Annotated in this window: 102 protein-coding genes, 2 tRNA genes and 1 pseudogene (1 of these 105 only partly in view); 52 read left to right on the forward strand and 53 right to left on the reverse strand. The window is 72.3% G+C overall.

The features are described 5' to 3' along the window. Window positions 1-108: 108 nt before the first annotated feature. Window positions 109-777, reverse strand: coding sequence for a hypothetical protein (locus ITX44_RS31510; protein ID WP_205361571.1), 669 nt, complete (start codon window positions 775-777; stop codon window positions 109-111). Window positions 778-991: 214 nt separating this feature from the next. Between ITX44_RS31510 and ITX44_RS31515 the strand changes: the two genes are divergently transcribed. Then, window positions 992-1085: transfer RNA gene (locus tag ITX44_RS31515), tRNA-Ser, on the forward strand. Between the two features lie 101 nt (window positions 1086-1186). On the opposite strand, the gene ITX44_RS31520 is transcribed toward ITX44_RS31515, so the two are convergent. Continuing rightward, window positions 1187-1597: a SymE family type I addiction module toxin gene (locus ITX44_RS31520; protein ID WP_205361576.1), complete on the reverse strand. Its 411-nt coding sequence runs from the start codon at window positions 1595-1597 to the stop codon at window positions 1187-1189. A 232-nt stretch (window positions 1598-1829) separates the two neighbouring features. Here ITX44_RS31520 and ITX44_RS31525 point away from each other — a divergent pair. After that, a tRNA-Arg gene (locus tag ITX44_RS31525) sits at window positions 1830-1902 on the forward strand. Window positions 1903-2150: 248 nt separating this feature from the next. Here ITX44_RS31525 and ITX44_RS31530 read toward each other — a convergent pair. Then, window positions 2151-2828: an LmeA family phospholipid-binding protein gene (locus ITX44_RS31530; protein ID WP_307795584.1), complete on the reverse strand. Its 678-nt coding sequence runs from the start codon at window positions 2826-2828 to the stop codon at window positions 2151-2153. Between the two features lie 203 nt (window positions 2829-3031). Then, window positions 3032-4168 (reverse strand): FUSC family protein, encoded by a 1137-nt coding sequence (locus tag ITX44_RS31535; RefSeq protein WP_205361584.1) that lies wholly within the window; start codon window positions 4166-4168, stop codon window positions 3032-3034. A gap of 225 nt (window positions 4169-4393) precedes the next feature. Here ITX44_RS31535 and ITX44_RS31540 point away from each other — a divergent pair, with 225 nt between their 5' ends. Next, the gene (locus tag ITX44_RS31540) at window positions 4394-4768 is read left to right on the forward strand and encodes a hypothetical protein (RefSeq protein ID WP_205361586.1); all 375 of its coding nucleotides are present in this window, start codon (window positions 4394-4396) and stop codon (window positions 4766-4768) included. 84 nt (window positions 4769-4852) lie between these two features. Here ITX44_RS31540 and ITX44_RS31545 read toward each other — a convergent pair whose 3' ends face one another. The 4 genes from ITX44_RS31545 to ITX44_RS31560 form a co-directional block, all read right to left on the reverse strand. Continuing rightward, on the reverse strand, window positions 4853-5401 hold the full coding sequence (locus ITX44_RS31545; protein WP_205361588.1) for a hypothetical protein: 549 nt from the start codon (window positions 5399-5401) through the stop codon (window positions 4853-4855). A gap of 455 nt (window positions 5402-5856) precedes the next feature. Next, window positions 5857-7953 carry a SpoIIE family protein phosphatase gene (locus ITX44_RS31550; RefSeq protein WP_307795585.1) on the reverse strand — a complete coding sequence of 699 codons (2097 nt, stop codon included), beginning with the start codon at window positions 7951-7953 and terminating at the stop codon, window positions 5857-5859. A gap of 346 nt (window positions 7954-8299) precedes the next feature. Continuing rightward, window positions 8300-8722, reverse strand: coding sequence for a hypothetical protein (locus tag ITX44_RS31555; protein WP_205361590.1), 423 nt, complete (start codon window positions 8720-8722; stop codon window positions 8300-8302). 177 nt (window positions 8723-8899) lie between these two features. Beyond that, a complete protein-coding gene (locus tag ITX44_RS31560) occupies window positions 8900-9640 on the reverse strand; it encodes a hypothetical protein (RefSeq protein WP_205361592.1) in 741 nt (246 codons plus the stop codon). A gap of 130 nt (window positions 9641-9770) precedes the next feature. Between ITX44_RS31560 and ITX44_RS31565 the strand changes: the two genes are divergently transcribed. Next, window positions 9771-10421 (forward strand): TetR/AcrR family transcriptional regulator, encoded by a 651-nt coding sequence (locus tag ITX44_RS31565; protein WP_205361594.1) that lies wholly within the window; start codon window positions 9771-9773, stop codon window positions 10419-10421. Here ITX44_RS31565 and ITX44_RS31570 read toward each other — a convergent pair. Then, window positions 10375-10863 (reverse strand): SRPBCC family protein, encoded by a 489-nt coding sequence (locus ITX44_RS31570; protein WP_205361596.1) that lies wholly within the window; start codon window positions 10861-10863, stop codon window positions 10375-10377. The two genes, ITX44_RS31565 and ITX44_RS31570, sit on opposite strands and share 47 nt — an antisense overlap. Window positions 10864-11140: 277 nt before the next feature. On the opposite strand from ITX44_RS31570, the gene ITX44_RS31575 reads away from it, so the two are divergent. Continuing rightward, entirely contained in the window at window positions 11141-13045 is a 1905-nt protein-coding gene (locus ITX44_RS31575) for a LamG-like jellyroll fold domain-containing protein (protein ID WP_236062072.1), read from the forward strand. A gap of 39 nt (window positions 13046-13084) precedes the next feature. On the opposite strand, the gene ITX44_RS31580 is transcribed toward ITX44_RS31575, so the two are convergent. Continuing rightward, on the reverse strand, window positions 13085-14119 hold the full coding sequence (locus ITX44_RS31580; RefSeq protein ID WP_205361598.1) for a M56 family metallopeptidase: 1035 nt from the start codon (window positions 14117-14119) through the stop codon (window positions 13085-13087). A gap of 14 nt (window positions 14120-14133) precedes the next feature. Next, window positions 14134-14544 (reverse strand): BlaI/MecI/CopY family transcriptional regulator, encoded by a 411-nt coding sequence (locus ITX44_RS31585; protein WP_307795586.1) that lies wholly within the window; start codon window positions 14542-14544, stop codon window positions 14134-14136. A 123-nt stretch (window positions 14545-14667) separates the two neighbouring features. Here ITX44_RS31585 and ITX44_RS31590 point away from each other — a divergent pair, with 123 nt between their 5' ends. Next, a complete protein-coding gene (locus tag ITX44_RS31590) occupies window positions 14668-15504 on the forward strand; it encodes an undecaprenyl-diphosphate phosphatase (protein ID WP_205361600.1) in 837 nt (278 codons plus the stop codon). A 107-nt stretch (window positions 15505-15611) separates the two neighbouring features. Next, window positions 15612-16040: a BlaI/MecI/CopY family transcriptional regulator gene (locus tag ITX44_RS31595; RefSeq protein ID WP_205361602.1), complete on the forward strand. Its 429-nt coding sequence runs from the start codon at window positions 15612-15614 to the stop codon at window positions 16038-16040. A 31-nt stretch (window positions 16041-16071) separates the two neighbouring features. Here the strand turns inward: ITX44_RS31595 and ITX44_RS31600 are convergent, their stop codons facing one another. From ITX44_RS31600 to ITX44_RS31625, 6 genes are all read right to left on the reverse strand, one after another. Continuing rightward, entirely contained in the window at window positions 16072-16527 is a 456-nt protein-coding gene (locus tag ITX44_RS31600) for a type II toxin-antitoxin system PemK/MazF family toxin (RefSeq protein WP_205361604.1), read from the reverse strand. Window positions 16528-16600: 73 nt separating this feature from the next. Further along, a complete protein-coding gene (locus tag ITX44_RS31605; protein ID WP_205361606.1) occupies window positions 16601-17584 on the reverse strand; it encodes an aldo/keto reductase in 984 nt (327 codons plus the stop codon). A 276-nt stretch (window positions 17585-17860) separates the two neighbouring features. After that, window positions 17861-18874, reverse strand: a complete 1014-nt coding sequence (locus tag ITX44_RS31610; protein WP_205361608.1) for an acetamidase/formamidase family protein — start codon at window positions 18872-18874, stop codon at window positions 17861-17863. Between the two features lie 107 nt (window positions 18875-18981). Continuing rightward, a complete protein-coding gene (locus tag ITX44_RS31615; RefSeq protein WP_205361611.1) occupies window positions 18982-19623 on the reverse strand; it encodes a DUF3618 domain-containing protein in 642 nt (213 codons plus the stop codon). Then, window positions 19620-20099: a phage holin family protein gene (locus ITX44_RS31620; RefSeq protein WP_307795587.1), complete on the reverse strand. Its 480-nt coding sequence runs from the start codon at window positions 20097-20099 to the stop codon at window positions 19620-19622. The genes ITX44_RS31615 and ITX44_RS31620 overlap by 4 nt, the downstream gene beginning before the upstream one ends. 129 nt (window positions 20100-20228) lie before the next feature. Next, window positions 20229-20501 (reverse strand): hypothetical protein, encoded by a 273-nt coding sequence (locus ITX44_RS31625; RefSeq protein ID WP_205361612.1) that lies wholly within the window; start codon window positions 20499-20501, stop codon window positions 20229-20231. Between the two features lie 259 nt (window positions 20502-20760). On the opposite strand from ITX44_RS31625, the gene ITX44_RS31630 reads away from it, so the two are divergent. Together ITX44_RS31630 and ITX44_RS31635 are read left to right on the forward strand one after the other, a co-directional pair. Next, window positions 20761-21090 carry a hypothetical protein gene (locus ITX44_RS31630; RefSeq protein WP_205361614.1) on the forward strand — a complete coding sequence of 110 codons (330 nt, stop codon included), beginning with the start codon at window positions 20761-20763 and terminating at the stop codon, window positions 21088-21090. Window positions 21091-21187: 97 nt separating this feature from the next. Further along, window positions 21188-22198: an aldo/keto reductase gene (locus ITX44_RS31635; protein WP_205361615.1), complete on the forward strand. Its 1011-nt coding sequence runs from the start codon at window positions 21188-21190 to the stop codon at window positions 22196-22198. A gap of 143 nt (window positions 22199-22341) precedes the next feature. Here the strand turns inward: ITX44_RS31635 and ITX44_RS31640 are convergent, their stop codons facing one another. Beyond that, entirely contained in the window at window positions 22342-23055 is a 714-nt protein-coding gene (locus tag ITX44_RS31640) for a hypothetical protein (RefSeq protein WP_205361617.1), read from the reverse strand. Window positions 23056-23365: 310 nt separating this feature from the next. On the opposite strand from ITX44_RS31640, the gene ITX44_RS31645 reads away from it, so the two are divergent. The 6 genes from ITX44_RS31645 (at window position 23366) to ITX44_RS31670 (ending at window position 31560) form a co-directional block, all read left to right on the forward strand. After that, window positions 23366-24724, forward strand: coding sequence for an efflux RND transporter periplasmic adaptor subunit (locus ITX44_RS31645; RefSeq protein WP_205361619.1), 1359 nt, complete (start codon window positions 23366-23368; stop codon window positions 24722-24724). After that, window positions 24721-25713: an ABC transporter ATP-binding protein gene (locus ITX44_RS31650; protein ID WP_236062073.1), complete on the forward strand. Its 993-nt coding sequence runs from the start codon at window positions 24721-24723 to the stop codon at window positions 25711-25713. Before ITX44_RS31645 ends, ITX44_RS31650 begins: the two co-directional genes overlap by 4 nt. Continuing rightward, window positions 25710-26924, forward strand: coding sequence for an ABC transporter permease (locus tag ITX44_RS31655; protein ID WP_205361621.1), 1215 nt, complete (start codon window positions 25710-25712; stop codon window positions 26922-26924). Before ITX44_RS31650 ends, ITX44_RS31655 begins: the two co-directional genes overlap by 4 nt. A gap of 88 nt (window positions 26925-27012) precedes the next feature. Next, window positions 27013-27831, forward strand: coding sequence for a DUF5666 domain-containing protein (locus ITX44_RS42385; RefSeq protein WP_205361623.1), 819 nt, complete (start codon window positions 27013-27015; stop codon window positions 27829-27831). An 838-nt stretch (window positions 27832-28669) separates the two neighbouring features. Then, complete coding sequence (locus ITX44_RS31665) at window positions 28670-29416, forward strand: response regulator transcription factor (RefSeq protein WP_205361624.1); 747 nt, start codon at window positions 28670-28672, stop codon at window positions 29414-29416. 5 nt (window positions 29417-29421) lie between these two features. Continuing rightward, window positions 29422-31560 carry an ATP-binding protein gene (locus tag ITX44_RS31670; RefSeq protein WP_307795588.1) on the forward strand — a complete coding sequence of 713 codons (2139 nt, stop codon included), beginning with the start codon at window positions 29422-29424 and terminating at the stop codon, window positions 31558-31560. A 4-nt stretch (window positions 31561-31564) separates the two neighbouring features. Here ITX44_RS31670 and ITX44_RS31675 read toward each other — a convergent pair whose 3' ends face one another. Next, window positions 31565-31927 carry a hypothetical protein gene (locus tag ITX44_RS31675; protein WP_205361625.1) on the reverse strand — a complete coding sequence of 121 codons (363 nt, stop codon included), beginning with the start codon at window positions 31925-31927 and terminating at the stop codon, window positions 31565-31567. Between the two features lie 710 nt (window positions 31928-32637). Beyond that, entirely contained in the window at window positions 32638-33393 is a 756-nt protein-coding gene (locus ITX44_RS31680) for a hypothetical protein (protein ID WP_205361626.1), read from the reverse strand. 149 nt (window positions 33394-33542) lie between these two features. Between ITX44_RS31680 and ITX44_RS31685 the strand changes: the two genes are divergently transcribed. The 4 genes from ITX44_RS31685 to ITX44_RS31700 all read left to right on the forward strand — a co-directional run bounded on the left by ITX44_RS31685 (window position 33543) and on the right by ITX44_RS31700 (window position 38537). Further along, window positions 33543-34211, forward strand: a complete 669-nt coding sequence (locus tag ITX44_RS31685; RefSeq protein ID WP_205361627.1) for a response regulator transcription factor — start codon at window positions 33543-33545, stop codon at window positions 34209-34211. Window position 34212: 1 nt separating this feature from the next. Continuing rightward, window positions 34213-35730 (forward strand): sensor histidine kinase, encoded by a 1518-nt coding sequence (locus ITX44_RS31690; RefSeq protein WP_205361628.1) that lies wholly within the window; start codon window positions 34213-34215, stop codon window positions 35728-35730. Between the two features lie 111 nt (window positions 35731-35841). Then, window positions 35842-37926 carry a TerD family protein gene (locus ITX44_RS31695; protein ID WP_205361629.1) on the forward strand — a complete coding sequence of 695 codons (2085 nt, stop codon included), beginning with the start codon at window positions 35842-35844 and terminating at the stop codon, window positions 37924-37926. Window positions 37927-37997: 71 nt separating this feature from the next. Continuing rightward, window positions 37998-38537 (forward strand): GNAT family N-acetyltransferase, encoded by a 540-nt coding sequence (locus ITX44_RS31700; RefSeq protein WP_205361630.1) that lies wholly within the window; start codon window positions 37998-38000, stop codon window positions 38535-38537. Here ITX44_RS31700 and ITX44_RS31705 read toward each other — a convergent pair. Next, window positions 38491-39201: a class I SAM-dependent methyltransferase gene (locus tag ITX44_RS31705; RefSeq protein WP_205361632.1), complete on the reverse strand. Its 711-nt coding sequence runs from the start codon at window positions 39199-39201 to the stop codon at window positions 38491-38493. The genes ITX44_RS31700 and ITX44_RS31705 overlap by 47 nt on opposite strands. Before the next feature lie 41 nt (window positions 39202-39242). After that, window positions 39243-39656, reverse strand: a complete 414-nt coding sequence (locus tag ITX44_RS31710; RefSeq protein ID WP_205361634.1) for an ATP-binding protein — start codon at window positions 39654-39656, stop codon at window positions 39243-39245. Between the two features lie 202 nt (window positions 39657-39858). On the opposite strand from ITX44_RS31710, the gene ITX44_RS31715 reads away from it, so the two are divergent. Together ITX44_RS31715 and ITX44_RS31720 are read left to right on the forward strand one after the other, a co-directional pair. Continuing rightward, entirely contained in the window at window positions 39859-40704 is an 846-nt protein-coding gene (locus ITX44_RS31715; RefSeq protein ID WP_205361636.1) for a helix-turn-helix domain-containing protein, read from the forward strand. Beyond that, complete coding sequence (locus ITX44_RS31720; protein WP_205361638.1) at window positions 40682-40906, forward strand: DUF397 domain-containing protein; 225 nt, start codon at window positions 40682-40684, stop codon at window positions 40904-40906. The genes ITX44_RS31715 and ITX44_RS31720 overlap by 23 nt, the downstream gene beginning before the upstream one ends. A 24-nt stretch (window positions 40907-40930) precedes the next feature. Here the strand turns inward: ITX44_RS31720 and ITX44_RS31725 are convergent, their stop codons facing one another. Both ITX44_RS31725 and ITX44_RS31730 read right to left on the reverse strand, forming a co-directional pair. Then, window positions 40931-43306, reverse strand: coding sequence for a tetratricopeptide repeat protein (locus tag ITX44_RS31725; RefSeq protein WP_205361640.1), 2376 nt, complete (start codon window positions 43304-43306; stop codon window positions 40931-40933). Between the two features lie 25 nt (window positions 43307-43331). Next, a complete protein-coding gene (locus ITX44_RS31730; RefSeq protein ID WP_205361642.1) occupies window positions 43332-43697 on the reverse strand; it encodes a hypothetical protein in 366 nt (121 codons plus the stop codon). A 552-nt stretch (window positions 43698-44249) separates the two neighbouring features. Here ITX44_RS31730 and ITX44_RS31735 point away from each other — a divergent pair. Then, window positions 44250-45104: a helix-turn-helix domain-containing protein gene (locus ITX44_RS31735; protein WP_205361643.1), complete on the forward strand. Its 855-nt coding sequence runs from the start codon at window positions 44250-44252 to the stop codon at window positions 45102-45104. Window positions 45105-45181: 77 nt separating this feature from the next. On the opposite strand, the gene ITX44_RS31740 is transcribed toward ITX44_RS31735, so the two are convergent. After that, window positions 45182-45382 (reverse strand): DUF397 domain-containing protein, encoded by a 201-nt coding sequence (locus tag ITX44_RS31740; protein WP_205361644.1) that lies wholly within the window; start codon window positions 45380-45382, stop codon window positions 45182-45184. Window positions 45383-46332: 950 nt separating this feature from the next. Between ITX44_RS31740 and ITX44_RS31745 the strand changes: the two are divergent. From ITX44_RS31745 to ITX44_RS31755, 3 genes and pseudogenes are all read left to right on the forward strand, one after another. Continuing rightward, window positions 46333-47256 (forward strand): annotated as a pseudogene (locus tag ITX44_RS31745) (metal ABC transporter ATP-binding protein); the annotation flags it as partial. After that, window positions 47253-48182 carry a metal ABC transporter permease gene (locus ITX44_RS31750; protein WP_307795589.1) on the forward strand — a complete coding sequence of 310 codons (930 nt, stop codon included), beginning with the start codon at window positions 47253-47255 and terminating at the stop codon, window positions 48180-48182. The pseudogene ITX44_RS31745 and the gene ITX44_RS31750, both read left to right, overlap by 4 nt. Next, a complete protein-coding gene (locus ITX44_RS31755; RefSeq protein WP_205361645.1) occupies window positions 48179-49060 on the forward strand; it encodes a metal ABC transporter permease in 882 nt (293 codons plus the stop codon). Before ITX44_RS31750 ends, ITX44_RS31755 begins: the two co-directional genes overlap by 4 nt. A gap of 7 nt (window positions 49061-49067) precedes the next feature. Here ITX44_RS31755 and ITX44_RS31760 read toward each other — a convergent pair whose 3' ends face one another. The 4 genes from ITX44_RS31760 to ITX44_RS31775 all read right to left on the reverse strand — a co-directional run bounded on the left by ITX44_RS31760 (window position 49068) and on the right by ITX44_RS31775 (window position 52840). Continuing rightward, window positions 49068-49682 carry an NUDIX hydrolase gene (locus ITX44_RS31760; protein ID WP_205361646.1) on the reverse strand — a complete coding sequence of 205 codons (615 nt, stop codon included), beginning with the start codon at window positions 49680-49682 and terminating at the stop codon, window positions 49068-49070. Next, a complete protein-coding gene (locus tag ITX44_RS31765; RefSeq protein WP_205361647.1) occupies window positions 49679-50989 on the reverse strand; it encodes an MFS transporter in 1311 nt (436 codons plus the stop codon). Before ITX44_RS31765 ends, ITX44_RS31760 begins: the two co-directional genes overlap by 4 nt. 176 nt (window positions 50990-51165) lie before the next feature. Beyond that, window positions 51166-51699, reverse strand: coding sequence for a GTP cyclohydrolase I (gene folE, locus ITX44_RS31770; RefSeq protein WP_205361648.1), 534 nt, complete (start codon window positions 51697-51699; stop codon window positions 51166-51168). A gap of 232 nt (window positions 51700-51931) precedes the next feature. Beyond that, entirely contained in the window at window positions 51932-52840 is a 909-nt protein-coding gene (locus tag ITX44_RS31775) for an AurF N-oxygenase family protein (protein WP_205361651.1), read from the reverse strand. Window positions 52841-53082: 242 nt separating this feature from the next. On the opposite strand from ITX44_RS31775, the gene ITX44_RS31780 reads away from it, so the two are divergent. From ITX44_RS31780 to ITX44_RS31790, 3 genes are all read left to right on the forward strand, one after another. After that, the gene (locus tag ITX44_RS31780; protein WP_205361653.1) at window positions 53083-54216 is read left to right on the forward strand and encodes a class I SAM-dependent methyltransferase; all 1134 of its coding nucleotides are present in this window, start codon (window positions 53083-53085) and stop codon (window positions 54214-54216) included. Window positions 54217-54296: 80 nt separating this feature from the next. Beyond that, the gene (locus ITX44_RS31785; protein WP_236062075.1) at window positions 54297-54752 is read left to right on the forward strand and encodes a carboxymuconolactone decarboxylase family protein; all 456 of its coding nucleotides are present in this window, start codon (window positions 54297-54299) and stop codon (window positions 54750-54752) included. Between the two features lie 125 nt (window positions 54753-54877). Then, the gene (locus ITX44_RS31790) at window positions 54878-55861 is read left to right on the forward strand and encodes a sigma-70 family RNA polymerase sigma factor (protein ID WP_205361655.1); all 984 of its coding nucleotides are present in this window, start codon (window positions 54878-54880) and stop codon (window positions 55859-55861) included. A 29-nt stretch (window positions 55862-55890) separates the two neighbouring features. On the opposite strand, the gene ITX44_RS31795 is transcribed toward ITX44_RS31790, so the two are convergent. After that, window positions 55891-57438, reverse strand: coding sequence for an LCP family protein (locus ITX44_RS31795; RefSeq protein WP_236062090.1), 1548 nt, complete (start codon window positions 57436-57438; stop codon window positions 55891-55893). An 861-nt stretch (window positions 57439-58299) separates the two neighbouring features. On the opposite strand from ITX44_RS31795, the gene ITX44_RS31800 reads away from it, so the two are divergent. Both ITX44_RS31800 and ITX44_RS31805 read left to right on the forward strand, forming a co-directional pair. Continuing rightward, window positions 58300-58524, forward strand: a complete 225-nt coding sequence (locus tag ITX44_RS31800; RefSeq protein ID WP_205361657.1) for a hypothetical protein — start codon at window positions 58300-58302, stop codon at window positions 58522-58524. Between the two features lie 150 nt (window positions 58525-58674). Continuing rightward, entirely contained in the window at window positions 58675-59079 is a 405-nt protein-coding gene (locus tag ITX44_RS31805; protein ID WP_205361659.1) for an ArsR/SmtB family transcription factor, read from the forward strand. A gap of 40 nt (window positions 59080-59119) precedes the next feature. On the opposite strand, the gene ITX44_RS31810 is transcribed toward ITX44_RS31805, so the two are convergent. From ITX44_RS31810 to ITX44_RS31820, 3 genes are all read right to left on the reverse strand, one after another. Next, window positions 59120-59386 (reverse strand): GlsB/YeaQ/YmgE family stress response membrane protein, encoded by a 267-nt coding sequence (locus ITX44_RS31810; protein ID WP_205361661.1) that lies wholly within the window; start codon window positions 59384-59386, stop codon window positions 59120-59122. A 163-nt stretch (window positions 59387-59549) separates the two neighbouring features. Continuing rightward, complete coding sequence (locus ITX44_RS31815) at window positions 59550-59729, reverse strand: hypothetical protein (RefSeq protein WP_205361663.1); 180 nt, start codon at window positions 59727-59729, stop codon at window positions 59550-59552. A 173-nt stretch (window positions 59730-59902) separates the two neighbouring features. Beyond that, window positions 59903-61339 (reverse strand): extracellular catalytic domain type 1 short-chain-length polyhydroxyalkanoate depolymerase, encoded by a 1437-nt coding sequence (locus tag ITX44_RS31820; protein WP_205361665.1) that lies wholly within the window; start codon window positions 61337-61339, stop codon window positions 59903-59905. Between the two features lie 604 nt (window positions 61340-61943). Between ITX44_RS31820 and ITX44_RS31825 the strand changes: the two genes are divergently transcribed. Continuing rightward, window positions 61944-63392 carry a glycoside hydrolase family 10 protein gene (locus tag ITX44_RS31825; protein ID WP_205361848.1) on the forward strand — a complete coding sequence of 483 codons (1449 nt, stop codon included), beginning with the start codon at window positions 61944-61946 and terminating at the stop codon, window positions 63390-63392. A 163-nt stretch (window positions 63393-63555) separates the two neighbouring features. Here ITX44_RS31825 and ITX44_RS31830 read toward each other — a convergent pair whose 3' ends face one another. Next, a complete protein-coding gene (locus ITX44_RS31830) occupies window positions 63556-64287 on the reverse strand; it encodes a cupin domain-containing protein (protein WP_205361668.1) in 732 nt (243 codons plus the stop codon). A 283-nt stretch (window positions 64288-64570) separates the two neighbouring features. On the opposite strand from ITX44_RS31830, the gene ITX44_RS31835 reads away from it, so the two are divergent. The 6 genes from ITX44_RS31835 to ITX44_RS31860 all read left to right on the forward strand — a co-directional run bounded on the left by ITX44_RS31835 (window position 64571) and on the right by ITX44_RS31860 (window position 71555). Beyond that, window positions 64571-65788, forward strand: a complete 1218-nt coding sequence (locus tag ITX44_RS31835; RefSeq protein WP_205361670.1) for a Gfo/Idh/MocA family protein — start codon at window positions 64571-64573, stop codon at window positions 65786-65788. Then, window positions 65785-66768 (forward strand): DUF6807 domain-containing protein, encoded by a 984-nt coding sequence (locus ITX44_RS31840; RefSeq protein ID WP_205361672.1) that lies wholly within the window; start codon window positions 65785-65787, stop codon window positions 66766-66768. The genes ITX44_RS31835 and ITX44_RS31840 overlap by 4 nt, the downstream gene beginning before the upstream one ends. Continuing rightward, a complete protein-coding gene (locus ITX44_RS31845) occupies window positions 66765-67706 on the forward strand; it encodes an ABC transporter permease (protein ID WP_205361674.1) in 942 nt (313 codons plus the stop codon). The genes ITX44_RS31840 and ITX44_RS31845 overlap by 4 nt, the downstream gene beginning before the upstream one ends. Beyond that, window positions 67703-68674 carry a carbohydrate ABC transporter permease gene (locus ITX44_RS31850; protein ID WP_205361676.1) on the forward strand — a complete coding sequence of 324 codons (972 nt, stop codon included), beginning with the start codon at window positions 67703-67705 and terminating at the stop codon, window positions 68672-68674. Before ITX44_RS31845 ends, ITX44_RS31850 begins: the two co-directional genes overlap by 4 nt. Window positions 68675-68751: 77 nt before the next feature. Then, on the forward strand, window positions 68752-70407 hold the full coding sequence (locus tag ITX44_RS31855; RefSeq protein ID WP_205361678.1) for a type 2 periplasmic-binding domain-containing protein: 1656 nt from the start codon (window positions 68752-68754) through the stop codon (window positions 70405-70407). 155 nt (window positions 70408-70562) lie between these two features. Then, a complete protein-coding gene (locus ITX44_RS31860) occupies window positions 70563-71555 on the forward strand; it encodes a LacI family DNA-binding transcriptional regulator (protein WP_236062093.1) in 993 nt (330 codons plus the stop codon). Between the two features lie 117 nt (window positions 71556-71672). On the opposite strand, the gene ITX44_RS31865 is transcribed toward ITX44_RS31860, so the two are convergent. Further along, window positions 71673-72695 carry an alcohol dehydrogenase catalytic domain-containing protein gene (locus ITX44_RS31865; protein ID WP_205361680.1) on the reverse strand — a complete coding sequence of 341 codons (1023 nt, stop codon included), beginning with the start codon at window positions 72693-72695 and terminating at the stop codon, window positions 71673-71675. A gap of 315 nt (window positions 72696-73010) precedes the next feature. Here ITX44_RS31865 and ITX44_RS31870 point away from each other — a divergent pair, with 315 nt between their 5' ends. After that, window positions 73011-75314: a discoidin domain-containing protein gene (locus tag ITX44_RS31870; RefSeq protein WP_205361682.1), complete on the forward strand. Its 2304-nt coding sequence runs from the start codon at window positions 73011-73013 to the stop codon at window positions 75312-75314. Window positions 75315-75366: 52 nt separating this feature from the next. Here the strand turns inward: ITX44_RS31870 and ITX44_RS31875 are convergent, their stop codons facing one another. The 5 genes from ITX44_RS31875 to ITX44_RS31895 all read right to left on the reverse strand — a co-directional run bounded on the left by ITX44_RS31875 (window position 75367) and on the right by ITX44_RS31895 (window position 82727). After that, window positions 75367-76470 (reverse strand): cation diffusion facilitator family transporter, encoded by a 1104-nt coding sequence (locus tag ITX44_RS31875; RefSeq protein ID WP_205361684.1) that lies wholly within the window; start codon window positions 76468-76470, stop codon window positions 75367-75369. 731 nt (window positions 76471-77201) lie between these two features. Next, window positions 77202-78125 carry a bile acid:sodium symporter family protein gene (locus ITX44_RS31880; protein ID WP_205361685.1) on the reverse strand — a complete coding sequence of 308 codons (924 nt, stop codon included), beginning with the start codon at window positions 78123-78125 and terminating at the stop codon, window positions 77202-77204. 496 nt (window positions 78126-78621) lie between these two features. After that, on the reverse strand, window positions 78622-79005 hold the full coding sequence (locus tag ITX44_RS31885) for a hypothetical protein (RefSeq protein WP_205361686.1): 384 nt from the start codon (window positions 79003-79005) through the stop codon (window positions 78622-78624). 16 nt (window positions 79006-79021) lie between these two features. Further along, on the reverse strand, window positions 79022-79915 hold the full coding sequence (locus tag ITX44_RS31890; RefSeq protein ID WP_205361687.1) for an isocitrate lyase/PEP mutase family protein: 894 nt from the start codon (window positions 79913-79915) through the stop codon (window positions 79022-79024). A 154-nt stretch (window positions 79916-80069) separates the two neighbouring features. After that, the gene (locus ITX44_RS31895; protein WP_205361688.1) at window positions 80070-82727 is read right to left on the reverse strand and encodes an ATP-dependent Clp protease ATP-binding subunit; all 2658 of its coding nucleotides are present in this window, start codon (window positions 82725-82727) and stop codon (window positions 80070-80072) included. 654 nt (window positions 82728-83381) lie between these two features. On the opposite strand from ITX44_RS31895, the gene ITX44_RS31900 reads away from it, so the two are divergent. Beyond that, entirely contained in the window at window positions 83382-84488 is a 1107-nt protein-coding gene (locus ITX44_RS31900) for an LAETG motif-containing sortase-dependent surface protein (RefSeq protein WP_307795590.1), read from the forward strand. Between the two features lie 172 nt (window positions 84489-84660). Here the strand turns inward: ITX44_RS31900 and ITX44_RS31905 are convergent, their stop codons facing one another. The 4 genes from ITX44_RS31905 to ITX44_RS31920 form a co-directional block, all read right to left on the reverse strand. Beyond that, window positions 84661-86013, reverse strand: a complete 1353-nt coding sequence (locus tag ITX44_RS31905) for a hypothetical protein (RefSeq protein WP_205361689.1) — start codon at window positions 86011-86013, stop codon at window positions 84661-84663. 15 nt (window positions 86014-86028) lie between these two features. Beyond that, window positions 86029-86442 (reverse strand): cupredoxin domain-containing protein, encoded by a 414-nt coding sequence (locus ITX44_RS31910; protein WP_205361690.1) that lies wholly within the window; start codon window positions 86440-86442, stop codon window positions 86029-86031. Window positions 86443-86621: 179 nt separating this feature from the next. After that, window positions 86622-87251 (reverse strand): thioredoxin-like domain-containing protein, encoded by a 630-nt coding sequence (locus ITX44_RS31915; RefSeq protein ID WP_205361692.1) that lies wholly within the window; start codon window positions 87249-87251, stop codon window positions 86622-86624. 341 nt (window positions 87252-87592) lie between these two features. After that, entirely contained in the window at window positions 87593-88150 is a 558-nt protein-coding gene (locus ITX44_RS31920; RefSeq protein ID WP_205361694.1) for a TetR/AcrR family transcriptional regulator, read from the reverse strand. 182 nt (window positions 88151-88332) lie between these two features. Here ITX44_RS31920 and ITX44_RS31925 point away from each other — a divergent pair, with 182 nt between their 5' ends. Then, window positions 88333-88944, forward strand: coding sequence for a class I SAM-dependent methyltransferase (locus ITX44_RS31925; protein WP_205361696.1), 612 nt, complete (start codon window positions 88333-88335; stop codon window positions 88942-88944). Window positions 88945-89036: 92 nt separating this feature from the next. Beyond that, window positions 89037-89384 carry a DUF2218 domain-containing protein gene (locus ITX44_RS31930; protein WP_205361698.1) on the forward strand — a complete coding sequence of 116 codons (348 nt, stop codon included), beginning with the start codon at window positions 89037-89039 and terminating at the stop codon, window positions 89382-89384. Window positions 89385-89436: 52 nt separating this feature from the next. Here ITX44_RS31930 and ITX44_RS31935 read toward each other — a convergent pair whose 3' ends face one another. After that, window positions 89437-89910: a MarR family winged helix-turn-helix transcriptional regulator gene (locus tag ITX44_RS31935; protein ID WP_205361700.1), complete on the reverse strand. Its 474-nt coding sequence runs from the start codon at window positions 89908-89910 to the stop codon at window positions 89437-89439. Window positions 89911-90056: 146 nt separating this feature from the next. Here ITX44_RS31935 and ITX44_RS31940 point away from each other — a divergent pair, with 146 nt between their 5' ends. Beyond that, window positions 90057-90467: an organic hydroperoxide resistance protein gene (locus ITX44_RS31940; protein WP_205361702.1), complete on the forward strand. Its 411-nt coding sequence runs from the start codon at window positions 90057-90059 to the stop codon at window positions 90465-90467. Window positions 90468-90615: 148 nt separating this feature from the next. Next, window positions 90616-91629, forward strand: coding sequence for an FAD-dependent oxidoreductase (locus ITX44_RS31945; RefSeq protein ID WP_205361703.1), 1014 nt, complete (start codon window positions 90616-90618; stop codon window positions 91627-91629). Window positions 91630-91644: 15 nt separating this feature from the next. Here the strand turns inward: ITX44_RS31945 and ITX44_RS31950 are convergent, their stop codons facing one another. Continuing rightward, complete coding sequence (locus ITX44_RS31950) at window positions 91645-92100, reverse strand: ATP-binding protein (protein WP_205361704.1); 456 nt, start codon at window positions 92098-92100, stop codon at window positions 91645-91647. Between the two features lie 303 nt (window positions 92101-92403). Here ITX44_RS31950 and ITX44_RS31955 point away from each other — a divergent pair, with 303 nt between their 5' ends. The 3 genes from ITX44_RS31955 to ITX44_RS31965 all read left to right on the forward strand — a co-directional run bounded on the left by ITX44_RS31955 (window position 92404) and on the right by ITX44_RS31965 (window position 94486). After that, window positions 92404-93279: a Sco1979 family transcriptional regulator gene (locus ITX44_RS31955; RefSeq protein WP_205361705.1), complete on the forward strand. Its 876-nt coding sequence runs from the start codon at window positions 92404-92406 to the stop codon at window positions 93277-93279. Next, window positions 93276-93545 carry a DUF397 domain-containing protein gene (locus ITX44_RS31960; protein ID WP_205361708.1) on the forward strand — a complete coding sequence of 90 codons (270 nt, stop codon included), beginning with the start codon at window positions 93276-93278 and terminating at the stop codon, window positions 93543-93545. Before ITX44_RS31955 ends, ITX44_RS31960 begins: the two co-directional genes overlap by 4 nt. Window positions 93546-93667: 122 nt before the next feature. After that, entirely contained in the window at window positions 93668-94486 is an 819-nt protein-coding gene (locus ITX44_RS31965) for an SAM-dependent methyltransferase (protein WP_205361710.1), read from the forward strand. A 156-nt stretch (window positions 94487-94642) separates the two neighbouring features. On the opposite strand, the gene ITX44_RS31970 is transcribed toward ITX44_RS31965, so the two are convergent. Together ITX44_RS31970 and ITX44_RS31975 are read right to left on the reverse strand one after the other, a co-directional pair. After that, window positions 94643-95815, reverse strand: a complete 1173-nt coding sequence (locus ITX44_RS31970; protein WP_205361712.1) for a lactonase family protein — start codon at window positions 95813-95815, stop codon at window positions 94643-94645. Between the two features lie 277 nt (window positions 95816-96092). Further along, window positions 96093-96779, reverse strand: coding sequence for a response regulator (locus tag ITX44_RS31975; protein ID WP_205361714.1), 687 nt, complete (start codon window positions 96777-96779; stop codon window positions 96093-96095). A 491-nt stretch (window positions 96780-97270) separates the two neighbouring features. On the opposite strand from ITX44_RS31975, the gene kdpF reads away from it, so the two are divergent. The 6 genes from kdpF (at window position 97271) to ITX44_RS32005 (ending at window position 105421) form a co-directional block, all read left to right on the forward strand. Further along, window positions 97271-97360 carry a K(+)-transporting ATPase subunit F gene (kdpF, locus tag ITX44_RS41730; protein ID WP_205361717.1) on the forward strand — a complete coding sequence of 30 codons (90 nt, stop codon included), beginning with the start codon at window positions 97271-97273 and terminating at the stop codon, window positions 97358-97360. Continuing rightward, the gene (gene kdpA / locus ITX44_RS31985) at window positions 97360-99024 is read left to right on the forward strand and encodes a potassium-transporting ATPase subunit KdpA (RefSeq protein ID WP_205361719.1); all 1665 of its coding nucleotides are present in this window, start codon (window positions 97360-97362) and stop codon (window positions 99022-99024) included. Before kdpF ends, kdpA begins: the two co-directional genes overlap by 1 nt. Before the next feature lie 98 nt (window positions 99025-99122). Continuing rightward, window positions 99123-101162: a potassium-transporting ATPase subunit KdpB gene (kdpB, locus tag ITX44_RS31990; protein WP_236062100.1), complete on the forward strand. Its 2040-nt coding sequence runs from the start codon at window positions 99123-99125 to the stop codon at window positions 101160-101162. A gap of 24 nt (window positions 101163-101186) precedes the next feature. Further along, on the forward strand, window positions 101187-101804 hold the full coding sequence (gene kdpC / locus ITX44_RS31995) for a potassium-transporting ATPase subunit KdpC (RefSeq protein WP_205361722.1): 618 nt from the start codon (window positions 101187-101189) through the stop codon (window positions 101802-101804). Window positions 101805-101808: 4 nt separating this feature from the next. Continuing rightward, complete coding sequence (locus ITX44_RS32000) at window positions 101809-104460, forward strand: sensor histidine kinase (protein WP_205361724.1); 2652 nt, start codon at window positions 101809-101811, stop codon at window positions 104458-104460. Window positions 104461-104704: 244 nt separating this feature from the next. Beyond that, window positions 104705-105421 (forward strand): DUF4232 domain-containing protein, encoded by a 717-nt coding sequence (locus ITX44_RS32005; RefSeq protein WP_205361726.1) that lies wholly within the window; start codon window positions 104705-104707, stop codon window positions 105419-105421. A 38-nt stretch (window positions 105422-105459) separates the two neighbouring features. On the opposite strand, the gene ITX44_RS32010 is transcribed toward ITX44_RS32005, so the two are convergent. From ITX44_RS32010 to ITX44_RS42390, 5 genes are all read right to left on the reverse strand, one after another. Next, window positions 105460-106236 (reverse strand): hypothetical protein, encoded by a 777-nt coding sequence (locus tag ITX44_RS32010; RefSeq protein ID WP_205361728.1) that lies wholly within the window; start codon window positions 106234-106236, stop codon window positions 105460-105462. 10 nt (window positions 106237-106246) lie between these two features. Beyond that, complete coding sequence (locus tag ITX44_RS32015; RefSeq protein WP_236062101.1) at window positions 106247-107545, reverse strand: PP2C family protein-serine/threonine phosphatase; 1299 nt, start codon at window positions 107543-107545, stop codon at window positions 106247-106249. Window positions 107546-107550: 5 nt separating this feature from the next. Beyond that, complete coding sequence (locus ITX44_RS32020) at window positions 107551-109737, reverse strand: protein kinase domain-containing protein (RefSeq protein WP_205361733.1); 2187 nt, start codon at window positions 109735-109737, stop codon at window positions 107551-107553. Beyond that, window positions 109734-110531 (reverse strand): hypothetical protein, encoded by a 798-nt coding sequence (locus ITX44_RS32025; protein WP_205361734.1) that lies wholly within the window; start codon window positions 110529-110531, stop codon window positions 109734-109736. Before ITX44_RS32025 ends, ITX44_RS32020 begins: the two co-directional genes overlap by 4 nt. A gap of 408 nt (window positions 110532-110939) precedes the next feature. Then, window positions 110940-112458: the 3' portion of an NACHT domain-containing protein gene (locus ITX44_RS42390; RefSeq protein ID WP_205361735.1), read on the reverse strand. It continues 2432 nt past the right edge of the window; the window shows 1519 of its 3951 coding nt (coding positions 2433-3951); its start codon lies beyond the right edge, outside the window — the gene reads right to left on this strand; it ends in the stop codon at window positions 110940-110942.

Here is a 112458-nt window from a genome sequence, read left to right on the forward strand (position 1 = left end):
CGGGTGGTGCCGGCGGGGGTACGGGTGGCTCCGCCGGGGGGTACGGCGGGCGTACGGCCGGGCCCGCGCAGAAACGGTCCGGCCGGTGAGGGGGCGCCGGCCGGCGGTTCAGCCGCGCAGGGGCTCCATCCGTGGCGGGCCCTGGAGCGGCGCCGGGAGGGCGGGCACCATGCGGCTCCAGCGGGCGACCTCGCAGCCGTTGGTGCGGCGGTAGTCCTCGTGAATGTGGTGGCCGCGCCACATCCCGGTCACGGTGGCGGTCTGCGGGCCCCCGTAGATCATCGAGCAGGCCTGTCCGTCGGGCACGGCCGGCAGCGGTCCGCCGATCCGGTCGAGGTGGGCGCAGGGGTTGCGGTCGGCGCGGTCCTCCCCGGCCAGGTGCCGCTCGGCGGGCCCGCCGAAGTCCTCCGGCTCCTCCGAGGCCCCGTTGGCCGTCTCCCCGGCGGCCCCCGCGAGTTCCGCGGGCCCGGCGAGCTCATCGTGCCCGCAGGTCAGGGCGTACGTCCGCGGGTGCCCGGAACCGTCGTCGTAGGCCACGAAGAGCCGGTCGATCCGGGTGGCCGGAATCCCCATGGCGCCGGCCTGCGGGCTGCCGCCGAGCAGAAACGTACCGGCGAGCAGGAGGGCCGGGGTGATCACGAGACGGCCGGGTCGGGGGGTGCGGCCGATTCGGCCGATTCGGGGGCGGCGGCCGGAGTGGGTGGCGCGGAGGCGGCTGGTGCCGGTGCGGCCGGTGCGGGTGATGCGTTCTGTGATGGTGATGCGTTCGGTGTGCATGCCCCCTCCCTATGCCGCCGCCCGCGGAAAACCGGCGTAATCACCCATCCGTGGGCGAGCCGCCCCCGCCGCACCCCGACCCGGACACGCCTCCCCGTCGATACCCCTTTGCCCTGCCCAGGGGCGGCCTTGTACCGTAGTCTCCGATTGGTGGCAGCCCTCCCGGCTGTGCCATCATCTGCACACGAGCTCGCTCACCCGAGCCCGTGAAGTTGGAGGCGTCGCCTAGTCCGGTCTATGGCGCCGCACTGCTAATGCGGTTTGGGCTTTATCGTCCATCGAGGGTTCAAATCCCTCCGCCTCCGCCACCTGACCAGGGAGTTCGTGCCCACGCGCACGGGCTCCCTGAGCTGTTTCCCGGGAGCGTACGGAGCCGGCGCCGGCCCCGGTCAGCAGGCGCGGGTCCACCTCAGGACCCGCCGGCCGCCCCTGCCTCGCCGTTGCAGTCGTCGTCGACCCAGTGCCCCTTCTCCCGTACCCACGGCTGCTGCTTCTGATCCAGCTCCGGCCTGCCGTAGCCGTACGACACGGTCGCGTGGTCGCCGGAGATCGTGTCGACGCTGAGGCTCGTGATCGCGGGGTCCCCGTACTTGCGCCCGTCCGCCGCCATCCCCCGAACGAGGACCTCCAGGCTCCCCACCTCGAGGCAGCGCTGCGACTCCCTCGCCCTGTACGCCTTGAGGTCGCCCTTGTAGTACGCATGCGACCGCGCCCGCACGGCATCCTCCAGGGCCCCCTTCCCGCCATGCCCACCGGAACAGCCGCTGAGCGCCAGGATCGCGGTGGCCAAGACGACGACGGTGCTCCGCTGGTGTCTCATGCGCCCAGAATGCCCACCCCCTACCACCGCCCGCAGGCGATATCAGGTCATTGCCGCCCCGTCCCCCCATGGCCGGATCCCTCCCCCGACCCCGTCCGCCCCCACACCCCCCTCCCGGCCCGTTTCCCCAGCTCACCCACCCCCTCCCATATCGATTTCGCCTCCCGCTCCCCCTCATGTAATGTTGTCCACGCAACGCCGACCGGCCCAAACGCCGTGAAGCCCGCACCTCGCACTCGTAGCTCAACGGATAGAGCATCTGACTACGGATCAGAAGGTTGCAGGTTCGAATCCTGCCGAGTGCACAGCACGTCAGAGGCCCTGTGGAGCGATCCACAGGGCCTCTGGTTTTTGCTTTGACAACAGCATTTGACGGCAACCGCCCCGAGCGGGCGGGGGAGGCAGTGAGACGGCGGCACTCCGGCAGGCCCACCCCGGGCACATCCGTCTCCGCGGGTACCGGCCCAGGTATCAGCCCCGCCCCCACGGCCGACAGTTGGGTGCGCCGTTGACTGACGCGCAGTGGGCCCCCGGGCCGAACTGTCCCGGCACCTCACCGGTCGAAGCGCGACGAACCCAGAGTCACCTGGTGACCGACGAGGCTGATCTCGACGCCGTCCGGGGTGGCGCGGGCCGCGGTGAAGCCGACGCCCGCCGGGAGGCCGACCCGCCAGACGGCGCCGGCCCGTTCGGTGCCGGGAAGGGTGAGGGAGAGCTCCGTGCCCTGCGCCAGGAGTGTTCCCGTGCTGTTCAAGGCGGTCCCGCCCATCGTGCCCGAGATCCTGACGCGTGCCGCCTGACCGTCCGATCCCGGGGCCTGGGAGACCCGCAGCGGGCCGCCGTTGCCCGCCAGCCGTGTCACCACGCCGGACAGGTCCTCGTACGACAGGGTCAGAGTGCCGGTGGCCTGGTTGGCCTCAGCGCTGCGCGCCGCCAGCGATGTGACGCTGACGCCGCGCAGATCGAGGCGGAGACGGGCGATGTTCAGGTAGCCGCCCTGAGTATTGTCCGTGGTGTCGACGTAGAACTTTTCCGCGGTCAGCGTGACGTGACCGAAGTTCCCGCCGATCGCCTGGGTCAGAAAAGGGAAGCCACCGATCGCCACGTGCATGTGGCCGTCGGTGGTGTTCGCGTAGCCGTACTTCCCCTTCGCGAGCCGCGTGGCCTCCTTGTCCGCATAGTGCACGGCTGTCCGGTCGGCAATCGTGAACAGCACGGCGAGCACCGCCACCGTGATGGCCAAGACCTTCACCCATCGACGCCTCACGGTGACCCCTCCCCGTGCCTGTACGAACGTATTTACAGGCAGTGCCGTGCAAGGATCATGCACTGTCGCAGCCGGGACACCAACCTCAGCTCGTTGCGGGGGTACGGCAAAGAGTTCGCCCCGGGGGCGTTCGGCGGCCTTATGCGTACGGCCCCTTGCGTACGTGGTCACGCCGACTGCGGCGGCCCCTTGGCGGTGTGCTTGGCCAGCAGACCCGCGAGCAGCAGGGTGAACACGCCGATGCCCACGCCGCACAAGGTCCACAGCACCCGGTAGCCCTCGGCGGAGTAGTGGGAGGGCTGCGGGATGTCCACCAGGATGAGCACGCCGGCGGCGATGGCGGCGCTGTAGAGCGCGTAATTCATGAAGCGCATGGCCACCGCGTGCATGAACAGGATGAGCGCGACGACTTCGAGCCCGCGGTCGACCGCGAACAGCTTGCGTCCGTGTTCGCCGGCGGGAATCAGCAGCAGCAGTGCGGCAGCGGCGGCGCCGATGAGTGCTCCGGCGAGGCGCTGCGAGGCTACGAGGGTGGCCTGCTCCAGGCTCGGCTTCATCGCGATGATGGCCGCGATCGGCATCCAGAAGCCGTGGGACAGGTCCAGCCCGAACGCGAGCGCGACCGTACCGGCTATGACCAGGGCGCGGACCACCGCGAACATGACCTGCGGCCGGCCCAGCTTCTGTCGCGAGGTGTCGCCGGGCAATTCCGGGACCGGCTGGGGCCGCTCCTCGCGCCCGTGGATCAGCCACCCGAGGAACGCCACCGCGATCCACAGCGCCGATCCCCCGGCCCAGGCCAGCACCTGGGCCCAGGTGTGGCTGGTGATGCGGGTGTGATGGTGGAAGTTGAAGGCGAGCCCGAGGGCCACGACGAACCACACGTTCAGCAGCAGGGCGGTGACGAATCTTCGTACCCCGAACGCGACCGCCAGGCCGGCCACCAGCGTGACCGCGAACGCGGCGAGCACCAGCCAGCCCCAGGCGTCCGACCCGATGCCGAACGCCAGCGCGGTCACTCCCGCGCCGACCAGCCCGAAGAGGGCGATGCGCGACGCCCGGTGACCGTACGCCCCTCCCGGGTCGTCCAGCCCCGCGAACAGCAGGCCGAACAGTGTGCTGAGAAGGTACTGCTGGTACCCGATCGCCCAGAACACGAGCAGCGGCACCAGAGCGACGTCCAGGACCGCAACCCCTCGCGGCCAGTTCAGGGCCGCCGGGTCGAGCGCGAACACCTTCGACAGCCAGCCCGTCACCGCGGCCCTGACAGCGGGCCGACGCGCCCGTCCGTTCGCAATGGCCATCCGCCCTCGCTCGCCTCGGTCACCGGGTACGCCTCCCTCCCCAGTCCCGCATTCTGCGATCCGACCGGGGGCACCGCGACGCAACCCGCTTGGGTCCGGCCGAAGACGGCCCGCCCACCAGTCGTACGGCGCAGCGGCTCTCACCGAGCGTTGTCGCCGAGGATCGGGGATCGGTACGTTCGTACCGTCGAAGTGCGAGCGGTCGACAGCCAGGGGGGATGCGCCATGGCCGCCGAGATTGCCGAGATTGCCGAGATTGCCGAGATTGCCGAGCACGAGCTGACCGCACCCTGGGAGGGCTTCCTCGCCGAACCGGCCGCAGGCGCCGCCGGTGCAGGCGTCCTCGTACTGTCCGGATCGAGCGGCCGGATCGAGCGCGAGCGATGCCGGCTGTTCGCCCGCGCCGGTGTGGCCGCGGCGTCGTACGACGCCGCGACCGTCCGCAGTCGCCTGAGTGTCGACTGGCGCGCCGACCTGCTCGCGGACCTCGGCAATCCAGCCGTGCCGCCGCTCCCCGACGACCGGTTCTGGGCGCAGTTGCGCAACCCCGGCATCAATTCGGCTTCGTACGCCGCCCGTTACCCCGCCGGCTCGGTCTGACCGGCGGCCCGTTCGTCCACGTCCCGGATCCGGACGCCGGGACACGGCGGCCACTACCCAAGGGGCCGCCGTGTCCAGGGGTGCTCAGCCGATGCCCGTCACGGACAGGGCGGTCGTCCAGTTGGTGCGGATCGCGCTGCGGGCCGACGACAGGGTGATCACGCCGTTGCACACCGCGTTCTTCAGCTTGGTCTCCACGCCGTCCTTCGTGGTCGCCGTCTTCGTGCCCGAGTACGGCTCCGGCCACAGGTTGTTCGGGTCGCGCGGGGCGCCGCCGAGTTCGAGGGGGACCAGGTGGTCCTCCTCGTAGTCCGCCATGTTCGTGTCGGAGTAGCCGTAGTCGATGATCCCCTGGGCCTTGAGGGGGTTGGTGTACGACGTCGGCGGGCGGACGGTGGAGGTCCAGCCGGACACGCAGATCGTGCTGTGGATCGTGGACTGCGTGACGTCCGGGTTGTACGCGCCCGGCGTGCAGGAGGAGTCGGGCAGCGGCAGGTACGCGTGCGAGCAGGTGCTCGCCTGGGCCGTGCCCGCGCTGATGCCGATGACCAGGCCGCTGACGGCCAGCGCGAGGGCGGAGGTGGTGGCCGCGGAGGTGCGGGACAGGCGGGATATCCGGCCGACGGAACGCATGAGGGTCTCCCGGTGACGAGTGGCCCGGCCAGGTGCGCCAGGATCGTGTCCATGACACTCGAAGCAGAGCTACGCGGGTAGACCACGGGCAGTGAATTTGTCGTGAGGGGACGGTTTCCAGCAGCTCACATCCCGTCCGCGGTCGCGGGGGACGGGCCTTCCCGATGCGGAAGAGCCTCCGGGGTCGGGCCTTCCGGCGGGAGAGAGCACGCCGGGGCCGCACCTGACGCCGTATACGGCTCAGGCTCAGGCCCGCATGGGGCGCGCCCGCCCCCCCCGTATACCGCTCAGGCTCAGGCCCGCACGGGGCGCACCCGCCCCCGTATACCGCTCAGGCCCGCAAGTGAGGCACCCGCCGCCGTGTACGGATCACATCCCACCGCATTACGGCTCACCGGCCGCCGTTACGGCTCACCTCCCGGCCGCCGGCCGCACCCCGCCGGCGCCCCCGCCCCTCACCCCTCCGCCGCGTCCTCCACGTCCTTCGGAAAGCCCGGGGGCAGCTCCTGCTCGACCCAGATGATCTTGCCGGTGGGGGTGTAGCGGGTGCCCCAGCGGGCGGAGAGCTGGGCGACCAGGAAGAGGCCGCGGCCGCCCTCGTCCGTCGTGGCCGCGTAGCGCAGGTGCGGGGAGGTGCTGCTGGTGTCGGCGACCTCGCAGATCAGGGTGCGGTCGAGGAGCAGGCGGACCTGGATGGCGCCGGCCGCGTAACGGATCGAGTTCGTGACCAGTTCGCTGAGGACCAGCTCGGTGGTGAAGCCCAGCTCGTCCAGGCCCCAGTCGGCGAGCCGGGTGGTCGCCGCGTCCCGTACGGAGGCCACCGCGGCCGGGTCCGGAGGCAGGTCCCAGTGCGCGACCCGGTCCTCGGGCAGCGCCCGGGTACGGGCCACCAGCAGGGCGATGTCGTCGCGCTGCTGGTCGGGCAGCAGCGCGGCCAGCACCGCGTCGCAGGTCTCCTCCGGGTCGCGGTCGGCGGGCTTCACCGTCGCCGTGTCGGGCCCGCCGCGGCCCGGCGACATCTGGCCGGGCAACCCCTCCGGCAACCCTTCCGGCAACCCCTCCGGCAACCCGTCGGGCGCCTGAGGCCCCCGGTCCGGCACCCGGCCCTGCGCCCGCCCCGGCCCCTGCTGCTCCGGGACCCGGCCGATCCGCGACCCCGTACCGCCGAAGCCGAGGCCGAGACCGGCACCCCCGCCCCCCGCCCGGTCCGGCCCCGTCAGCGCCTGGCTCAGCAGATCGAGGCCCACATCGATGTCGCGCGACCGGTCCTCGACCAGGCCGTCGGTGTACAGCACCAGCCTGCTGCCCTCGGGGAGCGTGCGCCGTACCGCCTCGAAGGGCAGGCCGCCCACGCCCAGCGGCGGGCCCGGCGGCACGTCGTCCAGGAACTCCACGGTCCCGTCGGGATAGACCAGCGCGGGCGGCAGATGGCCGGCCCGGGCCAGCTCGCACTCGCGCGAGACCGGGTCGTAGATCGCGTACAGACAGGTCGCCCCGGCGGTGGGCAGCTCGCCGCCCTCCTCCTTGTCGATCCGGGCCACCAGCTCGTCCAGGTGGGCCAGCAGATCGTCGGGGGGCAGGTCGAGCATGGAGAAGTTGTGCACCGCGGTACGCAGCCGGCCCATGGTCGCGGCCGCGTGCATGCCGTGCCCGACGATGTCGCCGACGACCAGCGCGACCCGCGCGCCGGCCAGCGGGATCACGTCGAACCAGTCGCCGCCGACGCCCGCCTGCGCGGGCAGGTAGCGGTACGCGACGTCGAGCGCGTTCTGCTCGGGCAGGCCGTGCGGCAGCAGGCTGCGCTGGAGGGTGACCGCCGCTGTGGTGTCGCCGGTGACCGCCGAGTCGATCTGCTCCCGGGTGGTGTACTTCGTGTCGAAGAAGCCGCTGTTGTGGCCGACCCGCAGCACCGCCACCCGGTCGGCGACCGACCGCACCTCCTCCATCTCGTGGCTGACCAGCAGCACCCCGAGACGCTGGTCGCGCAGCCGGCGGACCATGTCCAGGACGAGGGCGGCCTGGGCGGGGCCGAGGGCCGCGGTGGGCTCGTCCAGGACGACCAGCTCCGGCCGCCCGATCAGGGCGCGGGCGATCGCCACGCCCTGACGCTGCGCGGCGGACAGCGAGGCGACCGGCACCCGCAGGCTCGGGATCCGCACCGCCAGCGCGTCGAGCAGCTCCCGCGAGCGCTCCTCCATCTCCACTTCCCGCAGCCGGCCGAAACGTCGCAGCTCGCGGCCGAGGAAGAGATTGCCGACCGTGTCGAGGTTGTCGCACAGCGACAGATCCTGGTGCACGGTCGCGATACCGAGGCGCTGCGCGTCGGACGGGCGGCGCAGGTCCACCGGCCGGCCCCGCCACTCGATCACGCCGCTGTCCGGTACGACCACCCCGGAAATCGCCTTGACCAGCGTGGACTTGCCGGCGCCGTTCGCGCCGACCAGCCCGACCGCCTCCCCCTCGCGTATCTCCAGGTCCACCGCGCTCAGCGCCTGCACGGCACCGAATCGCTTGGAGATCCCGCGCACGGTCAGCAGTGGGGGCTCGCTCACCGCACACCACCTCTTCCCCCGGCCGGACCCCGCTTCCGCCTTCCGAGTCTGCCCGTCGCAGAGCCTCGGCGCACCGTGGCGGACGATGCCGAGTGGATCGTCGTGCGGTCCGTCCCGTGGACCGCCGGGTGGATCGGGGAACGATCGGCGGCGACCGCGGGTTCCGGGGGACGGGCGGCCCGGGCCGGCGGGGACTGCCGAGAGCCGGGCGAATGAAGGAGCGGCGGGGTTACGCGCACAAGAGTACGGGGTTGGCGGCGCGGTGTCGGGAGGGGGTGGCACGGGTGGCGTTGCCCGGAATCGGGCCGGCCGGACCGGGGGCCGGACTCAACGTCGAACCGGGCTGTCAGACCCGGGCCGGGTCCTCCGCGGCCTGCAGGTAGAAGGCACGCAGGCTGTGCTCGGGACCCCGGTCGTACCGCTCCAGCGCCCGGGCGAGCGGGTTCCACACCCGGCCGTCGGGGGTGCGGATGCCGAACGGCTGCCCGTAACGCGTGAAGTCCTCGTCCTCGAACGGCACCCACACCGCGTCCACGCCGCGCACCAGCACCTCGCCGGTGTACGCGCCGAAGCCCAGCAGCGCCCGGGTGACGGCGCCGGCCGGCGGGCCCTCCTGCCGGATCTCGCCGATCAGCCGGTCGGCCACGACGAGGCTGGCCGGCGAGTAGTCCAGCCGGACCCCGGCGCCCTCCCGCACCATGGCCACGATGTCGGCCGCGAGCCGGGGCGCGATCACCGTCACCGCCGGATTCCGTACGGACTGCCGCATCACATGTCTCCGTCCGCCGCACACGCATCAGTCATCCCACCAACTGGGGCGTACGGCGGCCCGAAAGCGTTACTGTCCCGGTTCGGAGGGTGACGCAGCGCCCTTGCCCGGTCCTGTTCGGGCGGGGGCCGACCCTGCCTGGTCCTGACCGATTCCGTCCGGCCCCGGCAGGTCGGCTCAACCCTGCTCGGCGGAGGACCCGGCGGTGGACTTGGCCGCGGTTTTGGCGCCGGCCTCCTCGGCGTCGGATGCGGCCTCGGACTCGGTGGCCTCCGCGGCCGCCTCCGCCTCTGCCTCTTCCAGGCCCTCGGGCTCGTCCGCGGCCGGCTCCTCGTCCTCCCGCTCGTCCTCGAACCGTGCGTCGAGTACGGCGTCCAGTTCGGCCGTCCAGCGCTTGAGCGCGGCGCGCGAGGGGGCCTCGACGTCGCCCTTGTACCAGCGCCGGCCGGACGTGTAGACGGTGATGCCGAACCGCTTGCCGAACCGGGGCGTGTCGATCTCGACCGCGCCGATCTCGTCCCACCCGAACTCGGCGGACTCGCCGTCGAGCCGCAGGGTGATGCCGCGGTGGTCGGCCACGATCGTGGCACGGCGGTCCGCGGCCTCGAAGACCGGACCGCCGTCCGGCTCGTCGGCGTCCGCGGCCTCCTCCGCCTCGCCCGCCTCGTCGGCGGCGCCGTCGGGCTCGACGGCGGTCGTCACGGCTGCGGTCGCCTGCTCGGTGTCGGCCTCGCGGGGTGTGCCGGTGTCAGTGTCGGCGTCGGCTTTGGCGTCCGTTTTCGCGGTCGCGGAAGCTGCCGAGGTGTCGCCCTTGGCGGCCGTCGCGGACGGCGCCGGCGCGGTGATGCCCGGTATGAACGACGGATCGATTCCGGCGACGGGCACCGCCGGGACGACCTGATCTGTGCGCTGCTCCACGGCGGGCAGTATGGCCGATCAAACTGTGCCGTCAAGCCAGTTACGACAGAAAACCGGCCACGGCCTTTGCTCGATCCAGTGAGCGCGTGCGGCCGGGGGTGCTGGGCGGCGGTGTTGTACCGTGCGGTACATGAGCGGAACCCGGCAGCCCGGCACGCCTTCCTCGCCGGCCCGGGACCGGTTGCTGGCGGCCGCGTACGACCTGCTGGCCGAGCGCGGGGTGGGGGAGGCGAGCCTGCGCGAACTGGCGGCGGGCCTCGGCACCAGCCACCGGATGCTGATCTACCACTTCGGCTCGCGCGAGGGCCTGCTGGCACAGGTGGTGGAACTGGCCGAGGAACGGCAGCGGGAAGCGTTCGCGGACCTGACCGGCGCGGCCGGCGGGCGGACGGACCAGGCGGCGCGGGCGTTCTGGCAGCGGCTGGCCGATCCTTCGCTCGCCCCCGCCGAGCGGCTGTTCTTCGAACTCTACGGCCAGGCGCTCCAGGGCCGGCCCTGGGCGGCCGGGATGCTGCCGGGCGTGGTGGAGCGCTGGCTGCCGCCGCTCACCGAACTCTTCGCCGAGGGCGGCGCCGTGCCGCCACCGGTCGCCGCGGCCCGGGCCCGCCTGGCGCTTGCCACCGCCCGCGGTCTGCTGCTCGACCTGCTGGCCACCGGCGACCGGGCGGCGGTCGAGGCCGCGGCCGAGCAGTTCATGGGACTGTTCCCGCACGGAGGCGGCGAACCGGGCGGTTCTACGAGTCCTGCTGGTCCTGCGGCGGGTTCTCGCAGCGGCGCTTGAGCGCTTCCGCCTCCGTACGCACGTACGTCGCGGTCAGGGCGGTGGTGAAGGGGGCGACCAGGCGGCGCAGGGGGCCGGACTGGTCGATGGTCAGGGTGACGCGGGAGCCGCCGGCCCCGTCGGGCTCGATGACGTGGCCCGCGGTCACGGTGACCCCGCCGCGTGCGTTCACCCAGGTGAAGGTGTACGGCGCCGCCGCTCGCGTGACCCGCCAGGTCGCGACGGGCAGCCGCGGCTGCTTGACCCGGAAGGCGCCGCTCGGCCCGGGCCCGCCGCCGTCGCCGGGCTCCGTCCGGCGTACCGAGGTCACCGTCGGCAGCCACTGCGGCCAGGACTCGACGTCACCGAGCACGGCGTAGACCTCCGCGGGCGGCCTGTCGACGCCGATCGTGCAGCGCACGCCGCCCGACCGCTTGTCGACCCGCAGTTCCGGGGTGTCCATGCGCCGAATGTACCACGTGGTACATCGCGCGGCTCCGGACAGGCGCGGGCCGACCCCGATACCGGACCGCCCGGCACTCCATTCGCGTTCATGCCGCCTTCCCCGACTGTTGGCGGCCGCTGCCCCTTGCCTCCGTAGCGTCGGCGCAGGCCGCCACCCGGACCTGCCCCCCAGGCCCCCGTACGCCTTGTGACGGGCACCTTTCAGGTCCTCAGCCGCCCTCCGGCATGCCCAAGCGCCCCAAAGACGCACCGATGAGCACCTGAAAGAGAAGCCCATGTGCACTTCGCCCCACCACGGCGCCACCGCGCCCGGTATGACGGCCCCCGGCACCTCCCGCCGCTCCCTGCTCGTGGGGGCGGGGCTGATGGGGGCCGCCGCGGCCGGCCTGGCGACCGCGTCGCCCGCCTCGGCCGCCGCGCCCGAGACCGCGGCGCCCGCGAGCGCGGCGCTGCCCGAACTCCACGGCCCCTGGCGGCCGGACACCGAGGACCAGCGGTTCACCCTGGTCGTGATGCCCGACACGCAGTACATGTTCGACGGCGACGCCATCCACCCGGCGCCGATCGAGGCGTCCTTCCGCTACCTGCTGGCCAACGCCGAGGACGACAACATCGTCTTCATGGCCCACCTGGGCGACCTCACCCAGAACGGCCAGGCCGGCGAATTCGCGGCGATCGGCGAGGCGTTCACCGTGCTGGACACCCACCAGGTGCCGTACAGCGTGCTGGCCGGCAACCACGACATCAACAGCGGCAAGGACGACCAGCGCGGCCCGTCCCCGTACCTGGACGTCTTCGGTCCGCAGCGGTTCCGCGGCGCGTCGTCGTTCGGCGGCGCGAGCCCCGACGGCTACAACACCTGGCACAGCTTCCGCGCGGCCGGCCGCGAGTGGCTGGTGCTCGCGCTGGACTGGCGGCCGTCCGCGGCGGGCATCGCCTGGGCCAGGAAGGTCGTCGCCGACCACCCGACCAGCCCGGTGATCCTGACGACGCACGAGATCGTCGGCGCGAACAACTACGGCGACGAGGCCCAGCTCTCCGACTTCGGCCAGCAGTTGTGGGACGAGCTGATCGACGGCAGCGACCAGATCTTCCTGACCCTCAACGGCCACTTCTGGCCGCCGGCCCGCACGGTGAAGACGAACGCGGCCGGCCACGACACGCACCTGCACATCACCAACTACCAGGACCGTTACTACGGCGGCGCGGCCATGATCCGGCTCTACCGCTTCGACCTGGCCCGCAACACCATCGACGTCGACACGATCTCGCCGTGGATCCTCGGCCAGGCCGCCGACTCCCTGAACGAGCTCCAGCGGCAGGAGATCGAGCTGACCGGCCCGCAGGACCGGTTCTCCCTCGACATCGACTTCACCGAGCGCTTCTCCGGCTTCGCGCCGGTCGCCCCGCGCCCGGGCCGCCCGGTCGGCCGCATGCTGATCCCCGGCACGGTCGCGTACTGGCGGTTCGACGGCAGCCACGACACCGACCGGGTGCAGGACCTGACCGGTCGCGGCAACGACCTGGTCAAGCAGGCGCTGCCCGGCGCCGCCGACTCCGCGCTGACCTGGTCCGACCAGTACCACCCGGACCAGCCGGGGCACGCCAGCCTGTACTTCGGCGGCGACAAGGACGGCAGCGGCCCGCACGGCGCGTACCTGCGTACGGTGGACTCCGCGCCGCTGAACGCCGCGACCTTCGCCGCCGGCTACACCTTCGAGACGTATCTCAAGCTGCCCGCGGACTGGGACGGCAACCGCAACGCCTGGTCGGCGATCCTCAGCCGCTGGGGCATGAGCGGCGAGGCGGGCAAGACCGGCGGCGACCCGCAGGAGCCGGTGGTCACCCTCAGCCTGTCCGGCGGCGCCGAACTCCAGTGGTGCGTCTACCCGGTCGACCTGACCACATCGGTCACCAACTGGGGGCACCTGCTGCCGCTGAACGCCTGGTGGCACGTCGCGGTCGTCAACGACGGCCGGCACACCACGATGTACGTCGACGGCTGCCCGGTGGTCCGCAACCCCGCCACCGTCAACCACGGCCTCACCTCGCTGGGCGGGCCCTGGCTGCTCGGCGGCTACGAGTACAACGGGAAGATCGACCAGATCATGCACGGCTTCATCGGCGACGTGCGGATCACCGACCGGGCACTGAGCCCGCGGGAGTTCATGAACGCCTGAGCCACGATCGGATCGCCCGAGGCACCCTCGGGCCGCCGCTCAGCTCCCGTGCGCCAGTTGCAGGAGTTCGTGCAGTTCGTGCGCGGCGTCCAGGGCGCAGCAGGTGGTGACGGCGAGCAGGGCCAGGGTCAGGGCGATCAGCAGGGGGCGGCTCTGCGGCGGCGGGGAGAGCAGCGCGGCCACTCGGCGGGGGACGGGCCCCGGGGTGGCCGCGCGGGCCCGGCCCCGGCCCGGCAGCGGGACCAGGCGGCGGCCGAGGTCCGCCAGCTGCCGGCCGAGGCCGCGGCCCAGCACCGAGCCGAGGACGGGGTTCAGCACGCGGCCGCGCAGGTCGCCGAGGATGCCCAGGGCGGGGGTGGGGGTGCCGCGGTGGCCGGCCAGCGCGGCCTTGCCGATGGCGCGGGCGACCGTACGGCGGTCGCCCGTGACCGAGGCGGCGTGCTCGTCGGCCCACCGCTCCACCGTGTAGCCGACGGCCGCCGAGAAGGGCCGCAGCAGCGGGTTGGCGGCGGCGCACAGGTGCACGGCGGCCGAGAACAGGTAGTGGTGGGCGCGCAGATGGGCCCGTTCGTGGGCGAGCAGGGCGGCCCGTTCGGTGTCGCGCAGGGCGTCGAGCATGCCGCGGGAGACGACGATACGGCCGGGCAGTCCCGGCATGGCGAAGGCGTCGGCGGCCTCGTCCTCGACCACCACCAGCGGGTCGGGGCCGGGCAGGCAGGCCGCGTCCAGGGCGACCGCGAGCAGGGCCCGCACCCGCCGCCACAGCAGGAGCAGCGCGGCGGACGCGGCGCCGGCCAGCAGCAGCGCGGCCAGCAGGCCGACCGGCCAGCCGGTGGTGTCGCGGGCGCCGAGCACATCGGTGGACAGGTGGGCCAGGTGGGCCACCGGCGGGATGCGCAGCACCCCGGCGAGGGCGAGCAGCCCCAGCACCACCGTGCTGGAGCCGGCCAGCACCAGGGCGGCGCCGGTCAGCAGCCAGGTGGCCAGCCTCGGTTCGAGGCGGTCGGCCAGCGGGCGGGCGAGGAAGGCGGCCAGCGCGGGCGTCAGCAGCGGCAGGTAGACGGCGACGTGCATCCCCCGGGTGCCCCTCAGCCGCCGTCGGCGGCACTGGCGCCGGCACTGTCGGCGCCCTGACCGTCGCCCAGCAGCCGGCGCAGCAGGTCCTCGTCGTCCGGGGACAGGTCGTCGATGAAGCGCAGCAGCACGGTCTCCCGGTCGGGCTCGCCCTCCAGGGTCTGCCGCATGCGGCGCGCGGCGAGCCCGGGGCCGTCGGTGACGGGTGTGTAGGCGTACGCCCGGCCGCGCGGGGTACGGCGCAGCACTCCTTTGTCGTACAGCCGGGACAAGGTGGTCACCACCGTGCTGTACGCCAGATCGTCGCGTAGCCTGGCCATCACCTGAGCGGGTGTCAGCGCGGCGGGCGCGGCCTGGAGCACGGCCAGCACCTCCCCCGCCAGTACGCCATTGGCCTTCTTCCGGGCCGGACGGTCCGCGGTCACGATTGGCCTCCCGTCCTAGCGTCATCTAGAGTCACTGCCGGTACGTCTACACGACTGTAGAGGATCAGTGCCGCCCGCCGCGAACCCGCTGCGATCCGCAGCGAACCCCCAGGGATGGATCGATTGAGCGCGATCAGTATCGGACAGGCCGCCGTGCTCGGAGTCGTGGAGGGGCTGACCGAGTTCCTGCCGGTCTCCTCCACCGGCCATCTGAAGATCACCGAGGGTCTGATGAACATCAAGGTCGACGACAAGGCGGTCGTCGGCTTCACCGCGGTCATCCAGGTGGGCGCGATCGCCGCGGTGCTGCTCTACTTCCGCAAGGACATCGTCCGGATCGTCTCGGCCTTCGCCCGCGGACTGGCCAACCGCGAGGAGCGCTACCACCACGACTACAAGTTCGCCTGGTGGGTGATCTACGCGACCATCCCGATCGTCTTCGTCGGCCTGGCCGCCAAGCCGCTGATCGACGGGCCGCTGGCCTCGCTGTGGGTGGTGGCCGGCTCGCTGATCATCGGCAGCGGCTACATGTGGGCCGCCGACCAGATGGGCCGGCACAAGCGCGGTGAGGACGACACCGACATCCGCGACGCCATGGTGGTGGGCTGCTCGCAGATCCTCGCGCTGCTCTTCCCCGGCTTCTCCCGGTCCGGCGCGACCATCTCCACCGCGCTCATCCGCGACCTGGACCGGCTGGCCGCGACCCGGCTCTCCTTCTTCCTGGGCATCCCCGCGCTCACCGGCGCCGGCCTGTACGAGCTCAAGGACGCGCTGGGCGCCGGCGCGAGCGCCGGCCCCCTGGTGGTGGGCACGCTCATGTCCTTCGTCGTCGCCTACGCCTCCATCGCGTGGCTGCTGAAGTTCGTCGCCAACAACACGCTCAACGCCTTCGTCAACTACCGTCTCGTCCTCGGCGTCGTCCTCATGGGCCTGCTCGGCACCGGGGTGCTCACCGCCTGACCGCCTCCGGCGCCGGGGTAGCGTGGCCTCGGCCGGCCGGTGACCGCGGACGGCCGCGCGCCGGGGCCGCGCAGGACGCCCCTCGATCAGCTGAAGGGGCGGACGACGTGACCGGTGACGACGGGAGGAGCGGAGCGCGGCGGCGGGGCCGGGGGGAACTGGAGGCCGCCGTGCTCGCCGCGCTGTGGGCGGCCGACGGGCCCGTGCCGGCCGCGGTCGTGCAGGAAGGGGTCGGCGGCGACACCGCGTACACCACGGTGCTGACCATCCTGACCCGGCTGTGCGCCAAGGGCGTGGTCCGCCGCGAACGGGCCGGCCGCGGCCATGTCTACGCCCCCGTCCGCACCGAGGCCGAACAGGCCGCCGCCGGCATGCACACCCTGCTCGACGGCGGCGGCGACCGCGCCGAGGTCCTGGCCCGCTTCGTCTCCGACCTGTCCGACGAGGACGAGGCCCTCCTCGAACGCCTGCTGCACGGGGAATTCCCCGAGACGGATGCCGGTGCGGGGCACCGCGGCGGCCCGGACGCGCCATGAGGAAGGGGTGCGCTTCGGCGCGGGGCGCCGGTCAGGACCAGGCGTAGAGCTCCTTGAGGCGGTTCACCACCAGATTGAAGCGGCCGCGGTCGAGGGCGCAGGCCTCGCGGCGCATGCCCTGTTCGTGCAGGCGCATCACGCGGTCCAGGGACACCCAGGAGTCGCGGCCGGCCCGGTCCCAGGGGCCGGCGCCGATCGGCACCCATTCGCGGTCGTGGTCGTGGTGCTTGCTGGAGAGCTGGACGGCGAGCAGGGTGCCGCCCGGCTCGCGCGCCACGACCAGGACCGGGCGGTCCTTGCCGCGGCCGTCGTGCTCCTCGAAGGGCACCCACGTCCACACGATCTCGCCCGGGTCGGGGTCCCCGTCGTGGTCGGGCGCGTACTCGGTGCGCACCCGGCCCACCGCGTTCGGGTCGATCTCGGTCGTGGCGTACGGGCCGTCGGCCCCGGGGAACTCGGCCTGCCGGCCGTCGGTGAAGGTCGTCACCCCCACGACGATAGGGCCTGCCCCGCGGGCCGGGCCGGGCCGCCCGGCCCGCGGGGCACCCAGCGAAGCCTCGTCACCAGCGGTGGTGCACCTGGGCCCGGATCCGGCGGTCGTACAGGTCGCGCACGGCGGCCAGGGTGGCGTCCGGCAGCGGCGGCAGGGCGGCGGCCGCCGCGTTGGAGCGGGCCTGGTCCACCGAGCGGGCGCCGGGGATCACGGTGGTGACGCCCGGCTGCTGGACGATCCAGCGCAGCGCGGTCTGCGCGGGGGTGGCGCCCTCCGGGGCGAGCGCGGCGAATTCCGCGGCCGCCTCCAAGCCGGTCTCGAAGTCCACGCCGGAGAACGTCTCGCCCTGGTCGAACGCCTCGCCGTGCCGGTTGTACGTGCGGTGGTCGTCCGGGCCGAAAACGGTCTCGCGGGTGTACTTGCCGGTCAGCAGACCCGAGGCGAGCGGCACCCGGGCGATGATGCCGACCCCGGCCTTCTGCGCGGCCGGCAGCACCTCCTCCAGCGGCTTGAGCCGGAAGGGGTTGAGGATGATCTGCACGCTCGCCACGCCCGGCCGGGCGATCGCGGTCAGCGCCTCGGCGCAGGTCTCCACGCTCACCGCGTAGTGCGCGATCCGCTTCTCCGCGACCAGCGTGTCCAGGGCGTCGAAGACCTCGTCGGAGGAGTAGACGGCGGTCGGCGGGCAGTGCAGCTGGACCAGGTCGAGGGTGTCCACGCCGAGATTGGCGCGGGACCGGTCGTTCCAGGCCCGGAAGTTGTCCAGCACATAGTTCTCCGGGAGCTGCTCCACCCGGCGGCCCATCTTGGTGGCCACGAACACCCGCGCGTCCGGCCGCTCCCGCCGATAGCGCCCGATCAGCTGCTCGCTGCGGCCGTCCCCGTACACGTCCGCCGTGTCGAAGAAGGTCACGCCCGTCTCGACCGCCGCGTCGAGCACGGCGAAGGCGTCCTCCTCTTTCACGGCACCCCAGTCGGCGCCCAGCTGCCACGTGCCCAGCCCAACGGTCGACACGTCGTGGTTGGTCCTGCCCAGTACCCGTTCTTCCATAACGGTGAGCTTACGTTCCCCCTGTACGGTTCGCCGGGGGTGGTCAGGCCCGCCTGGCGGCGGGCGGTTCGCCGGGAATACCAAGGGGCGCGGGGTCCCCCAGACTCCGTCCGGGGGTGCCCCCACGCGCTCGGCCCGATTCAGGGCCGCGGGTCGCCACCGGCCCGAAGGGGCAGTTGCTGTCGTGTCCGGACCACCGGCCGTCAGTGGTTGCTCGCGCCCACGCGGCGCCAGCCGCATATCAAAGACAGCCCCGCGCCCCTGACGGGGCGCCCCTCAGGGGCGCAACCCCACCGCAGCCGAACGCAGTTCATCGTGCAGGCCCCGATGCGGCGTACCCGGCGGGAGCCAGCCCTTGCGGATCTTGGCGACAGCCGTGTAATTCGTGTCGCAGACGTTCGCCAGGGGCGATTCCCCGGCCTGGCTCAGGAACTGGTACGCGTCGAGCTCGGCGAAGCCGTAATCCCGCTGGAGCCAGCGGACCATGTCGAGCTGGGCGATGCGGAAGGCGTCCTCGAGGGGGCGGGCGGAGCCCGTGGAGATGATGTGGGTGTCGGACTCCAGCCGGGGCCACGGAGTGGCGACGCCTTTCAGGAGTTCGACGATCACGACCGTGTTCATGGCGCACTCCACCGCGACCCCGCAGGTCTCGCCCTCGCCCTGCCGGGCGTGTCCGTCGCCTAGGCTGAGGAGCGCGCCCTCGACGTTCACGCCGAGGTAGCACGTGGTGCCGGCACGCATCTCCGGGGTGTCCATGTTGCCGCCGTGCGCGTCGGGGACGAGTGCCGAGCGGACCTCGAGGTTGGCGGGCGCGACCCCGACCGTGCCGTGCATCGGGTCCATGGGCAGCTCGATCCGCATCCCGCCCTCACGGGTCTCGAACGCGCAGGTGCGCCGCTGCCGGTCCAGCTCCCACATCCACACCACCTCGGGCAGCGGCGGCTGAAGGGTCGCGGTGGTGTGGGTGGAGGTCAGCGCGCCGAACAGCGGCACCGTGGTGGAGGCCGCCCAGTCCCGGGCGGGCTCCACCGACACGAAGTGCACCGCCACGGTGTCGCCCACCTCGGCGCCTTCGACGTAGAAGGGCCCGGTCTGCGGGTTCAGGAACGGGAACTCGCACACCTGCGACACCAGGTCGCCTGCCGACCGCACCCGTCCGGCGAAGCAGTCCTCGGTGAACAGGTCCAGTACGGTCCCGGGCGCGATCCTGGCGACCGGCGCCGCCCCGCCGAACGTCCACGCGTACGAGCCCTGCTCGGGCCTGACGGTCACAACCCTGCGGTCAGCCATGACCGTTCACCCTACGGGGGCGGGGCCCGCACGTCACCGGTCACCGGCAAGCCATCACCGTCACCGGTCACCGGGCGCCAGGACGTTCGTGCGGGGACGGGACCCGATCAGTGGCCCGAGCGCGAGAAGTCCCCGTGCTGCTTGGCCCACACCAGGGCGATCACCGTGGCCGCGGTGAGGGACAGCGCGGCCACGGCGTACATGGTGCGGCTCTGGTCCTCGGTCACCTTGTGGACGGCGTGCTCGGTACGGGTCGCGGCCTCGTGCGCGGTGCCGGCGGCCCGGGTGCGGGCGTGGCCGGCGCGCTCCATGGCGTGCCCGGCCTTTTCCGTCGCCTTGCCGCGCATGTCGCCGGCCCGGTGCCGGGCCTCGTCCGCCCTGGCCTTGACCTGGTCGGCCCTCGCCCGGGCGTGCGCACCGCGGCCGGAGGGGCGTTGTTCCGTACCCGGTTCCCCTCCCGCGGTGGGCGGCGCGCCCTGCTCGGCACCGGCGGCGGACAGTGCGCCCTGGTCCGTACCCGCGACCTCTGCGGCGGGTTCGGAGCCCGCAGCCGTACGGTCGTGCCCGCGGCGGAAGGTGCCGCGGACGCGGGCGGCCGTGTCGGACGCCTTCGCCTTGGCGCGGCCCGGAACGTCGGCCTTGGCGGCGAGTTCCTCGATGGTGGCGCCGAGCTTTTCCCTGGTCTCGGCGATCTCCCGTTCCATCTCGGCGATGGACAGGTGCGGCTTGTGCTGGTCACCGTGGCTCATCGCTTCGTCGCCCTTTCCTTGAGGGTTTCCAGGTCGTGCCGCATGCTGTCGACGGCCTCACCCGGAACGGGCGGTACGGCTCGCTTGATCTCGCGCCGGCCGGCCAGTGCCAGGATCGCGGCGAGCAGCATCAGTCCGCCGGCCACGATCAGGGCGGCGGCCCACACCGTCAGCGGTCCCGAGATCGCCGCGATGGCCGCGCCGATCAGGCTGGCGAGCCCGAAGAAGGCCATCAGGGCGGCTCCACCGAACAGACCGCCGCCGAACCCGGCCCGTTTGCCCTTGCGGGTCAGCTCGGCCTGCGCCAGCCGCAGCTCCTGCCGGATCAGCGCCGACAACTGCTCGGTCCCCTGTTTCACCAGCGTGCCGACCGACCGGCTGCCCCCGTCCGTCCTCGCCGTCGTCGCTGTCGCTTCGTGCGGCCCGGTCTGGTCCGGGCGGGCTCCGTTCGTCCGGGCCCGGGTCACCTGCGCCACGACCCCTCACCTCCGTCGTCGCCGTCCCCGAGAGCAATCCCTCCTGTTTCGCCGTCTTTCCACCCCTGCTCCGAGGAAACGGAATTCCCACCTCCGCGGATTTTGCGTGGACCGAGGGTGATCCTTCGCTCACCGGGTGCCGTCGGCCGCGGCCTCCGCCTCCTCGTTGGGCTTCGCGGCGTCCTCCTCGCCCTCTCCTTCGCCCGCTTCTTCATCCTTGTCGTCGCTGTTGGCCCAGTCGCCGAGCCTCGCCCCGAGCAGCAGCGAGGCGAAGCACGCGTACCCCACCTGCCAGGGGTGGCCGCTGTTGCGAATCGCCCCGCCGATCGGGATCAGGACGATGATGACGACCGCGTAGGACCACCACAGCTTCCGGCCCAAGCGACGGAACTTCCCGGCCATGACCCCCCATCCCCCCTGCTGTATCCGGACCGCACAACGTACCGGGCGCCCGCCCGCCGTCCCACCCCGCGGCGTAACGTCGAAAGCGGGGGCCGGCGGCGGGCGTGGCGGGGGCGTCACCTCGCCGTTAACTCGGCGTGAAGACTGAGCGCGAATAGGTCATTACGCCGAGTATCGAGGTTGCGGGGCGCTGCGGCGGGCGTACGCTCGGCGTGGTGGAGCGCCAAACCGGCGCAAATCGGATCGAGGTGTGCGCACAATGACGGTCTTCGGGCCCCGGCAGGACAAGGTCTCGCAGGAGGCCAGCCATCGCCGGGCTCTGGTCCTGAGCGAGGTCGCCACGGAGGGTACGGCCGGGCTGTCGCGGGTGCTGCGACGGGCCGCCGCGATCGACGGCGACGCCGCGGACATCCAGGTCTCCGCGCTCGTCCGGGCGGTGCCGGGGATGGGCGCGCTGGACTGCCACGAGCTGCTGACCCGCGCCCACGTCCGCGAGTCCGGCCTGGCCGGCGACCTCACCCCCGGGCAGCGCGTCGCGCTCGTCGAGCTCGTCGACCGCACGCAGAAGCTCCGCGCCGCTCAGGCCTGACGCCCGATCCGCATCGTCGCCGCAGGCGCCCCGTTCCGACGCGCCGACGCGGCAAAGCCCTTGCCCTGGAGTCCACTCCAAGGTGTTGGCTCGCCCCATGGAGTACACACAGCTCGGACGCACCGGGCTCAAGGTCGGCCGCATCGTGCTGGGGACGATGAACTTCGGCGGGCTGACCGAGGAGCCGGACGCACACGCGCTCATGGACCGGGCCCACGACGCGGGGATCAACTTCTTCGACACCGCGGACATCTACGGCCGCGACGCGCACAAGGGCCTGACCGAGGAGATCATCGGGAACTGGTTCGCCCGCGGCGGCGGCCGCCGCGAGCGGACCGTCCTGGCCACGAAGCTGTACGGCAACACGACCAACGACGGCAAGCCGTGGCACGAGCAGTCCTGGCCCAACCACGACCACCTGAGCGCGGCCCACGTCCGCGGCGCGGTCGACGCGAGCCTGCGGCGGCTGCGCACCGACCACATCGACATCTACCAGTTCCACCACGTCGACCGGGCAACCCCCTGGGACGAGATCTGGCAGGCGATCGACGTGCTGATCGCCCAGGGCAAGATCCTCTACGCCGCGTCGAGCAACTTCGGCGGCTGGCACATCGCGCAGGCGAACGAGACCGCCGCCCGCCTCGGCGGGCTGGGCCTGGTGAGCGAGCAGTGCCTGTACAACCTGGCCGAGCGGCGGGCGGAGATGGACGTGATCCCGGCGGCCCAGGCGTACGGCCTCGGCGTCATCCCGTGGTCACCGCTGCACCAGGGACTGCTCGGCGGGGCGCTGCGCAAGGAGCGCGAGGGCGGAGGCTCGCGCACCTCGGGCGGCCGTTCCGGGGCGGGCCTGGCCAAGCCCGAGGTCCGCGAGCGCGTCCAGCGCTACGAGGACCTGTGCGCCGAGCACGGCCTGGCCCCTGGCGAGGTCGCCCTGGCCTGGCTGCTCACCCGGCCCGGCGTGACCGGCCCCATCGTCGGCCCGCGCACCGCCGACCACCTCGAATCCGCCCTGCGCGCCGCGGACTTGCGCCTGACCCCGGACTTCCTGGCCGCCCTGGACGAGATCTTCCCGGGCCCGGGCCCGTCCCCGGAGGCATTCGCCTGGTAGCCGGCCCCGGCACAGCAGAACTCGCACAGCAGAACCGGCACAGCAGAACCCGCACAGCAAAGGCGCCCCCAAAGGGCGCCCGGAAAACGCAGCGGGGGCACCTCCCGGTGCCCCCGCCCGCTTGTCTCCCCGCCGGACCGCCGTCAGGTGGTGGCCGACGGGGAGGGCGCGCCCGCACCCGAGCCGGGGCTCCGCTGCGGCAGCAGCACCTTGCACGCGTCGTATGCCTTGGCCGTCTTCGGGTCGGAAGTGTTCAGGCCGCGGAAGCCGAAGCCGCCGCCGGGCCGGCCCGCGCCGTTGGTCGCGCCCGGGGACGGCGTGGGCAGTACGACGCCGTGGTCCTTGAGGCAACTCGTGAAGGCCTTGAAGGCGGAGGAATTGGCGCCGCCGGCCCCGCCGCGCCCGGAGAACTGCGGCTGCAGCGACTTGCAGGCGTCCAGCGCCTTCTGGGTCGCCGCGTCCGGCGAGGCCCCGCCGAACCCGGGGAAGCCGCCCCCGCCGAAGCCCCGGCCGCCGCCACCGAACCCGCCGCCACCGAAGCCGCGCCCGGCACCGGGCGAGCCGGACGGCCTGGCGCCGGGTGAACGCGGCGCGAAACTGGGCAGCTTGAGCCCGTGCTGGCTCAGGCAGTCGCGGTAGGCCGTCATCGCCTGGCCGCGGTTGCCCGAGGCGGAGGCCGACGCCGTGGCGGCCGGGCTGCCGGACGCGGAAGCGGACGACGACGAGCCCGAGGACGACGAGCAGGCGGTAAGCACCAGTGCCCCCGACGCGGCGAACGCGGCCACGGTCAGGCCGGCCCGCAGCGCGTTGGCGCCGGCCCCTCCCGTGGTCCGGGTGGTCCGGATGATCCGGGTCATCTCGATTCGTCCCCTCGGTCGGGCCGGCGGCTTGGGCCGCCCGCGCGGTGCGGATGAACGCGATACAGGGGGTGCGCGGGCGGCCGGATCCGAGGGAACCGCACCCGCATAGGGGCTCCCGGGGACCTGGCTGTGAGTTCCCCGGGAGTCGGTCACCGTACGATCGCGCGGAGTGACGTATTCCGGTCCGATAAGCGCATCGGCGTCGCTTTTGCCGCCCTGTGGCACCTCCCGTGCCCGGCCCGGGCTCCCAGTGAACTCCCAGGTTTCTCCCAGGCGCTCAAAGGCGGGGCCGTTCAGGATGCGGGCCATGAAGGTGCTCCCACGGCGGCGCAGGGCCGTCCTGATCAACTCGGTGCTCGGCGTGGTGGTGCTCGCGGGCGCCGGCGGCGCATATGCGGCCGTGCACAACAGCGGCAACTCCTCGTCGTCGGCCGGCGGTACGGCGCGGACGGCGACCGTCACCAGGGGCACGGTGCTCGCCACGGTCTCCGGGTCCGGCTCGCTCGCCTCCCCCAGCGACGCGGGGGTGAACTTCACCACCGGCGGCACTCTCACCGACGTCGCGGTCAAGGCCGGCGACAAGGTGACCAAGGGCCAGACGCTGGCGAAGGTGGACCCCACGGCGGCCAAGGAGACGCTGTCGGAGGACGAGGCCTCGCTGACCGCCGCTGAGGCGAACCTGACGAAGGTGGAGGAGGGCGAACTGCCCGCCTCCACCGGAAACTCCGGTTCCACGGGCTCCGGCGGCCGCGGTGGCGTGGCCGCCACTCCGACCCCGACGCCCACCCCGACCGTGGACCCGGCCCAGCTCGCCCAGGCGCAGGCCCAGGTCACGCAGGCGCAGGACAAGGTGGACGCCGACAACCGGGCGGTGGACGGCTGCGTCCTCAAGGCCCCCGTCTCCGGCACGGTCGCCTCGGTGTCCGGCGCGGTGGGCGACACGGTCTCCGGCACCTCCGGCTCGGGCACCGGCTCCGGCGGCGCGGGCGGCAGCGGCGGCTCGAGTACGTCGAGTTCGTCCGGCTCCACGCCCACCGGTTTCGTCGTGCTGACCAATCCCACCGGCATGCAGGTCACCGCGGACTTCTCCGAGTCCGACGCGCTGAAGGTCAAGCCCGGCCAGGCGGCCACCGTCTCGCTGAACGCCGAGCCCGGCACCACGCTCAACGCCAAGGTGCTGTCGGTCAGTTCGCTGCCGGTCAGCAGCGGCAGCTCCGGCGGGGGCGGCGGCTCGAGCAGCGGCAGCGCCGTGCAGTACGCGGCCACGCTCACCATCACCAGTTCCACCGCGGACCTGCGCACCGGCATGAGCGCCACCATCCAGGTCGTCACCGGTGAAGCGTCCGGCGCCCTGAGCGTGCCCACCGCGGCGGTCTCCGGCACCGGCACCAACCGCACCGTCCAGGTGGTCAACTCCGACGGCTCCACGACCCGTACGAACGTCACGGTCGGCGTGGAGGGCGACTCCGCCGACCAGATCACCAGCGGCCTGACCGAGGGCCAGAAGGTGCAGATCCCGACCGTGGCATCGGCCGGCAACGGCGGCTTCCCCAGCGGCGCGTTCCCCGGCGGCTTCGGCGGCGGTGGCGGCCGGTTCGGCGGCGCGGGCGGTATCGGCGGCGGTGGCGGCGGCTTCCGCGGCGCGGGCGGAGGTGCCCGCGGATGAGGCGGCCCAAAACCGGCCTCGGCCGCGGGCTGCACCGCGCGCGAGCCGGGCGGGCGGCCGTGCACGGACAGGTGTCCGGCCCCGAACCCGCCGCCGAGGCACCGCTGTTCGAGTTCGACCCGGCCGCCGAAGGTTCCGGGCTGCCGGACGCACCCGACCCGCTGGCCCCCGCCGAGGAGAGCCCCTGGGGGCCGCCGCCGGTGATCGAGGTGCGCTCGCTGATCAAGACGTACGGTCACGGCGACGCCGCCGTGCACGCGCTCAGCGGCGAGGAGGACCCCGTCACCGGCGCGCCCGCCGGCATCGACCTGGTGGTCGAGCAGGGCGACTTCGTGGCCGTCATGGGCAGTTCCGGCTCCGGCAAGTCCACCCTGATGAACATCCTGGGCTGCCTGGACGTGCCGACCGTCGGCCGCTACCTGCTGGACGGCATCGACGTCGGCGGCCTGGACGAGCACCAGCTCTCCCTGGTCCGCAACCGCAAGATCGGCTTCGTCTTCCAGTCGTTCAACCTGGTGCCGCGGGTGCCCGCCCGCGCCCAGGTCGAACTCCCCCTCGCCTACGCCGGGGTGAAGACCGCCGAACGCCGCCGCCGGGCCGAGGCCGCGCTGACCCTGGTCGGCCTCGCCGACCGGATGGACCACCGGCCCAACCAGCTCTCCGGCGGCCAGCAGCAGCGGGTCGCGGTGGCCCGCGCCCTGGTCACCGCCCCGGCGATGCTGCTCGCCGACGAACCCACCGGCAACCTGGACAGCCACAGCACCGAGGAGGTGCTCGCCATCGTGGACCGGCTCAACGCCTCCGGCCGCACCGTGGTGCTGATCACCCACGAGGACGAGGTGGCCCGGCACGCCAAGCGGGTGCTGCGGCTGGTGGACGGCCGCGTCGTCAGCGACGTACGGCAGGCTCCCGTGGACGGCCCGCCGCCCGCGATCGCCGCCACCGTACCCGCCCAGCGCCAGGCGCTCACCGGAGGTGCGGGCTCGTGAACGTCGTCGAAACCCTGCGCTTCGCCGTCGGCGGCCTGGGCGCCAACAAGGTCCGCTCCGGCCTGACCATGCTCGGTGTGCTCATCGGTGTGGCCGCGGTGATCATCCTGCTCGCGGTCGGCAACGGCTCCTCGCAGGCGGTCAAGAACTCCATCGAGAAGCTCGGCACCAACTCGCTGACCGTGTCCTCGGGCGGCGGCTTCGGCGGCGGCCGCTCCACCGCGACCGCCACCAAGCCGCTCACCGTGGACGACGCCCGGGCGCTGGCCGACCCGGCGCAGGCGCCGGACGTCGAGTCGGTCGCGCCCGAGGTCAGCACCTCGCAGACCGCGCTCTACCAGGGCACCTCGCACACCGTCAGCCAGGTCGTCGGCACCTACCCGGCGTATTTCAAGGCGTCCAACAGCAAGGTCGCCACCGGCGACTACTTCAGCGCCGACGACGTGCTCAACTCCCGCAAGGTGGCGGTGATCGGCTCGACCACCGCGACCGACCTGTTCGGCACGGCCAGCCCGGTGGGCAAGAAGTTCGTGCTCGGCGGGACCCCGTTCACCGTGGTCGGGGTGCTGGAGACCAAGGGCGGCACCGGCTTCCAGGACCCGGACGACACGGTGATCGCTCCGCTGCCGACCGTGCAGAACGCGTTCACCGGCTTCGGCTCGATCAGCCAGATCCTGGTCGAGGCGAAGTCCGCGTCGGCCACCACGCCCGCGCAGAACGAGATCACCACCGTGCTGATGTCCCAGCACGGCATCAAGGACCCCACCGCGCTGGACTTCCGGGTCTCCAGCCAGGCGTCGCTGCTGTCCACCCAGGCGTCCACCAACAAGACGTTCACGGTGCTGCTCGGCGCGGTCGCCGCGATCTCGCTGCTGGTCGGCGGGATCGGCATCACCAACATCATGCTGGTGACGGTCACCGAGCGGACCCGGGAGATCGGCATCCGCAAGGCGATCGGGGCGCCCAAGGGCGTCATCCTCGGCCAGTTCCTCGCCGAGTCCACCCTGCTGTCGCTGGTCGGCGGCGGGCTCGGCGTGGTCGGCGGGCTGGTCGGCTCGCGCTTCACGATCGTCGGCATCAAGCCGGTGGTCATCCCGTCGTCGGTGATCGGCGCCTTCGTCATCGCCGTCGCGATCGGATTGTTCTTCGGCAGCTACCCCGCCAACCGGGCGGCCAGCCTGCGGCCCATCGAGGCACTGCGGCACGAGTGAGACCACGCCGGGGCCGCGGCCGGTCCCGGCACACCGTCCCGGGGAGCCGCACGGCTCCCCGGGCACGTCAGGAGAGAGGGAACCGGAGATGGCGCGACGCCGTACCGACCTGGTCAAGGCAGACGCCGCCGACACGGAGCTGCTGCCGGCCGTGCCCGCCCAGGGCGGGATCGAGATCCTGGCCGGCACCCGGGAGATGGAAGTGCTCGAGGGGCCCGGCGGCCCGCCCGCGCGGGGACCCGAGGAGATCCTGGCCGAGCCGCCGGACGCCCGGGACATCTCGGCGGAGCTGGCGGCTCCGCCGCGGCGCAAACTGCCCTGGCTGACGCTGGTCCTCGCGGCCGGCGTCGTCGCGGCCGGCGCGTTCGCCGGCGGCGCGCTGGTGGAGAAGAGCCATCTCCACAACTCCGGCACCGGCGGCGGCCGTGGGTTCGCCGCTGCCGCCGCCGGCCGCACCGGAACGGCGGCCGGCGCCCGGGGCTTCGGCGGCGGTGCGGGTGCCGGTGGCACGACAGGAGCCGGTGCCGGTACGGGTGCCGGCCCCGGCGCGGGCTTCGGCGGCGGTACGGGCGGAGCGGGCGGCGCCTCGGGTGTCACCTTCGGCACCGTCAAGCTGGTCGACGGCTCGACCCTCTACGTCACCGACGCCCAGGGCAACATCGTCAAGGTCACCACCGGCGGCTCCACCAAGGTCAGCGAATCCAAGGACGGCAAGGTCACCGACCTCCAGCCCGGCCAGACCGTCACCGTCCGCGGCACCCCCGACTCCAACGGCGACATCGCCGCCACCACCGTCACCGAAGGCGGCACCCAATCCGCCGGCGGCTTCGGAGGCGGCTTCGGCGGTTTCGGCGGTTTCGGCGGCGCCAACCGCTCCGGCGGCACGGGCGCCTCCGGCGGCAACTGACCGTAAGGGGCTCCGTACGGCACGGGGCTCCGTACGGCACGGGGAGCCGTACGACCGGGCCCGGCCCACCGGCCCGGACCCGCGACGACCGGCCGTAACGGGTCCAGGCCCTACCGGGCCGAGCGGCTCACTGTGTCGAGTCGAGCGGTCAGGGACGGAATGGCGGTGTGGGGTGGTCCGGTCTGGGGCGGGCGGCTTGCCGCAGCCGCTGGCCCCGCCACGACGGGCGACCGTCGGCTGGGGACCGGCCGGTCATGGTCGAGCGGACGGATGGCGGTACGGGCCCGGCCCCCAGGCGGACGGCTTATCGCTCGGCAGGCGTCGGCCCAGCCGGGCCGGGCGACGGTCCCGGCCGCACTGGACGGTCACGGTCGTCGGACGGATGGCGGCGCGTGACTTACCGTTCGGCAGCGGCAGCGGCAGCGGCAGCGGCAGCGGCAGCGGCAGCGGCAGCGACCAGCCACGCCAACCGCCGACCGTTCCGGCAGCGAACCTGTTGGGCACGGCCGGGCAGCGAGCCGACGGACGGCGGTTCGGGACGGCTCCGGCCACCCGCCGAACAGCTTCCCGCCAGCAGCGACCGGACCCGGCCCTGGGCCACCGGCCGTCCAATAGCACCGGCCGTCACGGCGGGCTCCTGGCGGCAGCCCCGGGCCGCTCCGGCTGCCGGCAGGCAGCGGGCAGCGAGCCCGGGTGGCCGCACCACCTGCCCGTGCCCCCGCTGCCGCCAGGCAGCGCAAACGGGCCGGCGCTCGCCGGATTGGTCAGCCCCGCCCGGGCAGGGCGTTCTCACAGGTGCGGGGCGTACCGTGCAGCGGACTCGTGCCAGGAGGAGACCATGGAGACGCCCGAGGCCAGCCTGCTGGTCGTGGACGACGAACCCAACATCAGGGAGCTGCTGTCCGCGTCCCTGCGCTTCGTGGGGTTCAAAGTGGAATCCGCGGCCACCGGGGCGGACGCGCTGGCCGCGGTCGCTCGGGAGCGGCCGGACCTGGTGGTGCTGGACGTGATGCTGCCGGACATGAGCGGCTTCGCCGTGGTGAAGCGGCTGCGCGAGGAGGGCGGCCCGTACCGCGCCCGGGGGGCCGGCGCCGGCCCGGACCGGCTGCCCGTGCTGTTCCTGACCGCGAAGGACGGCGTCGAGGACAAGATCAGCGGCTTGACGGCGGGCGGCGACGACTACGTCACGAAGCCGTTCAGCCTGGAAGAACTGATCGCGCGGATCCGGGCGATCCTGCGCCGTACGGGCGCGCCCACCGACGACGGCCGGCTGGTCGCCGGCGACCTGGAGCTGGACCCGGTCGGCCACCAGGTCACCCGGGCCGGCCGCCCGGTCTCGCTGTCCCCCACCGAGTTCAAGCTGCTCGCCTACCTGATGGCCAACGCCGACCGCGTGGTCTCCAAGCTGCAGATCCTCGACCACGTGTGGGCGTACGACTTCGGCGGCGACCTGAGCATCGTGGAGTCGTACATCTCCTACGTGCGGCGCAAGGTCGACTCCGGCGCGGGCGGCGCCCCCAAGCTGATCCACACCGTGCGCGGCGTCGGCTACGTGCTGCGCCGCCCGGTCGTGCCCCAGGGCTGACCGCCGTGCCGCCCCCGCCCCGGCAGGGCCGCGCCGGCCGCCTCCCCCCACCCGTACGGGGCGCCCGGCGGCTGCGCAACCTGCGCTTCTCCGCGGTGTCCCTGCGTTCCCGGCTGGTCCTGCTCTCCCTCGTCCTGGTGCTGCTCGGCCTCACCGTCAGCGACACCGTGGTGCTCGGCTCGGTCCGCGGCCAACTCGTCGACCGGGTCGACCAGCAGCTCGCCCGCTACGGCCAGCCGCTCGCCCGCCGACTGGACAGCGAGGGCCCGCCCGCCCCCCGCCTGCCCCGGTCCGGCGGCAGCCGGGCACCCTGGCTGCCCAGCCAGTTCGTGGTCGCCTTCGCCGCCGCCGACGGCTCGATCTCCGAGCAGTTCCGGCTCCCGGTCGCGGCCGGCGACCCCCGCCCCCTGTGGCCCACGATGGACGCGGCCTCACTGCGCGCCCACTTCGGCAAGCCCTTCGACGTCGCCAGCGACCACGGCGGCGGCGAATGGCGCGTACTGATCGTCCCCGTGGATCCCTCTGGAACCAACGACTCCGGAGTCCCGGTCGAGGGCACGTCCGCGGGTACGTCACGCGGTGCGTCGGCGGGCGCGTCACCGATCGGCGCGGTGGATACGTCTTCGGCGGGCAGCGGGCGTACGTCGGCGGGTGCCACGCAAGGCGCCTCGGCCGGCAGCGTGGCCGCCACCTCGGCCGGCGGTTCGGCGGGCGCCACCTCGGACACCCCCGCGGGCATTACCTCGGGCGCGTCCGTGGCCTCGTCCCAGGGCGCCCCAGCAGGCACTTCGCGGGGTCGCGCAGGCTCCGGCACCGTTACCCCGGCCCCTGCCCCCGACGCAAGCTCGGGCGCCCCCGCGGGTACTGCGCAGGATCCCGCAGGCTCCGGCCCCCTCACCGTCACCCCGGGCCGCGCCCCCGACGCACTCCCGGGCACCCCCGCAGGCACCACAGGAACCGCAGGCACCACAGGAACCGCAGGTACGACAGGAAGCGCAGGAACGACAGGAACCGCAGGAACGACAGGAACCACAAGCACCACAAACGCCGCGCAGGACCCTGCAGGTTCCCACCCCCTGACCCCTGCCCGCGCCCCGGACGCGCTGCCCGCCGGCGTCGTGGTCTCGGCCTCCCTGGACGAGGTCACCTCCACCACCGGCCACCTCAGCAACGCCTTCCTGCTGATCGGCGCGGTCGTGGCGGCCGTCCTCGGCGTGGCCGCCTGGTTCGCGGTACGGGCCGGCCTGCGGCCCCTGCGCCGTATCGAGGCCACCGCCGCCGAGATCGCCGCCGGCCGCCAGCTCTCGCACCGCATGCCCGAGGTGTCGCCCCGCACCGAGGCCGGGAAGCTGACGGCAGGGCTCAACGCGATGCTCACCCAGATCGAGTCCGCCTTCGCCGTCCGCGCCGAGTCGGAGGAGCAGATGCGCCGCTTCGTGGCCGACGCCAGCCACGAACTGCGCACCCCGCTCGCCGGAATCCGCGGCTTCGCCGAGCTGTACCGGATGGGCGCGCTCGCGAGCGAGGCCGACGTGAAGCGGACCATGACCCGGATCGAGAGCGAGGCCGTACGGCTCGGCGGCCTGGTCGAGGACCTGCTGACCCTGGTACGGATGGACGCCCAGCGCCCGGTGCAGCTCGCCCCGATGGACCTGCGCACCCTCGCGGTGGACGCGCTGCACGACACCACCGCCCTCGACCCGGGCCGTACCGTCACCCTCACCGGACCCGGCGGAGGCGACGGCAACCCGCCCGGCCCCGCCCAGGTCCTCGGCGACGAGGCCCGGCTGCGGCAGGTCGTCACCAACCTGGTCGGCAACGCCGTCGCCCACACCCCGCCCGGCACCCCCGTCCGTATAGGCGTCGGCACTCTCGCCGGCCACGGCGTCCTCGAAGTCGCCGACCACGGCCCCGGCCTGACCCCCGAACAGGCCGCCCGCGTCTTCGAACGCTTCTACCGCGTCGACCCCTCCCGCACCCGCACCCCCGCCGGCGGCGGCACCGGCCTCGGCCTGTCCATCGTCCACGCCCTTGTCACCGCCCACGGCGGCCACGTCGACCTCGAATCCACCCCCGGCGCCGGCACCCTGGTCCGCGTCCGCCTCCCCTCCGCCCCCGCCCGCCCCCCGGAGGACCCCGCGTAGCCCCTCACCGCGGATCCGGGCATACCCCCACCGTGCCGTCGCACCACACCAGGTCCCGGCACACATAACCGCCCGGCGTCCAGTAACGCGTCACCTGATCGTACGGATACGTCCCCAGCCGCTCCCGCGCGTACCCCAGCGTCGTCTCCACCGGCAGCGACGTCGGCAACGGCGGCGCCCCCTCCAGCTCCGCCGCCAGCCACCCCAACGCCGCCCCCGCCTCCGTAAACGTCCCCACCATCATGGCCCGCGGCTTCCGCAACCACTCCCGCACCAAAATCGGCGGCGTCGGACTCATCGGATCCCGCGCCACCCCCTCCGGCGGCTTCCCCACCCCGGTGTACGTGTACGCGTGCCAATGCCCCATCCCGCGCCACCACCTCCGGCCACTCCGCCGACGTCCCCCGGTCCGACGACCGTACGCAGCGACGCGACCCGCCCCCGGTAACGCGGGCCGGCCACGGGGGAGGGTTCACCGGGATGCAGGCGACCTCACATCGCACCCGACAACCCACCGGCACGGACACCGGACCCCCACGGACGGCAGCGACAGCGCACCCCACCGGACAACTCACCGGACGGACCACGACGCGCAGGCGACAGCGCACCCCACCGAACACCGACCGGCACTGGACAGCGCACCGCACGGGACAACTGACCGGCACGGGACAACGCAACGCACCGGACAACGCACTGCACGGGACAACGCACTGCACGGGACAACGCACTGCACGGGACAACGCACTGCACGGGACAGCGCACTGCACGGGACAGCGCACTGCACGGGACAGCGCACTGCACGGGACAACTGACCGGTACCGGACAGCGCACCGCACGGGACAACTGACCGGACGGACCACGACGCGCAGGCGACAGCGCACCCCACCGAACACGGACCGGCACCGGATAACTCACCGAACGGACGCCCGGCGAGCCGAGACCGCCGGGAGGGGCCGGAGGGGTGGGGGTCCGAAATGCTGACTTATATTTGTGGGCCGCCAGGCCCGTAAATATGAGATTTCGGACTCCCACCCCGGAGGTCCCGACCCCACCCGCCCCCGAACGGTTCGCCCCCGCTCAGCCCGCGAGAACCGCACCCGCAGCCGTGAGCGACGCGGTGCCGGCGCCCGGCTTGTAGACGACGCCACCCCCCTTACCGGGCAGCACCGGAATCGGCGGACACTTGTCGTTGACCTTCAGCTTCGGCATGAGCTTGCCGTTGACGTACACCTTCCCGCCCACGACCTTGACCGAGGTCCTGCCGGCCTTGTCCCCCGGCACCCCCGGCCCGCTGTGCACGATGCAGACGACGCCCTTGCCCTTGCCCGGCAGCGGAGGAAGCGGAGGAAGCGGCGGCAGCGGCGGGCAGCCCTTGACCGTGACGCGGCCGACGATCCCGCCCTTCGCCAGGGGCTTCCCGTTGACGTAGACCTTGCCGTTGATCACCTTGATCACGACCTTGCCCTTGCCCTTGATCCCGGGCAGGGGCAAGGGCTTCGCCACACCTCCCGGCGCGGGCGCAGTGGTCGTCGCCGACGTACCGGGCTTGCCGGGCACCCCCGGCTTCCCCGGCACCCCGAGCACCGGCTTCCCGGGCTTGCCCGGCACCGGCTTGCCCGGAACCTGCCAGCCCTCGGCGACACAGATGACGACCCCCTTGCCCCCGGGGTGCCCCGCCACCAGCTTCTGCTCGGCGCCCTTGCCCGCCTTGCCCGCGGCAGCGCTCCGCGCCTGCCCGCCGGGCGTCGCGGCCCCCGCCGACGCGGACACCACCCCGGTCAGCCCCAGCCCCGCGGTGAGGACGACCCCCACCACCAACCTGTTCTTCTTCATGCTCCGGCCACTCCCGTCGCGTCCCTGCCTACCGTGCCGGACCGGCCGGCCCGACCCCGCGACCCTCGCAATCCGCCCCTGAAGCGACCCTGAAGAAGCCACAGATGATCTTCATGTTCGCCTTAGGCAGCGCGCTGCACTCTGTGGACGTGCGCATACTCGTAGTGGAAGACGAACGCCGGCTGGCCGACCTGCTCAAGGACGGCCTCACCCGGGAGGGCTTCGCGGTCGACCTCGCCCACGACGGCCGCGACGCGCTGTGGCTGGCGACCGAGCAGCCGTACGACGTGATCGTGCTCGACGTGATGCTGCCCGGAAGCAACGGCTACGAGGTCTGCGCGCGGCTGCGTGCGGCCGGGAACTGGACCCCCATCCTCATGCTCACGGCGAAGGACGGGGAGTACGACGAGGCGGAGGCGCTGGACACCGGCGCGGACGACTACCTGACCAAGCCGTTCAGCTACGTGGTGCTGCTGGCCCGGCTGCGCGCCCTGGTACGGCGCGGCGGGCGCGAGCGGCCGGCCGTGCTGACCGTGGGGGACCTGCGGGTGGACCCGGCCGGGCTGAAGTGCAGCCGGGGGGACGTGCAGATCGCGCTCACGCCGAAGGAGTTCGCGATCCTGCACTGCCTGGCCCGGCGGGCCGGCGACGTCGTACCCAAATCCGAACTGCTGGCCCGCGCCTGGGACTTCGCGTACGACGGCGACTCCAACGTGGTCGAGGTCTACATCAGCGCGCTGCGCCGCAAGATCGACAAGCCGTTCGGGCGGACCACGCTGCGTACCGTGCGCGGCGCCGGCTACCGGCTGGAGGCCTGAGATGGGGGTACGGCTGCGGACCACGCTCACCGCGACCGCCGCGGTGGCCGTCGCCCTGTGCCTGGCCTCGATCGCGCTGTTCGCCGCGCTCGACGCGAGCCTGGCGGACTCCACGAAGGAGTCGGCGCTTCAGGACGCGCAGGCGCGGGCGGCCAAGCAGGGTTTCGTCTTGATGGAGAGCGTGAAGGCGGGCGGCGTGCCCGGCGGGAAGCTGCCGTTGCCGGTGACGGGACCGGCGGCGGGGGTGCCGTACGGGGTGATCGGTTCGTCCGGGCCGGGCGGCGCGTCGCCGTTGCCGCGGGTGGCGGGCGTACCGGTCACCAAGACGGCGTCCGGGGGCACGTCACTCACTGAGAAGCGTCCCGGTACGGCGGCAGGCTCGGGCAAGCTGGTGGTCCCGGTGTCGTACAGCGCCACGAAGGGCGCGAACGGCCAACTGGTCATCACCCAGGTGCTCCAGGGCGTGAACGGCACGGTGACCGTGCAGGGCAGCGCGCCGCTGGCGCCGGCCCGGCAAGCGATGCGGACCCTGACCCGGCTGCTGATCCCGGGCGTGCCGGCGCTGCTCGCGCTGGTCGCGCTGTTCAGCTGGCTGGCGGTGGGTCGCGCGCTGCGCCCGGTGTCCGCGATCCGCGCGAAGGTCGCCGACATCACGGCGTACGGCCTGCACGAGCGGGTGCCGGAGCCGGCCACGCGGGACGAGATCGCGGCGCTGGCGCGTACCGTCAACGCCACCTTGGACCGGCTGCGGACCGCGGTGGACGCGCACCGGCAGTTCGTCGCCGACGCCGCGCACGAACTGCGCAGCCCGATGGCGATCCTGCGCACCCGGCTGGAGCTGGCCGGCCCGCAGGAGAAGGCCCTGGCCGAGGAGGCGCTCGCGGATGTGGCCCGGCTCCAGACCCTCACCTCCGACCTGCTGCTGCTCGCCCGCCTCGACGCGCGCCGCCCGCTGCGGGTACGCGAACTGGACCTGGCCCAGCTCGTCGCCGAGGAGGCCGCCCGCCGCCGCCCCCGCCTCGAGGTCCGCGTCCTGCTCGACCTCGCCCCCGACCTGCTGATCCTCGGCTCCCCCGACCACCTGCGCCGCCTGGTCGCCAACCTCGTCGACAACGCCGTACGGCACGCCACCACCACCGTCCGCGTCACCCTCGCCCGCCGCCCCGACGGCCACCTCGTCCTCGACGTCATCGACGACGGCGACGGCATCCCCCCGGCCCACCACGCCACCGTCTTCCAGCGCTTCACCCGCCTCGACGCGGCCCGCTCCCGCGACACCGGCGGCTCCGGCCTCGGCCTCCCCATAGCCCGCGACATCGCCACGGCCCACGCGGCAACCCTTTCCATCCTCCCCTCGACGCACGGCGCCCACTTCCAGGCGGTCTTCCCCGAAGGTGCTCCCTCTTCCTCTCTGCCGGCCCCCGAGCCTGTACCCGCACCCGTCCTCCCCCGGGAACACCCCGCCCGCCGCCTCTTCCGTGCTCCCCGCCGTGCCTCCGCGGCCTCACCGCCCTCGTGAGTACCAGCCTTTTTCCGTACGGTCCGACGGTCGTTCTCGGCGCACTACAGTTCTCTGCGTGTGCGACGTGTCACACCGCGTCGTCGGCATTGGGGGGCAAGTGTGCGCGAAATGATCAAAGGCTCGAACGTGTCGCTGGCGAGCCTGAGCGAGAACGCCGGTTCGGTGATCGTCAGCCTGGGCTGGGCCAGCACTACCGGTGAGGGGGACGCGGACGTGTCCGTCCTGCTGCTGGACGCCAACGGCAAGGTGCGCAGCGACGCGGACTTCTACTTCTACAACAACCCGGTCGCCCCCGACGGCAGCGTGCACCTTCTGGGCAAGACGCCGACCGAGCAGGGCAGCGAGGACCGGATCGGCTTCGACATGACCGCGGTCCCGGCCGACATCGACCGGATGGTGGTGGCCGCGAGCCGGTACGACGGCACCCGCTTCGGCGAACTGGACGATCTGACCCTGTCGTTGGCCGACGGAGCCGGCGAGAACCTGCTCCACTTCGCCATCGGCGACGCCGACGCGGTGAGCGCGATCATCTTCGGCGAGCTGTACCGGCGCGGGGACGAATGGAAGTTCCGTGCCGTCGGGCAGGGCTACGAGAGCGGTCTGGCCGGTCTGGCCATGGACTTCGGCGTCGACATCGACGACGACGCGGACGACGGGACCGTGGAGGAGGAGCAGGAGGCGGGGGAGGAGGCCGGGGCCGCGTCCTCGGAGCGCGAGGCGATTCACCAGGCGCCGGGTGCGGATCCGGCGGCCGGACCGGGTGTGGATCCGGCGGCCGGACCGGCTCCGGCACGCGCGTCAGGTCTGCTGAAGCCCGACGTGGACGTACCGGCCGCTCGGCCGCCGGAGGAGGACAGCGGCCCGCAGCAGCCGGCGGCGCGGCCCCGTACCGCCAAGAAGAAGATCACCCTGCCCAAGGCGCCCAGGAAGTCCCTGGCGGAGAACGAGTCCTGGCGGGAGGCCAGGCTGTTCCCGGTGTCGGCGCTCAAGAACGACCGGGACCGGGAGACGCGGGCCACCTCGGTACTGCTGTCGGTGATGGCGCAGGTGCCGGAGTTCGGCCGGCGCATCACCGCGGCGTTCGGCGCACCGGCCGGACGGATGGAGACGTTCACTGAGGTCGCCCTGCGGCACGGGGACACCCCGAGGCGGCCCGACGGAGTGATCCGCGTCGAGCGGGCCGGCAAGCTGTGGACGGCACTGGTCGAGACGAAGACCAACGGCAACCCCTTGAAGCCGGACCAGGTGCAGGCGTACATGGACATCGCCGCGCGGCGCGGCTACGAGGCCGTCATCACGCTGTCCAACGACGTGGCGCTGGAGGGCAGTCCGCTTGTCGACGTGAAGGTCGACGGCCGGCGCAAGCACAAGGTGGCGCTGTGGCACCTGTCCTGGGCGGACGTCGCACACCAGGCGCAGATGCTGCTGCGGCACGAAGGCGTCGGCAACATGGCACACGCGTGGCTGCTCCAGGAGCTGCTGCACTACCTCCAGCACGACAACTCCGGGTGCCATGGCTTCCAGAACATGGGTCCGGCCTGGGTGCCCGTGCGCAACGGCATAGACGACGAGACCCTGTCCCAGGGCGACCCGCGCGCGCTGGACGTGGTCGAGAGCTGGGAGCGGCTGATCCGGCAGGTCTGCCTGGGTCTCGGCGGTGAACTCGGCCAGAAGGTGCTGCCCGTCCAGCGCGCCCGGCGCGGCACGGACCAGGGAGCGCGCCGCGCCCGGCTCGCCGACCAGCTCTGTGCGGACGGCAAGCTCCACTCCGAGGTGCGCATCGAGGGCACGCCCGGGGTCCTGGCGATCACAGCGGACCTGCGCACCGGCAAGCTGCGTACCTCCGTCGAGGTCGCGGCTCCCGAACAGGGCTACCCCTTGAGCTGGGCGAAGCGGCTGATCCGGAGCTTGGCCGAGGCACCGGCCGACCTCCACGTCGAAACCCTCGTCGAGGGCGTCACGGGCGGACCCCGCGGCACCCTCGAACGCCTCCGCCCCGAACCGGCCGACCTCCTCCCGAAGGACGGCGCACCCGTCACCGGCTTCCGCCTGTCCCTTTTCAAGAGCATGGGCAGCACCCGCGGCAACGCCGAATCCGGCTTCATCCGCAGCGTCGACGAGGCGGTCCAGCGTTTCTACACCACCGTGGTCCTCCCCCTGGACCGCCCGACGCCGGGCCGCTCTTTGGCGTAACGTCGCGGCCCGCGGCCCGCGGCCGGAGAAATCCCGTTGATCGCGCGGCGGCCCTGCGATAGCCATGGTGGGTGATACGCGGAGCGAAAATCGGGCTGCGGGCCCGGCAGTTGACGGATGTACCCGTGCTGCACGCGGAGTTCTACGAGGACGTGGCCGCCCAGGCACGCGCCAATCCTCGGCCGTGGGTGCCGATACCGGTGAGCTCGGGCCACTCGCCCTTCGCGGTGCAGGAGCCGTCGGACACCGTGGCCCAGTTCTCGGTGGTGGACCTCGAATCCGGCGCGCTGGCCGGCATGGCCTCCCTGTGGGGTGTCGACTCCCACAACAGGTCGGCCCACCTCGGCCTCTCCCTGCTCTCCGCCTTCCGCGGCCGCGGCCTGGGCACCGACATCGTCCGCGTCCTGTGCGAATACGGCTTCGCCGTGCGCGGCCTGCAGCGCCTCCAAGTGGACACCGTGTCCGACAACGCTCCCATGATCGCCGCCGCCACCCGCGCCGGCTTCGCCCCCGAAGGCACCCTCCGCCGCGCCGCCTGGATCTACGGCACCTTCGCCGACCTCGTCATCCTGGGCCTCCTGTCGGAGGAGTGGGCGTCCTCCCGGGAGTAGCCGCCCCCGGACCGCGGACGCCGCGCACGATCAGTGTCGGGATGTGTCCGGGCTCGGGCGCGTCCAGGACCCGGGCCTCGGCCTCCGTGAAGCCGGCGCGCAGCAGCAGGTGTTCCCAGACCCGGGGCCGATAGCTGTAGCGGTACGTGTACATCGCCCTGCCCGCGAAGCCGCCCTTGTACATTCCCTGCGGCCCGTACGCTCCCGGGATCGCGGGCGGCTGGGAGAACACCAGCACCCCACCGGGCCGCAGCCGCGCGGCGATCAACGGGAACAGCCTGCCCGGGTCGGTGAACCAGACCGCCCCGAACATCGAGTACACCGCGTCACACGTCTCCGTGCAGTCGCCCAGGTACTCCAGCACCTCCGCGCACACGAACTCCGCGCCCGTACCCGCCCACTTCTCGCTGACCTTCCCGACCATGACCGGCGACAGGTCCACCCCCTTCGCCTTGACACCCCGCCCCGCCAGATACGCCACCGCCCGCCCGGTCCCGCACCCGACTTCGAGCACCCTCTCCGGATCCCCCAGCAACTCCGGGCCGGGGCCGTGCCCTTCGTACTGCGTCCAGCGGAACGACGGCTCGGCCTGGGGGTCGAACACGCTGGTGGCGTACGTGTCCCAGAGTTCGGTTTCGGCGGCGATGTCGTGGAGTGCGGGCAAGGGGGCTTCCTTTCCGAGGGCTTCCGGACGGAAGGCGCCGGCTACGCCATTTCTGCAGCGCAGAGGTCGAGTTCGGCCCAGACGGTCTTGCCGTGGGCCGGGTTGAGAACGACGTCCCAGCGGGCGCTGCACACCTCCACGATGAGGAGGCCGCGGCCGCCTTCCGCGTCTTCGTCGACGACTTGGGGGACGGGGCGGTTGGTGTTGGTGTCGTGGACGGCGATGCGGAGGGCTTTTTCGTCGGCGTGGAGTTCGACGTTCACCGCGTGCGGGTCGGCACGGCCTTGATCTGCGCGGTACGCCGCCTTCACCGCGTTCGTGACCAGCTCCGACACGATCAACTCGGCGTTCTCGGCCAGGCCGGTCAGCCCCCATGCCCGCAGCGTCCGGCGGACGAAGGCCCGGGCCGCCGCGGGGGAGGTGTTCGCCGCTCCGAAGCCGGCGCATTCCGTCAACGGGGCTCTGGTCTCACCCTTCACAACGCCCCGCCCTTTCCCCGGGGCGACAGGTGTCAATTTTGCTCATGGGGCGCTGCTCCTAGGGGTGAACGTCGCGCGTGCTGGACCTTCACCATGGCCTACGCGGCACACTGCGTACTACGCAGATACTGTGACCGGTAGGCGTGCGTGGACGCCGAGTTGAAGGAGAGTTCGATCGATGGAGCTGAACAACGAGGACGACGGCAGGGCCACTCCCCGCGCCCTGCTCGGCCGCAGGCTGCGGCGCCTCCGTGAGCAGGCCGGCCTCTCCCTGCGGGGGCTGGCGGACAAGCTCGGCTACCCGCACACGTACATCAGCCGGGTCGAGCGGGGGGAGCAGCTCCCCTCCGAAGCGTTGGCCCAGGCTTTCGACGTGTACTTCACAGCGGATGGGTTGTTCGTCGAATTGCTCGGTATGGCACGGGATTCGTTGATTGCCGACTACAGCCGGGAGTTCGTGGCCAAGGAAGCCGATGCGATCCGGATCCAGGTCTTTGCCACGAGCGTGATCCCCGGATTGCTCCAGACGGAAGGCTTTGCACGGGAGTCGTTCACGGTGGGTCTCCCCATAGAGTCGCTGAACGAGCTGGACGATCGTGTGGCTACTCGCTTGAAGCGTCAGGGGCGCCTGTTCAACCCCGAACCACCGATGTATTGGGCCGTCATCGATGAGGCGGCTCTGAAGCGGCCGACGGCTGACAAGCAGGTCATGCGCGAGCAACTTGAACATCTGCTGGCTATGGCGGAGAAGCCGCACGTAACCATCCAGGTCCTGCCCTTCGAGGCGGCACTGCACCCGATGATGGGCGGCAGCCTGACCCTGCTGACCTTGAAGAACGGGACGACCATCGCTTTGGTCGAGAGCTTTGACACAGGCGAGGCAGTAGACTCGCCGAAGCGAGTGACAGGGCTCATCCAGCGTTTCGACGTGGTGCGATCGAAGGCCCTTCCGGAACACAAGTCTCTCGACCTGATCCGCCGTTACCTGAGAGAGTACGCCGATGACGTCTCAGAGCATCACTGACGCTTCTGTCCTCACCGCGTGGCGCAAGTCGTCGTACAGCGGCTCGGAGAACGCAGCCTGTGTGGAGGTTGCCGACGGCGTCCCCGGCATCGTCCCGGTCCGCGACAGCAAGAACCCGACCGGTCCTGCCCTCCTCTTCACCGTCGACGCCTGGGCCGCCTTCCTCGCCGGCCTCGCGCGGGGCGAGTTCGGAGCCCGCTAACAGGCGGTATGCCATCGCCGCTGGTCACTCGGGCTCAGGGGGCCCCTCCGCAGAGGGCTCCCCCTCGTCCTCGGACGCCGAGTCCGCAGCCTCCTCGCGGAGAATCGCCAGGTGATTGCGAGAGGTGAGCGTGTCGGGATGGTCCGGGCCGAGAACACGTTCCCGGTCTGCCGCCACTCGTTCGAACAGGCCAAGGGCCTTCTGCTTCTGCCCGATCGTGTCGTACGACACGGCCAGGTTGCTGCGAGCGGTGAGTGTGTCGGGGTGATCGAGCCCCAGAAGACGCTCTCTGTCAGCCAGTACCTGCTCTTCGAGTTGTAGCGCTTCCCGGACTCGTCCCATCTTGGTGTAGGAGATCGCCAGGTTCATGCGGGTGGTGAGCGTGTACGGGTGGTCCGGGCCCAACAGACGCTCCCAGCTCGCCAGGACCTCCTCTTCGAGTTCGAGCGCTTCCTGGGACCGCCCGGCGTCGGAGTAGGAGATGGCCAGATTCACCCGGGCGACGAGCGTGTCGGGGTGGTGCGAGCCCAGAAGGCGCTCCCGGTCCGCGAGAACGCGCTCGCGCAGGTCGATCGCCTCCCGCATCCGTCCCGCATCGCGGTAGGAAACGGCCAGGTTGCTGCGAGCGGAGATCGTCTCAAGGTGGTCGGGACCCTGGACGCGCTCCCGGTCCGCCAGAACCGTCTCACGCAAGTCGAGGGCTTCCTGGGTCCTTCCCACGGCGCGATAGGAGACTGCCAGATTGTTGCGGGCGGTGAGGACGCTGGGATCGTCCGGAGGGAGAAGGCGCTCCCGGTCCGCCAGAACCCGCTCCCGCAGGGCAAGCGCCTCATGGGTTCGCCCGGCGTCACTGTACGAAACGGCAAGGTCATTGCGGGCGGACACGGTGTCGAGATGCTCCGGGCCGTGGATCCGTTCGCTCTGCCTCACCATCCTCTCGTCGTACTCGACAGCCTGTCCGTAGAGGCCGACCGCCGTCAGGCTGCTGCTGACCGCGTACAGGCATGTGTGTGTCTCCGGCTTCCACAACCACGGATACGTGTGCTGGTCGAGCAGCATGGCGTTCGCCCGTAGGGCCGCGGCCAGTTCCAGGTCCACGTGATCGGGGTTGGGCCACAGGCTGACGATCGCGTCCCCCACGGTGCGAGCCATCGCAGGCAGCGCTTCGGCCCGGATGCCCTCCCGTACGGCCCGAGCCGTCAGGGCGTGGACGCGGATAGGGGCCGATACCGCGTCCTGGGCGATCAGGGCGTACGTACGCAGGGACTCCAGCGCCGCGCCGACCTCCTCCTCGGTGACGACGGGCGGCTCGGCGCGGCGGAACAAGCGGCGGCGAGCCGGGCGCGTCGTACGGAGGTGGGTCAGAACAGGGGCTGTGGTCCACAAACTGGCGGGGTGGCCCAAGGGGTCCGTCAGGGCCATGAGTTGGAGCAGGGGGCGGGCGAGGCCCGTCGAGTCGGTGGCCTCGACCGCGTCCAGGGAGATGAGGAGGGCCGTGGTGACGGGGCGGCCGTAGCCCTCGGTGTCGGCGTTGGGCGGGAGGAGATCGGCGAGCTTGTTGCGGGTGTCGCGGAAGCGGGACAGGTAGTCGGCGGTGCCGCAGCGTTTGTTGATCATGTAGGCCGCGGCGTGGCCGAGGGCCAGGGGGAGTCGGCCCAGTTCGTCGGCGAGCGGGCCGGCCGTGGTCGCGTCGTAGAGGTGGGGGTGGCCCGCGTCGGTGAGGCGGCGCTTGAGGTAGGCGTGCGCTTCTTCCGGGGTGTAGAGGTCGAGACGGATGAGGCGGCGCCCTTGGCCGGACAGGAGGGCGTCGGTGCGGCGGGTGGTGGCGAGGACCCAGCCGTTGCGGTGGTTGCCGTCGGGCCACCAGGGGGCGACGGCGTCCGGGTCGGTGATGTCGTCGAGGACGATCAGCCAGCGGCGTTCGGTGGTGGGGAGCCAGGAGAGGAACGCCCGGGCCGCGGCGGCGAGGTCGCCCGACGCAGAGCCGGGGAGGCCGAGGCGTTCGGCGGCGTCGGCGTAGGCGGTGATGATCTGGTCGGGCTCGGTGGCGTTCACCCAGACCAGAAGGTCGAGCCCGGTGTCCCCGGACCGCGGCTGGTCGCTCTGTTCGCGGGCCAGCGCCGCCGCGAGCTGGCTCTTGCCGACGCCGCCGTCGCCCGCCAGGACCTGGGAGAGGACCACGTGGCCGCCCTCCGCCCGGGCCTCGGCGATGGCCTCGCGGGCGGAGGCGCGGGGCTGGAAGGCCGCGGCGAGCTTCGGGACGGCGCCCACCCAGACCGGCCACTGCGGCCCGGACTCCCCGGCGGGCGGCTGCACATGGACGTCGCCGGTGATCTGCGTGATGTTCCCCTGCGTACGCGCGCTTTGGCGCGTACGGTGCTGCGACGGGTGCTCCTTCACCGCCGGTGTCCCCCACTCACGTCTTCTAGCTCCGGTTGCCGCCGACCTGGTCGATGTCGCCGCCGCCGCGGGCCTTCTGGCGGATGCGTACCCGGGCGGGGCGGGGGGCGGTGGTCGAAGCGGCACCCTGATCGCCCGCCGTCTGGCGGACGTTGCCCCGCGCGCGGGCCGACTGCCGTACGGAGCGGGTGGTGCCGCCCGCGGTGGCGCCGGCCTGCGACGCCCACCACCCGAGCGCCGCCAGCACACCGGCCGCGACCACGCCCGCGACGGGACCGATCACGTCCCACGGGTCGGGGCCCTTGGAGATCACGGCCCAGGGCACGGCGACCACGAAGAAGGCCGCGACCGAGGCGGCCACCGCCACCGACCACCGCACAGCTGCGCCCACGCCAGCCCCCCCAGCACCCGCTCCGCCCAGCACGCCCCGTCAACGCACCCCGGGACAGCCCATGGTGGCACGGCGTACGCGTCCCTGTCGGGCAACGGGAGTGAAGCTGCCCGGCTACCGCGCACGGGGGTGCAGGCCGACTGCAAACCGCCTCGCAGGGGTGAAGGCACTCGCCGCTACGGCTTGTTCAGGCGCGTCGTGTCCTGACCAGCGGTTACGGTCCTGGCTCCGGTGCCTGCGCCACCCGGCTGAGAGCACGCCGACCCCTCAGCGGCCGTGCCACTTCTCCCGATGAAAGTGAATGGATTGTTCCGGTTGACACCGGCTCAAGAATCTTGTCCATCTCCAGTGTGCTATGTAGCAGACGGGATATAACATGACTGAGCTGCGGCATTTGGGTGAAGGGCCAAGCGCATGAACCAGAGTGACAGGCACCACACGGGAGGACGGCCATAAGATGAGCCGCAATGTGACCAGCTGAAGGTAACCGTGCGGCAAGCCGTCGGTTGGCAGCTTGCCTGAGCTCGGGTGCCGCGCGCGGGAGGAGTGCTGATGGCAGTACGAGACCAGGACCCGATCTTCCAGCGGGAGCGGCTGCGTGACCGTTTGAAGAAGGCCAGGGACGCCGCCGGCCTGACCCAGCGGGAGGTCGCGGAAGCGCTGGAGTGGTCCCCTTCCAAGGTCGTCAGGATCGAGAACGGGTCGGTGGGCGTGTCCATCACCGACGCCCGGGTCCTGCTGTCGCACTATGCGGTGACCGACTCAGGCCAGGTGCAGGAAATCCTCGACATGGCACGCTCGGCCCGCCAGCCGCCGTGGTGGGCTCCTTACCGCGGGGTCGCCGCGTCGGAGTTCTTGACCTACCTGGCCTATGAGACGTCGGCGGCGGCGGTTCGCAATTTCCAGTCCAGTCTGGTGCCCGGTCTGCTTCAGACGGAGGACTACGCCCGAATCGTCTTCGGGGAGGTGGAGACAGCCGAACGCGCGGAAGCGCTCCTGAACCTGCGCCTGGAGCGCCAGGATCGCCTGCTTCAGCCCGACGGACCGGAACTCACGTTCATTCTTGACGAGGCCACGGTGCGGCGTGAAGTCGGCGGCAAACGTGTCATGGAAAATCAGCTCAAAAGGCTGCTCGTCGTCAACGAACTCCCCAACGTGAAGGTGATGATCGCTCCGTTCTCCGCCGGCATCTACGCACAGTTCAGGTCTCCGTACGTACTGTTCGAATTCCCGAACTCCGAGGACGACATGGTCGCGTACCTCGAGACGCCCGATGGTCAGGTCCTCTTCAGCGAGAAAGCGCCCGGATACAAGGGGGAGAACCGACCCACTGACTACCTTGACGCCTTCATTCAGGTGGAGAAGACGGTAGCGGTCGAAGCGACAGAGAATTTTCTGTTCGGGTGACCTGGCGCACAGAAGAAGGAGGGGGATCCGGTGCATGGGCAAAAGGACAGGGCCACCACCTGCCCGAGGCGCTCGGTTCAGCTCATCGGGAGTGAATCCGCCAGTTCACCGGCTTCTGAAAGTGCGCCGATGAAGTCTGTCCAGGCCTGGCGCGTAAATTCAAGAACAGGGCCTCGCGGATCCTGCGAGTGGCGTACCAGAATATTATCCAGTAGTGCCACCTCGACGCAGTCTCCTTGCGGCCCTGAAATCGAGCTCTTCCGCCACTCTGCATTCATATTGCCCACCCTTTCTGGTGCGCACCGCGTCGCACGCGCACTTCGCACGAGCAATTATGGGGCTGTTCGCCTATCCTGCCAAGCGGCGAAAAGCGGACAATTCGGGGCGAAGGAAAGCGGGATAAAATAGCATAAAATACCGCAAAAAGAAGGTGTCGGCTGGCTAAAATTAGATCCCCTGGTGGTGATCACGGAAAGCAAAAGGGAGTCCGACCGGTTCTGCTGGCGAGCGTCGACCGGGGACTCCCTGTTCGCAAAGCGTCCTTTGTTTATGGGTCCAGAAAGGAAGCTCCAGCATGAAGTCTAGCGGTTCGGTCCGCCCCGGCCACCTCGTCGACGAAAAGAGTCTCGTCGGCGCCGGGTGGCGGCACTGGGCGCGGGCGGCGGGAGTCAATATCTTCAAGGGTGCCTGCACCGCTGTGGGTACCGCGGTCGTGTCCCTGCTGGTCTGGTGGATACAGAACAGGTAGGCAACTGATCACCTGTCGAGTGGCGACCGAAGCGGGGGTCGCCGCGTCGGTCGGGGGCATGGGGGCGCCGGCGGGGCGGAGGCTGCCGCGCGCACACCCGCCCCGGCCCCGGGCGCCTGAAGGTCCGGAGGCGGCCGCCCGTTCACCCGCATCCGTCACATGCACACCAGGTGCCCCCTTGGGCACTCTCAAGCCAAGGAACGGTAACGATTTTCATATCGGAGGGTTGTAGGTCTGGAGGTGAAAGTCGTTTTCATCTAGCGTGAGGGGCATGAACAGCTCCCCGTCCCCGCAGTCCCCAGCCGTACGTCAGCTCAGCCGGGCGCTGGCCCAGGACAGCGGGAAATGAGCGTGTCCTTTCGCTCCCGCGCCGGACGTCCGGCCCGCACCGCTCGCCCGGGTGCCGGTGAAACAGAAGCTGGCCTCGCCGAGCCTTCCGGGGGCGACGGCGGCCCCGTCATCAGTCTCCGCGGCGCCTCCGTACGGGTCGGTGGACGGCTCCTGTGGTCCGGGGTCGACCTGGACATCGGTGGGGGAGAGTTCACCGCCGTGCTCGGGCCCAACGGTGTGGGGAAGTCGACGCTGTTGAAGGTGCTGCTGGGGACGGTGGCGCCGGCTGCCGGGGAGGTACGGGTGCTGGGGCGTGCCCCAGGGCGGGCCGGGGACCGGGTGGGGTACCTGCCGCAGCGGCGGAGTTTCGATCCGGCGTTGCGGCTGCGCGGCAGCGATGTCGTACGGCTCGGCTGGGACGGCGACCGGTGGGGCGTACCGCTGCCGGGCACCGCGGGGGGCAGAGCGGCGCGGCGGCGGATCGCGGAGGTGATCGACCTGGTGGGGGCCGGGGCGTACGCGGACCGGCCGATCGGTCAGTGCTCGGGCGGTGAGCAGCAGCGGCTGCTGATCGCGCAGGCGCTGGTACGGCGGCCCCGGCTGCTGCTGCTCGACGAGCCGCTGGACAGCCTCGACCTGCCCAACCAGGCCGCGGTCGCCGCGCTCGTCGGCCGGATCTGCCGGGAGGAGGGCGTGACCGTGGTGATGGTCGCGCACGACGTCAACCCGATCCTGTCCCGCCTGGACCGCGTCGTCTATCTCGCCGAGGGCGGGGCGGTCGCCGGCAGTCCGGCCGAGGTCGTCACCACCGAGACCCTCACCCGCCTGTACCGCACGCCGGTCGAGGTCCTGCGCACCTCCGACGGGCGGCTGGTCGTCGTCGGCCAGCCCGAGGCCCCGGCCCGGCACACCGACCGCCACGCCGACCGGCACACCGACACCGACCGGCACCACGACATCGAGCGCCGCACAGATGTCGACCGCCACGTGGATCCCGGCACCGGTCACCGACCCGACACCGACCGCAACGCCGACACCGACCAGTACCCCGACCCCCGCGGGGAGTTGTCGTGACCGCCCTCAGCACACTGGCCGACACCACCCCCGCCTGGTCCTGGAACCTGCTGGACGACCTGCGGGAGATGTGGTCGTACCCCTTCATGGTCAACGCCTTCCGGGCCGGGACCGTCGTGGCCGTCGTCGCGGGTGTCATGGGGTGGTTCATGGTGCTGCGGCGGCAGAGCTTCGCCGGGCACACCCTGGCGGTGGTCGGGTTTCCCGGCGCGTCCGGGGCCGTGCTCGTCGGAGTGAGCGCGGTCTACGGCTACTTCGCCTTCTGCATCGCCGCCGCGCTGGTCATTGCCGCGGTGCCGCGGGCCGGGCGGGACGGCGGCGTCCAGGAGTCCGCGCTCACCGGGACCGTGCAGGCGTTCCTGCTGGCCTGCGGTTACCTGTTCACCGCGCTGTACAAGGGGCTGCTGGGCGGCACCACTTCGCTGCTGTTCGGCAGCTTCCTCGGCATCACCGGCGGCCAGGTGTGGGTGCTGGTCGCGGTGGCCGCCGCGGTGCTCGCGCTGCTGGCCGCGATCGGCCGGCCGCTGCTGTTCGCCTCGGTCGACCCGGACGTGGCCGCCGCCCGCGGAGTGCCGCTGCGCGCGCTGTCCACCGCCTTCCTCGTCCTGCTGGGCGCGGCGGCGGCCGCGACCAGCCAGATCACCGGCACCCTGCTGGTCTTCGCGCTGCTGGTGATGCCCGCCGCGACCGCCCAGTCGCTCACCGCCCGCCCGGCGCGCGGCCTGGCGCTGTCCGTGCTGCTCGCGGTCGCGGCCACCTGGCTCGGGCTGACCGTCGCCTACTACTCGCCCTATCCGATCGGCTTCTGGGTGACCACGTTCGCCTTCGGCGGCTATGTCCTCGCGCGCGCCGCCGCGACCGCCGCGGGGCGCACGGCCACCCGTTCGGCGTCCCGTTCGGCCACCCGCGCCGGAGGTGCCGTATGACCGCCCCGCCTGCCATCACCGTACTGGCCGGCCACAGCTGGACCGCCGCCCTCCAGCACCCCTTCTTCCAGCACGCCTTGCTCGCCGGCACCGCGGTCGCCGCCGCGGCGGGCCTGACCGGGTGGTTCCTGGTGCTGCGCGCGCAGGTCTTCACGGGGGACGCGCTCAGCCATGTCGCGTTCACCGGGGCGCTGGCCGCGCTGGCCATGGGCGTCGACCCGCGGATCGGGCTGTACGCGGCGACCATCGCGGTGGCGCTGCTGCTCGGCGCCCTCGGGCGGCGCGGCCGGGCCGACGACGTGGCGATCGGCAGCGTCTTCTCGTGGTTCCTCGGGCTCGGGGCGTTCTTCCTGACCCTGTACACCACCTCCCGCAGCGCCGGGAACGGCGGCGCCGGTGTGAGCGTCCTGTTCGGCTCGATCTTCGGCCTGTCGGCGAGTCAGACGCTGACCGCCGCCCTGGTCGGCCTCGGGATCTGCGCCGCCGTGGTGGCCGTGGCCCGGCCGCTGCTGTTCGCCTCCGTGGACGAGGCGGTCGCCGCGGCGCGTGGCGTGCCGGTACGACTGCTGGGCTTCGCCTTCCTCGCCATCGCCGGTGCCTGCGCGGCCGAGGCCACCCAGGCGGTCGGCGCCCTGCTCGTCCTCGGCCTGCTCGCGGCACCGGCGGGCGCCGCCCAGCGGCTGACCACCCGGCCGTACTCGGGGCTGGCGCTGTCCGCCGGGCTCGCGGTCGCCGAGATGTGGACCGGCCTGGGCCTGAGCTACGCGATCCCGCGCATGCCCCCGAGCTTCGCCGTCCTGGCCACGGCGACGGCGGTGTACGCGGCGACGTATCTGCCGGCGGTACGCCGCGTCCGCCCGGCGTACCGCGGTGCATGACGGGCCGTCAGTTGTGCCGGCCGCCGGACCAGAGAGCGCCCGCGTGCTTCTCGACGATCCGTTCCACCGCGAAGGTGAGCCGGCGCGTGCGCGCCTCGTCGAGCGAGAGCCAGACGGGAGCCTCGCCCTCGTCGTTCACCGCCACCTCCGAGGCGGCGGTGACGTCGAGGAGGTAGGCGTGCCAGAGGTGCGCGTCCGAGCCCCGGCGGCAGACGTCGCCCTCGAGGTACTCACTCGCGACACGGCGCAGCGCCCCGCCGCGGATTCCGACTTCCTCGGCGAGTTCCCGCGCGGCGGCGCGGTCCGGGGCCTCGCCCCGTCCGACATGGCCGGCCGGCACGGTCATCGCGAAGGGAAATGCCACCCGCTGGAAAAAGAGGAAACGCCCACCGGGGTCCCGGACGAATACGCCGGCGCTTTCGTGCCAGTACTCCCCGCTCTCGTCGGTCCACCACGAAATCTCCGGGTCGATGACAATGGCTCGGTCGGCCCGCTTTCCGCACGAGCGGCATACGCACTTCCGGCGCCGTCCCACGGTGATCCATTCGACGGCCTCCGCATGGCAGTGCACGCAATATTCGTGGTACGAATTGTCGGTCGGCCGAAGGAAATCGATTCTCATTCCGGGCGCCCTCCGACGATGTCCTCCTGAGCCGCCGAATCCTGGGCCGAATCCTGGGCCGCCGAATCAGGCGCGGACATCGGCAGCCGGGCCGACGGGATCAGCGAGTCCGGGGCCGGGCGGGCGGCGCTGCGGGCGGTGACCAGCAGCAGCCAGGTGCCGAGCCCCGCGAACAGCAGGGTGGCGGCCACGGTCCCGCCCCAGCCCGCGTACCCGACCGCCAGGCCGTAGAGGGGCGGTCCCACCAGCGCGCCGAGGCTCCCCAGCTGGGTGAGGGCGCCGTTGGCGAGGTCGACGTCCTCGGGTCGCCGGGCGATGGCCGGCACCGCCGCGTACACCGCGGAGATGAGCAGGCCGTTGACCAGCAGGACCAGGACGGCGGCGGTCACGCCCGCGCCCAGCGGCACGCCCGCCGAGAAGGCCGGCAGGCAGGCGAGCGGCATCAGGACGGCGAAGGGCGCGAGGGCCCCGACGGTGACGCCCCGGCGCAGCAGCCAGCTCGCCAGCAGGCCGCCCACCGCGCTCCCGGCGGAGACGACGGCGACCTCGGCCCCGGCCTGCGCGAAGGTCTCGTGCCGGGCCCGGAGCAGGAACTCCGACAGCACGACCACGATGGCCACGCTGACCAGCGACATGAAGGCGTACGCCCCGGCCGGCGCGAGGAACCGTACCCAGGTGCCGGCGGTACGGGAGCGGCGGGCGGTCGCGGTGCTCGGCAGATGCGGGAGGGCCAGGGCGAGCAGGACGGCGACGGCCAGCGGGCCGACGCCGGTCAGGCCCAGCCAGCACGACCAGGGCAGTCGGGAGGCCAGGGCGCCGCCCACCGCGGTGGCGAGGGCGACGCCGGTCGGCACGCAGGTGCCCCACAGGGCGAGGGCCGCCGCCTGGGCGCGGCCCTGGGTGAGCCTGGTGAGCACGATCGGGCCGGCCACGAAGACCAGCAGGTAGCCGGCGCCCTCGGCGGTGCGCAGGCCGAGCAGCATCGGCCACGAGCGGGCGAAGGTGCACAGCCCGGCCGCCGCCGAGAGGGCGACCAGCCCGGTGAGCAGGGCGCACCGGGCGCAGAACCGGCTGGTCCACCAGCCCACCGGGATGCCGAGCGCCGCGCCCACGGCGGTCATCCCGGAGGTGGCCCACGCCACGGTGCCGAAGGACAGGCCCAGGGACGACTGGACGGCGGGGCTCACCGGCGGGATCGCCCCCAGCTCCACGGCCGCCAGCACACCGGCGAGCCAGGTCAGGGCCACCTGCAGCCGGGGCGCCGCCGCACCGTCAGCGCCGGGAACGGTGTCGTACCTGTGGGACATGGTTCTCCCGGGTGCCGCGGCGCGCGGGTGGCGCGGTGGTGAGGGCTGCGGTGCGGGTGGGGGTGCGGAGCGCGGCGCGGACCGGCGTACGGCGTGCGGTGTTCGCCGCCGTACGGGGGCCGGTCCGGGCGCCTGGCGGGAGGGAACACGGGCACCTCCCGCCAGGCGCGCCCGGATCAGTCGGCAAGGCCGTACTTCCCCAGGAGCTCCTGGTGGCCCGCGACGTAGGAGGTGTCGGTGACGACGGTCTGGTCCGACGGTCCGCGGCTGCACATGCACATGTGCCGGCCGCTGGACGTCACGCGCACCGCCTTGGCGCCGCCGGACGTCATGATCTCCTCGGCGATGTCCCGGACCAGGTACTCCTGGATCTGGAACCGCCGGCTGTACGCCTGCACCAGACGCGGGAACTTCCCCAGCCCCAGGATCCGGTCGCCCGGGACGTAGGAAATGCTGACCTTCCCGAAGAAGGGCAGAAAGTGGTGCGCGCAGATCGAGAAGTAGTTGGCGTCGTGCACCCGCACGACGCCGGCGTGCTCCCCCTCCACCAGACACGTGGTCTTGAGGATCTTGGCCGTGTCGATGTCGTAGCCGCTCAGCAACTCCTGATAGGCACGGACAATACGGTCCTCGCACTCCTCCTCACTGAACCAGTCGAGCGCTCTGTCGTCCGTAGTCACATTCTGCTTGAGCCACTCTGCGATGGTCACGTCGGACCTCCGTCCCGATTTCGCCGACAGTCTCCGGAAGACTCATACGGAGTAATTTGACTGTCGCGGGAAAAACGGGTCCTGAAAAGACCTGGCGCAGGCTGCCACTCGACCAGAGCAATTCGGGGATGATCGCACGATCGGGAAACGTGCCCACTGAATCGTCAATCGGGGAATCCCCAATTCCCACTTGACATGCCTTGCCGGACTTGCCGAAGTGCCGCCGCGGGCGTCAGCGCATCAGGCCGGCCCGGCGCCACCAGTGGTGCTCGGCGCGCGTGATCATCCCGGCCTCGGTGAGGAAGCCGACCAGCTTCTCCGCGCTCCACAACAGCGTTTCGCGGTAGTGCGGGTTGCGCGCCGCCTCGCGGCGGGCCGCGGCCGGGTCGGGCACCAGACCGTCGTAGACCGACCGGTGCAGCAGCGAGCGCATGGCCATCCACGCGCCGAAACCCGTGAGTTCGCGATGGTACGCAAGGCGCGCGCGGGAGGTGCGGCGCACGGCGTCGTGCAACTCGGCGCGGGCGAAGCTCACGTGCCGCACCTCCTCGGTGACGTGGATCCGGCAGATCCGGCGGATCAGCGGCTGCACCCGCTCGTCCCGCGCGGTCTCCCGCTGCACCCGGATCAGCACCTCCTCCAGCACCAGGATCAGCGCGAAGCTGGTCAGGTCGCCGAAGGTCGGGCTGAACACCGAGAACAGGCGGCGCAGATGCGCCGGCGGACCGTACACCGGAGCGCCCATCTCGGCCAGCAGCCGGCCGAACATGATCAGGTGCCGGGTCTCGTCGCCGATCTCGGTCAGCGCGTAATGAGTGCGGGGGTCGCGGATGTCCCGGGACTCCAGGTAGTCGGCGAACATCCGGATCGTGCACAGCTCGAACCAGGTGCTCATGCCGACATGGCTGCCGATCTCCCGGCGGGACAGCTCCACCCGCTGCCGCTCGTCCATCCGGTCCCACAGTGCGGTGCCGTACAGCGACAGCCGCTCGGGCTGGAGGTACCAGGCGTCCTCCTGCCGGGGGGCGCCCCAGTCGACATCGACCGACGGGTCGAAGGAGTGGGCCGCCGAGGCTTGCAGCAGCCGCCGGGCGACGCTCTCCGGGGTCCTGTGCTGCACCAGGGTCAGGGTCCGCTCCATGGCGTGCGTGGCTCCTTGCACTACGAGGGTGTGACGGGAAGACGGCCCGCCGTCTGCGCGTGCGGTGCCGCCGCAATCGAGAGTAACAAAAGGTGACCGAGTGCTTCCCGTGGGTGACGGTCGGCCAGGGGACGGCGGGCGAACGGCCTGGCGCCGATGGCATATTCCCACCCGTGACGAAGCGAACCGCGCATCGTTGTGGAGATCGTTCCCAGTCCCCCCAAATCGGAGAGTCCCTGTTCATGGACGCCGTACTCGATTCCGCCGCTCAGCCGCCGGCCGGGCGCCCGCCGGCCGTGCCGGAGCGGCTGACCGCGTTCGTCACCGACTACTGCCGGTTGCTCCCGGCAACCGAACGGATGGCCCCGCACGACGCGCTGACCACGCTCGCCGACTTCCTGGTCCGCGACTTCCCCGCCGCGGTGCGGCACGCCCTCGACTCGGGGCTGGGCGAGCGCCAGGTCGTCGCCGCCCTCGCGCCGCTGCGCGAGGTCGTGTCCGGTTCGACGCTGGTGCGCCGGGCGCAGGAGCAGCCGCGCGGCTTCCCCGGCGACTTCGAGATGATCGAGTACATCCTGGCCCGCGAGGTCACCGGCGAACCGGGCAGCTTCGGGTGGCTGTTCGACGAATACCTGCTGCACTCGGTGGTGGCCCAGCAGCACCACAACAAGATCGCCCACCAGGCCGCGCTGATCACGGCCGCGCTGGCGGATCCGGCCGCCCGCCCCGCCCGCCGGATCCTGCTCATCGCCTCCGGCGGCGCCGCCGACCTGCGCGAAGTGGACCCGGACCTGCTCCAGCCCGGCGACCGCATCGTGCTCAACGACATGGACCCCGGCGCCCTCGCCCACGCCCGGGCCACCCTGCCCGCCCGCACCGCCGGCCACATCGGCACCGTCGAGGGCAACGCCCTGCGCAAGGCCGCGGTGCTGGAAGAGACCGGCCCCTACGACCTGGTGCTGGCCGGCGGCCTCTTCGACTACCTCGACGTACGCCCGGCCCAGGCGTTGGCCAAAACGGTCCTGCAGCGCCTGTGCCGCCCCGGCGGCACGTTCTACTTCTCCAACATCGCCACCGGGAACCCCTTCGCCATCGCCATGAAGTACGGCGCCGACTGGCCGCTGATCGAGCGCGAGGAGCGCGACGTCGAGGCGATCCTCGAGGGCGCGGGCGCCCACCTGGTCGGCTCGCTCGACATCCGCCGCGACCCGACCGGGCTGACCCTGCTGACCGAGGTACGCCGGGCCGGCGCGCCCCGGACATCCGCCGCCTCCGCCATCCCGTCCGCCGGGGTCTCGGCCGGGATCACCGCCGGGGTGCTGCCCCGACCGGTCCGCTCGGGCACGGTCACAACGCGCGTGCGCCACGGGTCATAGAAGGTGACGGGGTTGCGCGACCCACACACCGGACACGACCCGCCCGCAGTCAGCCGCGGGCGCCAGGAGGACAGCCGATCATGGAAGCACGCATGAAGAACCCCGCCGGCGTCATACCCGAGGCGTGGAAGGCGGCCGTGGCACTCGACGCGGCCGGCGGCAAGGGCGGCGTGCCCCGCGCCACCCTCGACCTGGTCCACCTGCGGGCCAGCCAGATCAACGGCTGCGCGCCGTGCGTGGACGCCGGCACGAAGGACATGGTCAAGCACGGCGAGTCCGCCGAGCGCATGGGGGCGGTGGCCGTGTGGCGCGAGATGCCGTACTTCACCGACGCCGAACGCGCGGCCCTGGCGCTCACCGAATGCGCCACCCGCCTCGCCGACAATCCCGAGGGCGTGCCGGACGACGTCTGGGCGGAGGCCGCCCGGCACTACGACGAGAAGGGGCTGGCCGCCCTCGTCCTCAAGATCGCCGCGACCAACGTCTTCAACCGGCTCAACCGCGTCACCCTCCAGGTGCCCGGCGCCGCCTGGTGACCGCCCCTGTCCCGGGGCGGCCGCGCTGGCCGCCCCGGGACGACCGGGGTGCGGACCGACACGGACCGAAGACGTACGGGACATGTACGGGACACGTACGGACGCGAGGCGGAGGGCACGGCGGGATGAACGGGACGGACGGCGACGGGGCCGGCGGTGACGTGGGCGGGGATGTCCGGGCTGACGTGGGCAGCGACGGCGGCGGTGAGGTCTTCGACGAGGACCGGGCCGGCGAGCGGGAGTGGCTGGCCGCGCGGTTCGAGGAGCACCGGGCGCATCTGCGGGCGGTGGCCTACCGGATGCTGGGGTCGGTGACCGAGGCGGACGACGCGGTGCAGGACGCCTGGCTGCGGGTGAGCCGGGCCGGGGCGGACGGGGTGGAGAACCTCGGCGGCTGGCTGACCACGATCGTGGCCCGGGTCTGCCTGAACGTGCTGCGGGCCCGCGCCTCGCGCCCGGAGGAGCCGGGCGGGCTGTGGCTGCCGGATCCGGTGCTCGGCCGGGAGGGCGAACCCGACCCGGAACAGGAGGCGCTGCTCGCCGACTCGGTGGGCCTCGCGCTGATCGTGGTGCTCGGCACCCTCTCCCCGGCCGAACGCCTGGCCTTCGTGCTGCACGACATGTTCGACCTGCCCTTCGACCAGATCGCGCCCATGGTCGGGCGTTCCCCGGCCGCGGCCCGCCAACTGGCCAGCCGCGCCCGCCGCCGGGTACGGGAAGGGGGTGCTCCCGCGCCCGACCCGGACCTCGCCGCCCAGCGCGAAGTGGTCGACGCCTTCTTCGCCGCGGCCCGCGGCGGCGACTTCGACGGGCTGGTCGCCCTCCTCGACCCGGAGATCGTGCTGCGCGCCGACACGGGGGCGGATCGCCCTGGCGTTCCCGTCACCGTCCGCGGCCCCCAGCCGGTGGCCGCCCGCGCCATGATGTTCGCCCGCCCCGCCGCAGATGTCCGCCCCGTCCTCGTCAACGGCGCCGCCGGCGTCCTCGTCCAGGTCGCGGGACAACCCGTCTCCTTGATGGCCTTCACGGTGACGGCCGGGCGGGTAGCGGCGATCGATTCCATCACCGACCCGCAGCGACTGGCCCGCCTCGCCCGAACGGCTGGCTGAGGAGGGGGCCGTACCGCGTCAGGTCGAGCTCAGGAGTCCGAGTCCTTGCGGCCCGGGGTCGCGGCGTAGGCCTGGGTCGGGGTCATCGGGACGCCGTTGATCTCGACCGTGCGGTAGGTGCTGACCTTCGCGCAGGACTTGGACTGGTCGGCGGTCTGGGCGTGGGAGTTGTTCAGGGCGGCCTGGGTGTCGACCGGGGCCGGCTTGCTGGTGCCGCCCGGGAAGGTGGTGCCGGTGGGCCAGTCGGAGCCGACGACCAGGGTGAGCCCGGACGCGGTGCCCTGCTTGAGGTGCGAGGAGGACAGGCCCAGCGAGCGGGCCACGGTCTGGGCCTCGCCCTTCTCGGCGGCCGTGGGACCGTACGTCAGGGTCGTGGTCGGGCTGGTCGGGGCGTTCCCGGTGGAGGTGCCCTGGTTGAAGCCCTTGTCGATGAGGGCGGTCACGATGGCCGAGGCGCGGCCGGGGATGGGGGCGCCGTTCAGCGAGGTGCCGTTCTCGACCTTGACCGAGATCTGCGAGGCCGGCACCGGCGGCGTGGTCGGTGCCCCGGTGGCCGAGGCCGCCGCCGACTTCGCGCCGGAGGCGGTGGTCAGCGACTGGTCGTTGGCGATGGTGGCGAACAGCGTCTGGGAGCCGTCGCCGGGCACCACCCGGTTCGGGTTCGTCGGGTCCGCGCCGGTCTGCATGGTGGTGAACGTGATCCGCTTGGTGGGCACCTTGTTCAGGTCGCCGGCCAGGCCGATCAGCTTGTTCACGCTGCCCAGGCCCGTGTCCACGGTGAGCGCCTTGGTGGCGGCGTCGGCGAGCTTGTAGAGGGCCGGCAGGTCGGTCAGGGTGCCCGCGGACTTGAACTTCCGGATCATCGAGCTGAGGAAGATGTGCTGGGCGTAGGTGCGGCCCAGGTCGCTGCCGTCGCCGAAGCCGTGCCGCGACCGCAGGAACTCCAGCGCCCCCTGGCCCTTGAGGGTGTGGGTGCCGGCCGACAGCTTCAGATGCGAGTAGGTGTCGTACACGTTCGCGGTCACGCACACCGGGACGCCGCCGACCGCGTCGGACATCTTCACCACGCCGGAGAAGTCGACCTGGATGAAGTGGTCGATGGGTATGCCGGTCAGCTTGTGCACGGTGGCGACCTGGCAGGCCTGCCCGTACGCCAGCGCGCTGTTGATCTGGCCGTGGTAGCCGGGGGTGGACTGGCCCGTCTTGGGGTTGGTGCAGGCGGGGATGTCGGTGATGGTGTCGCGCGGGATGCTCATCACGGTGGCGTTCGACCGGTCCGCGGAGATGTGCACCACCATCTGCACGTCCGCGTTCTGCCCGGTCTGGATGCCGGTCTTGGAGCAGCCGCCGCCCAGCTTGCAGTCCTCCGCGCTGGTACGGCCGTCGCTGCCCATCACCAGGATGTTGATCGGGGTACGGCCGAAGGCGTCGGCCTTCTCCGCGCCTCCCGCCTTCTTCCCGGCGCCGTCGGTGAGCGAGACGCTGGTGATGTTGCCGTTGAGGTGCTGGTAGAGCCAGTAGCCGCCGCCCGCGGTGATCAGCAGCAGGACGGACACGGTGATGCCGGCGATCTTCAGGAAGCGGTGTCCGCCGCCGCCGCCCTTGGCGGCCCGCCGGGCCGCCGCGCGTCCGCCCTGGCCGGCGCCCGCGGCAGCGGTGGCCTTGCCGCGGCCCGAGCGGGCGGCGGCGCGTGCCGCGGCCCGTCCGCCGGTTATCGGGGCGCTGTCGCCGCTGCCGGACTCGGAGCCGGTCGCGTCGTCCTTGGCGTCGCCGGCGCCGTCCGCACCGCTGCCGTCAGCGGAGTCGGTGGAGCCGTCGGTGGCCGGCTCGTCGGCCGGTTCCTCGGCGAACAGATCGCCGAAGCCCTGGAAGCCCTGCATGTCGTGGCCGCCGCCGCGCTGGCCGGGGGGCACAGGCGCGCCGCCCTGCTGCGGGCCGTACGGGTTCTGCGGTGGCACGGGCGCGCCGCCGTACTGCGGGGGCGGGTACTGGCCGCCGCCCTGGGGCCCGGGGCCTTGGGGCGGGACGCCGTGGGGCATCGGGGCATAAGGCGGCTGACCGTAGGGCCCTTGCCCGTACGGCGGCTGCCCTCCCCGGCCTCCCCAGGGGTCGCTCATCTCCCACTCCCTTGACGGGTCCCAAGTGACGGGCGGCCCTGGTACGGCGGCCGGTCACGGGCGGTGAAGCGGTGACTTCACCCTGCTTTCACCCTTGCGCAATGTCGCAAGGATAGGTCATGGCTCTATGAACCTTCTCAGAGCCGTCCCGGCTTCCCCCTCGCCAAGCCGATGACTACACAGATGTAGACGGCGATCGGTCACGATTGGTTCCGACCGTATCCCGCCCCGAGCCGGGCGGTACCGGGGATCCACGGTTTGCACGACATCTCGACATCTAAAGTGGTGCGCCATGCCAGGAGCGGCGAGGCGAGCGGGAGGATGTCAGTGACCTGGGAATGGGCGGAGCTGGAGGGAGGGCCGGCCGACGGGACGCGGATCCGGGTGACCGGGCGGCCCCGCGTGCTCCAGGTCACGGCGGACTGCCCGGTGGAGGACTCGGCGTCCGGCGGCGAGGCCGCGCTGCGGGTCGCTGCGCTCTACATCTACCGCCGCAAGAGGTCGCAGTCGCCGCTGCGGTACGGGTGGGACTGGGCGAGCCCGTGAGCGTACGGTCCCGGGCCAGTAGGTGTACGACACCGGAATCGGGCGCAGGCTGCATCTCGGGACGCGCGGAGCGGGCCGCGTCCGCGGGGACCGACCCGTGGGGGTGCGTACCCTGGTGGCCGGAAAGTGGCTTGTGGCAGGGAGGTTGACGTGACGAGGCCGGCCGGACAGCTCGGCGATCCCAGCCCGGACGTCCTCCAGGGCGCCGCCGCCGCATTCGGACTGCTGGCCTCCACGATGCGCCTGCACATCGTGTGGATCCTCTCCCAGGGCGACTGCGACGTGACGGGCCTGGCCGAACGGGTCGGCGCCACCCTGCCCGCGGTCAGCCAGCACCTGGCCAAGCTCAAGCTCGCCGGACTCGTCCACTCCCGCCGCGAGGGCCGCCGCCAGGTCTACCTGGTCGACGACCCCGCCCTGGTCACCGTGGTCCGGGTCATGGTCGACCAGCACGGCGGGCCGTACGAGCAGCGACAGGTCCGGCCGCCGGACGGTCGTAGCGGCCAGGTCGGCCGCGTGGTTCCGGCCGGGGGCGTCCGCGAGTTCGGCGCCTGACCGGCGGCGGCCGGCCGACGGCCCGGCGCCGCGTACCGGATCAGCGGCGCGAGTCGCCGAAGAGGATGCGGTAGCCGATCAGCAGGACCAGCGCGCCGCCGATGGCCGCGATCCAGGTCTTGAGGTCGTAGAAGTGGTGTGCGACCGGGCGGTGCCAGAAGTGGGAGGAGATCCAGCCACCCAGGAAGGCACCGGCGATGCCGGTGACGGTGGTGCCGACGAGGCCGCCGGGGTCCCGGCCCGGCAGCAGGATCTTCGCGATCGCACCGGCCAGGAGGCCGAGCACGATCCAGCCGACGATGCCCATGAGTAGCGTTCCGCCCTTCGTCCGATCGTTCGACCCTGTGGTCCCGGAGACGCTTCTGCCCCGGAAAACGGTTCCTGCGCAGGGAGTTCCCCTGGGAGGACGCCGCCGCCCCGGCCGCGATGTGCGGCCGGGGCGGGATGTGGTGCTACGGGGTGGGCGGCGGTCAGCCCGCGGCGTAGCGGACCAGCCACTCGTCGGCGTTGTACGTGTCGCGCGCCGGATCGGGCGCGGCGGCCGGGACCTCCTGGACGGTGTCCTCGGGGCGGATCCGCTGGGGGAGCGACCCGAAGCGGGCCCGCCGCTCGGCCGCGTCCGCGTCCTGGGTCCTGATCGGCTCAGCCATGGCCGTCTCCTCATCGGTGAGCTCATGTGCCCTGTTCCTCTGTCCAGGATGCTCGCACATCGTGCGTCACCGGTCAAGACGGTGACGCACGCGGAATCTCGGGAAGGCGCGAGGCCACCGCCCCGGTGGCGTTCGGGGCGGTGGCCGATGAGCGGGCCGTGCTTATCCGCTGGTCAGGAGGCTTGGCAGGTCATGGCGAGGGTGGCCGGGGGCGCGCTGCTGCTGTTCGCGGTGTACCCGAACGTGGTGCTCGCACCCGCGGCCAGCGACCCGTTGTACGGCTCATTGGCCGCGGTCAGGTTCGCACCCGAACCACCCAGGATCGCGTTCCACAAACTCGTGATCGACGCACCCGACGGCTGCGTCCAACCCGCCGTCCACGAAGACGTGGCCGCCGAACCGGTGTTCTTCACCGTCACCGTCGCCTGATACCCACCGGTCCACGCACTGACCACCGCATACGACGCAGTGCAACCCGTACCACCCGTACCACCCGTCGTCGAACCCGCAGACGAACCCGACGACGTACCAGTAGAAGTGCCCGACGACGTACCCGACGACGTACCGGTCGAGGTACCCGAAGACGTACCCGACGACGTACCGGTGGACGTACCCGACGACGTGCCCGAAGAAGTACCCGACGACGTGCCACCCGTCGTACCACCCGAGCCGTCGAGGCCGAAGAAGGTGATGGCGCGGGCGGCCATGCCGGTGGTCGGGAGGCTGTGGCCGACGCCGGCGATGCTGATCCCCTCGACGGGGGCCTGGTTGCCGGTCGAACCGTAGCGGGTGCGGGTCCAGCCGGACTGGGGCGAGTCGGTGAGGACCGGGGTCTGGCTCACGCCGAGGACGTTGGTCCACTGCTTGATCTCTTCGCCGAAGTTGTTGTAGTTCAGCGTGGTGTCGGCGGTGCCGTGCCAGAGCTGCATGCGCGGCCGGGCGCCGGTGTAGCCGGGGTCGCCGGAACGGGCCAGGTCGCCCCACTGCTGCGCGGTCTTGATCGACTGGCCGCTGGAGCAGGTGCTGTTCCAGGACGAGCCGTCGGTGGTGGCGAAGCAGCCGAAGGGCACGCCCATGAAGGCGGCGCCGGCCTTGAAGACGTCCGGGTAGTCGCCGAGCATGACGTTGGTCATCATCGCGCCGGAGGAGGCGCCGGTGACGTAGACCCGGGAGGAGTCACCGCCGTAGTGCTGCTCGGCGTAGGTGACCATGGACATGATGCCCACCGGGTCGCTGCCGCCGTTGCGGACCAGCGCCTGGGGGGAGGAGACGTCGAAGCAGGAGCCGCTGCGGGTGGCCGAGGGGTAGACGACCATGAAGCCGTAGCGGTCGGCGAGCGAGGCGAACTCGGTGCCGGAGTAGAAGCCCGGGCCGGAGCCGGTGCACTGGTGGATGGCGACCAGGATTGCCGGGTGCGCGCCCGCGTTGCTGGGCACGTACACGTACATCCGCAGGTTGCTGGGGTTGCTGCCGAAGCCGGTGACCTCGGTCAGCGAGGCCGCCGACGCCGATGTCGCCGTGGTCGTCGTCACCACCAGCGCCGCCAGCAGCGGTACGACCGCCGCCAGCAGTGTGATCAGCAGACCTCTGATGCCTGCCTTGCGGGGCATGACGGAGTCCTTTCGGGGTGGCGCCGCCCCCGGGGGAGACTCCCCCTCGCCCCGGGAACGGGTGACGGGCGGGTGCCCGCTGCCGCGAAATTTTCGGCCCTCATGCGAATGTTTCGGGAACCATAGGCCGGGCCCGATGGCACGTCAATACACCGCGCAGTGGCATTTTTTACCGTCCGCAAGCGCAGACCGCCGCCGTGCCGGCCGTAGCCGTGCCCTGCCGACGGACCTCCCGTGGCCGGACGGTGTGTCCCCTGAGCTGCCAAGTCGCGTGATTCCACCGGGGGTTGACGGTCGACAAGTTTCGGAAAGGATTCGTTGACGTTTCGAAGCCCAGGGTCCACACTGGCCAGGCGATCCACCCTCCTCCCGGCCACGTGCCGTACTCCGGCTCAACTCCCGTGGCTGCCAGGGCCCTTGCGAATGGTTCCCCCCACCGTGTCCGACTGGTGCACCCTCGCCCGCCGGACCGCAGGAAGATGAGGTTGGAGAAGTGATCAGAACATCCCCCCGTGACCGGAGCGCGGCCTCGCGCGGCCGGCGGACCGGTGTGCGTGTGGCGGTGGCCGCGGCAGTGGCCGGCGCGACGGCGGTGGCCGGGCTGATGGCCACGGCCGGTACCGCGCACGCGGCGAGCACACTGGGCGCCGCGGCCGCCGGCAGCGGCCGTTACTTCGGTGCCGCGCTGTCCACCGCCCACCTGGGCGAGGCGCAGTACGCCGCCACCGCTGACGCCGAGTTCAACCAGACCACCCCCGAGAACGAGATGAAGTGGGACACCACCGAGCCGTCCCGCGGCAGCTTCAACTTCGGTCCGGGTGACCAGATCGTCAGCCACGCCCAGGCCCACAACATGATCGTGCGCGGTCACACCCTGGTCTGGTACCAGCAACTGCCGAGCTGGGTCAGCTCCATCTCGGACGCCACGACCCTGAAGAGCGTGATGGACAACCACATCACCTCCGAGATGACCCACTACAAGGGCAAGATCTACGCCTGGGACGTGGTCAACGAGGCGTTCGCGGACGGGTCCTCGCAGCACCGCAGCTCGGTGTTCCAGAACGTGCTGGGCAACGGCTTCATCGAGGAGGCGTTCCGCACCGCGCGGACCGCCGACCCGGCGGCCAAGCTCTGCTACAACGACTACAACATCGAGAACTGGTCCGACGCCAAGACGCAGGGCGTCTACAACATGGTCAAGGACTTCAAGTCCCGCGGCGTGCCGATCGACTGCGTCGGATTCCAGAGCCACTTCAGCAGCAGCGGGCCGCCGTCCAGCTTCCAGACCACGCTGTCGAACTTCGCGGCGCTCGGCGTGGACGTGCAGATCACCGAGCTCGACATCCAGCAGGCCCCGGCGCAGGCGTACGCCAACACCGTCCAGGCCTGCCTGAACGTCGCGCGCTGCACCGGCATCACCGTCTGGGGCGTCACCGACAAGTACTCCTGGCGGTCCGGTGACACCCCGCTGCTGTTCGACGGCAACTACAGCAAGAAGGCCGCGTACACGTCCGTGCTGAACGCCCTCAACGCGGCGGGTGGCACGACGGGTGGCACGTCGTCGGGTACTTCTTCGGGCACGTCGTCGGGTACGTCCACCGGTACGTCGTCGGGTACGTCGTCGGGTACGTCGTCCGGGACGTCTTCGGGTACCTCGACCGGTACGTCCACGGGTACGTCGACGGGCACTTCGACTGGTACGTCGTCGGGTTCGTCTGCGGGTTCGACGACGGGTGGTACGGGTGGTGCGGGTTGCACTGCGTCGTATGCGGTGGTCAGTGCGTGGACCGGTGGGTATCAGGCGACGGTGACGGTGAAGAACACCGGTTCGGCGGCCACGTCTTCGTGGACGGCGGGTTGGACGCAGCCGTCGGGTGCGTCGATCACGAGTTTGTGGAACGCGATCCTGGGTGGTTCGGGTGCGAACCTGACCGCGGCCAATGAGCCGTACAACGGGTCGCTGGCCGCTGGTGCGAGCACCACGTTCGGGTACACCGCGAACAGCAGCAGCGCGCCCCCGGCCACCCTCGCCATGACCTGCCAAGCCTCCTGACCGACAGGACGGCCGCCCAGTAGATCGGGCGGACCGGCACGAAGCCCGGCCGGTGCGATGCGCCGGCCGGGCGGTCCAGCGGCGGCGCGGGGATCGCTCCCCGCGCCGCCCCGGTCGCCCGTGGCCGTACACCGCACCCAACGCGCCCCACGCGCACGGCGGTTCAGACCTCGGACGCGTCCTGGCGGTGGTACGCGGTCAGGTGGCCGCACATGCCCAGGCCCTCCCGCGGGGGCGCGGGCAGCCGGGTCACGGAGGCGTCGCGCAGGTGGGCGGGGTCGCCGAGGCGCAGGGCCGCGATCTGGCGGCCGGTGCGTTCGGCGGCGGCCAGGGCCCGCTCGCGCCAGGCCTTCTCCCACTCCGGGAGGCGGTCGGCGACCAGGGCGACGGCGGCGCGGTAGAAGTCGTCCAGCGCGTCGGTGCGGCCGGCCTCGGCGGCGGCCACCAGGTCGCGGTAGCCGCGGATGGCCAGGTCACGGCGTTCGCGGGCGCGCCGGGTGCGCTCCTCGACCGGGCCGGTGCCGAGGTCGGCGGCGGCGCGGTAGGCGGCGGGGTCTGCCAGGTGCTCCGGCGGGAAGGTCATCACGGCGTCGCCGGCCTCGGGCAGCCCGTCGTTCTGCATGAGGATCATGACGTCGAGGCGGTCGACGTCGACCGCGCGGTGGATGGTGCCCGGGGTGAACCACACCGCGTCGCCCGGGGCGAGCGGGGTGCGGCGCGGCCCGTCGGCGGTCAGCGTGTGCAGTTCGCCGGTGCCGGACCGTACGACGTAGCACTCGGTGCAGGTCAGATGCGTGTGCGGGGTGCCGCCGTGCAGGCCGTCCTCGGTGGGCCAGGGGTAGACGCGCAGCCGGGACAGGCCCACGGCCCCCGGCAGCAGCGGAACGTCGGTCATGGGTTCCCTTTCGCCGTCGCCTCGCGCTCGGCCTCCGGAAGGTCAGGTCCCGGAAGGTTAGGTCGGTGCCGACGCACCGTCAAGGGATCGAGTGGCCATCCTGTGCGGAAATCTTTCGGAAATCTCAATCTGCGGTGTGAGCTGGCCAATTGCCCGGCGGGTGGCAGAGATTCTGCGCGCACTGTTGACGCAGGAAGGCAGTGGACCTAGCTTCCTGGTCACGAAATTGCCGTACTGATTCCGATACTTTCGAAGCCCGGTCCGGGGCGAGAAGGAGGCCGGAGTGCCCGGCACGACCCACCGCATCGCCGTCGTCGGCACCGGCGGCATCGCGGCCGTCCACGCCGCGAACCTCGCGCAACTCGGCGACCGGGCCCGCCTGGTGGCCGCCGCCGACGTCGATGCCGAACGGCTGGCCGCCTTCTGCGCCGACTGGCAGGTGCCGGCCGGCTACGGCGACCTGGACACGCTGCTCGCCGAGGCCCGCCCCGACCTGGTGCATCTGTGTACGCCGCCCGGCCTGCACAAGGAGCAGGCGGTGGCCTGCCTGACCGCGGGCGTGCCGGTGCTGTGCGAGAAGCCCCCGGCGCTCGGCCTCGCCGAGCTGGACGAGATCGAGGCCGCGGCGGCGGCCGGGGGCGCCGCGTTCGCCACCGTCTTCCAGCACCGCTTCGGCTCCGGCGCCGCCCGGCTGCGCGCCGCCATGGCCTCCGGCGCCCTCGGCCGTCCGCTGGTCGCCGTGTGCAACACCCTGTGGTACCGGCCGGACGACTACTTCGCCGTGCCCTGGCGCGGGAGCTGGGCGGCCGAGGGCGGCGGGCCCACGATGGGCCACGGCATCCACCAGTTCGACCTGCTGCTGTCGGTCCTCGGCGACTGGCAGGAGGTCCGCGCGGTCGCCGCCCGGCTGGCCCGTCCGACCGCCACCGAGGACGTCTCGGCGGCGGTGGTCACCTTCCCCGGCGGCGCCGTGGCCACCGTCGTGAACTCCCTGCTCTCGCCCCGGGAGACCAGCTACCTGCGGTTCGACTTCGAGTACGCCACCGTCGAGGTGACACACCTGTACGGATACGGCGACGACGACTGGCGGGTGCACCCCGCGCCCGGGCACGAGGCGGCGGTGACCGCGGCCTGGGCGGCCGGGCCCAGCGGCCGCCCCTCCGGCCACGCCGCCCAGTTCGCCGCCGTCCTCGACGCGCTGGACGCCGGTGAAGCGCCCCCGGCCTCCCCCGAACAGGCCCGCGCCACGCTGGAGTTCGCCGCAGCCACCTACGCGTCGGCCTTCGGGGGCCGCCCGGTCCGCCGCGGCGCCATCGGCCCCGGCAGCCCCTTCCACGCCCGCATGCAGGGCCCCGGCACCCCGTGGCCGGCCGACCCCGCCGCAGCCTCCGCCGCCGGTCCCGCCGTGGACGAAACCGATGCCGTACCCGCCGGCTCCGGCGTACCGGATGCCGTGCCGACCGCCCCCACCGCCCGCCGACCCCAGGAGACGACGCCGTGACCGCCCAGCCCACGCCGCAGCCCCCCGGCGCCGAACCCGCGCCGACCGGGCTCACCGTCGCCCACGACATCGGCAGCGCGCTGCGGATCGGGTGGGCGGGCCGCCCGCTGACCCGTTACGTGTACCGGCCCTGGGACGCGCAACTGGAGTCGCCCCGGCCGTACTTCCACCCGCTGCACACGCTCGGCGGCGACCCGGTGAGCATCTACCGGCCGCACGACCACATCTGGCACAAGGGCCTTGCGCTGTCGCTGCCGAACGTGGAGACCGAGAACTTCTGGGGCGGCGTCACCTACCGGCGCGGCACCGGATACGGCCAGTTCGACAACAACGGCTCGATGGACCACGAGGCGTTCCCCGAACTGACCGCCGAACCGGACCTGGTGCGGGTCGCCGAGCGGCTGCGCTGGCACACGCAGGACGGCGAGCCGTGGTTCACCGAGGCCCGCCGGTTCGCGGTGCGGGTGCTGCCCGGCGAGGACGCCTGGACGCTGGTGTTCGAGACCGCGCTGACCAATGTGCGCGGCCGGGACACCGTGATCGGCAGTCCCACCACCGAGGGCCGCGACAACGCCGGTTACGGCGGCCTGTTCTGGCGCGGCCCGCGGTCCTTCACCGGCGGCGAGGTGCACGTGCCCGGCCGGACCGGCGGCGATGAGCTGATGGGCCTGCGCGCGGCCTGGCTGGGCTTCACCGGCCGGCACGACGAGCACGGCCGCGCCTCCACCCTGGTGTTCGTGGACGACGCAGGCAACGAGCCCTGCGGCGAGCCGGTCAAGTGGTTCGTGCGCTCGACCCCCTTCGCCTGCGTGTGTCCCGCGCCCTTCTTCGACGCCGAGGTCACCGTCGCCGACGGCGCGACGCTGACCCGCCGCTACGCGGTGGTGATCGCCGACGGCGACCGGGGCCTCACGGGCGCCGAGAAGCTGGCCGCGGCGGGCGGGGCGTCCCTCGCCGCGGCCGCCGCCCCGGTGTCGTGACCGCCGCCGCGCCCCCGCCCGCGCGCCGCCGGAGCCTGTGGCAGCGCGTGCGGCGGGACCGGGTGCTGCTGCTGGCCGCGCTGCCCGGCGTCGTGCTGCTGCTGGTCTTCCAGTACCTGCCGTGGCTGGGCAACGTCATCGCCTTCAAGGACTACCAGCCGTTCCTCGGCATCAACGGCAGCCCGTGGGTGGGCCTGCGCAACTTCCGGGTGATCTTCGACGGCGACCCCGCCTTCGTCAACGCCCTGAAGAACACCCTGGAGATCACCCTGCTCCAGGTGCTGGTGGTCTTCCCGGTGCCGATCGCGCTCGCGCTGCTGCTGGACAGCCTGGTCTCCGAACGCCTCAAGCGGACCGTGCAGAGCATCCTGTACCTGCCGCACTTCCTGTCCTGGGTGATCGTGGTCGCGGTCTTCCAGCAGATGCTCGGCGACGCCGGCCTGCTCAACACCTTCCTGCGCACCCACGACCTGGCCACCGTCCACGTGGTCGGCAACGCCTCGGTCTTCAAGGAACTGCTCACCGCGCAGGTGCTGTGGAAGGACGCCGGCTGGTCGATGATCCTGTTCGTGGCCGCGCTGTCCCGGATCGAACCGGGGCTGTACGAGGCCGCGGCCGTGGACGGCGCCGGCCCGTGGCGGCGGATCTGGCACGTCTCGCTGCCGGGCCTGCGCGGCATCATCGTGCTGCTGCTGATCCTGCGGCTCGGCGAGTCGCTGACGGTCGGCTTCGAGCAGATCGTGCTCCAGCAGGGCGGGGTCGGCATCGACTCCAGCGAGGTGTTGGACACGTACGTCTTCAACAACGGCATCCAGCAGGGCGACTGGGGCACCTCCGCGGCCGTCGGCCTGGTCAAGGGGCTGGTCGGGCTGCTGCTGGTGCTCGGCGCCAACAAGGCCGCCCACCGGCTCGGCGAGCAGGGGATCTACCAGCGATGAGCGCCGCCGCGAACCGTCCCGCCGTCAAGGGCCCGTCCGCCGGCCGTCGTGCCACGGGCCGCCGTACGACCGACCGCCGCGCCGGCCGCTCACCCGCCTTCGGCCGCCCGTCGTCACTCGGCCGGCTGGCCAAGGCCGTGGTCCTCACCCTGTGCTGCGCCGTCGTGGTGGTGCCCTTCGCCGGCATCCTGGCCACCAGCCTGGCCGACCGCGCCGAGATCACCCGGGCCGGCGGCTTCGTCCTGGTCCCGCACGGCGTGCACCTGGCCGCGTACCGGGCGGTGCTGTCCGGCGGGGTGGTCACCCGCGCCCTGGTGATCAGCCTGCTGGTGACCGCGGTCGGCACCGCGCTCTCGCTGGCCGCGACCGCGCTGCTGGCGTACGGGCTCAGCCGCACCGACTCGGTCGGCCACCGGCCGCTGCTGATGGTCGTGCTGTTCGCGGTCCTGTTCGGGCCCGGCATCATCCCCAGCTACCTGGTGGTCAAGCAGTTCGGCCTGCTGGACAGCTACTGGTCGCTGATCCTGCCGGTGATGGTCAACGCCTTCAACGTGGTGGTCGTCCGCGCCTTCTTCATGGAACTGCCCGCCGAACTCCTCGACGCCGCCCGTATCGACGGCGCCGGCGACTGGACCGTGCTGTGGCGGGTGGTGCTGCCGCTCAGCCGCGCGGTGCTCGCGGTGATCGGCCTGTTCTACGCGGTCGGCTACTGGAACTCCTTCTTCAACGCGCTGCTGTACCTCAACGACACCTCCAAGTGGCCGCTGCAACTGGTGCTGCGCACCTACGTGGTCAACAACACCTCGCTGGGCGTGGACCAGGTGGGTGCGAGCGGATCGTCGCTGCCGCCGCAGACCGCGATCCAGATGGCGATCCTGGTGATCTCCCTGGTGCCCGTCCTGGTGGTCTACCCCTTCGTCCAGCGCCACTTCGGCAAGGGCGTCCTCACCGGCGCCGTCAAGGGCTGAGCCGCCCCCGTACCACCGCCGTTTCCCACAACGCTCCCCGTACTCCTGTGTCCCCCCACGTCACCCCAGGAGAGACCATGACCCACCGCCCCACGGGCGCGGCCCCCCTCGGCCGCAGAGCCTTCCTGCGCACCGCCGCCGCGGCCGGAATCGGCGTGAGCGGCGCCGGCGGCCTGCTGAGCGCCTGCACCTCCTCCGACTCGGGCTCCGCCGACAACGCCGTGCGGAACACCGCGGTGAAGCTGCCCGCCTACGTGCCCTGGCGCGGGGTCGCCCCCGACTACCCCGGCACCGCTCAGGGCCTGCTCAACGGCTTCGCCCGCTACCCCGCGAACCCGGCCCGTACGATCGCCGCGCCGCCCGCGCACGGCGGGAGCATCTCGGCCTTCGTGGAGACCGGTTCGCCCATCCCGCCGGGAATGAAGAGCAACCCGTACTGGCAGGTGCTCAACCAGCGGGTCGGCGCCAAGCTGGACCTCACGATCGTGCCGGCCGCCGACCTGAGCACGAAGTTCGCCACCTTGATGGCCGGCGGCGACCTGCCCGACTTCATGGTGCCGCCGCTGCCGCCGCTGGCCGGGGTGCGCGGGCTGCCGCAGTTCCTGGCCGCCAAGTGCCAGGACCTCACGCCGTTCCTGTCCGGCGACGCGGTCAAGGAGTACCCGTACCTGGCCAACATCACTACGGACGCCTGGCGCGCCTGCGTGTTCGACGGCGGCATCTACGGCCTGCCGGTCTCCCGCGGCGTGGCCGGCAGCCTGATGTTCTACCGCGCCGACCTGTTCGAACAGTTCGGCGTGAACCCGGCGCCCACGAGCTACGCGGAGTTCCGCACCCTGTGCAAGGACGTCACCGACGCCAAGAAGAGCCGGTGGGCGCTGGTCACCCCGGGCTCGGCGATGGCGTTCGTGGCGCAGATGCTGGGCGTGCCCAACGGCTGGAAGGCCGAGGGCGGCAAGCTCACCAACGCGTTCGAGGACGAGCGGTACAAGCAGACGCTGTCCGAGGTACGGCAGATGGTCAAGGCCGGGGTGATCCACCCCGACGGCTTCGACCCGGCCGCCCCCTGGAAACAGTGGTTCAACGCGGGAAACGGCCTGATGGGCGAGGACCGTTACACCGCCTGGCCGCAGTACTACGCGGACAACGTGGTGGGGCCGTCCTTCCGGGTCGGCGGAATGCGCCCGCCGGTGTTCGACGGCGGCGGATTCGCCGGCACCTGGCAGTCCCCGCCGGTGAACAACTTCACCCCGTTGAAGAAAGCGAGCACATCGCGGATCAAGGAACTCCTGGCGGTCGCCAACTGGCTGGCAGCGCCCTTCGGCACCGAGGAATACCTGTTCCGTAAATTCGGCGTGCTCGGCGTCGACTACACCATGGACAACAACAATCCCACGCCCACGCAGGCCGGCCTCACCCAGACCGTGCTGGGCGTGCGCTACATCGTCGACGCGCCCGACACCATCTTCGTCCCCGGCGACCCCGAGGCCACCAAGGCCTGCTGGGACTACCAGAAATCCATCATCCCCACGTCCGTGAAGGACCCCACCGTGGCGCTGTTCTCCGAGACGTACTCCCGCACCGGGGCGGTACTGGCCCAGCACGTCGCCGATGCCGCCAACGACATTCTCACCGGCCGGAAATCCCTTTCCTCGTGGGACTCCGCGGTGGCCCAGTGGCGTTCGGCCGGCGGAGATCGTATACGGGCCGAATTCGAGCGGCAGCTTCACTGAGCGGCCGGCCGGCGGGGGTGGGGTAGCATGGCGCCGTGACCGTGCCCGAACCGCGCAAGCGGCAATCCAGGAGCGCACGGGGCGAATCGGCGGGAAAGAACGGGACGTCCGGGGCGGCGGCAAACGGGCCGACCCCGGGAAACGGCACGGCGACCCTGGCGGAAATCGCCCGCCAGGCCGGGGTTTCCGCGCCGACGGTTTCCAAAGTCCTCAACGGGCGCGCGCATGTCGCGCCGGCCACCCGCGACCGGGTCGAGGAACTGCTGCGGGACCACGGTTACCGCCGCAGGCGCGGCCCGGCCCGCCGCCGCCCCTCCGGTCTGCTCGAACTCGTCTTCCACGAACTCATCAGCCTGTGGGCGACCGAGATCATCCGGGGCGCGGAGAACGTGGCCCGGCAGGAGGGGCTGACCCTGGTCCTGTCGGAGTCGGCGGGCCGCCGGGAGATGGGGCTGTCCTGGGTCGACGGGGTGCTCACCCGCGACCCGGCCGGGGTCATCCTCATCATGTCCGACCTGACGGCCGAGCAGAGCGCGCTGCTGGTCAGCCGGGACGTGCCGTTCGTGGTGATGGATCCGGCCGGCAACCCGGCCGACGACGTGCCGTCCATCGGCACCACCAACTGGCAGGGCGGCTACACCGCGACCCGGCACCTGCTCGACCTCGGCCACCGCAGGATCGGCGTGATCTGCGGCCCGGAGGGCGTGCTGTGCAGCCGGGCCCGGATCGACGGCTACCGCGCCGCGCTGGAGACCGGCGGCGTGACCTGCGACGACACCCTGGTCCGGCACGGCACCTTCCAGCACGGCGCCGGCTACGCGATCGGCAAGGAACTGCTGTCCCTGCCCGACCCGCCCACCGCGCTGTTCGCCGGCAACGACGTGCAGGCGATGGGCGTCTACCAGGCCGCCAAGGAACTCGGCCGCCGCATCCCCGAGGACCTGAGCGTCGTCGGCTTCGACGACCTCCCGATCTCCGCCTGGATGGGCCCACCCCTGACCACCGTCCGCCAGCCCCTGACCGACATGGCCGAAGCGGCGGCCCGCCTCGTCCTCGACCTCGGCCGCGGCCACGAACCGGCCATGCGCCGCGTGGAACTCGCCACCAGCCTGGTCGTCCGCGACAGCACGGCGCCGCCGGCGCGGTGAGCCGGGCGTGCCCGCACTCATCCGTTGTGGCGGGACACGCACTCCTCGACCGTGCGGGAGATCGGCGCCGGGCTCTTCGGCCCGTCCGGCGCACTTCCGGTTCGGCTCCCGAAGCGCTCAGGCCGTGGTGAGGACCATGCGGAAGTGGGCCCGGCCGTCCATCATGCGGTCGTAGGCGTCGCCGGCGCGGTCGAGCGGCATGGTTTCGATGACCGGGCGGATGCCGTGGAGGGCGCTGAAGGCCATCGTGTCCTCGACGTCCTGGGACGTGCCCGAGGGGTGGCCGCGTACGACCCGGGCGGGCGGGATCAGCTGGGCCGGGGAGATGCCCAGCGGCTCGAAGTCGACGCCGATGACGATCAGTTCGCCGCGGGCGGACAGCCCGTCCACGGTCTGGCCGATGGCCTCGGAGTTGGCGGCCGTGGCCAGGACCGCCTTCGCGCCGCCGAGTGAGCGCAGGGCCTCGCCGACCGGGGTGGCGGTGCTGTCCACGTAGTGGTGCGCGCCCAGCCGCTTGGCGAAGTCGGCCTTCTCGGCGCCGCGCGCGACGGACACCGTCTCGAAGCCCATCGCCGCCGCGTACTGCACTCCCAGGTGGCCGAGGCCGCCCAGGCCCAGCACGGCGACCAGGTCACCACTGCGCGCGGGGCTGCGGCGCAGCCCGTTGAAGCAGGTCACCCCGGCGCAGCCGAGCGGTCCGGCGTCGGGGGCGGACAGCGCGTCCGGCATCCGGGCGAGCGCGTCGACCGGGACCGTCACGGACTCGGCGAACCCGCCCTCGTACGCCCAGCCGGGCACCTTGAGGTCGACGCAGGTGATGAAGTCGCCCTGCCGGCACGGCGTGCAGTGGTGGCAGCTTCCGCCGAACCAGCCGACCACCACCCGGTCGCCGACCTGCCAGCCCAGTTCGGCGGTGCCGGCGCCGAGTTCCGCGATCCGCCCGCCGATCTCGTGCCCGGCCACCACCGGGAAGCGGACCCCGGGCACGCCGCCCTCGACGAAGGCGGCGTCGCTGCGGCACACCCCGCAGGCGTCCACCGCGATCCGTACCCAGCCGGTCTCCGGCCGTCGCTGCTCCCGCTCGGCGATCTCGAACGCCCCGCCGGGGCTGGTGACGTGGGCTACGCGGTACGTGTTCATCGGAATCTCCCACACCGGTTCCGGTTGAAGACGTCCCCGAAACCATCAGAGCACATCGCCTGCCGCATCGCGCGCCGACCGCCTGCCTCCGGCCGCCGTGGCCCTCCCTGGTCGGCGGCCGGTCGCCGCATTCGGCGCGGAAGCCGAACCGACGCGATTGTGTTCGTTTCTTGCAAGTTTCGATCGACATATTGTGAGCGCTTGTTACGCCTGCTTCACTTGGGGCGTCGCGCGCTGTGCGTGTCGGTTGCATGACATGCCGGGGTGCGGCGTCCCCCACACCTTTTTCACACCTTTTTCCAGGAAGGTCGTACGATGTCGTACCGCCGTTCCCCACTCCTGGCAGGCGCGGTGGCCCTGAGCACCGCCGCGCTGGGCCTGCTGCTCGCCTCCACCTCCCATACGGCCGCCGCCGCGCCGGCGCCGGCTTCGCTGACCCCGTTCGCGGCGGGCGCCGCCAACGCCTCCGGCGCCAGCATCCCGGGCATGACCGAGTACGAGGCCGAGGGCCCGCAGGCCGCCACCAACGGCAGCCGGATCGGCCCGGACTACACCCAGGCCGACCTGGCCACCGAGGCGTCCGGCCGGCAGGCGGTGCAGCTCACCGGCCAGGGCCAGTACGTGCGCTTCACCCTCACCACCCCCGCCAACGCCCTCGACCTGCACTACGCGGTGCCGCAGGGCGCCTCCGGCACGCTGTCGGTGTACGTCAACGGCAGCAAGCTGAGCAGCGAACTCCAGCTCACCTCGCAGTACAGCTACATCACCACCGGGCAGGTCCCCGGCGCCAAGGTGCACAAGTTCTACGACGACGCGCGCATGCTGCTGCCGAACACCGTCGCGGCCGGCTCCACGGTCGCCTTCCAGGTGGACGCCGGCGACAACGCCCGCCCGTACACCATCGACGTCGCCGACTTCTACCAGGTGAGCGCACCCGCCACCCAGCCGTCCGGCTCGGTCTCGGTGGTCTCCCAGGGCGCCGACCCCACCGGCGCGGGCGATTCCACCAACGCCTTCCGGAACGCGATCAACACCGCCGCGAACGCAGGCGTGCCGGTGTGGATCCCGCAGGGCACGTACCTGATCAGCTCCTCGCTCCAGGTCGACAAGGCCACGATCGTGGGCGCCGGCGCCTGGTACACCCAGATCAGGACCAACAAGTTCATCGACAACGGCGGGGTCGTGCCCGGCCCGGTCAACCTGAGCGGCTTCGCCATCCTGGGCAACACCGTCGGCCGCCACGACGACAGCTCCGCCAACGCCATCAACGGCTCGCTGGGCACCGGCTCGACCGTGGACGGGCTGTGGATCCAGGACACCAACGTCGGCTTCTGGCTGCGGTTCGGCAACACCAACCTCACGGTCAAGAACAGCGTGGTGCTCTCCACCGACGCCGACGGCCTGAACTTCAACGGCAACGGCAGCAACAGCACGGTCACCAACAACTTCCTGCGCAACACCGGTGACGACGCGCTGGCCCTGTGGTCCTACCCGGCCGCCGACACCGGGATCACGCTCAGCAACAACACGATCGTGCAGCCGACCCTGGCCAACGGCGTCGCGGTCTACGGCGGCTCCAACAACACCGTGCGCGACAACGTGATCGCCGACACCAACGCCCTCGGCAGCGGCATCGCGATCTCCAACCAGGCGTTCCTCCAGCCCTTCACCCCGCTGTCGGGCACCGTCACCGTCTCCGGCAACACCCTGATCCGTACCGGCGCGATCAACCCCAACTGGGGTCACGCCATGGGCGCGATGCGCTTCGACGCGTACGACTCCGCGTTCCAGAACGTGACGGTCAACGTCAGCGGCAACAGCGTCAACAGCAGCCCGTACGAGGCGTTCGAAATCGTCGCGGGCGGCGGCCAGGGCTACACCGTCTCCGGGCTGAACTTCACCAACAACACCGTGAACTGGACCGGCACCACGGTCTTCCAGGCCGAGACCCCCGGTTCCGCCTCGGTCAGTGGCCTGACCGCGTCGAACGTCGGCGTCGGCGGCGCGTACAACTACGGCTACCCGAACAACCAGGCCGGCACCTTCGGCTTCAACCTGGGCAGCGGCAACAGCGGCTGGAGCACCACCCCGGTGCTGACCAGCTTCCCGAACCCGGTCGGCCTGCCGCCCACCGGCTCCGGCGGCGGCCCGACCACCCCGCCGCCCACCACGCCGCCCCCGACCACGCCCCCGGCGGGCACCAACCTGGCGCTGCACAAGGCGGTCTCCGACACCGGCCACACCCAGACGTACGTGGCCTCGAACGCGGTGGACGGCGACGCGAACAGCTACTGGGAGAGCACCGACAACGCCTTCCCGCAGTCCCTCACCGTGGACCTCGGCTCCGCCCAGCAGGTGGGCCGCCTGGTGCTGAAGCTGCCGCCGGCCACGGCGTGGGGCGCGCGCACCCAGACCCTGTCGGTGCTGGGCAGCACGGACGGCTCCTCGTACACCACCCTGGCCGGCTCGGCGGGCTACCGCTTCGACCCGGCCTCGGGCAACGCCGCGACGATCACCCTGTCGTCCCACCCCTCCGTCCGCTACCTGCGGCTGACCTTCACCGGCAACACCGGGTGGCCGGCCGGGCAGCTCTCGGAGTTCGAGGCGTACAGCTCCTGAGTCCTACGTAGTCGCGTAGGTAGTCGCGTACGTGCTCGCGCCGGCCGGGTCCCTAGTGCTCGTGGGGGCCCGGCCGGTGCACGGGTCCGTGGGCGTCCTCGCAGTGGTCGCCCTCCGGGGCGGGGGCACTGTCGGAGCCGGATGTCTGCGGGGCCGCGTCCGGCGGGGCGGTGATCTGCAGCAGGCCGTCGCCGGTGTCCTCGGCGAGGTGGTCGACCTGCAAGGTGGCGTGCGTGATGCCGTACCGGTCGCGCAGCACCTGCTGGAGGTCGCGGCGCACCTGGTGGCAGTCGCCGCCGGGGACCACCAGGACGTGCGCGGACAGCGCGGGCTGGCCGGAGGTGATCTGCCACAGGTGCAGGTCGTGCACCTCCGCCACATGACCGGCGGCGGCCAGCCGGTCGCCGACCGCGTCCGGGCTCAGCCCGGCGGGCGCGGCCTCCATGAAGATCCGGCCCGAGTCGCGCACCAGGCCCGCCCCGGCCCGCACCATCAGCGCCACCACCAGCAGCGACGCGATGGCGTCGGCGCGGGAGAAGCCCGTGGTCAGCACGATGAGGCCGGCGATCGCGGTGGCGACGAAGCCGAACAGGTCGGTGAGGATGTGCCGGTAGGCGCCCTCGACGTTCAGGCTGGTGCGGTTGGCCTTGGAGATGGACCAGGTCGCGGCGAGGTTGACGGCCACACCGACCAGCGCCGTGGCCAGCACCAGGCCGCCGGTCACTTCGGGCGGGCTGATCAGCCGGCGCACCGCCTCGGCCGTCAGCCACGCCGACAGCACCAGCAGGGTGATCCCGTTGGCCTGCGCGGACAGGATCTCGGCGCGTTTGAGCCCGTACGTGTAGTCCCCGCGCGCGGGGCGTGCGGCCAGCCGCATCGCCACCAGCGCCAGCGCGATCGCCGCCGCGTCGGTGAGCATGTGCGCCGCGTCCGAGATCAGCGCCAGCGAGGACGCCACGAAGCCGATTCCGACCTCGGCCGCCATGAACGCCACGATCAGCCCGAGCGCGATCGTCAGCCAGCGCCGATCCGTCTCGGCGGACACGGTCGCATGCGAGTGCCCGTGGCTCCCGTGCGCTGCGGCACCCTCTTGCCCGAGGTGCCCGCCACCTTGTCCAGGGCCATGAACGTGGCCGTGCGCGTGGTGGTCGGACATGGCTTCCCCGAATGCGGTCGCAGAGGCAGAGGTGGTCTGCCCGCCAGTCAACCGCGCTCACCCTGATTCGCCAAAGCTTGCAATGGGGACGGTTTCCGGTTTCACCCTCCGGTGGGGTTCGCCCGGCGGCGGACCGGTTCGCCGGGGGCGCCCCGGGGGCCCCTTGGCCACGCAACGGTTCGCCGGGAGTACCCGGGGGGCGCGGCTGCGCCGCGGGGCTCGCCGGAAGTACCCCTGGGGCGAGGGTGCCGCCCGCGTCCGGCGGCACGCCCGGAATACCAAGGGGCGCGGGGAACTGCGCGACAAGCCCACCACCGTGGCGCGGGTCGCCACCGGCCCAAAGGGGCAGTTGCTGTCGCGTCCGGACCACCGGCCGGTGGCTGGGGGTACCCCCAGGCGAAGCGCTGGGGGAGCTCGTGCCCACGCGGCGCCAGCCGCATAGCAAACACAGCCCCGCGCCCCTGCGGGGCGCTCCCGGCGAACCCGAACCCTTGCAGGGGGCCGGTTCGCCGGGAAAACCAAGGGGCGCGAGGAACTGCGCGACCAGCCCGATTCCGGGCTGCGGGTCGCCACCGACCCACAGGGGCAGTTGCTGTCGCATCCGGACCACCGGCCGTCAGTGGTTGCTCGCGCCCACGCGGCGCCAGCCGCATAGCAAACACAGCCCCGCGCCCCTGCGGGGCGCTCCCGGCGAACCGCACTGCACATGGTGCCCGCCCCCCGGAGGGGGCTCAGCTCGAAGGCCGACGCGCCCAGCGTCCAGCGATGACCGAGCACACCCCGAGCTGCATTTGATGAAAAAGCATGAGCGGCAAGATGGCCGGCCCGGCCTGTGGGCCGAAGAGGGCCGCGGCCATCGGCAGCCCGGTGGCCAGACTCTTCTTGGAGCCGCAGAAGACGATGGCGATCCGATCCTCCTCCCCGAAGCCCAGCCGCCGGGCGGCGAAAGACGTGCTGGTCAGCGCCGCGGTCAGGATGAGCGCCTCGACCAGGAGGAGGGCGGCCAGGCGGCCCGGGGTGACCTGGCCCCAGACGCCCTCGACCATGCCCTGGCTGAACGCTGTGTAGACGACGAGCAGGATGGACAGCCGGTCCACCCGGCCGAGCGTGCGCTTGTGGCGGCCGATGAAGGGCGCCGTCCAGCGCCGCAGGAACTGTCCGGCGAGGAAGGGGGCCAGCAGCTGGACCGAGATCGTGAGCAGCCCGTCGGCCGAGAAACGGGCGGTGGAGCCGATCAGCCAGGCCGCGAGCAGCGGGGTGAGCAGCATCCCGAGCAGGCTCGAGTACGTGCCCGCGCAGATCGCCGCCGCGACGTTGCCGCGCGCGGTGGAGGTGAAGGCGATCGAGGACTGCACGGTGGAGGGGATCACGCACAGGAACAGCAGCCCGGCGTAGAGCTGCGGGGTCAGCAGGTACGGCGCGAGGACGCCGGCCGCCAGCCCGAGCAGCGGGAACAGCACGAAGGTGCCGGTCACCACGACCAGGTGCAGCCGCCACTGCCGCAGTCCGTCCAGTGCCTCTCGGGCCGACAGCCGGGAACCGTAGAGGAAGAACAGCAGCCCGATGGCCACGTCCGCGGTGCGCCCGACCGCCACCGCGCCGCCGCCCCGCGCGGGCAGCACCGCGGCGAGCGTGACCGTACCGAGCAGGGCCATGAGGTAAGGGTCGAGCCCTCTGGGACGCCACGGCCTGCGGCCCGCGGGGGCCCGGGAGACCTCGGCCGTACCGCCCGTGCCGTCCGTGGCGTAGGGGCCGAGTCCTCTGGACGGCCTGGGATGCCATGGCCTGCGGCCCGCGGGGGCCCGGGAGACGTCGGCCGTACCGCCTGTGCCGTCCGTGGCGTAGGGGCCGAGTCCTCTGGACCGGCGGGAATGCCATGGCCTGCGGCCCGCCGGCGACCGGGACGCCCCGTCCGTAGCGGCCCCACCGGCCGCGGCGGCCGGGGCCGCTCCGGAGGCCGCGGCTTCGTCCACCGGTTCCCCGGTGCCTGCGGGCGCCGCAGGCGCACCCTCCTCCGCCGGGGTCGGCGGGCTCACCGCGCTCCCGGGGCCCCCTTCCCGCTGCGGCGGAGCCGCCCTCGCGGGCGGCTCCGGGATGTGCGGCTGCGGGACGTGCGGCAAGGGATTCTCCGCCCGGAAGGCGACGCGCATGTCAGTCGTCTCCTTCCGGTTCCTGGGCCGGGCCGGGGCCGGTGAAGGATTCCCGGCTGTCGATGTCGCCGCCGCCTCCGTCGTGGTCGCTGCCGGCGGTTCCCTTGCTGTCGAGGAGGGTGTTGAGGGTGCGGTCGACCTCCAGCCAGGAATCGGCGTTGGAGTTGTCGATGACGACCAGGCCGTTGTTGTCGCCGTGTGCGGGCGGGCGGTCGTCGTCGTCCTGGTCCGCGCAGCCGCACGGCGCGGTCGCCGCACGTGCGGACTGGAGCGGGCCCCCGCCGACGAGGGCGCCCGCGGCCAGCACCGCGAGCAGGCCCGCGCGGCGGGGGAGGGGGCCGCGGCCGGGTCCGTCCTGCCGTCTGTGCTTGCCGGTGGCGCCCATGGCGGGGGCCCGCGGCTCAGACGGCGGCCGGCTGGCGCACCGGGCTCGCGCCCTGGCGCACCACGGCCGGGTTGTGGTGCCGGCTGATGTTGCGCTCCAGCAACTGGGTGGAGCCGGCGACCCCGACCGCCCCGGTGAGCTGGGTGTCCGGCAGCCGGCCGTCGGTCGCCTTGAGGTTCACCATCGCGTCCTCGATCGCGGTGTGCGCCGCGAACAGGCACGGGGTGCTGTAAATGGCGACGTCCACGCCGAGGTCGGTCAGCTCCGGCAGTGAGAGCCGCGGCGATTTCCCGCCCGCGATCTGGTTGAACAGCAGCGGCTTGTCGCCGATGACGGTACGGATCCGGCGGATCCATTCCACGTTGCGCACCCCGTCGACCAGGACGACGTCCGCGTCGGTCTCGGCCAGCGCCGCCGCCCGCCGCAGGATCTCGCTCTCCTCCGTGGCGTCGGTGCGGGCCACGACCACCAGGTCCTGGCGGCTGGCCAGCACCATGTTCAGCTTGTCGAGGTATTCCTCCAGCGGAAGGATCAGTTTTCCGTCCGCGTGCCCGCACCGCCGCGGCCGCTTCTGGTCCTCCAGAATTACTCCGGAGGCACCGCCGCGTTCCAGTCGCTGCACCACGTGACAGGCGACTTCGGGGTCGACATAACCGTCGTCGATGTCCACGAGCAGGTGATGCGACGGAAAGGCCAGACGCAGCCGCTCGGCGAATGCGACCATGTCCGGCCAGGCGATGTATCCGATGTCCGGCAGTCCGTAATACGAGGCCGCGAAACCGAATCCGGAGACGAAGAATCCATTGAAGTGCTGCGCCGCGATAGACGCGGAATACATGTCGTAGATGCCGATGAGCGGGGTGGTCGCGGTGGACGCCAGCTCATTCCGCAGTGCGTTTCCGTACTGCACGAAATCTCCCTGGTGTGGGCATGCAAAGCGCATGGGCTATCGGCATATGCCGTTGCTTTACCTACCTTTGCAGGCTTTTTGGCACACGCCAACCCGCACCCCCCTATCACCACCCGATCGGGGTAATGCGCTGCATTTATGCCCACGCCCCCCGTTATGCCGCGCCCGCCGTCACGCCGATCCGCAGCTCCTCCGCGTCCGCGCCGGCCGCGTCCACCCGCACCAGGTCGCCGGCCCGCACCTTGCCGTCCAGCAGCATCCGGGAGAGCCGGTTGTCCAGCTCGCGCTGGATGGTGCGGCGCAGCGGCCGGGCGCCGTACTCCGGCTGGTGGCCGCGGCGGGCCAGCCAGTCCACCGCGCCCGGCGTGATGTCCACCCGGATGTCCTGGGCGTGCAGCCGCCGCCGGGTCTCCTCCAGCAGCAGATCGGTGACCCGCCGCAACTGCTCCTCGGTGAGCCGGCGGAAGATGACGATCTCGTCGATCCGGTTCAGGAACTCGGGCCGGAAGTGGTCCCGCAGTGGCCGCAGCACCTGCTCGCGCCGCGCCTCCTCGTCCGCCTCGCCCCGGTCCCCGCCGCCGAAGCCGACCGGCCCGGCGCGCCCGGTGATCGCCTCCGAGCCCAGGTTGCTGGTCATCACGATCACCGTGTTGGTGAAGTCCACGGTCCGGCCCTGCGCGTCGGTCAGCCGCCCGTCGTCCAGCACCTGGAGCAGGATGTTGAACACGTCCGGGTGCGCCTTCTCCACCTCGTCCAGCAGCAGCAGCGCGTACGGCTGGCGGCGTACCGCCTCGGTGAGCTGCCCGGCCTCCTCGTGGCCCACGTACCCGGGCGGCGCGCCCACCAGCCGGCTGACCGTGTGCCGCTCCTGGTACTCGCTCATGTCCAGCCGCACCATCCGCTCCTCGCTGCCGAACAGCGCCTCGGCCAGCGCCCGGGCCAGCTCGGTCTTGCCCACGCCGGTCGGCCCGAGGAACAGGAAGCTGCCGATCGGCCGGTTCGGGCTGGCCAGGCCCGCCCGCGAGCGCAGCACCGCGTCCGCGACCGCGCTCACCGCCTCCTCCTGCCCCACCACCCGCTCGTGCAGGTGCGCCTCCAGGCCGAGCAGCCGGTCCTTCTCCTCCTGCGTGAGGCTGGCGACCGGGATGCCGGTCTGCCGGGACACCACCTCGGCGATGTCCTCCCCGGTGACCTCGACGATCCGCCCGTCGCCCGGCGTCTCCTCCTCCCGGCCGGCCGCCACCTGCTCGGACAGCTGCGCGATCCGGTCGCGCAGCTCGGTGGCGCGCTCGTACTGCTCGTCCGCCACCGCCTGGTCCTTGTCCCGGGTCAGCCGCTCGATCTCGCGCTCGGCCTCGCGCAGCCCGCTGCCCTTGGTCCGGGCCCGCAGCCGTACCCGGGCGCCCGCCTGGTCCATCAGGTCGATCGCCTTGTCCGGCAGGTAGCGGTCGTTGAGGTAGCGGTCGGACAGGTCCACGGCCGCCAGCAGCGCCTCGTCGGTGTAACGGACCTGGTGGTGGGCCTCGTAGCGGTCGCGCAGGCCGCGCAGGATCTCCACCGCGTCGGACGGGGTCGGCTCGGGCACCAGCACCGGCTGGAAGCGGCGGGCCAGCGCCGCGTCCCGCTCCACGTACCGCCGGTACTCCTCGAGCGTGGTGGCGCCCACCACGTGCAGTTCGCCGCGGGCCAGCGCGGGCTTGAGCATGTTGCCCGCGTCCATGCCGCCGCCCTCCGAGCCGCCGCCGGCGCCGATCACGGTGTGCAGCTCGTCGATGAAGATCACCAGCGAGTCGGAACGGGCGCGGATCTCCTCGATCAGCCCGGTCATCCGCTCCTCGAAGTCGCCGCGGTAGCGGGTGCCGGCCACCATCCCGGACAGGTCGAGCGCGACCACCCGGCGGTCGACCAGCGTCTCGGGCACGTCCCCGTCGGCGATCCGCTGCGCCAGTCCCTCCACGATGGCGGTCTTGCCGACGCCCGCCTCGCCGATCAGCACCGGGTTGTTCTTGCCGCGCCGGGAGAGGATCTCCACCGTCTGCTCGATCTCCTCGTCCCGCCCGATCACCGGGTCCAGGCCGCCCTCGCCGGCCAGCGCGGTCAGATCGCGGCCGAACCGGTCCAGTTGCGGGGTGCCGCCCGATCCGCCGGGGCCGCCCGGCCCGCCCGGCCGCTGCGGTGCGGCGGCGGGCGGCTGCCCCTGGCCGCCGGGCGGCGGGGTGGCCGCGCCGGGGTCGAACCGGGCCGCGTTCAGCACGTGCCCGGCCGCCGAGTCCGGGTTCGCGGCCAGCGCCATCACGATGTGCTCGGGTCCGATGTAGCCGGCGCCGCTCCTGCGGGCCAGCTCGTGCGCGTCCAGCAGCGCCCGCTTGACCGCGGGCGTCACCGACAGCGAGGCCGCGGTGGAGCCGGGACCGGGGCCCGTACCAGGACCTGCTCCCGCACCGGCTCCCGCACCGGCTCCTGTACCGGCGCCCGTGTCCCCGGTCGCGGCCGGTCCCGGCTCGGTGCCGGGTGGCGGGCCGGCGTGCCGGTCGATCTCGCCGGCGATACGGTCCGGGTCCGCGCCGGCCCGGGCCAGCATCGTCCGGGTCGGCTCCGCGGCCAGCGCCGCCCGCAGCAGGTGCTCGGTGTCCAGGTCGGGCCGCCCGTGCTCGGCGGCGTACGCCGCGGCGGCCGCGACCAGCCGCCGGGCCGGCTCGCTCATCATCCGGCCGATGTCGATCTGCCGCGGGCCGCCGCCGAGGAAGCGGGCGAAGAAGTCGCCGAAGGGGTCCTGGCCGAAGCCCTCGGGTCCGATGTAGCCGCTGCTCATGGCCGTCCATTTCCGGCGTCCCGGCCCCCGCCGCCCCGGTCTCCCGGCCCACCCCGGCGCACGCCCGGGACGCGCACTCGCGAATCGGGCGATCTGCCCGGCTGCTGCCCGTCCGGCGCGGATCCACACCTCCTCGCCGACCGCGAGCCGCACCCGTCCGCCGCGGCCGGCCGGCAGGGGCCCTGGAACCCCCGTCGCCGCTGCCGAGCGCCGCAGATCCTCCGCTCCTCGCCCCGGAACACCGGAATTCCCGGGCGGCCAGTCCTTCGGGAATGGGCCGCGCAAAGCCGGGAATGGAACGATCAAAGATCCGGACCACTGCCCAGGTCATTGGCCGGGTCAAGGGGTCCTCATTGGCCCGGGCAATGGACGGTTATCCGGACCGTAAATCGACATGACGACAGACGCGCGGGAGACAAGGCGACTGTGCCGAATACCCCCCTGTCGTAACGGACTTCGCCCCTCTGTACAGTGACCCTGCATTCACTGCATACTCGACCATCCCGGTCGTCAGACCGCGGGACCACAGACTTTCGGCGGCGAGGCAACAACCGCAGAGACCAAACGGCACGATCCGGCGTCACCACGTTGACGGCCAGGTGTCGTCCGAACTGCGCTGCCCTGTCGCTTCGCATACAGGGGAGCTCTTTTACCGTGCAGCGTTCAAATGGCAAGCGGCTCATAGGCGTCGCCGGTGTCGTGGCGATGGCCGCCGCGTTCGGCGTGGCGGGTGCGGGCACCGCGAGTGCGCACAACGGCAACGGCAATGACGGCCACGACCACCCCAAGGACTGCGCTCCGATCGACGTGGAGCACTCGCTCGACGGGGGCAAGACCTGGACCACGGACGGCCGGATGGACGGCAAGACCGTGCCGGTCACCGTCACCGTCCGGACCAGCGACAAGATCAAGAAGGACTGCACCTACGCGGTCTCGCTCTCGTCCTACAGCGCCGAGGGCCCGACCTGGCAGACCTCCGGCACGCAGGCGTTCCTCGGCTGGGACACCACCACGCTGGACAGCTCCCACAAGCAGGCGACGCTGGACGTCAGCCAGTACGCGCCCTCCTGCTTCGGCCAGATCGACCTGTACGGCAACGGCACCAAGTACGACGGCACGGGCGGCCCGCTGCCGCACTTCCCGGACTCGGCCACCCCGATCAACCTGATCACCGCCTGGAACGGCCGCGCGGCCTGCGAGACCCCGACGCCGACCCCGTCGGACACGCCGTCCGACACGCCGACCACTCCGGTGCCTTCGGACACGCCGTCCGACACGCCGACTGCGACCCCGTCGGACACGCCGTCGGACACCCCCACCACTCCGGTGCCTTCGGACACGCCGTCCGACACGCCGACCACTCCGGTGCCTTCGGACACGCCGACTGCGACGCCGTCCGACACGCCGACCACCCCGGTGCCTTCGGACACGCCGAGCGACACCCCGTCGGACACGCCGACCCCGGTCGTCTCGGACACCTCCTCGCCGTCCCCGACGCCGAGCGACACCTCCAGCGCGCCGGCCCCGTCCGCCTCCCCCTCGGCGTCGACGACCCCGCCGCCGCCCTCTTCCACCACGCCTCCGGTGGGCACCTCCACGGTGCCGCCGACCACGTCCAGCTCCTCCAGCGGCAACCTCGCCGAGACCGGTGGCAACAGCTCGCAGAACACGGTCTTCGCGGCCGGCGGCGCGGCGCTCCTGCTCGTCGGTGGCGGCGCCGTCTTCTTCACCCGTCGCCGCAAGCAGGCCGGCCGGGGCTGACCTCTTGGTCCCCCTGAAGGCTGAGTAAGCAGCAAACGAACCGGGCCGGTCCCCAGCGGGGGCCGGCCCGGTTCGCGTATGCGGTACGTCCGCCGCGTGCGCGGCACGTCGGGTCGTACGCCGTAGCTCCGACGCTCCGGCCAGGAAGTGCTCCGGTCAGGAAGTGCTCCGGTCAGGAGGAGAACAGCAGCAACAGGCCGCCGAGCGTGTAGCCGACCATCAGGATCAGGAGGGGGACCTGGCCGGTGAGGGCGGCGCGGCGGGGGAAGAGGCGGACGGCGCGGTCGTGGGCGGCCACCGTGGCGACGACGTGGCCGATGACGACGCCGAAGACCTGCACGAGGGCGATCACGGTGACCGAGATCAGGGTGTAGTTCACGTGGTCGCCGGCGGTGCCGAACAGGTTCGCGCCGGTGCCGAGCGGGTCGGAGGCGAGGACGAACGCCTGCTGGCCGTTGAAGACGAGGTACGAGAAGTAGTGCGCGACCACGTAGCCGACCGCGATGGGCACCAGGGAGTGCGCGAAGCGGGCGGGCAGCGTGGCGTTGCCGCCGGGTACCTGGACGCCGCTGATCCGGCCCGCCAGCCGTAGCACCGCGGTGAAGGTGAGGCCGACGAAGACGACGGTGGCCAGCAGGCCCAGCGCGTTGGCGGTGTCCGGGCTGAGCGGGCCGGACTGCGCGCGGTTGACCCAGGTGGTGGAGGCGGAGGCGCCGTCGAAGGCGGTCGAGCCGAACAGGACGGAGACCGTGGCGACCAGTCCGGGCACGGCGGGCACCTGGTCGAGGCCGTTCAGCGGGTCGCGCAGGGCGAGCCGCCCGTCGTCCAGGCGGCCGAAGGGGGACAGGCGCGCGGTCAGCGAGGAGTAGACCTCGAAGCCGTCGCCGTAGTCGAACCAGTCCGAGCCGTAGACCGTGGCGCCGGCCAGGTGGACCACGGCGTACACACCGAACCAGAGGATGAGGGTGGTCGTCGAGTCCCGGTTCGGCCCGGCCAGCTCCAGCCAGGTGAAGGCGAACAGCGACACCGCGGCCGGCCAGTGGCCCAGCCTGGCGGGCAGCGGCCGGAAGCCCTCGCGGGGGTCGCGCATCAGCGCCCAGAACAGCGCGCGATGCAGGGTGCGCAGCGGGTTGAGCAGCCGCCAGACCGGGCCGAGGAGCAGCGAGAACGGGACCAGGCCCACCCAGAACAGCACGTAGACGAAGGACGCGGTCGGGTTCAGGTCGTCGTTCTTGCCGAAGACGGCCGCGACGGCGGTGAACCCGGCCAGCAGCAGGCCGAGCCCGCGCAGCGCCCAGCGGGTCTCGGGCGCGTCGGCGCCGGTGGTGACCCGGTCCGGCAGCGCCAGGCCGCGCGCGCCGCCCTTCAGCCGGGAGGCCGGCCACAGGAACAGCAGGGCGGCGAAGGAGACCACCACCGCCAGGCCGCCGCCGATCAGGACGTAGCTGAACGGGATCGGGAGGTCCCGGCGGCCACCGATGCCGTGGGCCAGGACGACGAGCGAGCCGGAGGTGCGGGGATCCATGAGCGGCCGCCCGGCCTACTTCACTTCGATCTGGAGCAGCTGGAGATTGCTCTTGTGCGTCTCGAACTCGAAGATCCCGGGGATGTCGGCCTTCACGGATATCGTGCCGGGCTTGCCGGGCTGGAGCTCGATCTCCTTGTCGTAGCCGTGCAGGTGCGCCTCGTCCGGCTTGTCGCTGGTGACCGTGAGCTGGAGCTGGTCGCCGAGGTGGACCTGGTGCACGGCCGGCTTGGGGGAGATCTTGCCGTTCGCGATGGTGATCGAGATCGAATCGGTGGCCGCCGAGCCCGCCGACTGCGACGCGCCCGGGGACCCCGAGGACCCGGCGGACCCCGGCGAGTCGGACGACGATGACGACGAGCAGCCGGTCAGGGCCAGTGCCGCGAGCGCCAGGGCGGCGGCGGTGCTGACCAGGGTCTTGCGGGCCATGTGAGCAGTCCTCGTCCGCGGTCGGTCCGGATCGGGCCGCGGCCGGTCGGCCGGCGCTCTCGGGCGCCGGCCGGCCGGGGCGGGCCGGATCAGGCAGGTCGGATCGGCAGGGCGCGGTGGTCGGCCGCGGTCCCGTCAGCGGGGTCGAGGTCGGCCGCGTCGGCCGGGCGTGTGCCGGGTCAGCCGGTCGGGGTGCCGGTGCCGCCGGTGCAGGGGGCGCCGGGCTCCGGGGTCTGCGGGCCCTTGCGGTAGGCGGAGATGAACTTCGCCAGCCGCGGGTCGCTCGCCGACTGGAGCTGGAGCTGCTTGCCCCAGGCGGACGCCACCACCGGCGCGGGCAGCCCCGGGTACGGGCTCAGGTCCATGAAGTCCTTGCCCTTGACCTGCGACTTCAGGGTGGCGAGCTGCGCGGCGGGCAGGTCCGGGCGGTAGGTGATCCACACCGCGCCGTGCTCCATGTCGTGCACCGCGTTCTCGTTGGCCACCGGCTTGTCGTAGATGCCGCAGTTCAGCCACACCGGGTTGTGGTCGCCACCGACCGGCGGGTTCTGCGCGTACTTGACCTTGCCCTGCACGTGGTTGCGGGACAGGTTGCTGTACGACTTGACGCCCGCGATGTTCGCCGCGCCGCCGCCGCTCTTGTGGGTGCCGAGCACGACCGCCGCGGCCACGCCGCCGATCACCGCCAGGCTCACCACACCGATGATGCCGATCCTTACGGTGCGCTGCCGGCGCTCGGCCCGCTGGGCTTCGGCGCGCGCCTGAGCCGCGCGTTCACGCCGCCGTTGCGCTTCGGCTTTGCTGACCATGCACCGAGCCCTTCCCGTCCAGGGGTCCGACCACCGAACTCCCGATGCCCATGCTGACCGGGAGCCTATATGACTGAACGATCGCCAAGTCACCCCCTCGGGTGAATTCACGGTGGACTCAGCCGACGCCTGTGCATCCCCTGTGTCCCGCCCGTGCACCGCCCGTGCGCCGTCCCGTACGGCCCCGGATCGCCCCTTCCCCGCGTCCCGGTACCGGATCCCTTGCGCCGCCCGCGACTTGGGGCCGGTGCGGCCACCTGGAGCAGCGGGCAATCCGGCGCCCGGCACCCGCTTCTGCCGAGGTCGGCGGGCCCACGCGGGCGTGGGCCATGTCACGCCGGTCAGGGCCCGGGGCGCAGGGCGGCCAGCGTGAGGGTGACCGAGGTCGGCGGGGGGAGGGTGGCGCCTGCGGGAAGGGCGTGCAGGCAGAAGGCGGCGAGGTCGGTCGGGGGGATGTCGGCGCGGACCTCGCCGCGGGCGGCCGCTTCGGTGAGCAGGGCGGTGAGGAAGTCGTGCAGCCGGGCGGCGGCGCGGGTGGCGTGCGGGGCCTGGTGCAGGACGAGGGCGGCCGGGTCGGGGGTGGCGTGGGCCCGGGAGAGGTGGGCGTAGGCATCGAGGACCGCGGCGAGCCGGTCGGGCGGGGCGGTGGCCTCGGCGACCTCGGCCAGCCGGTCGAGGTGGGCGGTGATGTGGCGCTCGTGCCAGGCGGCCAGGATCGAGGCGAGGTCCGGGAAGTACTTGTAGAGCGTCGCCCGGCCGATCCCGCTCTCCTTCGCGACCTGCGACATCGTGACGCCGGTCGGCCCGTGCCGCGCGACCAGGGATGCCGTGGCGTCGATCGCGGCCTCGCGGACGGCGTCGCGGTGCGCGGCGATCGTCTCGCTCCAGATCCTCGGCATGACCCGCATCGTACGCCCAGGTCTCGTACGTCGTGACCTCGGTCGATACAAGTTGTCTTGACAGAGACAGTGTGTCTGGAAAAATCTGGGGGTGTCAGGGACACCGCCCGCCGCGGGCAAGCCCGCCAGGGACGGGTTCGCGACGGACAACCGCGACGGACAACAGCGACAAGGGGGATGCGATGGAGCACGCGCCACCGGCACACGGCACCGGCCACGACCCGTACCGGGGCCGCCCGCCATGGGAGATCGGCCGGCCCCAGCCCGCGCTGCTCGCCTTGGCCGCATCCGGCGGACTGGGCGGCCGCGTGCTGGACCTCGGCTGCGGTACGGGGGAGCACACGCTGATGGCCGCCGCGGCCGGTCTGGACGCGACCGGGATCGACCGTTCGCCCGTCGCCCTGAGCGCCGCCCGTGACAAGGCCCGGGCCCGCGGGCTCACCGCCCGCTTCGTGCTGGGCGACGTCCTGCGGCCCGGCGGCACGGCCGAAGTGGGCGGCGACTACGACACCGCGCTCGATTCCCTGCTGCTGCACGCCCTCGGCCCCGCCGACCGCGCGACCTACCTCGCCGACGTACGGTCCCTGCTCCGGCCCGGCGGCCTGCTCCACGTCCTCGCCTACAGCGACCGCCACACCGGCGAACCCGCGGTGCCGCACGCACTGTCCCGTACCGACCTCGAGGCCGCCTTCGCCACCGGCTGGCGGCTCGCGCGCGTCGACCCCGTCACCTGCGCCTCGATGGTTCACCCGGCCGGGGTCGCGGGCCGGCTGGCGACCGCCGTCCGTACCTGACGGGCCGTCATGCATGCGTGCACTGCCGCCGGTTCACGTACTGACCGCTGAACTCGCCCGCCCAGAATGCCGATCGCAGAAGGAGCTCCGCCGTGCCCGCCTCCGAGGCCCGCGTCGTCACCACTCGCGCCGACCGTTACCTTGCCCAACTCCGCTCGCACGTCGGGCGGTTGGACGACCTGCCCGCGCATGCCGGAAACCATGGCGCCCCGCACCCGGCGCACACCCCGCACGCCCGGCCCCCGCAGGCCGGAGCCGACGTCGTCCTCGATCTCGGCTGGGGCCGCTGCGCCCTGCGGGCCACCGACGACGCCCTGCTGCTGTGGGCGGAGGCCGCCGACGTGGCGGCCCTCGAACGCATCCAGGAGGCGATCGCCGCCCGCCTCCAGCGCGTCGGCCACCGCGACGGCCTGGTCGTCACCTGGCAGGCGACCGGCTGACGCGGCGCGGGCGTCCGCAAGGGAAGGACCGTGGTGAGAGGCGGCGCCGGCCTCAGGAAGCCGCCGCCTCCAGGGACGCGGTCAGGGTGTTGAGGTCGGCGAGCAGGGCCATCGCCGCCGGCATGGTGAGGCCGGTCGCCTTGCCTATGGCGCGGGGGACGTCGTCGATGGTGGTGCGCATCGCGCGGCCGGACTCGGTGAGGTGGACGATCACGGAGCGCTCGTCCTGGGCGCTGCGCACCCGGCGGACCAGGCCGGCCGATTCGAGGCGGCGGACCAGAGGGGACAGGGTGCCGGAGTCGAGGCGCAGGTAGGAGCCGAGTTCCTTGACCGACAGCGGGCCGTGCTGCCACAGGACCAGCATCACCAGATATTGCGGATAGGTGAGGCCGGACTTCTTGAGCAGGGCCCGGTAGATGCCGTCGTACGCACGGGAGGCGGCGTGCACGGCGAAGCAGAGCTGCTCCTCCAGCCGCAGCGCCTGGCCGGCGGGCGGCTCCGTGGGGGCGGTCTGGCTGGGCGTCATTCCCTCAGTGTAGCTCCCGGTGAGTGATCCGCAGTTTAGTTGCGTGCAACTAGGTTGTGTGCTTCACTTCTGGTGCGGGCCCGGACGGCCCCGGCAGACGCCGGAACCGCGGGTGACCTGCGAAGCGATCAGAGGGAGAAAGCACGATGGAAGCGCTCTACACCGCCGTCGCCACCGCCAACGGGCGTGACGGCCGGGCCGTCAGCTCCGACGGCCGGATCGACCTGGCCCTGGCCTTCCCGCCCGCCCTCGGCGGCGACGGCGAGGGGACCAACCCCGAGCAGCTCTTCGCCGCCGGGTACGCCGCCTGTTTCGCCAGCGCGATCGGCGCGGTGGGCCGGGAGACCAAGACCGACACCAAGGACGTGTCCGTGACCGCCGAGGTCGGCATCGGCCGCGACGGCGACAGCTTCGGCCTGGCCGTCACCCTGCGCGTCGAGCTGCCGGACAGCCTGGACGAGGCGGTCGCCAAGCAGCTGGTCGACCGGGCGCACCAGATCTGCCCCTACTCCAAGGCGACCCGCGGCAACATCGACGTCCAGATCGTCGTGGAGTAATCGTCGTGGAGTAAGTGACGCGACAGGTCGAGCAGGCGGAGCAGTCGGGGCCAGGGGCGCCGGGAGTCCGGCGGGCCCGCGGCCGGTGCCGGGACGCGTACGGCGTCCTGCGCACGGCCGCGCCCCCGCGGGTGCTGGAATGGATCCCATGGCAGCCACCCCGCCCGGCCCGGACTCCGCCCACCGTACGGATCGGGCCGGCGCCGGCCCGGCCGCCGGCGACCCCGTTCGTACGGACCCCGTCCGTACGGAAGCCGTCCCTACCGACCTGATCGTCGTCGGCGGCGGCCCGGCCGGGTGCGCGGCGGCGCTGACCGCCGGGAGCGTCGGCATGCGCTCGGTGCTCGTGGAGCCCGCGGCGCTGTGCGGCAAGCTCCGGCACATCCCGGCGCTGGACAACGTGGCCGGCGGCCACCGCACCGGCCCGGACCTCGCCGCGGCGATCACCGCGGACATCGCCCGGACCCCGCTGTGCGAGGTTCGGCTCGGCGTGCGGGCCACGCACATCGCGGCCGGCCAGGACGACGTCACCGTCACCCTGGACAGCGGCGGCCGACTGACCGCCCCCTTCGTGGTGGTCGCCACCGGCGTCGGCCCGCTGCCGCCGGAGCGGGCCGGCTGGCTGACGCTCGCCGCCGGCGCCGAACCGCCCGCGCTGTGGGGCGCATCCGCGCAGGCCGCCGCCGGTCCGCTGCTGGTGCTGGGCGCCGACCGCCCGCTCGGCACATTTCTGCGCGCCCACCCCGAACCGGCCACCGAGGTCGTCGTCGCCTGCCCGCCGGAGGACGACTACAAGGCCGAGGAGGTACGGGGCGACCCGCGCGTCACCGTACTGCCGCTGGCGCGGCTGCGGGTGACCGGCTATAAGGCGAGCGGCGCGGTGAGTGCCGAATGGACCGACCGCACCGGTCGTACCGGCACTCTCCGCGCCGCCGCCGCTTATCTCAACCTGGGCAGCGCCCCCGCCGCGCCGCCCGGCGCACTCGTGTCCGGTGCCGACACCTACTGCCCGCCCGCGCTCCAGCACCCCCGCGTGCTGGTCGCCGGCGACCTGCGCTCGGCCCGTTTCCAGCGGATCATGACCGCGACCGGCTCCGGCGCCGAGGCCGCCCTGCGGGCGTACTACGTGGCGCAGGGCCTGTCCGTGCCCGCGGCGCTGTAGCCCGGCCGGCCCGGCTCAGCGGCGCGGCGAGCCTATTCGGGCCCAGACCGCGTTCCCGCCGGTGAGCACCGACTGCGTGGCGCCCCAGCGGGCCGACAGGTGCTGAACCAGCAACAGGCCGCGCCCGCCCTCGTCGTCCAGGCCGGGGCTGCGGGGCGTGAGGCAGCGGTCGGTGATGATGCTGTGGTCGTGGACCTCGAGGTGAATCAGGTCGTCCGCCGTCAGCCCGACGCAGCACAGGAAGTGGCCGCTCGCGGTGTGCCGGATCGCGTTGGTGGCCAGCTCCGACAGCACGAGCACGGCGTCCTCGCGGGTGTCCTCGGGCAGTTCCCACATCTGAAGCCAGGCCCCCGCCGCGGACCTGGCGGCGCCGACGCCGGGACGCCCCGGCGGCAGATCCAGCCAGTGGACTCTGTCCCGGGAGGCTGCGCTGAGCAGTTGGGGATAGCGGTAGGACGCGGCAAGGGGCACGGTTTCGCCTTCCGTCGGCGACGGGCGCGCAGGGCGGGGGGAGACGGGGAGGGTGGGGGGAGTGCTGCTGCTCGCGAGCGGCCGGTCGGGGGGACGGCCGACGCCCGCGCGGTGCGCTTGTGGCTGGTGGTGAGGAAGTTCACGGCTGTGGCCGCTGTGGCTTATGCCAGTGACACTATGGTAGCTGGCATCTTCAACGCGCAAGCATCTCTCTGATAATTTCAACTCGTGTATGTCCGGCTGTTGCCATCAATCAGATCGTCTATGGTTCGGTGCTGGTGACAGACACTCAGGAGGTAGGTCGTGAGCGAAGCCCGTCCGGCTGCCGGCGGTACCAGCGCTCCCACCGTGCTCCGCATGATCCTCGGCAGACGGCTGAAGGACCTGCGCGAGAACGCCGGGGTGTCCCTGGAGGGCGCGGCACAGGCGCTGCGCGTCACGCCCCTGACGATCCGTCGGATGGAGAAGGCCGAGGTCGGCCTGAAGATCCCGTACGTGGAGAAGCTGCTGCGGATCTACGGCGCCGACGAGCAGGAGACCGGCGAGTTCGTCGACATGGCCGAGCAGGCCGCCCAGCCCGGCTGGTGGCACCGCTACCGTGACGTGCTGCCCTCCTGGTTCACCGCGTACGTGAGCCTGGAGAGCGACGCGCGGACGCTGCGCACGTACGAACCGCATTACGTCACCGGACTGCTCCAGACGCACGACTACGCCCGGGCCATCCTGCGGGCCGGTTTCCCCAACGACAACCAGGAGGAGCTGGCCCGGCGGGTGGAACTGCGGCTGCGCCGCGCGGTGCTGCTGGACCGGCCCGACGCGCCCACCCTGTGGGTGGTGATGGAAGAGGCGGTGCTGCACAAGCTGATCGGCGGCACCGAGGTGATGCGGGAACAGATCGACCGGCTGCTGGAGGCCGCCGAATTGCCCAACGTCACCATCGACATCGTGCCCTTCACCGCCGGCGCGCACGTCGGGGCGTTCGCCCCGTTCACCTACTTCCGGTTCGACGCCCCGGAGTTGCCCGACGTCGTCTACACGGAGCTGCTGTCCGGCTCGATCTACCTGGACCAGCGGCCCGACGTCGTCGCCCATCTCGAGGCGCACAACCGGATGTCCCTCCTGACCTCATCAAGCGAGAGCAAGACGCTCTTGAACCGCATGCGGAAGGAGTACTCGTGACCGTCACCGACAACAGGCTCAGCGACGACAGCGTCTACAACGGCATCCCGGCCCGCCAGCTCGGCGAGACCGGCTGGGAGCGGCCGTGGAGCGGGACCAGCGGCGGGCAGTGCGTGGAGATGAAACGGCTGCCCGACGGCCGTATCGCCGTACGCCAGTCCACCGACCCGGCCGGTCCGGCGCTCATCTACACCCCCGAGGAGATCGGGGCGTTCGTCAACGGCGTCAAGAACGGCCTCGCCGACCACATGACGACGGCCCTCTGACCCTCCCCTTCAGCCTTTCAGCAGCCCGTCCGCAGCAGGTCCGCACCACCCGATCCGCCCGTACCGCGCACCACCGCACGCGCACCTCGCGCTCGACCACCGCACACCCCCGGAGGGATACGATGACCGGCCCCCACGCCGCACGGGACATCGACACCAGCAAGCCGCATTCCGCCCGCATGTACGACTACTACCTCGGCGGGAAGGACAACTTCGAGGTCGACAAGGAGGCGGCCGAGCGGGTTGCCGAGACCTATCCGGGGATCTACGTGTGCGCCCGGGAGAACCGCGCCTTCATGCACCGGGCCACCCGGGTGCTCGCCCGTGAGCACGGCATACGCCAGTGGCTCGACATCGGCACCGGCATCCCGACCGAGCCCAACCTGCACCAGGTGGCCCAGTCGGTCGTGCCCGACGCCCGGGTGGTGTACGCGGACAACGACCCGCTCGTCCTGAAGTACGCCGAGACCCTCATGCGCAGCACCCCCGAGGGCCGCACCACCTACATCCACGCCGACGCCAACGACCCCGACGCGCTCCTGGGCGCCCCGGAGCTGGCCGAGGTGCTGGACCTGACACAGCCGGTGGCGCTGTCCCTCAACGCACTGCTGCACTTCATCATCGATGCCCAGGAGCCGTACGCCCTGGTCAGCCGCCTGATGAGCGCGCTGCCGTCCGGCAGTGCGCTCGCCATCACCCACTGCACCCCCGATTACGACCCGGAGGGCTGGGAGAAGGTCTCCGCCATCTACTACGCCGGCGGAACCCCGTTTCAGGTGCGTACCAAGGCCGAGGTCGCCCGCTTCTTCGAGGGCCTCGACCTGCTCGAGCCCGGCATCGCCCTCGGTCACCGCTGGCGCCCCGACAACGACGGGGTCTTCGCCGAGGGCGTCACCGACGCCGCCGTCAGCCTCTGGGCGGGCGTCGCGATCAAGCCGTGACGCACGGGTCGCGGCCAGGAGCGGGGAGTCCCGGCCACGACCGGACCCGGTCGACCGCGCACGGGGTCGGTCGACCGGGTCGTCACGCACACGTGTGTGTACGGTTCAGCGAGGTGTGCGGCGGAGCCGTGGGTACGGTTCAGCCGTGTCCACGGCTCAGCCGGCCGCGATGCCCTCGCCGCCGATGGCGCCGGGGACGGTGACCGAGCCGATCCGGGTCAGGGAGCCGTCGGTGTGCACGGCGAACTCGTCCACCGTGCCCTGGCCGCCGGTCTGGGCGTAGAGGGTGCGGCCGTCGGAGGAGACGGCGGCGTCCACGGTGCCGGGGTCGGTGGCGGTGGTGCCGAGCGGGACCGGGGCCGCGTCCGGGCGGGCACGGAAGGCGGACAGGTTCGCGCTGCCGGCGTTGGACACGTACAGCTTGTCGCCGGTGCCGGTGATCCAGCAGGTGGCCGCCTGGCCGGTGGCGGTGCGGCCGAGCGAGGCGAGGGTGCCGTCGGGGTGCAGCACGAAGGTCTCCACCGCGTTCGGCCCGGCTTCGGCGAGCTGGAGCCGGCCCGCGGGGTCGAAGGAGAAGGCGAACGGCACCGCGTCCGGCAGGCTCGTCACCACCGGGGCCGCCGCGGGCGTGCCCAGCAGCCCCAGCGAGAAGACGTCCACGGTGTTGGCGCCGGCCTTGGTGGTCACGACCAGCTTGCCGCCGTCCGGCGTGAACGAGATCTGCCCGGGCGTGTGCGTGAACTGGGGCGCGGCCTGCGGGTCCAGGCCGAGCGCGCGGTGCCACGCGGCCACCCGCACCAGCTTGTCGCCCAGGCGCACATACCCCTGGATCGAGCCGCCGCCGAGCGCGTTGAGCACCCACACCCGGTTGTCGTGGTAGGTCACGCTCACCGGGAACGAGCCGCTCGTCGGCACGACCTGCGTGCGCTCCAGCCGGTCGCCGTGCACCGCGAACACGGTGAGCGTGTCGCTGCCCGCGTTGACCGCGTACAGCAGCCCGGCCGCCCGGTCGTACGCGAGCGACCCCTGCGAGGCCAGGTGGTCCACCACCGACCCGTCGAGCACACCGCCCCGGCCGCCGGTCGGGTACACGGCCTGCTGGTCGAGCGTGCCGTCGGCCGCGCGGTGGTAGGCCACGACGGTGTTCGCGGTGGTGTTGTCGCTCTGCGCGAACACCGCGCCGCCGGCGTCGACCTCCGCCCTGTGCGATGCGGGTGCGGTCGCGGTCCCGGCGGCGGACGCGGTGGGGGCGGCGAACAGCGCCGCGGTGACGGCCGCGGCTGCGGCGGCGACACCGGCGGCGGCGATACGGACCGGACGAGCGGTCATGATGCGACTCCTTGGTCCCGAGGCTGAGCTGAAGGTGTGTGGGGATGACGGATGCACGTGTGTCCGGCAGGTGTGTCCGGAGGTTTCTCCGGAGCCTCCCCGGTGGCTTTCCGTCAGCTCACGCTAGCCCGCGGACATGGGGACGAAAGTGATGAACGGCCCGAACCGCCGCAGCGTCCGGAGGCCGTAAGAACCCTGACGCAGCTCTTACGGGACGTGGCCGGACGCTTGCGCACCCGCGCGCGCCGGGCGTGCGGTCAGGGCTGAACGCGGTGGCTCAGGGCTGGAAGCGGTAGCCCAGGCCCGGTTCGGTGATCAGGTGGCGGGGGCGGCCCGGGTCGGGTTCGAGCTTGCGGCGCAGGCCGGCCATGAAGACGCGCAGGTAGTTGCCGCGGTCCAGGTGGTCCGGGCCCCAGACCTCGGTGAGCAGGTCGCGGCCGGTGACCAGGCGGCCGGGGCGGCGCAGGAGCAGCGTGAGCATGCGCCACTCGGTGGGGGTCAGGTGCACGGAGGCCGCCGCGGCGCCGTCGCTGCGGGTGATCGTGCAGGCGTTGAGGTCGACCGTCCAGGGGCCGACCTCAACCTCCTCCGGCGGTTCCAGGCCGGCCGGGCGGCGCAGCACGGCCCGCAGCCGCGCGGCCAGTTCGTCGATCGCGAACGGCTTGGTGAGGTAGTCGTCGGCGCCGGCGTCCAGTGCCTGGATCCGGGTGGAGATGCCGGTCCGGCCGGAGACCACCAGCACCGGCACACTGCTCCAGGCCCGCAGCGACCGCAGCACCTGAAGGCCGTCCAGGTCGGGCAGCGCGAGGTCGAGCAGCACCGCCTCGGGGGCCCGGCGGGCGGCCAGGTCCAGGGCGGTGCCGGCGTCGGAGGCGGTGACGACCGCGAAGTCGAAGGCGGGCAGCGCCGTGCTCAGCACCCGCAGCATGCGGGGGTCGTCGTCCACGGCCAGGATGCTCCTCATCGCGCACCGCCTCCGTCCGTGCACCGTCCGTACACCCCGCGCACCGCACACCTCCCGGGCCGTCCGTCCCCCGCACCCCACCGAACCCGGCCGCCTGCCACGCGACCAGCGCGTTAACGCCTTCCTTGCGCCGCCCGCCCCCGCCTTGACGCCCCCCTGACGCGCTCCCGCCGGCCGCCCGCGACAGGCCCCCGCGGCCGCCGACCAGCGGGCCCGCGGCCGCAAGACCGCCCCTGAAACCGGTGCTGTCAAAGCCGCATCAAGAGGCCCGCCGGGCGCGTCAGGGGACCGCTAACGCCTCTCGGCGGCGGCCTCGCCCGGAGTTTTCCTGGCGGAGCGCCGGTGTGGACCGGGGCCGCCTCGACGACTTCGAGGCGTATGTGCGTCTGCGACCCCCGGGGTGTTCCGCTCATGTCCGATCTCGTGTTCATAGCCGTGACGATCGCGGTGTTCGCCGTGCTCGCGCTTGTGGTCAAGGGGGTCGAGAAGCTGTGAGCGCGGAGAACATCGTCGGCCTGATCGTCGCCTGTGGCCTGCTCGGCTACCTCGTGCTCGCCCTGATCTTCCCGGAGAGGTTCTAGTGAACGGCACCCTCGCGGGCTGGCTGCAGATCATCGCCCTGGTCGGGGCGCTGGCCCTGACCTACCGGCCCCTCGGCGACTACATGGCCCGTATTCTCAACCCGGGCAAGCACCTGGCCGTCGAGCGCGGCATCTACAAACTGGGCGGCGTCGACGCCGAGGCCGACCAGCGCTGGCCGGTCTACCTGCGCAGCGTGCTCGCCTTCTCGGTCGTCTCCGTCCTCTTCCTCTACGCCTTCCAGCGGCTGCAGAACCACTTGCTGCTGGCCATCGGCATGAAGGCGGTCGCCCCGGCGACCGCCTTCAACACGGCCGCCTCCTTCGTCACCAACACCAACTGGCAGTCGTACTCAGGTGAGACGACCATGGGCCACCTGGTGCAGATGGCCGGCCTGGCGGTGCAGAACTTCGTGTCCGCCGCCGTCGGCATCGCCGTGGTGGCCGCCCTGATCCGCGGCTTCACCCGCAAGCGCACCGACCGGATCGGCAACTTCTGGGTGGACCTGACCCGCATCGTGGTGCGGCTGCTGGTCCCGATGGCGTTCGTGTTCGCGATCATCCTGGTCGCCACCGGCGCGATCCAGAACTTCCACGGCATCCACGACATCTCCACGATCGTCGGCGACAAGCAGTCCATCACCGGCGGTCCGGTGGCCTCGCAGGAGGCCATCAAGGAACTGGGCACGAACGGCGGCGGTTTCTACAACGCCAACTCCGCCCACCCCTTCGAGAACCCCACCGGCTTCTCCAACCTGATCGAGATCTACCTGCTGCTGGCGATCTCCTTCTCGCTGCCGCGCACCTTCGGCCGCATGGTCGGCGACAACCGGCAGGGCTACGCGATCCTCGCCGTGATGGGCCTGATCTGGGCCGCCTCGGTGGCGCTGATCACCGTCAACGAACTGCACAGCGTCAGCAGTTCCGCGGGCCACGCGGCCGGGGGCATGCTGGAGGGCAAGGAGCAGAGATTCGGCGTCTGGGCCTCGGCCCTGTTCGCCGCGTCGACCACGCTGACCTCCACCGGCGCCGTCAACTCCTTCCACGACTCCTTCTCGCCGGGCGGCGGCGGGCTGACGATCTTCAACATGATGCTGGGCGAGATCGCGCCCGGCGGCACCGGATCGGGCCTGTACGGCATCCTCGTCCTGGCGATCATCACCGTCTTCGTGGCGGGCCTGATGGTCGGCCGCACCCCGGAGTACCTGGGCAAGAAGCTCACCGGCCGCGAGATGAAGTTCGCCTCCCTCTACATCCTGGCCACCCCCGCGGTCGTGCTGATCGGCTCGGGCCTGGCGATGTCCCTCAAGGGCGAGCGGGCGAACATGCTCAACTCCGGCCCGCACGGCTTCTCCGAGGTGCTGTACGCCTTCACCTCCGCGGCCAACAACAACGGTTCCGCCTTCGCCGGCATCACCGTGACCTCGAACTGGTGGAACACCGCGCTGGGCCTGGCGATGCTCCTCGGCCGCTTCCTGCCGATGATCTTCGTGCTGGCGCTGGCCGGCTCGCTGGCCCGGCAGCAGCCCGTGCCGATCACCACCGGCACCCTGCCCACCCACCGGCCGCAGTTCGTCGGCCTGCTCACCGCGGTCGTCCTGATCGTCGTGGGCCTCACCTACTTCCCGGCGCTGGCGCTGGGTCCGCTCGCGGAAGGTCTGCACTGATGTCCTCCCTGACCACCGAACAACCCCCGCTCGCCCAGGGCGAGCCGCAGCCCCCGCAGCAGCAGCACCGCGTCTCCGGCGGCCTGCTGGACCCGAAGATGCTGCTCGTCTCCCTGCCCAGCGCGGGAAAGAAGCTCGACCCCCGGGTGATGGTCAAGAACCCGGTGATGTTCGTCGTGGAGGTCGGGGCGGTCCTGACCACGGTCTTCGCCATCAAGGACCCGAGCGTCTTCGCCTGGGTCATCACGGTGTGGCTCTGGCTGACCGTGGTGTTCGCCAACCTGGCCGAGGCCGTCGCCGAGGGCCGCGGCAAGGCGCAGGCCGAGACGCTGCGGAAGACCCGGACCGAGACGGTCGCGCGCCGGCTGACCGACTGGCACCCCGGCGACACCGCGATACGTGAAGAGCCGGCGCCGGCCGCCGGGTTGAAGCTCGGTGACCATGTGGTGGTCGAGGCCGGTCAGGTCATTCCCGGTGACGGTGACGTGGTCGAGGGGATCGCGTCGGTGGACGAGTCGGCGATCACCGGTGAGTCCGCGCCGGTGATCCGCGAGTCCGGAGGCGACCGGTCGGCGGTGACCGGCGGCACCAAGGTGCTGTCGGACCGGATCGTGGTGCGGATCACCTCCAAGCCGGGCGAGACGTTCATCGACCGGATGATCGCGCTGGTGGAGGGTGCCTCGCGGCAGAAGACGCCCAACGAGATCGCGCTGAACATCCTGCTGGCCTCGCTGACCATCGTGTTCCTGATCGCGGTCGTCACCCTCCAGCCATTCGCGGTCTTCGCCGGCGCCGAGCAGTCCATCGTGGTGCTGGTCTCGCTGGTCGTCGCCCTCATCCCCACCACCATCGGGGCGTTGCTGTCGGCGATCGGCATCGCGGGCATGGACCGCCTGGTGCAGCGCAACGTCCTGGCGATGTCCGGCCGCGCGGTGGAGGCGGCCGGTGACGTCAACACACTGCTGCTGGACAAGACCGGCACCATCACCCTCGGCAACCGGCAGGCCGCCGAATTCCTCCCCGTCGGCGGTACGTCCGCGGCCGAGCTCGCCGACGCCGCCCAGCTCTCCTCGCTGTCCGACGAGACACCCGAGGGCCGCTCCATCGTGGTCCTGGCCAAGGAGAAGCACGGGCTGCGCGGCCGCGAACTCGGCGGCGACGCCACCTTCGTGCCCTTCACCGCGCAGACCCGCATGAGCGGCGTCGACCTGCCCGCCGATGGCGGCGGCCGCCGCACGCTGCGCAAGGGCGCCGCGACCGCGGTGATGAAGTGGATCCGCGACAACGGCGGCCACCCCACCGAAGAGGTCGGCCCGATGGTCGACGCGATCGCGGCCGGCGGCGGCACCCCGCTCGTGGTCGGAGAGGTCGTCGAGCGCGCCGGGAGCACCACCGCCCGGGTGCTCGGCGTGATCAACCTCAAGGACGTCGTCAAGGCGGGCATGCGGGAGCGGTTCGACGAACTGCGGCGGATGGGCATCCGTACGGTGATGATCACCGGTGACAACCCGTTGACCGCGCGGGCGATCGCCGAGGAGGCCGGGGTCGACGACTTCCTGGCCGAGGCGACGCCCGAGGACAAGATGGCGCTGATCAAGCGGGAGCAGGCCGGCGGGAAGCTGGTCGCGATGACCGGCGACGGCACCAACGACGCGCCCGCGCTGGCCCAGGCCGACGTCGGGGTGGCGATGAACACCGGGACCTCGGCCGCCAAGGAGGCCGGGAACATGGTGGACCTGGACTCCAACCCCACCAAACTGATCGAGATCGTCGAGATCGGCAAACAACTGCTGATCACCCGCGGCGCCCTGACCACCTTCTCCATCGCCAACGACGTCGCCAAGTACTTCGCCATCATCCCCGCGATGTTCGCCACCGCCTACCCGGGCCTGGACAAGCTCAACATCATGAAGCTGCACAGCCCCACCTCGGCGATCGCGTCGGCGATCATCTTCAACGCCCTGATCATCGTGGTGCTGATCCCGCTGGCCCTGCGCGGCGTCCGCTACCGGCCGTCCTCGGCGGCCGCACTGCTCAGCCGCAACATCTGGATCTACGGCCTGGGCGGCCTCGTGCTGCCCTTCGCCGGGATCAAACTCATCGACCTGATCGTCCAGTTCATCCCCGGACTGAGCTGACCCGCGCGCGGAAGGCACACCATCATGTCCCGTACTGTCCCCGCCGCGATCCGCAACCATCTGGCCGCGCTGCGGATCCTGCTGCTGCTCACCGTGATCACCGGCATCATCTATCCGCTGGCCGTCACCGGGGTCGCGCAGGCGGCGTTCAGCCACAAGGCCAACGGCTCGCTCGTCAAGGACAACGGCCACGTGGTCGGCTCCAGCCTGATCGGCCAGAGCTTCGATCTGATGAAGAACGGCAAGGACACCGGCCACCCCGACCCCAAGTTCTTCCAGCCGCGGTTCTCGGCCGGCGGCTACGACCCGACCGCGTCCGGGGCCTCCAACCTCGGCCCGAACAACCCCGACCTGATCAAGTCGATCAAGGACCGTAAGGCGGCGATCGCCGCCTTCGACGGGGTCAACCCGAAGGACGTGCCCGCCGACGCGGTCACCGCCTCCGGCTCCGGCCTGGACCCGGACATCTCCCGGGCCTACGCCGACGAGCAGGTCGACCGGGTCGCCAAGGCCCGCGGCCTGGACCCGGCGGCGGTGGCGAAGCTGGTCGCGCAGAACACCCACAGCCGCTCGCTGGGTTTCCTGGGCGAGCGGTACGTCAACGTGGTCCAGCTCAACCTCGCGCTGACGAAGACGGCCTGACACCGTGCCCGTACCGTCCCCGGCCCCTGCCGCCGCTCCCGCCGGGCCGTCGCGCGGCCGCCGGGGAAGACTCAAGGTCTTCCTCGGCGCCGCGCCCGGTGTGGGCAAGACGTACCGGATGCTGGACGAGGGCAAGCGGCGGGCGGCCCGCGGCACCGATGTCGTGGTCGGTTACGTGGAATGCCACGACCGGCCGCACACCCTGGCCATGCTGGACGGCCTGGAAGTGGTGCCGCGGGCCGAACGCACCTACCGCGACGCGGTGTTCACCGAGATGGACACCGACGCGGTGCTCGCCCGCGCCCCGCAGATCGCCCTCGTCGACGAACTCCCGCACACCAACGTGGCCGGCAGCCGGCACGCCAAGCGCTGGGAGGACATCGACGAACTCCTCGCCGCCGGCATCGACGTCATCACCACCGTGAACATCCAGCACCTGGAGTCCCTCAACGACGTCGTCCACACGATCACCGGCGTGCCGCAGCGCGAGACCGTGCCCGACGAGGTGGTGCGCCGTGCCGACCAGATCGAGCTGGTCGACATGCCCGCCGAGGCACTGCGCCGCCGCATGGCGCACGGCAACGTCTACGCGCCGGAGAAGGTCGACGCGGCGCTCGCGAACTACTTCCGGATCGGCAACCTGACCGCACTGCGCGAACTGGCACTGCTCTGGGTGGCGGGGAGGGTGGACGAGGCGCTGCAGAAATACCGGTACGAGCACGGCATAGGACGGGTCTGGGAGACCAGGGAACGGGTGGTGGTCGCGCTCACCGGCGGTCCGGAGGGCGAGACGCTGATCCGCCGGGCCGCCCGGATCGCCGACCGCTCGGCAGGCGGCGACCTGCTGGCCGTCCACATCGCCCGCAGCGACGGCCTGGCCGACGCCTCCCCGGCCGCCCTGGCCAAGCAGCGCGCGCTGGCCGAATCCCTCGGCGGCACCTTCCACACCGTGGTCGGCGATCATGTGCCCACCGCGCTGCTGGAGTTCGCCCGCGCCGAGAGCGCCACCCAGCTCGTGGTCGGCACCAGCCGGCGCGGCCGGCTGGCCCGGTTCCTGACCGGCCGCGGGGTCGGCGAGACCACCGTCGAGCTGTCCGGCGACATCGACGTCCACATGGTCACCCACGAACAGGCCCGCCTGGGCCGCCTGGTGCCCGTGCCCCGCAGCAGCCTGTCCCGGTTCCGCAAGGTCGCGGGTCCGGTGGCCGGCCTGGTGCTGCCGGTGCTGCTCACCACGGCCTTGACCGGCTCGGGAGCCGGCCTCAACCTCACCAGCGACGCGCTGCTCTTCCTGCTGGCCGTGGTGGGCGTGGCCTGCATCGGCGGGGTGGTCTCCGCGCTGCTCGCCTCGATCACCGCGTCGCTGCTGCTCAATTACTACTTCATCCCGCCGGTCCACAAGTTCACCATCGCCGAGACGAACAACTTCCTCGCGCTCGTCGTGTTCGCGGTCGTCGCCGTCACCGTGGCCGCGATCGTCGACCAGTCGCTGCGGCTGGCCCGCCGCGCCGCCAACGCCACCGCCGAGGCCGAGACCCTGTCCTCGCTGGCCGGCAGCATCCTGCGCGGCGACCAGGGCGTGCAGGTGCTGCTCCAACGGACGAAGGAGGCCTTCGGCATGGACTCCGCGGAGCTGGTGCGCCGCGGGGAGCTCGACCTTCCGGGCCGTACGGGTGCGTCCGCGGGCGACGACGGGGGCGGTACGGACGAGGGCGGCGCGGAAAGCCGTACGGACGCGGGCGGCACCTCGGGCACCCGTACGGACGCGGGCGGCGGATCGCGCGGGACCGACGTGGTGGTGCCGGTCGGCCCGGACGACGTCATGGTGCTGCGCGGGCGGCGGCTGGCCGCGTCCGAGCGGCGGGTGCTGATCGCCTTCGCCGGGCACGTGGCCGCCGCCCTGGAGCGGGCCCGGCTGGCCGAGGCCGCCGCCGAGGTGGAGCCGGTCAGGGCCGCCGACCGGATGCGTACCGCCCTGCTCGCCGCGGTCAGCCACGACCTGCGCACCCCGATCGCCGCGGGATGGGCGGCGATCAGCAGTCTGCGCAGCCGAGACGTGCGTTTCTCCGCCGAGGACCGGGACGAACTGCTCGCGACGGCCGAGGAGTCGCTGGTCCGGCTCAACCGCCTGGTGGACAACCTGCTGGACATGAGCAGGCTCCAGGCGGGCGCGCTCAGCCTGCACCTCCAGCCGACCGCGCTCGCCGATGTGCTGCCGCCGGCCCTGGACACCCTGCCCGACCCGGCGGTGCCCGTCCTCACCCAGGGCATCGCCGAGGTCGGCGATGTCGTCGTGGACCCGCCGCTGCTGGAACGGGTGATCGCCAACCTGGTCACCAACGCCGTACGCCACACCCCACCCGGCAAGAAGGTGCTGGTCAGCGCCAGTGCCCTGGGGGACCGGGTGGAGCTGCGGGTGGTCGACCAGGGCCCCGGGCTCGCCCCCGAGGACCGCGACCGGGTGTTCGAGCCCTTCCAGCGGATGGGCGACACCGACAACACCACCGGGCTCGGGCTGGGCCTGGCGCTGTCCCGCGGCCTGACCGAGGCGATGGGCGGCACCCTCACCCCCGAGGACACCCCCGGCGGCGGCCTGACCATGGTGGTCTCGCTGCCCGCCGCCGCCCCGGCGCCGCATCCCGCGTCGTTGCCGTGAATCGCGGAACCCGATGGCTGAAGTGAGTGGCCGTCAGACGAGATGTGTGGGCCGTACGGGTGCTCCGGGCGGCCGCAGTGTGACGGGCGGCAGTGGCGCGGGGACATTCCGGCGGCGGCGCAACGAATGTTCCGGGGCCACAGGGGTCTTGTCCCTGCCATGCAACAGGCGCTGACAGGGGGTAGGCGGGACACAGAAGATCGTCGTGGCACCCGCCGCCGACCGTCGAGGAAAGAAGGACCCGATGCCGACCAGCGCCGTTCGCCGGACCGTCCGCCGCACCGTTCGCCGTGGGATTCCCGTCGCCGCGCTGGTCGCGGCCGGCCTTGCCGTCACCGCCTGCGGGCCGGACGGCTCGGTCACGGGGGCCTCCGCCGCGCCGTCGGCCGCGACCAGCACCTCCGTCGCGCAGGACCCGGGGGCGGCCTCCGACGCGGCGGGCGGCGGCGCGGGCACGGCGCCCACCGCGGCCGGCGGCACGGGGGTGCGGCCGGACGCGGCGGGGTCGCCGTCGCACACGTCGGGCGCCGCCCCCACCGTGCCGGCCTGCGCGACGCGGAACCTCAAGACCACTGTCTCGGACATCAACAGCGGCGCCGGACACACCAACTTCACGCTGGTCTTCCAGAACACCGGCCCGGCCGCGTGCACCCTGCGCGGCTACCCCGGGGTGTCCTTCGTCAAGGCGCACAACGTGCAGCTCGGCAAGGCGGCCGACCGCACCCCCGGCCCGGTCACGACGGTCACCCTGATCCCGAACGCCCACGCCTTCGCCGACGTCGAGTCGCTCAACGGCCAGAGCGGCTTCTCCGCCGCGCAGTGCGGCCTGACGACCGTGCCGACCCTGCGCGTCTTCCCGCCCAACCAGACCGAGTCCACGAACATCCCGTGGAACACCCCGGAGTGCGTCGGCCCCTCCGTGCAGAACCTGCACGTGCAGCCGGTCCGCGGCAACCGCTGACCCGCCTCCGCCGATCCGCCTGCGCCGATCCCGCCCCGCTACAGGCCGGGCCCCGAGCCCGGCCCGGTGAGCCCCGCGCCGGAGCCGCGCGAGCCGGGATGGGCGCAGGAGACATGGGGGAGCGCCGCCACGTCCGCGGCGCCGAGCAGGCCGCGGATCATGAAGTACTCCGCCAGTTCCGGGCGGCTCGGCCGGGAGTCGGCGTCCGGCCACAGCGCGGCGCGGACCTCCTTCAGCACCTTGTCGACGAATCCCACGCTGAAGCCCGCGCACTTGGCGGCCACGCTGCGGTCCCGCAGGTCGCGCAGCGCGGGGTCGCCGGACAGCCAGGGCGCCAGGACCGTGACGAGCACGATCCTGGACGACGACCCCTGCTTGAGCATCTGCGCGACCGGCCCGGTGGGTTCGGGCCCCCGGTAGGTCACCTCCCCGGAGACCGAGGTCATGTCGCGCTCGGGCTCCGCGCCGCCCGCCACCACGACGGCCACCTGGCCCTTCCAGTTGGGGCCGAAGTAGATGACGGTACGGCCCCGGGCGAGCGTGACGGACGCGCCGTGCCCTATCTCCTCGAATCCGCCGCGCGGGAAGGCGACCCGCACCCGCCGGCTCTCCGACTCGTTCTGCATCGTCCACCGGTTGCGCTGGTAGAAGACCTGCGGGCAGTTGGGCCGGCGGGAGCAGAACTGGGCGAGCTCCGGATCGTGCTGGGCGATCACCTTGCGGCTCAGGTAGAAGGTCTCCTCCGGCTCGAGCCGGAAGGACCGCCAGCCGTCCGCGGTCTGGAGTTCGATGGTTGCCTGTGGCGGGACGTGCATGACCCCCCGATCATTCGCCGAACGACAGTGGCTGCGCGATTGGTCCGGTAAGGACAATATCGGCAACAATTACGGTGATATTATCGCTTCCGCCCGCTTTGAGGGCGGACTTGAGCAGAATCGACGCGGTTTCCGCCGGGCCGACGTCGAGCGTCGATCCGATCAGCTTCCGTACGCTCCGCTCGTCCTGGTCGGCCACCAGCCCGTCGCTGGACAGGATCAGCCGGGTGTCCGGGCGGGCGGCGATCTCCCACAGGTCGGGACGGGCCCCGCCGGGCGAGCCGATGACCCGCAGCAGCGGTCCCCGCGGCTCCGCGTGGGCCTTGGTGACCAGCCGTACGCTCCGGTCCGCGGGCGACACCGCCCACACGGACCCGTCGCCGACGTGCGCTCCCACGATCCGGTCGCCGACCACCACGCACGCGTCCAGCGTGGTCGCCATCCCGCGCAGCCGCGGATGGGTCCGCACGTACTGCCCGACCGCCGCGTTGGCGTCCCGGAAGCCGCCCTCCAGGTGGTGGTGGGTGGGCCGGCCGCTGCGCCGCCAGGCCCGGACCACCGCGTCCACGGCCAGCTTGGCGGCCACGTCCCCGGCCGGGCCGCCGCCGACGCCGTCGGCCACCACCACCAGGTCCGGGTCGGCGAAGTGGGCGTCCTCGTTGCGCCGCCGGTGCCGTCCGGCCGAGGTCGCCGCCCCTGTGTGCAGCCACACCGTCCCGGTGGCCTCGCCCGGCGCCCGGGCCGGCCTGCCGCCCGCTTCCGCGTCCCGCCGCGGCCGCGCCGCCGCGGCTTCGGGCTGTCCTGTCGCGGACTCGGGCCGCTGGGCCGAGGGCAGCGCGGGCAGTCCCTTGGCGGGCGTCACCAGGGTGTCCGGGCGGCGGTGTTCGGCTGCCGGCAGCCCGCGCGGTTCGTCCCGGGCCGGCTCGCCCACGTCCTCCGTCCGGGCCGGCAGCCGGTCCTGGTCCGCCGCCGCGGGGGACCCGGACTCGGGCGGATCCGCCGGCCGGCGCGACGCCGAGGGCAGCGCGGGCAGCGCCAGGTCCGGTGTCCGCAGGTGCGTTACGGGCCCGTCGCCGTCGCGGTGCCTGGCGTCCCGGGCCGGTTCGGGCTTGGGGGTACGGGTCTGCGGCTCGCGCGGACCGGACTCCCGTTTCGGTGCGGGCTCCCGCCACCGACCGGTGGTCCGGCCGGAGCCGTTGTGGCGGTGATTCCACGATCGGGCCCGCCAGGCCTCCCGGATCAGCAGGATCAGCGCCAGGAACACGAGGATCGCCAGGACGGCGGACAGGAGGAGCACGGAGTACGACATGGTGGTCACCCGTCCCTTCGGGAGCCGTTGCCGCCGGGGAAGCCGTTGCCGGAAAAGCCGCTGCCAGGAGCGCCGTTGGCGGAGAAGCCGGCGCCGGAGGGCCCGCTGCCGGGATTGCCGGACCACGATCCGCCGCCGGAGGGCCCGTTGCCCGAGGACTCGCTGCCGTAGGACTCCTCGCTGTAGGACCCCGGGCCGGACTCCTCGCTGAATCCCTGGCCGGCGGTGGCCGGCAGTCCGTCGAGCGCGACGTCCTGGCCCACCGGCATCCGCAGGGCGTTCGGGTCGGAGCGGAGCAGCTCGTTGCGCATCGCCACCAGCATCAGCAGCGCGCACTCGGCCGGGGTCTTGTCCTCGACCTGGTCGACCCGCTGGGCGGGGTCGTGGGCGAGCCAGCGGTCGGCGAGGTCCGCCACCGAGACCGGCAGCCCCGTCACCAGGGCGTCCAGCCGGGCCGGCCGGTGGTCGCGTTCCATCAGCTCCTTGATGTGGGTGCGGTCCGGGTTGTCGGTGAGGGCCTGCGCCTCGCGGGCGAGCGCCGGTTTGCCGGAGATCAGCCAGTAGAGCAGGCTGCCCATGGCGTAGATGTCGGACAGCGGCGAGCGGTCGTCGCGCCGCCGGTCCACGGTCATCTGCTCGTAGGGCATGTAGAACGGCGTGCCGCGGGGCCGGAAGCTCTGCGAGAGGTCCTGCTCGGAGAACTGCTTGGCCAGCCCGAAGTCGGCCAGGGCCGGCCGCAGGACGCCGTGCTCGGGGTCCTCCCAGGACAGCAGTACGTTCTGGGGCTTGATGTCCAGGTGCGCGATCCGCTGCTCGTGGACCGCCTGGAGGCCCCACAGCAGCTTCTCGACCATGGCCAGGCACCAGTCCAGGTTCCGGCTGCGCACCAGGGTGCGGCCGTTGACGGCGAGCGACCCGGGGACGTAGTGCGGGGTGATCATCCACAGCCACTTGGTGGTCACACCGCTGTCGAGCACCGGCACCGCCCAGTCGCTGTGCACCCGCGAGGCCGCTTCCAGTTCCCGGCGCCACTCCTTGGCGTTCTGTTGCTGCTCCTTCGACAGCAGCTTGATCACGAAGTCCGCGGGTGTCCCCGGCGCGCTCAGGTCCCGGCAGAGCATGACGGCCGCCGCGTATCCGGGGGTGTCGGCGTTCGGCAGGTTCCCCACCACCTGCCACCGGCCGGCGAAGGTGCTGCCGGGCGGCACCACGTACACCGGGCCGTCCACGTCCTCGCCGGAGGAGATGAATTCCTGGGCGGGCGGGTACGGTTCGCCCCTCGCGTCGGAGCCGGCCTTCGCGGTGCCGCCGCGCCGGTTCGCCGTGGCGCCGAGCCGGGCCATGGCGTCGACCGCGGCCGGGGTGATCACCGCGGCGTTGCGCTGCGCCAGGTCGGAGGCCATCTTCACCGGCAGCAGCACCACCCGGAGGCCCAGGTGCAGCACCGCCACGATCAGCAGCCAGGTGCCCATCAGCGCGTAGTCCACCGCCCAGCCCACGGCGAGCGAACCCACGCTGGTGATGGTGGCGGTCCCGGCGCCGGCCGCGTAGGCGGCCACGCCGTCCATGACGCCGCTGCCGGAGCCGGCCAGGTAGGCCCGGTAGCAGCCGAGGACCATCGAGCCCAGGACCGCGACCACCGACAGGACGTAGACCGCGCGGGTGACGGCCCGTTTGACGCTCTCCGGCTGCCCGTCCAGCGGGCCGACCCGGCGGGACTTCGGATCCTTGTGGTCGTCCGCCAGGACGAACGGCAGCCCGCCGAGCACGAGTGTGCCGCCGACGAACACCCAGGCCACCGAGGTGGCCATCTCCACTTCGGCGTGGCTCGGCGGCACCCAGCCGCGCCGCGGGTCGTACACGGAAGGCGCGAAGATCGCCTTCGCGGTCAGCATCACCAGGTAGTACTCGGAGCGGACGAACAGGAAGGCCCCGGACACCGCGATCAGCGCGGCGATCAGCGGCCATACCGGCCAGCCGTTCCGGATGATGCCGTGCCTGGCCCGGTCCACGGCGTTCCTGGTGCCGTCCGCGGCGGCCTGAAGGTCCGTGGTCACCAGCCGCAGGCAGTACGCGATCCACTCCGCGACCGACGTCGCGATGGTGCGCATGTGGCCGCGCAGGAAGGCGACCAGCGGCAGCGCCAGTACGCAGGCGCCGACGATCAGCAGGACTTTCGGCAGCCCGTTCATCCGTTGGTCCCTCCCGTCCCGCCGGGCCCGCCGGAACCGCCCGCTCCTGCGTCGAAGAGGTGCTCGTCGTATCCGGGCCGGGTGACGGAGACCGAGACCGCGCCCAGCCCGGTGAGCTTGTGCGTCCAGGACGTCTTCCGCTTGTCGCACGCCACCGCTTCGTCGCAGGTGAAGTCGACGACCCGGACCCGGGCCCCGGAAATCGGCGCGTGCGACTGCTGCTGGGTGCCGTCCGGTGCGAGGTCCGAGGCGATGACGAGATACAGCGGAGTTCCGTGCGGCCGGCCGGAGAACTGCTCGGACGCATTCTTCAGGCAGCCGCCGATGTCGGTGCCGGGCTCGGACGCGGAGACGGACAGCGCTTTCAGCTTCGCGGCCTCGCCCCGGGCATCCGACATGGCCCGGTCCCGCAGGTCTTCCCACTGCTTCTCGAAATCCCGGACCTTGCCGGACACCTTGGTTCCCTGCAAAGGAGCGTTATTGCCGGCCGCCGAGGCGGGCTTTTCGTCCAGCGCCGGGATGTGCAAATGAGCTCTGGGAGGACCCTGATACGTATTGACACCGATGGTGTAGACGTAGACCGCGCTCTCCTTGCGGCCGGGGGCGACCAGTTCCGGCAGCGCCTCGGCGACCGTCGCCCTGGCCTGCTCGCGGGCCGGGACCGGATAGGACGACGAGATGTCCACGCAGAACACGACGACGGCCGACAGGAGAACGGCCGCCGGCAGGAACCGGCGCGGCATTCTCCGCGGCCGGCGGCCGCGTACTGAGCTGTGCGTGATCAAGCTGTGCACGATCAACCCCCACGGAACTTCGGTCACCGGGGTGCCGGAAATCTCCGTCCGGCACGACGGCATGAACACACGTGAATTGCGGTCGCGAAATGCATGACACGATCCGCCGCTGGAAGAGGCGCGCCGCGCGCTCTTCTCCGACCCCCTGCGTCACGGGCTCGATCCCGTGGTGAAGATTCCAGCACCACCGTCCCCACGGCGGCCAGTACGAAGCCTCGTACTCTTCCGGTGGCTCCCCGACCGCCCTTTGCCTCCCCCTGACCATCCTGCCGAATGCGTCGGCTTCTCAACCGTATTTCCCGGAATTCGGGCCGCATCCCCGGCAGTCGCGGTCCGATCGCGTGCGTTTCTGCCGGTTCCGGGTGTGCGTATCTGTTCCGCTCGGGTTCCGCTCGGGTTCCGCTCGGGTCAGCCGGCGGCCGAGTGGTGCGCGTGGCCGGTGGGGTCCGGGGCGGCCGGCCGGTCCGGGCCCTCCGGTTCCGCTTTATCGTGCTGCGCTTCCTCCGGTTCGGCCCCTTCCGGTGCCACGCCCGCCGATTCCGCTCCGGCCCGCAGCGAGGCCAGTACGGCCAGCAGGTCGGTGGCCAACTGCCGCGTCGGCCCGTGCGGTTCGCGGCGCGCGGCCCGCTCCAGCGCGGTGCGGGTGCGCGGTTGACCCGGCCACTGCCAGACCAGCATTCGCAGGGCCAGCCCGCGGTGGGCGTGGTCCGGACCGGCCAGCGCCGAGGCGACCGCCTCCGCCTCGGGCCGGCCCAGCAGCGCGTGCCGGAAAGCAGCCTCGCGCGGGCCCGGCGCCGGGTCCTGCACGGCCCGCTCGGCGAACAGTTCCGGCACACCCGGGTGCGCCCGGTACCGGCTGCCGATCAGGTCCAGCGCGGTGGCCCGCGGCCGGGCGGCGGGATCGCGTACCGCCTGCTCCAGCAGCAGATCCCGTACGGCCGGATCGTCCGGCCGGTGACCGCCGAGCACCTGGAGGGCGACCACCCGGGCGTGCCCGTCCGGATCGGTGACCGCCCGGTCCAGCAGCAACTCCCTTGCCCTGGTGTCGCCTCGCGGCCACTGCCCGGCCAGCAGCCGCAGCGCCGCGGCCCGTACCAGCCGGTCCCGCTCCGCCGGGCCGGCCCGGTCCAGCAGCAGGGCGCGCACCCGTTCGTCGTCCGCCCGCCGGCCGGCCACCAGCCGCAGTGCCTCGATACGGGCACCGGCGCTGCGGTCCGCGCGGCCGCTCTCCAGCAGCAGCGCGACCACCCGCTCGTCGTCCGGCCGCCGTTCGCCGAGCAGCCGCAGCGCGAACGCCCGGGTGCCGCCGCTCGGGTCGGCCGCGGCCCGCTCCAGCAGGGTCTCCAGTGCGTCCTCGTCGGTCGCCCGGAACCCGGCCAGCGCGCGCAGCGCCGCCTCGCGCACCTGCGGCGCGGTGTCCGCCGCCGCCCGCTCGCGCAGCAGGCCGGGCACCAGCGGGTCGTCCGGCCACAGCTCGCCGAGCAGTGTCACGGCGGTGGCCCGTACCGGCGGACCCGGATCGGCCACCGCCGACTCCCTTATTTCTGCGGGTGCTTGTTCCCGCGGCGGGTCGTGCTCGGCGGTCATCCGCAGCGCGCCGGCCCGTACCGCCGCGACCGGGGAGCCCAGCGCGTCGCGGGCCGCCGCGCGGACCTCCGGCTGGTCGGCCCAGCGCCGGCCGAGCTGGTGGAACACGACCTGCGCCACGTACTCCGACCTGGTGGTCCGCGCCTGCTCCAGCAGCACGCGCAGCGTCGGCCCGGCGTCCTCGCCGTCCGCCCACCACTCCGCGAGCGCCGTCAGCGCGGCGCCGCGTGCGTAGTCGCTGGTCTCGGCGGCGATCCGGGCCGGCAGCAGGTTCCGTACCCGCTCCTCGTGCGGCCACCACTCGCCGAGGACCTGCACCGCGGTGTGCCGTACCCGGTCG

The organism is Actinacidiphila acididurans, from assembly GCF_016918855.1.
GTDB lineage: Bacteria > Actinomycetota > Actinomycetes > Streptomycetales > Streptomycetaceae > Actinacidiphila > Actinacidiphila acididurans.

What these genes read in the sequence shown, in the direction of transcription:
- ITX44_RS31775 (WP_205361651.1), bottom strand. Translation starts at nt 52,840, where the DNA reads ATGGAGCGGACCCTGACCCTGGTGCAGCACAGGACCCCGGAGAGCGTC.
- ITX44_RS31945 (WP_205361703.1), top strand. Translation starts at nt 90,616, where the DNA reads ATGGCAGCCACCCCGCCCGGCCCGGACTCCGCCCACCGTACGGATCGG.
- ITX44_RS31940 (WP_205361702.1), top strand. Translation starts at nt 90,057, where the DNA reads ATGGAAGCGCTCTACACCGCCGTCGCCACCGCCAACGGGCGTGACGGC.
- ITX44_RS31640 (WP_205361617.1), bottom strand. Translation starts at nt 23,055, where the DNA reads ATGACCCGGATCATCCGGACCACCCGGACCACGGGAGGGGCCGGCGCC.
- ITX44_RS31565 (WP_205361594.1), top strand. Translation starts at nt 9,771, where the DNA reads ATGAGCGGAACCCGGCAGCCCGGCACGCCTTCCTCGCCGGCCCGGGAC.
- ITX44_RS31975 (WP_205361714.1), bottom strand. Translation starts at nt 96,779, where the DNA reads ATGAGGAGCATCCTGGCCGTGGACGACGACCCCCGCATGCTGCGGGTG.
- ITX44_RS31820 (WP_205361665.1), bottom strand. Translation starts at nt 61,339, where the DNA reads ATGCCCCGCAAGGCAGGCATCAGAGGTCTGCTGATCACACTGCTGGCG.
- ITX44_RS31915 (WP_205361692.1), bottom strand. Translation starts at nt 87,251, where the DNA reads ATGGTCAGCAAAGCCGAAGCGCAACGGCGGCGTGAACGCGCGGCTCAG.
- ITX44_RS31645 (WP_205361619.1), top strand. Translation starts at nt 23,366, where the DNA reads ATGAAGGTGCTCCCACGGCGGCGCAGGGCCGTCCTGATCAACTCGGTG.
- ITX44_RS31800 (WP_205361657.1), top strand. Translation starts at nt 58,300, where the DNA reads ATGTCAGTGACCTGGGAATGGGCGGAGCTGGAGGGAGGGCCGGCCGAC.
- kdpC (WP_205361722.1), top strand. Translation starts at nt 101,187, where the DNA reads ATGTCCCGTACTGTCCCCGCCGCGATCCGCAACCATCTGGCCGCGCTG.
- ITX44_RS31520 (WP_205361576.1), bottom strand. Translation starts at nt 1,597, where the DNA reads ATGAGACACCAGCGGAGCACCGTCGTCGTCTTGGCCACCGCGATCCTG.
- ITX44_RS31740 (WP_205361644.1), bottom strand. Translation starts at nt 45,382, where the DNA reads ATGAATGCAGAGTGGCGGAAGAGCTCGATTTCAGGGCCGCAAGGAGAC.
- ITX44_RS31755 (WP_205361645.1), top strand. Translation starts at nt 48,179, where the DNA reads ATGACCGCCCCGCCTGCCATCACCGTACTGGCCGGCCACAGCTGGACC.
- ITX44_RS31880 (WP_205361685.1), bottom strand. Translation starts at nt 78,125, where the DNA reads ATGGCCCTGCTCGGTACGGTCACGCTCGCCGCGGTGCTGCCCGCGCGG.
- ITX44_RS31925 (WP_205361696.1), top strand. Translation starts at nt 88,333, where the DNA reads ATGGAGCACGCGCCACCGGCACACGGCACCGGCCACGACCCGTACCGG.
- ITX44_RS31870 (WP_205361682.1), top strand. Translation starts at nt 73,011, where the DNA reads ATGTCGTACCGCCGTTCCCCACTCCTGGCAGGCGCGGTGGCCCTGAGC.
- ITX44_RS31635 (WP_205361615.1), top strand. Translation starts at nt 21,188, where the DNA reads ATGGAGTACACACAGCTCGGACGCACCGGGCTCAAGGTCGGCCGCATC.
- ITX44_RS31815 (WP_205361663.1), bottom strand. Translation starts at nt 59,729, where the DNA reads ATGGCTGAGCCGATCAGGACCCAGGACGCGGACGCGGCCGAGCGGCGG.
- ITX44_RS31715 (WP_205361636.1), top strand. Translation starts at nt 39,859, where the DNA reads ATGGAGCTGAACAACGAGGACGACGGCAGGGCCACTCCCCGCGCCCTG.
- ITX44_RS32020 (WP_205361733.1), bottom strand. Translation starts at nt 109,737, where the DNA reads ATGAACGGGCTGCCGAAAGTCCTGCTGATCGTCGGCGCCTGCGTACTG.
- ITX44_RS31625 (WP_205361612.1), bottom strand. Translation starts at nt 20,501, where the DNA reads ATGGCCGGGAAGTTCCGTCGCTTGGGCCGGAAGCTGTGGTGGTCCTAC.
- ITX44_RS32010 (WP_205361728.1), bottom strand. Translation starts at nt 106,236, where the DNA reads ATGCACGTCCCGCCACAGGCAACCATCGAACTCCAGACCGCGGACGGC.
- ITX44_RS31695 (WP_205361629.1), top strand. Translation starts at nt 35,842, where the DNA reads ATGATCAAAGGCTCGAACGTGTCGCTGGCGAGCCTGAGCGAGAACGCC.
- ITX44_RS32015 (WP_236062101.1), bottom strand. Translation starts at nt 107,545, where the DNA reads ATGTCGTACTCCGTGCTCCTCCTGTCCGCCGTCCTGGCGATCCTCGTG.
- ITX44_RS31575 (WP_236062072.1), top strand. Translation starts at nt 11,141, where the DNA reads ATGTGCACTTCGCCCCACCACGGCGCCACCGCGCCCGGTATGACGGCC.
- ITX44_RS31780 (WP_205361653.1), top strand. Translation starts at nt 53,083, where the DNA reads ATGGACGCCGTACTCGATTCCGCCGCTCAGCCGCCGGCCGGGCGCCCG.
- ITX44_RS31765 (WP_205361647.1), bottom strand. Translation starts at nt 50,989, where the DNA reads ATGTCCCACAGGTACGACACCGTTCCCGGCGCTGACGGTGCGGCGGCG.
- ITX44_RS31610 (WP_205361608.1), bottom strand. Translation starts at nt 18,874, where the DNA reads ATGGCTGACCGCAGGGTTGTGACCGTCAGGCCCGAGCAGGGCTCGTAC.
- ITX44_RS31540 (WP_205361586.1), top strand. Translation starts at nt 4,394, where the DNA reads ATGGCCGCCGAGATTGCCGAGATTGCCGAGATTGCCGAGATTGCCGAG.
- ITX44_RS31545 (WP_205361588.1), bottom strand. Translation starts at nt 5,401, where the DNA reads ATGCGTTCCGTCGGCCGGATATCCCGCCTGTCCCGCACCTCCGCGGCC.
- ITX44_RS31865 (WP_205361680.1), bottom strand. Translation starts at nt 72,695, where the DNA reads ATGAACACGTACCGCGTAGCCCACGTCACCAGCCCCGGCGGGGCGTTC.
- ITX44_RS31680 (WP_205361626.1), bottom strand. Translation starts at nt 33,393, where the DNA reads ATGAAGAAGAACAGGTTGGTGGTGGGGGTCGTCCTCACCGCGGGGCTG.
- ITX44_RS31735 (WP_205361643.1), top strand. Translation starts at nt 44,250, where the DNA reads ATGGCAGTACGAGACCAGGACCCGATCTTCCAGCGGGAGCGGCTGCGT.
- ITX44_RS31790 (WP_205361655.1), top strand. Translation starts at nt 54,878, where the DNA reads ATGAACGGGACGGACGGCGACGGGGCCGGCGGTGACGTGGGCGGGGAT.
- ITX44_RS31935 (WP_205361700.1), bottom strand. Translation starts at nt 89,910, where the DNA reads ATGACGCCCAGCCAGACCGCCCCCACGGAGCCGCCCGCCGGCCAGGCG.
- ITX44_RS31510 (WP_205361571.1), bottom strand. Translation starts at nt 777, where the DNA reads ATGCACACCGAACGCATCACCATCACAGAACGCATCACCCGCACCGGC.
- ITX44_RS31535 (WP_205361584.1), bottom strand. Translation starts at nt 4,168, where the DNA reads ATGGCCATTGCGAACGGACGGGCGCGTCGGCCCGCTGTCAGGGCCGCG.
- ITX44_RS31675 (WP_205361625.1), bottom strand. Translation starts at nt 31,927, where the DNA reads ATGGGGCATTGGCACGCGTACACGTACACCGGGGTGGGGAAGCCGCCG.
- ITX44_RS42385 (WP_205361623.1), top strand. Translation starts at nt 27,013, where the DNA reads ATGGCGCGACGCCGTACCGACCTGGTCAAGGCAGACGCCGCCGACACG.
- ITX44_RS31760 (WP_205361646.1), bottom strand. Translation starts at nt 49,682, where the DNA reads ATGAGAATCGATTTCCTTCGGCCGACCGACAATTCGTACCACGAATAT.
- kdpB (WP_236062100.1), top strand. Translation starts at nt 99,123, where the DNA reads ATGCTGCTCGTCTCCCTGCCCAGCGCGGGAAAGAAGCTCGACCCCCGG.
- ITX44_RS31905 (WP_205361689.1), bottom strand. Translation starts at nt 86,013, where the DNA reads ATGGATCCCCGCACCTCCGGCTCGCTCGTCGTCCTGGCCCACGGCATC.
- ITX44_RS31895 (WP_205361688.1), bottom strand. Translation starts at nt 82,727, where the DNA reads ATGAGCAGCGGCTACATCGGACCCGAGGGCTTCGGCCAGGACCCCTTC.
- ITX44_RS31910 (WP_205361690.1), bottom strand. Translation starts at nt 86,442, where the DNA reads ATGGCCCGCAAGACCCTGGTCAGCACCGCCGCCGCCCTGGCGCTCGCG.
- ITX44_RS31570 (WP_205361596.1), bottom strand. Translation starts at nt 10,863, where the DNA reads ATGGACACCCCGGAACTGCGGGTCGACAAGCGGTCGGGCGGCGTGCGC.
- ITX44_RS31970 (WP_205361712.1), bottom strand. Translation starts at nt 95,815, where the DNA reads ATGACCGCTCGTCCGGTCCGTATCGCCGCCGCCGGTGTCGCCGCCGCA.
- ITX44_RS31690 (WP_205361628.1), top strand. Translation starts at nt 34,213, where the DNA reads ATGGGGGTACGGCTGCGGACCACGCTCACCGCGACCGCCGCGGTGGCC.
- ITX44_RS31630 (WP_205361614.1), top strand. Translation starts at nt 20,761, where the DNA reads ATGACGGTCTTCGGGCCCCGGCAGGACAAGGTCTCGCAGGAGGCCAGC.
- ITX44_RS31875 (WP_205361684.1), bottom strand. Translation starts at nt 76,470, where the DNA reads ATGTCCGACCACCACGCGCACGGCCACGTTCATGGCCCTGGACAAGGT.
- ITX44_RS31920 (WP_205361694.1), bottom strand. Translation starts at nt 88,150, where the DNA reads ATGCCGAGGATCTGGAGCGAGACGATCGCCGCGCACCGCGACGCCGTC.
- ITX44_RS31885 (WP_205361686.1), bottom strand. Translation starts at nt 79,005, where the DNA reads ATGGGCGCCACCGGCAAGCACAGACGGCAGGACGGACCCGGCCGCGGC.
- ITX44_RS31810 (WP_205361661.1), bottom strand. Translation starts at nt 59,386, where the DNA reads ATGGGCATCGTCGGCTGGATCGTGCTCGGCCTCCTGGCCGGTGCGATC.
- ITX44_RS31720 (WP_205361638.1), top strand. Translation starts at nt 40,682, where the DNA reads ATGACGTCTCAGAGCATCACTGACGCTTCTGTCCTCACCGCGTGGCGC.
- ITX44_RS31850 (WP_205361676.1), top strand. Translation starts at nt 67,703, where the DNA reads ATGAGCGCCGCCGCGAACCGTCCCGCCGTCAAGGGCCCGTCCGCCGGC.
- ITX44_RS31855 (WP_205361678.1), top strand. Translation starts at nt 68,752, where the DNA reads ATGACCCACCGCCCCACGGGCGCGGCCCCCCTCGGCCGCAGAGCCTTC.
- ITX44_RS31830 (WP_205361668.1), bottom strand. Translation starts at nt 64,287, where the DNA reads ATGACCGACGTTCCGCTGCTGCCGGGGGCCGTGGGCCTGTCCCGGCTG.
- ITX44_RS31785 (WP_236062075.1), top strand. Translation starts at nt 54,297, where the DNA reads ATGGAAGCACGCATGAAGAACCCCGCCGGCGTCATACCCGAGGCGTGG.
- ITX44_RS31665 (WP_205361624.1), top strand. Translation starts at nt 28,670, where the DNA reads ATGGAGACGCCCGAGGCCAGCCTGCTGGTCGTGGACGACGAACCCAAC.
- ITX44_RS32005 (WP_205361726.1), top strand. Translation starts at nt 104,705, where the DNA reads ATGCCGACCAGCGCCGTTCGCCGGACCGTCCGCCGCACCGTTCGCCGT.
- ITX44_RS31825 (WP_205361848.1), top strand. Translation starts at nt 61,944, where the DNA reads ATGGCCACGGCCGGTACCGCGCACGCGGCGAGCACACTGGGCGCCGCG.
- ITX44_RS31615 (WP_205361611.1), bottom strand. Translation starts at nt 19,623, where the DNA reads ATGAGCCACGGTGACCAGCACAAGCCGCACCTGTCCATCGCCGAGATG.
- ITX44_RS31555 (WP_205361590.1), bottom strand. Translation starts at nt 8,722, where the DNA reads ATGCGGCAGTCCGTACGGAATCCGGCGGTGACGGTGATCGCGCCCCGG.
- ITX44_RS31580 (WP_205361598.1), bottom strand. Translation starts at nt 14,119, where the DNA reads ATGCACGTCGCCGTCTACCTGCCGCTGCTGACGCCCGCGCTGGCCGCC.
- ITX44_RS31605 (WP_205361606.1), bottom strand. Translation starts at nt 17,584, where the DNA reads ATGGAAGAACGGGTACTGGGCAGGACCAACCACGACGTGTCGACCGTT.
- ITX44_RS31650 (WP_236062073.1), top strand. Translation starts at nt 24,721, where the DNA reads ATGAGGCGGCCCAAAACCGGCCTCGGCCGCGGGCTGCACCGCGCGCGA.
- ITX44_RS31965 (WP_205361710.1), top strand. Translation starts at nt 93,668, where the DNA reads ATGACCGGCCCCCACGCCGCACGGGACATCGACACCAGCAAGCCGCAT.